Genomic DNA, 113,758 nt, shown 5'->3' with positions numbered 1-113,758 from the left:
CCATCGGCGTGACCGCCGACCGGCGGCGCGACGAACTGGCCGCGCTGCTCCAGCGGCGCGGCGCCCGGGTCGTGCTCGCCCCGGCGCTGCGGATCGTGCCGCTGGCCGACGACACCGAGTTGCGCGAGGCGACCCGCGCCTGCCTGGACCGGCCGCCGGACATCCTGATGGCGAACACCGGCATCGGCATGCGGGGCTGGCTGGAGGCCGCCGAGGGGTGGGGGCTGGCGGAGCCGCTGCGCTCGGTGCTGGCCGAGGCGTACGTGGTGGCGCGCGGGCCGAAGGCGCGCGGGGCGATCCGCGCCGCCGGGCTGCACGACCAGTGGTCGCCGGCCTCGGAGAGCTGCGACGAGGTGGTCGACCACCTGCGCCGGCGCGGGGTGGCCGGGCAGGTCATCGCGATGCAGCTGCACGGCGAGCGGCAGCCGGAGTGCACGCTGGCGCTGGAGGAGGCCGGCGCCACGGTGATCGAGGTGCCGGTCTACCGGTGGGCGCCGCCGACCGACCCGACGCCGCTGCACCGGTTGATCGACCTGACCGCCGGCCGGCTCGTCGACGCGGTCACCTTCACCTCGGCGCCGGCGGCGGAGGCGTTGCTGCGCGCGGCCGGCGACCGCACCGACGCGGTGCTCGACGCGTTCCGCTCCGACGTGCTGGCCTGCTGCGTCGGGCCGGTCACCGCCGAGCCGCTGGTGCGGCGCGGCGTGCCGGTCAGCGCGCCGAGCCGGGCCCGGCTCGGCGCGCTGGCCCGCACCATCGTCGACGAACTGCCCCGCCGGACCATCAGCTGCAAGGCGGCCGGGCACCTGCTTACCCTGCGCGGGCACGCGGCCGTGATCGACGGGGAGCTGCGCCCGCTCGCGCCGGCCCCGATGGCGGTGCTGCGCGCGCTCGCCCAGTCCCCCGGCCGGGTGCTGTCCCGGACCGCGCTGCTGCGTACCCTGCCGCGCGGCGCGGACGAGCACGCGGTGGAGATGGCCGTGGCCCGGCTCCGCGCCGGTCTGCGCGCCCCCCGCGTGGTGCAGACCGTCGTCAAGCGGGGCTACCGCCTGCGCGTCGACTGAGCGCCGGCCGTCGAGCTGGACCTCGCCGTCGGCATGGTCCTCCGGCGCCGCGGCGGCGAGGCCGCCCCGCCGCCCGGTGGCTCAGCCGACGGGTGTGGCGTAGCCGCGGCCGTGCTCCGCCTGCAGCCGCGCCATGGCGTGCTCGACGACGGTGACCAGCACCTGCTTGACCGAGTCACGCCGCCGGGCGTCGGTCATCACGAGCGGCACCTGAGGCGAGATGGCCAACGCCTCGCGGACCTCCGCCAGCTCGTACTGCGGCGCGCCGTCGAAGGCGTTCAGCGCGACCACGTACGGCAGGTTGCGGTTCTCGAAGTAGTCCAGCGGCGCGAAGGCGTCGGTGATCCGGCGGGTGTCCACCAGTACCGCCGCCCCCACGGCGCCCCGGATGATCTCGTCCCACATGAACCAGAAGCGGGTCTGGCCCGGCGTGCCGAAGAGGTAGAGGATCAGGTCCTCGGCCATGGTGATCCGGCCGAAGTCCATGGCGACCGTGGTGGTCTCCTTGCCGGGCACCTTGGACGGATCGTCGATCCCGACCCCGGCGGCGGTCATCACCGCCTCGGTGGTCAGCGGGGTGATCTCGGAGATCGAGCCGACCAGCGTCGTCTTGCCGACGCCGAACCCGCCCGCGACCACTATCTTGGCGGAGACGATCCCGCGGCTCTGCCGCCCCGCGGCGGGGTCATAGCCTGCGAAGTCCACTTAGCACCCTTCCCAGCATTTCCATTCGCTCCTCGAAGCCCTCGGCCGGAGCGGCAGTGTGTAGCGTCAGCAGGCTCTCGGCCACCATGTCGGCGACCAGCACCCGGGCGACGCCGAGCGGCATCCGGGTGTATGCGGCGATCTCCGCCAGCGACTGCGCCCGGCCCTCGCAGACGGTGGCGATGCGGTACTTGTCATGCCCGGCGAACCGGGACTCGGCGACCTGGGTGGGGCTGGCCATCAGCACGGCCTCCAGGGCGATGTCCTGCCGCGGTTCGGTGCGGCCGCGGGTGACCGCGTACGGCCGCACCAGCGCACCCCGCGGGTCACGCCGCTGCTCCATCCGCGATCACCTCCTCTCCGCCCACGGGGCCCGTCGGCCCCGATGTCCCCCGTACGTGGTCGATGCGCGCGGCCGACGCGCTCCGGCCGGCTACGAGCGCACCGCGTCCCGGGGCAGCGGCACCAGTGCGGCGCCCACCCGTTCGACCAGCAGTGCCATCTCGTACCCCACCTGGCCGACATCGCAGCTACGGGCGGCGAGCACGGCCATCGAGGACCCGTCGCTGATCGACATGAGGAAGAGGTAGCCGCTGTCCATCTCGATGACGGTCTGCAGCACACCGCCGGCGCTGAACATCCGGGCGGCGCCCTCGGTCAGGCTCACCACGCCGGAGGTGATCGCGGCGAGCTGGTCCGCCCGGTCCTGGGGAAGGTCCCGGGACGAGGCGAGCAGCAGCCCGTCGGCGGACACCGCCACCACGTGGGCGATACCCGCCACGCTGTCGGCGAAGTTGGTGAGCAGCCAACCCATGTCCTGCATGGCCGCTGGCCTGTTCATCGGGTCTCCTTGGTCGAGGTGCGGTTCTGGTCCGTTCCGGCCGTCCGCCCGCGCTGGACGCCGCGGTGGTAGGCCGACAACAGGCCACGTACTTCATCCGGGGTGCGCCGGCTGGGCCCCCGGCCGCCGCGCGGCTCGATGCCGCCCGGCACGAGCTGCGCCTGCGGAACCCGCTTGGGAAGCCCGGAGCGGGTGGTGCCGCCGTTGGCCGGCTCGGCCGCGCGGCTGGCGCGCGACCAGCCGTCGTCGGCCGCTGTCCGCCAGGCGTCCGCGTCGGTCGAGGGCGCGGGCGCCGCGGTGGGCGTGCTCGCCGGCGGAGTGTACGACGGCGGCGGAGGCTGCGCAGGGCCCGCCGTCGCGCCGCCGCCCGGGGTACGGGTGGGCAACGGCGTGGCGGTGGCCCGTGCGGTGGCGACCGGCGGGGCGGTGGCCGGCGTCTCGGCGCCCGGCGCGCCCGGGCCGGGCTCGTCGAAGCGGGGCCGGGCGAAGATGGCGGTGGCGTCGTCGCCGTGGGACCGGAACCAGACCGCCTCCATCTCGCGGAAGATCGGGGCCTCCCCCACCGGCTCGGGCCGGGGCGCGATCGGCGCCGTCGGCACGGGTGGCGGGGGCGGCGGGGCGGCCGGCGTGACTCCCGCACCGGTCGTCGGCCCGAGCGGGAGCACCGGGGCGGCGGGCGTCTCGGCGGCCGGCGCGCGGCGCGGCAGCGGGGGGCGGGCGGCGGTCGGGCTGACGGTGAGGCCGGCACCGTTGTCGTACGCGGACGGTGCCGGTGGCGGCGCCGGCGCGGCCGCCGGCACTGTCGGGTGGGCCGCGGTCAGGCCGCCGGCCGACACGGGCGGCGCGCTGTCCCGGGCGTCCACCGCGGGCTGCCACGGTGCCGGCGCCGGCGCGCTCGTGCGCCACTGGTCGGTCAGCGTCGCGGCCGAGGTGAGCCCGGCGCGCGGCTCGGCGAGGGCGACCGGGGCGGCCGGGGCGGCCGGGGCGGCCGGGACGTGTGGAGCCGGCTCGACCGCCATCGGCTGGCGCGGCCGGCTGAGCGCCTGCTCCCGGCCGCGGTGGGCGGGCAGCACCACGGTGGCGCTGGGCAGCGTGATCTGGGCGACCGTGCCGCCCTCCACGTTGCGGCGCAGCTCGACCCGGATGCCGTAGCGGGAGGCCAGCCGGCTCACCACGGCGAGACCCATCAGCCGGAATGCCGCGACGTCGACGGTCGGCGGCGCGGCCAGCCGCCGGTTGAGCGAGTCCAGCTGCTCGTCGGAGAGGCCGAGCCCGCGGTCCTCGATCTGGATCAGCACGTAGTCGCGGATCCGCCGGCCGTCGGCCACCACGACGGTGTTCGGCGGCGAGAAGCGGGTGGCGTTGTCGAGCAGCTCGGCGACCAACCGGACCACGTCGTTCACGGCGTGCGCGGCGACCGAGATGTCGGTGTCCACCGTGCCGAACTCGATGCGGTTGTAGAGCTCCACCTCGGACTGCGCGGCCCGCAGCACGTCCACCAGGAGGGCGTCGTCGCGACGCGGCACGGCCGAGTCGGCGCCGGCCAGCACCAGCAGGTTCTCGTCGTTGCGACGCATCCGAGTGGCCAGGTGGTCGAGCTCGAAGAGCTGGGCCAGCCGCTTCGGGTCCTCCTCGCCGCGCTCGATCGCGTCCAGCTCGCCGATCATCCGGTCGACCAGGGTCTGGCTTCGCCGCGCCAGGTTGAGGAACATCGCCGAGACGCTGGTACGCAGCGCGGCCTGCTCGGCGGCGACCCGGACCGCCTCGCGGTGCACCACGTTGAAGGCGAGCGCGACCTGACCGACCTCGTCACGGCTGCGCAGGTCGATCGGGTCCCGGACCTGCCGGACGATCTCGTCCACCCCGCCCTCACCGACGCTGCCCATGCTCTGCAGCCGCTGCACCGCGTCCGGCAGGTCGTGGTTGGCCACCGAGAGGGCGCCCTCCCGCAGCCGGCGCAGCGAGTGGTTGAGCGAGCGGGCCAGCACCACGGCGAGCGACACCGCGATGAGCAGGGTCAGCAGCACCAGCACGGACTCGACGACGGCCTGCCGGATGACGGCCGACCGGGCCTGGTCGGTCTCGGCGAAGAGCTCGTTCTCCAGCTGGATCTCGGCCCAGCGCATGAGGTCGTTGACCGCGCCGATGGCGGCGGTGGCGTCCTGCGCGGTGACCAGCGGAGCCTGCCCGACCGACCGGGTGATGTCGGCCGCCATGCGGTCGGCCAGACCGACCGCGTCGCCGGAGACGGTGCTGTTGACCAGGGCGCGCTGCGCCGGCTCGGCGGCGAGCGAGAAGGCGAGCAGCGCCTCCTGCTGGCTGGTCAGCGTGGCCACGAACGAGGAGAACTGCTCCTCGTCGAGCTGGCCGGCGGTGAGCGCGGTGAAGGCGACCGCCTGTTCCTCGGCCACCGCGAACTTCGCCCGGGCGAACGCGGCGACGGCTCGCCGGCTGTCCGCCAGGCTCTCGTCACCGGGCAGTTGGGCGAGGCCGTCGCCGTACGAGACCAGGTCGGCGAGGATGACGCCGTACCGCAGCACCGCCTCGGCGACGGCCATCTGGCGCCGGTCCAGCACCTCCTGCCGGGTGCTGCCCAGCGTGTCGAGGTGATCGTCGATCGCGCCCAACCGGTCGGCGACCGCCGTCGGGACCTCGCCGACCCGCTCCCGCTCCGCGCGGTACGCGACGATCCGCTCGTCGGTCTGGCGCACCCGCAGGTTGTACGCGTCGGCCTGCTGCTGCGGCGCCGCCAGGTACGCCGCCGCGGCCATCCGTTCGGCGTGCAGGTCCTGGGCGAGCGCGGAGACGTCGACGGAGAGCGCGGTCATCGACCGGGCCTGGCTGGCCTCGTACGCGCCCTGGCCGACCGAGACGAGCCGGACCGTGGCCAGCGCGATCACCGCGGCGACCGGCACCACCAGGATCAGCGCCAGCTTGGACCGGATCCGGGCGTCGCGCAGCCGGGGCAGGCGACGGGGACTCTGCCTTGCCTTCGCGCGGTTCTCGGGCAGGGTCGTCGGTCCGGTGCTCACGACATCGCCTCCGTCGTATCTTCCACGCCTGACCCGTCGAACGATGCCGGGCGCGGTGGGCGGCGGCACGCGCGGCACGGCCGCGATTTCATCAGAGAAGGTCTCTCTTGGGAAGCCGCAGGCGGGCAGGAAACGGTCGGACGGCACGGATTCCGTGTTCCGGTCAACTGATACCTTCAATTCCGCAAGCCCCTGAACAGGGCAGGTGACTCCAGAGTGGTCACACGTGTATGCACCGTGACCGTTTGCAAACATCGTGTGACCCCACGATGTGGGATGGCCGTCCCGAAACCGCAGCCGACGTCCGCTTGACCGCGGCGCTCGCCGTTGGCAAGGTTTTGCAGGCTTCGCGCACACCGTACGGCAGACTTCTCCCGTCTTTCCATTGAGGACGGACTAGCGGCGGTGACCGGGCAGCGCCCGCGCCCGCACCTGGAGGACGACTTGAGCCCCATCCGCTCCACGACCATCGCGGCGCTCGCATCCGTCGTGCTGGCCGGCACGCTCACCGGCTGCCAGTTCGGCGCCGCGGACGAGGCCGCGAGTCCGATCGTGATCGCCGCGGACCTCGAACTCTCCGGCGCGTCCGCCCCCGTCGGGCAGGCCTACCAGCGTGCGCTGGAGCTGAAGGTCGAGCAGCTGAACTCGTCCGGCGCGCTGGGCGGCCGGCGCATCGAACTGAAGGTCAAGGACAACCGCTCCGACGCCAGCGAGTCGCTGCGCAACATCGGCGACTTCAGCAAGGACGACCGGGTCAGCGCCATCATCATGGGCGGCTGCAACGCGTGCGCGATCGGCGCGGTGGGGACCATCAACGAGAAGAAGATCCCGACCATCGCGCTGGCCGCGGCCGGCGCGGTAGCCACCCCGGTCGCCGACCGGCGGTACGTGTTCAAGCTCGGCCCCAACGCCGCCGACAGCGCCGGCGCCCTCGTCGGCGAGCTGCGCCGCAAGGGCGTCCGCAAGGTCGGGCTGCTGCACAGCGACGACGACTACGGCCGGGAGGGATTGACCGCGCTCCGCCGCGAGCTGGACCAGGCCGGCATCCGGATGCCGCGCACGGCGGTGGTGCGGATCACCGACACCGAGGTCAGCCAGCCGGTGCGGACGCTCACCGACGCCAAGCCCGACGCGCTGATCGTCTGGACCCCGCCGGAGCAGGCCGCGCTGGCCGCCACCGGCGCGCAACAGGCGGCCTTCGCCGGCTCGCTCTACCTCGACGCCGGAGCCGCCGGCGACCTCTTCCTCGGCGAGGCGGCCCGAGCCACCGAGCGGGCGACCCTGATCTTCACCCAGACCATGGTGATCGACGACGTCATCGCCACCACCCCGGCCAAGGCGGCCCGCCGGCAGTGGTTCCAGGACTACACGGCGCGGTTCGGCGGATACAACGGCGCCTCGTCGTTCGCCGCAGACGCGGTGCAGCTCATCGCCGACGCGGAGCTGCGTACCGGCGGCCCCGCCGACCGGGTCGACCGGGACGGCATCCGCGACGTGCTCGAGACCTCCCAGCTGGACGGGCTCTCCGGGCCGATCCGGATGACCCCGGACAACCACTCCGGCCTGATGCCGCAGGCGCTCACCACCCTGGTGGCCCGCAACGGCCGGTGGCGCCTCGCGGGCTGACCCCCCTCAACCCCGCGATCTTGCAGTTTGTGCCCCGAGATGCCGGGGATGCCCGGTTAGCCGGGGCGGAAACTGCAAGATCGCGGGGGTCGGGGTCAGCGGCTGCTGGTGGTTTCGCGGACCCAGGGCAGGGCCAGCCGTTCGAGCAGCACCAGGGCGGTGTAGAGCAGGATGCTGACCAGCGCGACCAGCATGATCGCCGCCCACGCGGTGGCGGTGTCGCCGACGCCCGCGTACTGCTGGATGACGTAGCCGAGGCCGCCCTCGCCGGCCTGGAACTCGCCGATCACCGCACCGATCGCGGCAAGCGGCATGGCGACCTTGAGACCCACGAAGATCTGCGGCAGCGCGGCCGGGAAGCGCACCTTCCGGAACGCCTGCCAGCGGGACGCGTTCCAGGAGCGGACCAGCTCGGCGAGGTCGGCCGGCGTGGTGGTGAGCCCGGTCGCGGTGGAGAGCACGATCGGGAAGAAGCAGAGCAGGAAGACCATGGTGAGGATCGGCCGCTGACCCCAGCCGAGCGCGACTACCAGCAGCGGACCCAACGTGATCTTGGGTACCGCGTTCACCGCGACGAGCAGCGGGGTGAACATCCGCTCCACCGTCCGGGACGACGCCAGCGACAGTCCGATCAGGATTCCCGCCGCCGCGGAGAGCGCGAACCCGATCAGGATCTCCAGGGTCGTGTCGCCGGTGTGCTCCAGCATCCGGGCCGGCTTGTCGGCGAACGCGGTCAGCACGTCCGCCGGTGGTGGCAACGCCGCCGGGTGCACCAGTTCCAGCCGGGCGACCAGCCACCACACCGCGAGGGCGACCAACAGGCCGACCGTGGGCAGCAGGGCCGCGCCCGTACCGGCCCGCACCCCGGCCAGCCGGCGTACGCCGCGCGCGGGTCCGGCGCCCGGCGGGGTGGATTCGGTCGCCGGCTCCGCCGACCGGACCTCGGTCATGGTTTCTCCTTCGGATCCGCCGGCCCGGTGGCCGGCACGGAGCCGGGGTGCGCCCCGCCTCGCTCGAACGGAACGCACCCCGGGTGACCGCGGCGATCAGGCCTTCGGCGCGAGGCTGAAGTCGATGATCTGGTCGGGGGTGACGTTCTGCTTCAGGGCGCCGGCGCCCTGGAGGATGGCGATGCTCTTGGCCACCCGGCCGCTGTCGAGCGTGCCCAGCTGGGTGCCGGAGTTGTTCGACCGGACGTAGCCGGCCATCAGCTGCAGCTCGGCCGCGGCCGCGGCCGGGTTGGTGGCGTCCACGTTCTTCTTCAGGATCTCCGCCGCCTCCTGCGGGTTGGCCAGGCTGTACTCCAGGCCCTTCATCAGCGCGGCGGTGAACTTCTTGACCATGTCCGGCTTCTCCTTGGCGTTCTTCGCCGAGGTGATCAGCACGTTGCCGTAGAGGTCCTGCATCACGTTGCTGTACGGCAGCATGACGGCCTTCTTCTTGGCCACCGCCTCGATGGTCGGCTGGCCGACGACGAACTGCCCGATGCCGTCCACCTGCCCGGAGGCGAGCGTGCCGATCAGGGTCTGCGCCTCACCGTTGACCCAGGTCACCTTGCTGGCGTCCACGCCGGCCATCCGGGCGTACGTCGGGAAGAGGTTGCGGACCACGGACCCGGGGGTGTCCGCGAGCTTCTTGCCCTCCAGGTCCTTCGGCGAGGCGATGTTCTTGCCCTCGACCGTGGCGATGCCGGCCATGGTGCGCTGCTGGATCGCGGCCACCGCGATGAAGTCCTTGGCCTGGCCGTTGCCGAGCTGGAGCAGACCGCCGGTCAGGTCGATCGGGCCGAAGTCGGCCTGGCCGCCGACGATCGTCTGGATCACGCCGCCGGTGCCCTGACCGGCCTTGATCTCGACGTCGAAGCCGGCCTCCTTGAAGAAGCCCTTGTCCTTCGCCACCCAGGCGTAGGAGTCACGGCCGAAGTTGCCGAAGGAGGTGAGATAGGTCACCTTCTCCAGAGCCCCGCCGTTCCCGCCCGCGGCGTCGTCGGACGAGTCCGAGTCGCCGCTGCAGCCGGCGACGAGAGCGAGGGCGGTGGCCAGCGCGGCCGCGGCGACCGTACGGGTCAGCCTTCTCATCAGTGCACCATGTCCTTTCCGACCGGGGGCGGCAGGCCCACCGGAGGGGGTTGTCGCGGGGCGCCGGCGGAAGGGGGCAGGCCGGCACCACCGTCGTGAGGGGACTCTTCGCGGGCACAGCGTACGAGAACCCCACCTTTGCGACGCCAGGCGTATCGAGTTGCGGAACGGAAACAAAACGGCGTCCACCCCGGACAGTGCGTTACGGGCACGAGCCGGATAACCTGTGTCCGATCCTGACCGTCCACTCAGTGGAGGCCCGCCGGAGATGATCCGACTGTCCGGTGTGTCCCGTACCTTCGACGGCCGGTCCGGCCGGGTGGAGGCCTTGCGGGGCATCGACCTCGACGTCGCCGAGGGCGAGTTCGTGGCGGTCCTCGGCCGCTCCGGCTGCGGCAAGTCGACCCTGCTGCGGCTGGTCGCCGGCCTGCTCCCGGTGACCGCCGGGGAGATCACCGTGGCCGGCACGCCGGTCGCCAAGCCCCGCCGGGACATCGCGATGCTGTTCCAGCGTCCGGCGCTGCTGCCCTGGCGCACGGTGCTCGACAACGTGCTGCTGCCGGTGGAGATCTTCGGCTGGAGCCGGGCGAAGCACCGCGAGCGCGCCCGCCAGCTGCTCGACCTGGCCGGGCTCGCCGGCTTCGAGAAGCGCCTGCCGCACGAGCTCTCCGGCGGCATGCAGCAGCGGGTCTCGCTCTGCCGGTCCCTGATCGGCGAGCCCCGGGTGATGCTGATGGACGAGCCGTTCTCCGCGCTGGACGCCCTCACGCGCGAGGAACTCTCCGGCGAACTGCAGCGGGTGCACATGGAGAACGGCGCCACCGTCGTCTTCGTCACCCACTCGATCGACGAGGCCGTGCTGCTCGCCGACCGGGTGGTCGTGCTCAGTCCGCGCCCCGGCCGGATCCGCAAGGTCGTCGAGGTGGACATCCCCCGGCCCCGCACCCTGGGCCGCAACGCGCACCTCGCCGACGTGGCGCGGGTGAGCGCGGACCTGCACGAGTTGCTGATGGAACGCGAGCAGCCGGCGGGCGCCGGCGCGGAGGGACGATGAGCATGCGGGTGTCGGTCTTCACCGAGCCGCACCGGGGCGCCAGCTACGACGACCAACTCCGCTTCGCCCAACTCGTCGAGGCGACCGGCTTCGAGGGCTTCCTCCGCGCCGACCACTACCAGTCGATGGGCGCCGACCCGGGCCTGCCCGGGCCGACCGACGCCTGGCTGACGCTGGCCGCCCTGGCCCGCGAGACCACCCGCATCCGGCTCGGCACGCTGGTCACCTCGGCCACCTTCCGGCTACCCGGCCCGCTGGCGGTGATGGTGGCCCAGGTCGACCAGATGAGTGGCGGCCGGGTCGAGCTGGGCATCGGCGCCGGCTGGTACGAGCGGGAGCACGTCTCCTACGGCATCCCGTTCCCCGGCGTCGGCGAGCGCTTCGACCGGCTGGCCGAACAGCTCGAGGTGATCACCGGGCTGTGGCGGACCCCGTCGGGCGGGTCCTACAGCTTCACCGGCGACCACTACCGGCTGGTGGACGCCCCGGCGCTGCCCAAGCCGGTGCAGGTGCCCGGTCCGCCGATCATCGTGGGCGGCCGCGGTCCCAAGCGGACGCCCGAGCTGGCCGCCCGCTACGCCGACGAGTTCAACATGCCGTTCAAGTCCGTCGAGGAGACCGCCGGGGCGTACGAGCGGGTGCGCGAGGCCTGCGACCGGGCCGGTCGCGCCGAGTCCGGGCGCGGGCCGCTGATGCTCTCCGCCGGGATCGTGGTGGCGATCGGCCGGACCGACGCCGAGGCCCAGCGGCGAGCCGCGCCGCTGCACGTGGCCAGCGCGCTGCCGCCGGAGGACCCGGTGGTTGGCTCGCCCGCCCAGCTGGTCGAGCGGATCGGTGAGTTCGCCGCGATCGGCGCCACCCGGGTGCACCTGCGCCTGACCGACCTCGCCGACCTCGACCACCTGGAGCTGATCGCGAGCGACGTGCTCCCGCAGTTGGACGGAGACCGATGACCGACGTGACGGACGTGACCGACGGACTCGAACTCGGGCCGGTGGGCCAGGAGATCGTGTACGAGAACGACCGGGTCCGGGTCTGGCACATCCGGCTGGAGCCGGGCGAGCGGCAACCCCTGCACCGACACGACCACCCGTACCTGGTGGTGGCGATCCAGGGCGCGAAGAACGTGGTGCAGACGATCGACGGTACGCGGATCGACGCGGACGAACCGACCGGTGGGGTGGTCTACCGGGACTCGGGCGCGGTGCACATGCTGACCAACGTCGGGGATACGACATACCTCGCCCGGCTGGTCGAACTCAAGTAGACCGGCCGGTCAGGGCCGGCGTGCCGCGCGGCGCGCCGGTGGCGATCCGGTGTACCCGGTGCGTAACGTGCCGGACATGGCCTTTCGGACCTGGGGCAGACTGCTGCTCACGGCGCTCGGTGTGAGCGTGCTGGCCGGGGCCGGTCAGCTGGGCATCGCGTACGGCTTCGGCATCGTCCGGCTCACCGGCGCCTTCACCGGCGCGACCGTCAACCAGTGGCCGGCCCAGCTGGTCTGGGTGGGTTGGTTCGCGGCGAACGCGGCCGTGGCCGGTGCGGTGCTCACCGGGCGCCTCGCCGACCGACGCGACGCGCTGCCGGCCACCACCGGCCGGCACCTGGCGGTCGGCGCCGCCGCGGCGCTGGGCGCCACCGCCGTCGCGCCGCTCTGCATGCAGCCCGCCCGAGCGGCGGAGCTGGTCTCCGTCGACCCGGTCTTCGCGGTCGGCATCTGTGCCGTGCTCGGGGCGCTCGTCGGCGCCGGGGCGGCGATCGCCGTCCTGCTCAATCCGCCGCTGGGCTGGAACGCCGCGGCGGTGGCCGGCGCGATCTGGCTGCTCGCGCTGGTCTCCGCGCTGCCGTCGCTGGGGGCGACCGGGCCGCTGCGCGCGGTCCGGCTCGGCGTGCTGGAGCCGTCCTGGCTGGCCGCGGACGCGACGCAGCGGCTGTCGCTGCTCCTGCTGCCCACCGTCGCGCTGCTGGCCGGCGCGGCGACCGCCGGTCTGGCCCGCTGGCGCGGCCACGTCCCGCTGATCAGCGGGGCGACCGGGGTGGCCGGTCCGGTGCTGGTGGCGTTCGCGTACCTCACCGCCGGCCCCGGCGACGTGGTCAACCGCTACCAGACCACGCCGTACTACGCCGCGCTGATCTCGGTCGCCGCCGGCGTGCTCGGCGCGTCCGCCGCCGCCCTGCTGCGCTGGCCGTCCCGGACGCGCACCGCCGGCGCGCACGCCATCGAGCCGAGCGACATCCTTCGCCCACTGCCCGCCGGCCCGGCACTGCCGACCAGCGGAACCCCGGCGACCGGCCATCCCACCGCCGACGACCGCACCGCCCAGGAGCGCACCGACGACGAGGCGCAGCCCGCCGGAGCGGACCTCACCGCCCGATCCGGCGGTACGACCCGCACGACCCACGCCGGCCCCACCGGCGGCGACCCGACCTCGCGCACCGCCCCGGCGCACTGGGACTGGCCGGCGAGCGGCACAACGTCGGGCCCGACCGGAAGCACGGCGTCGGGCCCGCCGGAGAGCACTACACCGCTGACCGTCGAATCCACGCTGGGCCGGCCGATCCAGCGCGCCCCCGGCACGGGGTCCCACAGCACGGGGTCCCAAGGCGCGGGGGCCCACAGCACGGCGCACACCACGGCCGCCGACCCCGCGTCGGCCAACGCGCCCGCGCCGGCCGACGGCGCCGTCTCCAGGCCCGGCTCCGCCGCCCCGTCCAGCGGTCCCGACGCCGCAGCCGACGCGGAGCGGACCGCCGCCGGTATCCCTGCGAGCGGTATGCCTCAGGGTCATATTTATGCCTCTGAGGCATACCGCTCGAAGCCCCACAGCGCCCGGCCGGAGGACGGTGCGGGGCGAGATGGCTCGGCGACCGACGCCGGCACCGGGTCGGACACCATCGGCGGCACCGCACGACCGCGAACACGGCCTGGCAGCGCCGCCGACGCCGCACCGGCCCGTTCCGCCGCCGCACGGGCGGCCACCGACCGGGCCCCCACCGACCGGGTCCCCACCGGCCAGGCCGCGACCGACCAGGGCGTGGCCAAGCCGGGCGCGACCGACGTGGCGGCCACCGATCGTGGCGCTACCAAGCGGCCCGCGACCGGACGGACCGCCGCTACCCGGGCCTCGGCCAAGCAGGCCACCGGCGACGAGCCCACCGCCGCTCAGCCCACCGCCGGTTCTGGCGACGACCAGCCGGCGAACCGCAGGGGCGGGGGCGTACCGGCAACGGCGGCCGCGGCGCCGAAGCCACGGCGGACCCGCAAGTCGAAGTCGACACCGAAGTCGGCCGCCGCGCCCGGCGACACCACGGACACCACCGGTGGCAGCGTCACCGGCGCCAGCTCCGCTACGGCGCCGGCCGAGGCCGCAGGCGCCGGTCCGGCCGGCGCCTCGTCGACAGCCGGTGGACCGCCCTCCGGCGACAACCAGACCGGCACATCGACTCCGGCGTCTCGCCCCACAGCGAGCGCCAAGGCCACACCGAGCACCCGCGGCAGCGACGCCGCAACGGACAGCGACACCGCGTCGAGCAGCGGCCCCGAATCACGCAGCGGCACCACGTCGAGCACCGGTGCGGCGTCCAGCGCCAACGCGGTGGGGAAGCCGGTCCGGCAGCGCGTCGGGCGGCCGGTCGACGAGCCCGCCCAGGCCACCCACACCGATTCCGAGTCGGAGGGTGCGGCCTGGCCGACCGCCGGAACGCACCCCGCCGACGGCGCGGAACCCAGGCTCCTCCGGCCGGCCGACGAGCCGACCAGCGGCACCCACGCGGGGACCGAACCCCAGGGCGGAGTCCGGCCGGCCCGGTCGGTCGCCCCGGCCTGGCCGGTCCCGCCGCGGTCCGCGCCAGTGGGCCCCGACCCGGCCCGATCGGAGCCGGAGGAGACGTCGGAGTCCACGCCCCGGGCACGGCACCGGGCGCCGCTGCCCGATCTCAACAGGGCGGCCAGCTGGGAGGCGCTCGCCACCGCGCGGCGGGCCGGGCCGACATCCACAGGGCCGCGACACACCGCGCCGGACGCGCCGTCGGCCGGGTCGGAAGCGGCCGACACGACGGCCGTGACGGAGGGATCGACCGGGACGGCCGACACGTCCACCGGCGAGCCGGGCACCGAGCAGTCCGGCGGGCGGGGCCGGGGGCGGCTCGGGCTGTTCCGGCGCAACCGGTCCCGCGACGCGGAGGACGAGCCCGCCGAGCCGGAGCCGCTGGCGGCGCAGGACGAGGAGTACGTGGACTGGGTCGCCGGGTTGGGCAAGCCGGTGACGGACAACGAGCCCGAGCAGGAGAGCGGCCGCCGGTCACTACGCTCGACGGGCCGCCACCACCGCGACTGAGCCGGCGGGGCCGGGCGTGGGCCGCCGGGGAGCCGGCGTGATCGTTGACGGTTCGGCTAATTCGTGTCGCGGCGTGTCGGGTCGCCCGGGCGTCACCGATCAAACGTCCTCTGAAACCAGCCGAGTCCGGGGTGTCCGGCGTTGCCGGACACCCCGCTCGGCTCAGGCCAGCGGTAGGTACACCCGGCCGCCGCCGGCGACGAACTCCTCCGACTTGTCGCGCATGCCGCGCGCCGCGTAGTCCTTCAACTCCTGGGTGATCTTCATGGAGCAGAACTTCGGGCCGCACATCGAGCAGAAGTGCGCGGTCTTCGCCGGCTCGGCCGGCAGCGTCGCGTCGTGGTACGCCCGGGCGGTCTCCGGGTCCAGCGCGAGGTTGAACTGGTCCTCCCAGCGGAACTCGAACCGGGCCTTGGAGAGCGCGTCGTCCCAGGCCTGCGCGCCGGGGTGACCCTTGGCCAGGTCGGCGGCGTGCGCGGCGATCTTGTACGCGATCACACCCGCCTTCACGTCGTCCCGGTCGGGCAGCCCGAGGTGCTCCTTCGGCGTGACGTAGCAGAGCATCGCGGTGCCGAACATGCCGATCATCGCCGCGCCGATCGCCGAGGTGATGTGGTCGTACGCGGGGGCGATGTCGGTGGTCAGCGGGCCGAGCGTGTAGAACGGCGCCTCGTGGCACCACTCCTGCTGGAGGTCCACATTCTCCTTGATCTTGTGCATCGGCACGTGGCCCGGGCCCTCGATCATCACCTGCACGTCGTACTCCCAGGCGACCTTCGTCAACTCCCCGAGGGTCCGCAGCTCGGCGAACTGCGCATCGTCGTTGGCGTCCGCGATCGATCCGGGGCGCAGCCCGTCGCCGAGCGAGAACGTCACGTCGTACCGGGCGAGGATCTCGCACAGCTCGGCGAAGTGCGTGTAGAGGAAGTTCTCCTCGTGGTGCGCCAGGCACCAGGCCGCCATGATCGAGCCGCCCCGCGAGACGATCCCGGTGACCCGGTCGACGGCCAGCGGCACGTACGGCAGCAGCACGCCGGCGTGCACCGTCATGTAGTCCACGCCCTGCTCGGCCTGCTCGACGACGGTGTCCCGGAACACCTCCCAGCTCAGCTTCACCGGGTCGCCGCCGACCTTCTCCAGCGCCTGGTAGATCGGGACGGTGCCGATCGGCACCGGCGAGTTGCGGACGATCGCCTCGCGGGTCTCGTGGATCCGCTTCCCGGTGGACAGGTCCATCACGGTGTCCGCGCCCCACCGGGTGGCCCAGGTCAGCTTCTCCACCTCCTCGGCGATGGACGAGCTGACCGCCGAGGTGCCGATGTTGGCGTTCACCTTGACCAGGAACGCCTTGCCGATGATCGCCGGCTCGCACTCCGGGTGGTTGATGTTGAGCGGAAGCACCGCCCGGCCGGCCGCGATCTCGTCCCGGACGAACTCCGGCGCGACCCCCTCCCGGATCGCCACGAACTCCATCTCCGGCGTCACCGCGCCGGCCCGCGCGTACGCGAGCTGAGTCGGACGCCGGCCGTCCACACCGGCGAGCGGGCTGCCACCGCCCCGCGCCGGGGCGACGTCGCCGCGCTCGGCGATCCACCGGCCGCGCAGCGGCGGCAGTCCCACCTCCGGGTCGGAGCCCGGCCCCGAGGTGTCGTAGAGCCGCACCGGCGGGTTGTCCCCGGTCAGCGCCACCTCGGCGAACGGCACCCGGACGTCCGGCCGGGTCCCCTCGACGTACACCTTGCGTCGTGCCTGCATGACAGCCTCCCTGGTGATCAAGCGGACCAGCCGAAGTGGTCCAGCGGGCCGCGTCCCGCGCCCAACTCCCAGTCCCGCGCACCGGTCAGCGCGCGGTGCACGTACTCCTTGGCGGCCCCGACCGCCACCGGCACCGGGTCCCCCAGCGCCAGCCGGACGGCGATCGCCGCCGAGAACGAACAGCCGGTGCCGTGCGTGTGCCGGGTGGCCACCCGGGGCGCGCGCAGCAGCGTGGTGACCCCGCCGCCGTGCAGCACGTCCACCGCCTCGCCGCCGTCGAGGTCGCCGCCGGTCACCACCACGTGCTCCGGGCCGCCGGCGCCGAGCGCCTCGGCGGCGGCGACCATCCCGGCCAGGTCGTCCACCGGGCGTCCGGTGATCGCCGCCGCCTCCGCGCAGTTCGGCGTCGCCACCCGGGCGTACGGCAGCAGCCGCTCGACCGCGGCGACGACGCCGAGCCGGTGCCCACTCGTGGCGACCAGCACCGGGTCGACGACGAGGTGCGGCAGCCGCCCGTCGCGCGCCGCGTCGGCCACCACGGCGGCGACCTCCGGGCTGCCGAGCATTCCGGTCTTCACCGCCCGGACGCCGAAGTCGTCGAGCACGCTGTCGAGCTGCTCCGCGACGGTGGTCGGCGGCAGCGGCAGCACCGCGTCGACGCCCCGCGTGTTCTGCGCGGTGACCGCGGTGAGCACGCTGGTCCCGTACGCGCCGAGCGCGGCGAAGACCTTGAGGTCGGCCTGGATTCCGGCGCCACCGCCGGAGTCCGACCCGGCGATGGTGAGTACGGCCGGTGGGGTCATCGTCCTGCTCCCGTGGTGGGGGTTGAGGGCTGCCAGCTTCGCGGCCCCGGGGTGGCCGCCTCTTCCAGGGCGCTCGTCAGGGCGGCGGCTGTCACTGCGGGGTCGCCGGCCCGCATGATCGCGCCGAGGACGGCCACTCCGGCGGCGCCCGCCTCCATGCAGGCGCGTGCCCGAGCGGGGGTTTCGATGCCGCCCAGAGCCAGCGTCGGCACCGGGCTGACCTCGATCAGCTTGGCGAGCCCATCCGGCTGCAGTGGTGGGCCGTAGCCGGGTTTGGTCTTCGTCGGGTAGACCGGCGAGAGGGTGACGTAATCCTCGATGGTGAGGCGGGCCAGCTCGGCAGGGTTGTGGCAGGAGCGGCCGACCAGGCCCAGTGGCGGCGGCGGGTACGGGCCGGCCGACGGCAGGTGGACGGCGTCGCCGTCGAGCGGGTCGGGGCCGGCGACGACCAGGGTGCCGCCGGCCTCGGCGAGGATCGCTCGCAGGTCGGCGGCGAGCGCGGCGCGCTCGGCGCGGGGCAGGTCCTTCTCCCGCAGCACCACCCAGCGCACTCCCCCCGCGACGGCCGCCGCGACCACCTCGACCAGCGGTCGCGTGGCCTGCCACCGATCGGTGAGCACCACCAACCCGCTCGGCACCGCGTCGCCGCGGATCTTGGAAGATCGGGCTCCCTCCAGGGGCCCACTCCTGCCAAGATCTACCGCAGCACCACGGTGGGCGGGCCGGGTCACAGGTCCGGCCTTCCCTCGTCCGGAGTGGAGGCGAGGGCGTGGTAGCGCCGGGCGACCCGGCCGGCGCCGGCGGCCAGGCGGCCGGCCTCGACCGCGTACCGCATCGCGGTGGCCATCGCGACCGGGTCGGCGGCCCGGGTGACCGCGGTGGCCAGCATCACCGCGTCGCAGCCGAGTTCCATCGCCAGCGCCGCGTCGGACGCGGTGCCGATGCCGGAGTCCAGAATCACCGGCACGTCCACGGCCTGCCGCATCAGCCGGATGTGGTGCGGGTTGGTCACGCCGAGCCCGGAGCCGATCGGCGAGCCGCCCGGCATGACCGCCGCGCAGCCGACGTCGGCCAGGCGCCGGGCCAGCACCGGATCGTCGCTGGTGTACGGCAGGACGGTGAACCCGCCGGCGACCAGCTCCTCGGCGGCGCGCAGCAGCTCCACACCGTCCGGCAGGAGCGTCCGCTCGTCCCCGGCGATCTCCAGCTTGATCCAGTCGGTGCCGAACGCGTCCCGCGCCAGCTGGGCCACCTTGACCGCCTCGCTGGCGGTCCGGCAGCCGGCGGTGTTCGGCAGCAGCCGGACGCCGCACCGGTCCAGCAGCTCGAGCAGGCTACCGCCGGTGCCGGGGGCGGTGTCCACCCGGCGCAGTGCCAGGGTCACCAGCTCGGTGCCGGAGGCACGGATCGCCCGTTCCAGCACGTCCAGGTTCGCGGCGCCGCCGGTGCCGAGGATGAGTCGCGAGGTGAACGTGACCCCGCCGAGGTCGAAGGGCATCGCGCTCACCCGCCCTGGGCCGCGCTGAGCACCTCGACCCGGTCGCCGTCGCTCAGCACGGTCGCCGGCCAGCCGGCCCGCGGCACCACCTCGCCGTTCACCGCGACCGCGACGCCACGCTGCTGCGGGGTCACCTCCCGCACCACGTCGGCAACGGTCGCGCCGCCGCGAACCGTCCGCCCGGCACCGTTCACCGTCAGTTCCACAGGTCCCCCTCGGTCGTCTTCTCCCGTGCACCAGAACCGGCCGGGTGGGCGTCGCCGGAGCCGCCTGACCCCCCGTCGCCGGCCCCGGCCGAGCCGGCGTCGCCGGAGCCGGCTCGCCCCCTGTCGTCGGGCCCGACCGAGCCGGCGCCGTCGGGGGTGCCGGGGAACCGGTCGGGGCGGAAGGGCGCGAGCAGTGGGTCGGGTTGCCCACCGGTCACCAGGTCGGCGATCAGGTCGGCGGTGACCGGGGTGAGCACGATGCCGTGCCGGTGGTGCCCGGTGGCGACCAGCACGTCCGGCCGGCCGGGCAGCGGGCCGAGGATCGGCGCGTTGTCCGGGGTGCCGGGTCGCAGCCCGGCGACCGTCTCCACCAGGTCGTACTCGGCAAGCTCGGGCAGCAGCTCGACCGCGGCGCGGAGCAGGTGGAGCACCGCCCCGGCGGAGACGCTCGTGTCGCGGCGCTCCTCGACGGTCGCGCCCACCACCACCTCGCCGCTCTCCCGGGGCACCAGGTAGACGTGCTCGCCGTCGGCGTACCCCCGGATGACGTGCCGGAAGCCCGGCGTGCCGCCGTCGGGCGCGCGGAGCCGGAGCACCTGCCCCTTCACCGGCCGGACGGGCAGCCCGGTGAGCGCGGCGGCGCCGCAGCCGGCCGCCACCACCGTGACGGCGGCGTCCACGTCGGCGAGTCGCCGCACAGCGCCCGGCACCAGCACCGCGCCGGCCCGCTCGGCCGCGGTGCGTAGCGCGGGCACCAGCAGCCGCGGATCGACCTGGTGGTCGGTGGGGGCCAGCGCGCCGCCCCGCACCCGAGGGGCCAGCGCCGGCTCGTGGTCGCGCAGCTCGCTGGGGCGCAGCGGGGTCACCGGCAGGCCGAGGCCCTGCTGGTACGCCCACAGCCGGCGGGCCTCGGCCAGGTCGTCCCCGGTCAGCCCGACCATCAGCGTGCCCTCGGTCCGGTAGCCGAGGACAGCGCCGGTCGCCTCGGTCAGCTCGGCGGCGAACGCCGGCCAACGGGCGGCCGACTCGACCAGCAGCCCGGTCAGCTCCCGCTCACCGAAGTACGCCTCGGCGACCGGGGACAGCATCCCGGCGGCAACGGCCGAGGCCCCCGAACCGGGCGCGGGGTCGTGCACCATGACCCGCAGCCCGGCGGCCGCGCACCGCCAGGCGACCGCCAGACCGATGGGTCCCGCCCCCACCACCGCCACGTCCGGCCGGGCCCGGTCGACGTGCACCGACGGGGACCGGCCGGTCAGCACGTCAGCGCCTCGATCAGCTCGGCGGCGGCACGGGCCGGATCGGCGGCGGCGGAGAGCGCGCCGACCACCGCCACCCCATACGCCCCGGCCGCCCGCAGCGCCGGCACGCTGGCCGCGGTCACCCCGCCGATGGCGATCACCGGCACGTCCACCGCCTCGGCGATCGCCCGTACGCCGGCCACCCCGATCGGCGCCGGCAGGCCCTCCTTGGTGGTGGTGGGGTGGCAGGGGCCCACCCCGAGGTAGCTGGCGCCCGCGGCGACGGCGTCGGCGGCCGTGCCCGGTTCCCGGGCGGTGGCGCCGAGCACGGCGGTCGGGCCGAGGACCCGGCGGGCCGCCTCGACCGGCAGATCGTCCGCGCCGACGTGCCCGCCGGCGGCGTCCACCGCCAACGCCACGTGCAGCCGGTCGTTGACCAGGCAGCGGGCTCCGTACGGCGCGCAGAGCGCCACCACCCGGCGGGTCAGGTCGTACGCCTCGCGGTCGGTGGCGGAGTCCTCGACCCGGACCTGCACCACCAGGTCGGCGTGGGCCGCCGACAGGGCGGCCCGGACCACGGCGAGCGGATCTCGCCCGGGTCGGGTGTCGGTGATCAGATGCAGTCGCCCAAGGGACGGCATGGCAACGCTCCTCCCTGCGCCGGCATTACCCGGATCAGGTTCGACGGTCGGGGGCTCACAGCCCCCCTCTCAGCCCGGTCCACCGGGCTCCCGTGGGTACTGAGGTCACCGTACGACAGATCCGCCGGCCTGCCAAGACGGGGTCGGCGGCGGCCGGCGGACCGGCGGCGGAGCCCTGCCGGCGTCCCCTCGGGGGCGCTGACGGCGAATCCGACTGGTCGCTTCATGCTGTCCTGTTCGGAATGTCGCCTGCCGTTGCCAAACCGTTACCGGCCGGCATCTTGCCCGACACGCATCCAGCGGAATTAATTTGTTCAGCGATTCGACAAAATGCCGGCGTGGCTGCCCTGGCACGGCATTCGCACCGGCTCCACCTGGGACGGTCTTCGGCGAGCCGGCCCCCGCGATCCCTGTCCACCGCGACATAGGAGGCGGCGTGTCCCGTCGTCGTGCCCGTATTTCCGTCACCGCGACCCTGTCCCTCGCTCTCGTCTCGACCAGCCTGTTCGGCGCGCCCGCCCAGGCGGCTCCGGCCGCCGCGCAGGCCGCCCCACGAGCCGCCCAGGCCGCCCCGGCCGCGGCCCAGATCACACCGGCCCAGGCCGCCGCGGCGGCCGACGAGCCCTTCTCCGTCCTGGTCTTCTCGAAGACCGCCGGCTTCCGACACGACTCCATTCCCACCGGCATCGCCGCCATCCAGCAGCTCGGCGCGGCCAACGGCTTCACGGTGGACACCACCGAGGAGGGCGGCGCGTTCACCGACACCAACCTGGCGAAGTACCAGGCGGTGATCTGGCTCTCCACGACCGGCGACGTGCTGGACGCCGAGCAGCAGGCGGCGTTCGAGCGCTACATCCGCGCCGGCGGCGGCTACGTCGGCATCCACGCCGCCTCGGACACCGAGTACAGCTGGGCCTGGTACGGCGACCTGGTCGGCGCGTACTTCGCCAGCCACCCGGCGAACCAACAGGCCACGGTCAAGGTCGAGGACCACGCCCACCCGGCGACCGCGGGGCTGCCGGAGCGCTGGTCCCGGTTCGACGAGTGGTACAACTACCAGTCCAACCCGCGGCCCGACGTGCACGTGCTGGCCAGCCTGGACGAGAACAGCTACGCCCCGGGCGCCGGCGCGATGGGCGCCGACCACCCGATCGCCTGGTGCCAGGACTTCGACGGCGGCCGATCCTGGTACACGGGTGGTGGCCACACCCGGGAGTCGTACGCCGAGCCGGAGTTCCTCGGTCACCTGCTCGGCGGCATCCGCACCGCCGCGGGTGTGGCGGACGCCGACTGCGGCGCCTCGAAGACCGCCAGCTTCGAGAAGGTCACGCTGGACAGCAACACCAGCAACCCGATGGAGCTGGACATCGCCCCGGACGGGCGGGTCTTCTACATCGAGCGCGACGGCCGGGTGCAGATCGTGAAGCCGGACACCGGCAGCACGGTCACCGCGGTCGACCTGGACGTGTTCACCGGCAACGAGGACGGCCTGATCGGCATCCGGCTCGACCCGGACTTCGCCACCAACAAGTGGGTCTACCTCTACTACGCCCCGAACGACGGCGTCGCGCGCAACCTGGTGTCTCGGTTCACGGTGACCGGCGACACCATCGACCCGGCCAGCGAGAAGCAGGTGCTGCGGGTCGACACCCAGCGCAACACCTGCTGCCACGCCGGCGGCAGCATGGCCTTCGACTCGGCGGGCAACCTCTACCTGGCGACCGGAGACAACACCAACCCGTTCGAGTCGGACGCGTTCACCCCGATCGACGAGCGGCCGGGTCGGCAGGACTACGACGCGCAGCGCACCTCCGCCAACACCAACGACCTGCGCGGCAAGGTGCTCCGGATCCACCCGGAGGACGACGGCACGTACACCATCCCGGCCGGCAACCTCTTCCCGCCGGGCACCGAGAAGACCCGGCCGGAGATCTTCGCCATGGGCTTCCGCAACCCGTTCCGGATCGGCATCGACCTGGGCACCGACACCCTCTACGTCGGTGACTATGGGCCGGACGCCAACGCGGCCAACCCGAACCGGGGCCCCGAGGGCACGGTGGAGTGGAACATCGTGGGCACCCCCGGCAACTACGGCTGGCCGTACTGCACCGGGGCCAACTACGCCTACAACGACTACACGTTCCCGTCCGGCCCGAGCGGTCCGAAGTTCGACTGCGCGGCGCCGGTGAACAACTCGCCGAACAACACCGGCCTCACCGCCCTGCCGCCGGTCATCCCGGCGACCGTCGACTACGACTACAGCGGCAACCCGCTCTTCCCGGAGATCGGTGGCGGCGGCGCCCCGATGGGCGGTCCGGTCTACCGGTACGACGCCGACCTCAACTCGGAGCGGAAGTGGCCGGCGTACTACGACGGCAAGGCGCTCTTCGGCGAGTGGAACCAGTCGAAGATGTACACGATGCAGGTGACCGCCGACGGCAAGTCGCTGGTGGACATCAACCAGCTGCTCACCGGCATGAGCCTGATCCGTCCGATGGACTTCGAGTTCGGCCCGGACGGCGCGCTCTACCTCATCGAGTGGGGCAGCGGCTTCGGCGGCAACAACGACAACTCCGGCGTCTACCGGATCGACTACATCGCCGGTGACCGTGCGCCGATCGCGGTCGCGGCCGCCACCCCGACCTCCGGGCCGGCGCCGCTGACCGTGGCCTTCTCCAGCGCGGGCTCCCGGGACCCCGACGGTGGCACGCTCACCTACGCGTGGGCGTTCGGCGACGGGCAGACCTCCACCGAGGCCAACCCGACGCACACCTACGCCGCCGCGGGCAGCTACACCGCGCAGCTCACCGTCACCAACCCGAAGGGCCGCACCGCGGTGGCGAACGTGCCGATCACCGTGGGCAACACCGCGCCGACGGTGACGATCGAGTTCCCGCCGGACGGCGGCTTCTTCGACTGGGGTGACCAGGTCCGCTACACGGTCAAGGTGACCGACCCGGAGGACGGGGAAATCGACTGCGACCGGGTCCAGCTCCAGGTGCTGCTCGGCCACGACGAGCACGCCCACCCGCTGGAGCAGCACACCGGCTGCACCGGCACGGTCCAGACCTCGCTCGCCTCCGGGCACGGCGCCGAGGCCAACGTCTTCAGCGTCTTCGAGGCGACCTACACCGACAACGGCGGCACCGGCGGGGCCGGCCCGCTCACCGGTCGGGCCATCGAGCAGCTCCAGCCCAAGCGCAAGCAGGCCGAGTACTTCACCGCCACCGGCCGCGCGCCGGGCAGCACCGGCGGCGGCGACCCGGGCGTGCAGCGGGAGACCACCGGCGACACCGCCGGCGGCGGCCAGAACATCGGGTTCATCGAGGACGGCGACTGGTGGTCGCTCAGCCCGGCGAACCTGACGAACATCACCGACATCCGGTTCCGGGCGGCCTCGGCCACCACCGGCGGCCGGATCGAGGTCCGGGCCGGCGCGGTCGACGGGCCGCTGGTGGCATCGGCCACCGTGCCGGGCACCGGCGCGTGGCAGACGTACACGGACGTGACGGCACCGGTCACCGGCGCCGCGAGCGGCTCGCTGTACTTCGTCGCCAAGGACCCGGGCGGCGGCGCGGGGTCGCTGCTCAACGTCAACTGGATGGACTTCCTCGGCCGGGGCGTCACCGAGAACGCGCCGCCGGTGGTCAGCGCCACCGCCACGCCGGCGACCGGCACCGCGCCGGTCACCGTCGCGTTCGACGGCACGGCCACCGACGCCGAGGGGGACACCCCGCTGACGTACGCCTGGGACTTCGGTGACGGGGGTACGGCGTCCACCCTGGACGCCAGCCACACGTACACCAGCCCCGGCACCTTCACCGCCACCCTCACGGTGACCGACAGCAAGGGCGCCAAGTCGTACGCGACCGTGCCGGTGCGGGTGGACGCGCCGAACACGTCCTGCTTCGGGGCGCGTTCGGACGACTTCACCGGCACCAGCCTCGACAAGGCCCGCTGGAGCGTGGTCCGGGAGAACCAGCTCTACTCGGTCTCGGACGGCGCGCTGCGGCTGCCCACGGCGGTGGGCGACCTCTACGGCGCCCGCAACGACGCCACCAACCTGGTGCTCCAGCCGGCGCCGGCCGGGGCCTGGCAGGCGACCACCCGGGTCACCCTGCCGGTGACGGCCAACTACCAGCAGGCCGGCCTGCTGATCTACGGCGACGACGAGAACTACGCCAAGCTGGACCTGCTCTACTCGGGCAGCCGGCGGGTGGAGTTCATCCGGGAGACCGCCGGCGCGCCGCGCAACGAGGCCGCCGACAGCGTCGCCGCGCCGGTCGGCGACACCCTGCACCTGCGACTGACCAGTGACGGGACGAACCTGACCGCGGCCGTCTCGGCCGACGGGCAGACCTTTACGCCGGTCGGCCGCTCGGCCGCGCTCGCCGGCATCACCAACCCGCGGATCGGGCTCTTCGCCCTCAACGGCGGCACGGACGCGCCGGTGGTCGAGGCGGCCTTCGACTGGTTCCAGGTCGCGCCGGACGAGCCGGCCGGGCCGGTCCAGCCGTCGGACGAGTTCACCGGCGACACGCTGGACAAGTGCCGGTGGGACGCGATCCTGCGGGAGAACCCGGCGGGCTACCGGGTCACCGGCGGCGCGCTGCGGATCGACGTGCCCAACGGTGACATCTACGGCTCCGGCAACACCGGGCCGGCGAACTTCATCCTCCAGAACGCGCCGTCCGGCGACTGGACCCTGGAGACGAAGGTCGACGGCAGTCTGCTGAACGAGCAGTACCAGCAGGCCGGCCTCATCGTGCACGCCGACGACGACAACTACCTGAAGTTCGACTACATCGTCGACAACCAGCCCGGCCAGCCGGTGACGCGGCGGATCGAGTTCCGCAGCGAGATCGGCGGCGCGGTGCAGAACCCGCAGCCGGAGGCGGGCAACCTGACCGGTTCGGTGTGGTACCTGCGGCTGGCCCGCAGCGGCGACACCTTCACCGCGTCGTACTCGGCCGACGGGACGACCTGGACCGCGTTGACGGCACTCACCAACACCGCGGTCGGGGCCACCCCGAAGGTCGGTCTGTTCACCCTCGGCGCCAACCAGACCGCCTCGAAGACGGCCGGGTTCGACTACTTCCGGCTGAGCACCGAGACGGCCGACGAGACCGCTCCGGTGACCACCGCCGCGGTCTCCGGCACGCCGACCGCCGGTTGGCACACCGGGCCGGTCACGGTCACGCTGACCGCCGCCGACGAGGACGGCGGCAGCGGGCTCGCGGGCACCGCGTACCAGCTGGACGGGGCCACCACCTGGACGGACTACACCGGTCCGGTGCAGGTGACCGGGGACGGCGCGCACGAGGTGCGGTTCCGGTCCACCGACCAGGCGGGCAACGTGGAGCCGACCAAGACCGTCGCGGTCAAGATCGACGCGACCGCACCGGTCACCTCGGCGTCGTTCGCGCCGGCCAACGACGAGGGCTGGCACGACGGGACCATCCCGGTCGTGCTGACCTCGACCGACGCCGGGTCCGGGGTGAAGGCGGTGGAGTGGTCGCTGGACGGTGGCGCGTGGACGCCGTACTCGGCGCCGGTCGAGGTGACCGGCGACGGGCAGCACGAGCTGCTGTTCCGGGCCACCGACAACGCCGGCAACGCCGAGACGCTCAAGTCGGCGGTGCTGCGGATCGACGGCACCAAGCCGACGCTGCTGGTGTCCGGGATCGCCGACGGCCAGCTCTACGGCGACAGCCAGGACGTACGGGTGTCCTGGCAGGCCGTCGACCCGACGTCGGGCCTCGCGAGCGTGGTCGGTCAGCTGGACGGCCGGCCGTACGCGAGCGGCACGTTGCAGGCCATGTACGAGCTGCCACTCGGCCTGCACGAGCTGACGGTCACCGCGACCGACAAGGCCGGCAACCAGACCACCTCGGAGGTCCGGTTCTTCGTCACCACCTCGTTCCGGGACCTGCAGAACCTGCTGGACCGGTTCAAGGCGACGGGGCGGCTGTCGGCGAAGGCGCACAAGCAGCTGTCGGCGAAGCTCAGCGACGCCCGGAAGTCCGAGGCCGCCGGCAACGACAAGAAGGCCGTCAAGCAGCTGACCGAGTTCCGGACCCTCGCCGCCGACACCAAGCTGGTGCCGGAGGCCGAAGTCCGGGACGTCCTGATCCGGGACGCCGACGCCATGATCGTCCGGCTCGGCGGCGCGGCCAGCAAGGCCGGGGTCAAGGCGAACGACGGCGCATCGGTCGACGGTGCGGGACGGCTCGGTGGCGACGCCACCCGGCTCGCCCCCGGCCGCCGGCTCTGATCCGACGAGGCCCCTCCCCGACGCTCCGGCGTCGGGGAGGGGCCTCCCTCATCCCGCAGTGAGGAGACGTCCGTGACGCGTACCTGGAAGGCGTTCGCCGCCCTGATCGTCGGACTGGCGCTGACCCTGCTGGCCTCGGCTCCCGCCGCGGCGCACACCGGCAAGCTCAAGCTGACCGTGGCCGGCGACGGGGCCGACGGGGTCACCGTGCAGGCCGTCTACTCCGACGGTCACCGGTTGGACAAGGTGGTACGGCTGACCCTCACCGCCGCCGGCCCGGACGGGCGGCAGGTCGGCCCGCTGCAACTGGAGCCGGCGGCCGAGGGGCAGGGCTTCTACGCCAGCGGCCCGGTCCTCTCCCCCGGCCGCTGGCGGGTGACGGTGAGCGCCCCGGCGCCGCACAAGAGCGAGGCCACCGCCCAGGTGGAGGCGAAGACCGCCCAGTCGCCCCCGGTTCCGGCGCCGGTCGCGGTGACCGCGCCGGCGGACGGGACCCGGGCCGCCGGGCCCGACGCGGGCGGCGGGTGGTGGCCGATCGCGGTCGCCGGCCTCGTGCTCACCGCCGCGGTGGTGGCGGTCGCGATGCTGGTCACCCGCCGCCGAGCACGCCCGGAGTGAGCGTCGGGTAGCGCCAACCCTAGCGAGCGTTATGACGCAGAGGCATAAATATGCCTCTGCGTCATGACGTTCACGGAGCTACCGCCGGCAGCGATCCCTTGATCGCGCAGGCCCGGCGACCCGGGGCGCCACCGCCGGCGGCGATTGCCCGGCTGGCCGCGGGCCCGATGGCCCGGGGGCGCCACCGCCGGCAGGCGAGGGACCGGGCCGGCCGAGGCGCCGCAGCGGGTCAGAGGATGGCGCGCAGCGCGTCCAGGTCCTCGTCGCTGGGCTGCCAGGTGCCGGCGGCGGCGTTGGCGCGCACCTGCTCGGGCGTGGTCGCGCCGGCGATCACCGAGGTCACGGCCGGTTGGGCGGCCAGCCCGCCGATCGCCACCTGGAGCATGCTGAGACCGCGCTCGTCCGCGTACCCGCTGATGGACTCGATGGTGTCCCAGTCCGCCGCGGCGAGCCGCGCGGCGTAACGGCCGCCGCCGGAGAGCCGGCTGCCGGCGGGCGGCGCGGAGTCGCGCTTGTACTTGCCGGTGAGCAGCCCGTTGGCCAGCGGGAAGAACGGCAGCATCCCGAGGCCGAACCGCTCGCAGGCCGGGATGACCTCGGCCTCGACCGAGCGTTCCACCAGACTGTAGTGGTTCTGCGCGCTGATGAAGCGGGAGCGGCCGTTGGACGAGGCGACCCAGTCGGCGTCCGCGATCTGCCAGCCGGTGAAGTTCGAGTTGCCGAGGTAGCGCACCTTGCCGGCCCGGACCAGGTCGTCCAGCGCGGCCAGGGTCTCGTCGATCGGGGTGCCCGGGTCCGGCTCGTGCATCTGGTAGAGGTCGATGTAGTCCGTGTCGAGCCGGCGCAGTGACGCCTCGACGGCCCGGGCGATGTAGCGGCGCGCACCGCGGGCGCCGTGGTCCGGCCCGTTCAGGCCGTTCATGTCCATGCCGAACTTGGTGGCCACCACCACGTCGTCACGGCGGCCCTTGAGCGCGGCGCCGAGCTGCTCCTCCGAGCCGCCCTGCGGTTCGCCGTAGATGTCCGCGGTGTCGAAGAAGTTGATCCCGGCGTCGAGCGCGGCGTCGACCACCGCGCGGGTGCCGTCGAGGTCGAGCTTGCGGCCGAAGTTGTTGCAGCCGATGCCGACCACGGACACTACGAGCCCGGAGTCGCCCAGTCGGCGGTAGGTCATCTCAGTCACGAGATCAACCCTATGTCCGCCCGGCGGGTCGCAGCGGGTCGGCGCCTGATCCGGTGGGTGATCCCCGACTCAGCCGAGCACCTCGGCGCAGAGCCGGCGAGCGGCGTCCAGCGTGGTGTTCAGCTCGGCCGGCGCGCGCCCGACGCCGCCGAGCAGCGCCTGCGCCCGGTGCGCGAAGTCGGGCGGCGCGCCGGGCAACCGCCCGGCCGAGGCGACCATGCCCTTCTCGTTCACCAGCCACCGCCCGGCCCGGGCGTGCAGCACCTGGACGAGCACCCCCACCACCCGGAACAGGCAGCCGGCGACGTACGCGCTGTCGCCGGCCGGGACCCCCTTGCGTGCGCCGGAGAGGAGGAACCCCGCCTCCCACCCGCCGCGCACCAGCGCGTCGGCCAGCGCCGGCGGGTACGCCTGCGTCTCGTCCCGCAGCGCGGCCAGCTCGCCGGTCGGGTCGGCGAGAACCTGGCACAGTGCCACCTCGCCGGCGTAGGCGTGGGAGTAGAAGCCGAGCGGGTGGCCGGCCTGCACGCCCACCTCGTACCGGCCGGCCCGGCAGTCGGCCCAGACGCGTTGGACCCGGTCGAGGTCCCGGTAGATCCAGTCGACGGCCACCCCGCCGACGGTCAGCCACCCGCCGCCGTCGACCCACGGCCCCCAGCCGCCAAGTGCGGTCAGCTCGGCTTCGGTGTCGGCGACGGACGCCGCCACCGCGTGCAGCCCCGGCACGTCCAGCTCGCCCCGGTAGTAGAGACCGAGGTCCCAGTCGGAGTCCGGTCGGTGCGCGCCGCGCGCCCGGCTGCCACCCAGCGCCACCGCCACCACCCCGTCGACGGCGCGGAGCCGCGCGGCCAGCTCCGCCGGGTTCACCCCACGTCCCACACCGGCTCCGGCGTCTCCACCACCTCACCGTCGCCGCCGAACAGCACGAACCGGTCGAAGGTGCGGGTGAACCAGCGGTCGTGGGTCACCGCCAGCACGGTCCCCTCGAACGCGTTCAGGCCCGCCTCCAGCGCCTCGGCACTGGCCAGGTCCAGGTTGTCGGTGGGCTCGTCGAGCAGCAGCAGGGTCGCCCCGGACAGCTCCAGCAACAGCACCAGGAACCGGGCCTGCTGCCCACCGGAGAGGGTGCCGAACCGCTGGTCGCCCTGACCGGCCAGCTCGTACCGGCTGAGCGCGGCCATCGCGGCGTGCCGGTCCATGCCGGCCCGGTGCTCGTCGCCGCGCCAGAGGATCTCGACCAGCGTCTTCCCCATCAGCTCGGGCCGGTCATGGGTCTGGGAGAAGTGCCCGGGACGGACTCGGGCGCCGAGCCGGGCGACCCCGTCGTGCGCCACCGGCGCCAGCGCCAGCCCGCCGTCGACCGGGCCGTTCGTCGGGTCCGGATCGCTGCCACCGCGGGCCAGCAGCCGCAGGAAGTGCGACTTGCCGGTGCCGTTCGCGCCGAGCACCGCGACCCGGTCGCCATACCAGATCTCCAGGTCGAACGGGTACGTCAGGCCGTCTAGCTCCAACTTCTCGCAGATCACCGAACGCTTGCCGGTGCGCCCGCCGGTCAGCCGCATCCGGATATCCTGGTCCTTCGGCGGTACGGGCGGTGGCCCGGCCTCCTCGAACTTGCGCAGCCGCGTCTGCGCTGCCTGGTAGCGCGACGCCATCCCGTCGTTGTACGCGGCCTTCTGCTTGTACATGAGCATCAACTCGCGCAGCTTCTGGTGCTCCTCGTCCCAGCGCCGCCGCAGCTCGTCCAGGCGGGCGTGCCGGGCCAGCCGCGCCTCGTGCCAGCTGGCGAAGCCGGCCGGGTGCACCCAGGCGCTGCCGCCCTCCACGGCGACCACCCGGTCGGCCGTACGTGCCAGCAGCTCGCGGTCGTGCGACACGTAGAGCACCGACTTCGCCGACTCGCGCAGCCGACCCTCCAGCCACCGCTTGCCCGGCACGTCGAGGAAGTTGTCCGGCTCGTCCAGGAGCAGCACCTCGTCCGGGCCCCGCAGCAACAGTTCGAGCGCGAACCGCTTCTGCTGCCCGCCGGAGAGGGTCCGGACCGGACGCTCCCGGGCGCTCTCCCAGGGCAGGTCGAGCACGATGGTGGCGACGGTGTCGAAGAGCACCTCGGCGTCGTACCCGCCGGCCTCGCCCCAGGCGGCGAGCGCGTCGGCGTACGCCAGCTGCGCCTTGCCGGCGGCGGAGCTGTACTTGCCGCGCACCTCGGCCGCCCGCATGGCCGCCTCGGTGTCGGAGAGCCGCCGGCCGGCCGCGCGCAGCGGAGGCGGGGCGAGCGAAAGCGCCAGGTCGGCGAGCGTCGACTCGTCACCGATCATGCCGATGAACTGCCGCATCACGCCCAGCCCGCCGGCTCGCGCGACGGTGCCGGTCTTCACCGGCAGGTCGCCGGCGACCATCCGCAGCAGCGTCGTCTTGCCCGCGCCGTTCGGCCCGACCAGCGCCACCTTGGCGCCCTCCCCCACCCGCAACGACACGTCGGCGAAGAGCTCCCGGCCGTCGGGGAGGATGTGCCCGACCGCTGCCACGTCCACGTATCCCACGCCGGGATCCTGCCTCAGCCCAGGGCGGCCGGTACATCCATTTACCGGCTGACGCGCAGCACCCGGTAGCCCTTCTGGCTGGCGTGCCGTTCCACCTGCCAGCTCTGGTCGACGAGCCAGCGGTGCAGCGAGTCGCCGCCGAGGTGGCGGGCGACCACCAGCCAGGCGACGCCGTCCGGGGCGAGCCGGGGCAACCAGCGCAGCAGGAGTTCGTGCAGCTCGTCCTTGCCGATCCGGATGGGCGGATTCGACCAGAGCTGGTCGAACCGGAGATCCTGGGGCACGTCGTCGGGCGCGCGCACCCGGACCCGCTCCGCGACTCCGATCCGCTCCGCGTTGGCGGCCGTGAGCGCGCGGGCCCGCTCGTTGACGTCGACCGCCCAGACCGTGGCCGCCGGCGCGCTGGTCGCCAGCACGCAGCTGATCGGCCCGAAGCCGCAGCCGAGGTCGAGCAGGTCTCCGGTGGTGGCCCGGGTGGGCAGGTCGGCCTTGCGCAGCAGCACGCCGGTGCCCGGGTCGAGCCGGTCGGCGGAGAAGACGCCGCTGGCCGAGGCGAGCGTGTAGTCGTGGTCGGCGACGCTGAACTCGACCTCGCGCCGACGGTCGGCGGTGGTCGGTTCAGCGGTGAAGTAGTGGTCGCCGGTCACGCCGGCAATTCTCGCACCGCCCGGCTGGCCGGCCTGCGACGGCCCGCGCCCCATCGGCGGCTGGCGAGCATGATCCGACACGGCCGAATTCGCAATTTCCCATTATTACCACCTAAAGGGACAATCACTCCTACTCTGGGCGGCATGGTGTATCGGTACGAGTCCGATGAGGACGCTTTCGTGGAGTACCCGGAGCCCGGGTCCGACCTGTCGATGCTCGGCGCCGGCCCGCCTCCGCCCACGGGACCCTCCCCGTCCCGTTTTCCCACGCCGTCGCTGCCCCGCTCGACGCGGCTGGCGCTGCCCGCGTCGCCCCCCGAGCCCCCGCGAGTCCGGGCCGAGGTGCCGGCGCCGGTGTCGCCGCCCCCGCAGGCCTACAGCACGCCACCCCCGTCCCAGACCTACGGGGCACCGCCACCGGTCGAGCCACCGCACCCGCAGACCTACGGGGCGCCGCCGCCGATCGAGCCGCCGTCTCAGGTGCACGCGGCGCCGCCGCCGGTCGAGCCATCGCCGGTCCGGCGCGGCGGCGGGGGCCGGCTCTGGCAGGTGCTGATCGGCGGCGCGGCCGTCCTCGTGCTGCTCGCGCTCTGCGGGCTCGCCGCCGCCGCTCTCCTCGCCGACCGCACACCGCAGCCCCAGCCGACCCCGAGCTACCAGGCCGGTGCCAATCCCTCGGCGGAGCCCGACCAGCACCCCCTCGACTCGCGGGACACCGACCAGGCGCCGCTGACCGCCAAGGAGCTCTTCGCCGGCAAGGAGCTGGTGGCCACGGAGGGACAGCCCGCGTACCAGGTGCTGAAGACCCAGTCCAGCGGCAGCTGCGCGGTCGCGGCCACCGACGAGGTCGCCGACCTGCTGGTCCGGCTCGGCTGCAACCAGGTGGTGCGAGCCACGCTGCGCAGCGCCGACGGCACCCACCTGGTCACCACCGGCCTGTTCAACCTGACCGACCGGGCCAGCGCGGAGCGGGCCCGGGACCGGATCCGGCAGCTGCTCGACGAGCGGCAGGGCCGCTTCCGGGGCATGGCGGCCGGCCAGGACAGCGAGGCGATCGCCACCGCGCCGGCCCGGGTCGGCTGGCAGGTACGCGGCCACTACCTGGCGTACGCCGTGGTCGCCCGCACCGACGGCGAGACGATCCGGTCCGGCGACACCGCGGTGCGCGAGATCCTCTTCGACATGATCGAGCTGCACCTGAACCGGGGGGTCCTGGAGCGGCGGGCGGCGGGTGGCACGGCGAGCCAGCCCACGCCCGCGCCGTCGGAGAGCACCGGGGCGCAGGACGGCACGGAGAACCTGCCGGGCGACTGACCGGCGGACGCAACGTCAGCGGGTGCGTGGGCCACGGGGCCGCGCACCCGCGGCATGTCCGGGGTGGCGACGTGAGCGGGCGCGGTCAGGGGCCGCCGCGAGCGGACGCGGTCCGGACCGGTGCGCCCGCCGGCGGCTCCGGGGCCGGTGCGCGGGCGGGTACGGGGCCGTCGCGCGGGCGGGGTCAGCTCTCGGCGGGCACGCGCAGCCGGCGGGTGAGGTCGGCGCGGCGGGCGTACTCGGCGGGGCCGTCCGGGTAGCCGACCGCCACCAGGGTCAGCCCGTGTGCGGGCGCCACCGTCACCTCGCTGGACCGTTCCCGCCGGGACAGCAGGCTGGCCGGCCACTCGACCGGGCGGCGGCCGTCGCCGACGACCAGCATGGCACCGACCAGGCTGCGGACCATCGCCTGGCAGAACGCGTCCGCCTGCACGGTGGCGACGAGCACGCCGTCCGCGCCGCGCCGCCAGTCGAGCCGGGTCACCTCGCGCAGCGTGGTGGCGTTCTCCTTGCGCCGGCAGTACGCGGCGAAGTCGTGCTCCCCCACCAGACCGGCCGCCGCGGTGTTGAGCGCGTCGAGGTCGAGAGGCTTCGGCCAGGCCAGGATCTCGTGCCGACGCAGCGGCTCGGCGCCGTACGGCGCGTCCGTGACCCGGTACTCGTAGCGGCGGAAGGTCGCCGAGAAGCGGGCGTCGAACTCGGGCGGCACCTCGGTGATCGCCCGGATCCGTACGTCGGTCGGGAGCAACCGGGCGAGCCGACGCAGCAACGCGCTCTCCCGCTCCCGCCAGACCTCCGTCGGCAGGTCGAGGTGGCAGACCTGCCCGCTCGCGTGCACGCCGGCGTCGGTGCGTCCGGCCACGGTCAGGCCCGTCGCGGTGCCCGCGCCGAGCACGAGGTCGAGCGTCTCGACGAGCACGCCGGCGACGGTCCGCCGGGTCGGCTGGGCCGCCCAACCGGAGAAGTCGGTCCCGTCGTACGACACGTCCAACCGCAGCCGGGTCCGCTCGTCCACCTCGTACCTCCCGTTCACGGCGTCGGGCCCGGCAACCCCAGGAAGGGATGCCGGGCCCGACGATGGATGCTGCCTGCGCTCAGGCCTTGTTCTCGGTGCCCTCGGCGGCCTCGTCGCTGTCCTCGCGGGCGGCGGCGGTGTCACCGGACGCCGAGACCGGCGCCTCGGAGTCCTGGTCGGCCGGAGCCGACGTCGGGGCCTCCTCGGCCGGGGCGAGCGCCTCGACCTTGTCCTGCTGGGCGGCCTTGCGGGCGGCGGTCTTCTTGTTCGCCTTCGGCTCGGCGACCTGCAGCTCCTCGACCAGCTCGATGATCGCCATCGGCGCGGCGTCACCCTTGCGCGGACCGGTCTTCACGATCCGGGTGTAGCCGCCGTTGCGGTTGGCGTACCGCGGCGCGATCTGGTCGAACAGGGCGTAGACCACGTCCTTGTCCTTGACGACGGCGAGCACCCGACGCCGGGAGGCCAGATCACCGCGCTTGGCCTTGGTGATCAGCTGCTCCGCGAGCGGACGCAGCCGCCGGGCCTTGGTCTCGGTGGTCTGGATCTTGCCGTGCTGGAACAGCGACGTGGCCAGGTTGGCCAGCATCAGCCGCTCGTGCGCGGGGCTGCCGCCGAGGCGGGGACCCTTGGTGGGCGTGGGCATTCTCGGTGCTCCTCAGATGTGGCGGCAGCGGGAACTAGAGCTGCTCGGTCTCGCGGTAGTCGTCGGTGTCGTAGTCGGCCTCGCCGAAGGCGTCCACGACGTGCGCCGGGTCGAAGTTCGGGGCCGAGTCCTTCAGCCCCAGACCCATCCCGGCGAGCTTCATCTTGACCTCGTCGATCGACTTCTGGCCGAAGTTGCGGATGTCGAGGAGGTCGGCCTCGGTACGCCCGATGAGCTCACCAACGGTGTTGATGCCCTCGCGCTTGAGGCAGTTGTAGGAGCGGACGGTCAGGTCCAGCTCCTCGATCGGCAGCGCCAGGTCCGCCGCCAGCTGGGCGTCCTGCGGGGACGGCCCGATGTCGATGCCCTCGGCGGTCTCGTCCAGCTCCCGGGCCAGCCCGAAGAGCTCCACGAGCGTCGAGCCGGCGGAGGCCAGCGCGGTGCGCGGGCCCATCGACGGCTTGGTCTCGACGTCGATGATCAGCCGGTCGAAGTCGGTCCGCTGCTCGACGCGGGTCGCCTCGACGCGGTAGGTCACCTTCAGCACCGGCGAGTAGATCGAGTCGACCGGGATCCGGCCGATCTCGGCACCGGCCTGCTTGTTCTGCGCCGCGGTCACGTAGCCACGACCCCGCTCGACGGTCAGCTCCATGTCGAGCCGGCCCTTGCCGTTCAGAGTGGCGAGCTTGAGGTCCGGGTTGTGCACCGAGACGCCGGCCGGCGGCTGGATGTCACCCGCGGTCACGTCGCCCGGGCCCTGCTTGCGCAGGTACATGCTGACCGGCTCGTCGTGCTCGGAGCTGACGCACAGCTCCTTGATGTTCATGACGAGCTCGACCACGTCCTCCTTGACACCGGGGATCGTGGTGAACTCGTGCAGCACGCCGTCGATCTTGATGGAGGTCACTGCCGCGCCCGGGATCGACGACAGCAGCGTACGCCGCAGCGAGTTGCCCAGGGTGTAGCCGAAGCCCGGCTCCAGCGGCTCGATGGTGAACCGGGAACGGGTCTCGTTGATCGACTCTTCGGACAGAGACGGTCGCTGGCTGATGAGCATTTCTTCTCTTCTCTTCCGGGGCGCCCGCTATATGACGCCCACGACACAAACTGTTCCGGGTGGCCCGCCCGCTGAGGGACGGGCCACCGCAACGAGCTCTTACTTGGAGTAGAGCTCGACGATCAGCTGCTCCTGGACCTGGGTGTCGATCACCTGGCGGGCCGGGAGCGAGTGCACGAGGATCTTCATCTGGCTGGGGATCGCCTCCAGCCACGCCGGCACCGACTTCGAGCCGGCCTCGGCCTGCGCCACGATGAACGGGGTGAGCTCCTTGCTCTTGCCCCGGACCTCGATGATGTCGTGCTCCTTGACGCGGGCCGACGGGATGTCGACCTTCTTGCCGTTCACCGTGAAGTGGCCGTGCTTGACCAGCTGGCGGGCCATGTCGCGAGACTTGGCGTAGCCGGCCCGGTAGACGACGTTGTCGAGCCGCGACTCGAGGATCTGCAGGAGGACCTCACCGGTCTTGGCCTGCTTGGCCACGGCCTCCTCGTAGTAACCGCGGAACTGCTTCTCCAGCACGCCGTAGACGCGGCGGGCCTTCTGCTTCTCGCGGAGCTGGAGCAGGTACTCCGTCTCCTTGGTGCGGCCGCGGCCGTGCTGCCCGGGCGGGAACGGCCGGGACTCGAACGGGCACTTCGGGCCATCGCACTTGCTGCCCTTGAGGAACAGCTTCATCTTCTCCCGCCGGCAACGGCGGCAGTCAGCACCGGTGTAACGAGCCATCTCTCTCTACCTCTCAGACCCGACGACGCTTCGGCGGACGGCACCCGTTGTGCGGCTGCGGGGTGACGTCGGAGATCTGCCCGACCTCCAGCCCGACGGCCTGCAGCGAACGGATGGCGGTCTCCCGGCCGGAGCCGGGGCCCTTGACGAACACGTCGACCTTGCGCATGCCGTGGTCCATCGCCCGGCGAGCGGCGGCCTCGGCGGCCAGCTGCGCGGCGAACGGGGTCGACTTGCGCGAGCCCTTGAAGCCGACCTGGCCGGCGGAGGCCCAGGAGATGACGGCACCGGTCGGGTCCGTGATGGACACGATGGTGTTGTTGAAGGTGCTCTTGATGTGCGCCTGCCCGTGGGCGACGTTCTTGCGTTCCTTGCGCCGGACCTTCTTGACGGCGGCTCCGGCACGAGCCTTCGGTGGCATAAGTCTCTTGCGCTCCTGTTTGGGGTTCTCGATCGGGTTCCGGTCTCTCGCCCGCTACGTGCGTAGACGTCGGCTCGAGTTGGAGTCCGGCCTCGCTCGACGGCGGCCGACCGGAATTCCGGTTTAAGAACTACTTCTTGCCGGGCTTCTTCTTGCCGGCCACGGTCCGCTTCGGGCCCTTCCGGGTCCGCGCGTTGGTCTTGGTCCGCTGGCCACGCACGGGCAGGCCCCGGCGGTGCCGGATACCCGCGTAGCAGCCGATCTCGACCTTGCGGCGGATGTCAGCGGCGACCTCGCGGCGCAGGTCGCCTTCAACCTTGTAGTTGCCCTCGATGTGGTTGCGGAGCTGGACGAGCTCCTCATCCGTGAGGTCCCGGGCGCGCTTGTCCGGCGAGATGCCGGTGGCGGCGAGCGTCTCCAGAGCGCGGGTGCGACCCACGCCGAAGATGTAGGTGAGCGCGATCTCCATCCGCTTCTCGCGGGGGAGGTCGACGCCGACTAGACGTGCCATGTGCGGGCGTGCTCCTCGTAGTTGTGGCGGAGGTCTGCACCCGTCCCGCCCCGCTCACGGCCGGCTCCTGCCCCGGCGCGGTGCGCGCCGGCGACCGGGAGTCGGTCGCTGCCCGAGCGGGCCCCGGCCTCCGACCGGGGGTCAGCAACGAAGGAGTACGTCTGATGCGTACTGCTCGCGGCTGGGACGAGCATGTGTTGTGTGTTCGGGATCTGCCGCCGGGGCCGACCTCACCGGTCGACGTGCCGACCGGCCGAGGGGCTCAGCCCTGGCGCTGCTTGTGGCGCGGGTCGCTGCAAATGATCATGACCCGGCCGTGCCGGCGGATCACCCGGCACTTGTTGCAGATCCTCTTGACGCTCGGCTTGACCTTCACGGTTGCCTTACTTCCCATCAGGCCCGGTGACGCGCCACGCGCGACCTCGGACGTCGAAGACGGACACGGGTGTCTCCCGGCCGTCGTCAGGATTACTTGTAGCGGTAGACGATGCGCCCGCGGGTCAGGTCGTACGGCGAAAGTTCGACGACGACCCGGTCCTCCGGCAGGATGCGGATGTAGTGCTGCCGCATCTTGCCGCTGATGTGAGCCAGCACCTTGTGGCCGTTCGCGAGCTCCACCCGGAACATGGCGTTCGGCAGGGGCTCGATGACCCGACCCTCGATCTCGATGGCTCCGTCTTTTTTCGGCATGTCCTCCGCTGTCCTGACGTCGGTTGCTCCGGACGGCCCACAACGTCTTACACGGGTCACCGATCGAGATCAGATAGCCCGCGCCAGCCGCGGTCTCCGGCCCCACCGAAGCGCAGGATGGGCATGCCGGAGTGGACGCTGTGCGCCGATCAGAAAGTGTACGCCGGACGCCAGGCCGCCGCCAAACCGGCCACCTGCGGATTCGTCAAAACGGGCGAAAGGCGGCAATCACCCGAGCGCGCCGGACTCTCCCGGCCCTCGGCCCTGTTCCGGGCCCGGCTGCTCGGGCCGCCGCCACCCGTCCGGCCCGGCCGACCCGGCCGCGCGGATCTCACGTCGCCGGGCCCGCCGCGCCCGCTTCCGCTCGCGCCGGCGGTCCCGCTCGACCGCCCACCGCTGCGGCTCTCCCGCGCCGAGACCGGTGACGGTACGCACCAGCAGCACCGCGCCCCACGGCCCGGCCACCCAGCCCGGCCAGAAGTAGAGCAGGTCGCGCGCGAACAGGGAGGAAATCGCCCAGATGGCCACCACGATCGGGACCACCTGGAGGTAGGGCTGCCAGACCTGGACCAGCCAACGGGCGGTCGCCGACCGGACGGCCGGCCGCTGGGCGGTCGCCGGTGCGGCAGCCGGCGACGTCACGAGCCCGGAGTCCGCCGGTGGCGCGACCGACGGCAGGTCGGCGACCAACGCGTCGAGTTCCGCGTACGTGCGGGAGCGGTAGGCCCGTTGCAGCCGCTCGTCGTACTCGTGCAGGTCCAGCCGGCCCTCGTTCAGCGCCACCCGCAGCCGGTCCGCCACCGCCTCGCGGTCGGTGTCGGCGGCCCGCATGTCGTCGCGCCCCTCCATGGCCGCAAGCATGCCACCACCACACCACCCGCCACACCCTCGAAGCCCGGCGAGCGGGTGACGGCGGCGCTCGGGATCACCGTGGGCAGGCGCGGGTCAGGGGCGGCGTCGCGGCCAGGCCGAGCGTCAGGGAGCGGGCGAGTTCGCGGGTTGCCGGGCGGTGACCAGGTCGCCCAGGCGGGAACGGCCGCCGTCGGGGGCGGTGAGCACCCACACACCGTCGGGGAGCAGGGCCATGCTGTGCTCGACGTGCACCGCCATCGACCCGTCCCGGGTCACGACGGTCCAGCCGTCGGCCAGCTCGACCGTCCGAGGCGAGCCCATCGTGATCATCGGCTCGATCGCCAGCGCCATCCCCGGCACCAGGCGTGGGCCCTTGCCGGGCCGTCCGTGGTTGAGCACGTGCGGGTCCTGGTGCATCTCGGTGCCGATGCCGTGCCCGCCGTAGCCGTCGACGATGCCGTACCGGCCGCCGCGGCGGACCGCCTCCTCGACGGCATACGAGATGTCGGTGAGCCGCCCCCGGCCGCTGGCCGCCCCGCGCGCCGCGGCGGCGATCCCCGCCCACATCGCGTCCTCGGCCACCTCGGCCATCCTGAGCAGCGCCGGGTCGACGTCGCCGATCCCCACGGTGATCGCCGCGTCGCCGTGCCAGCCGTCGAGCACCGCGCCGCAGTCGATCGAGATCAGGTCGCCGTCCTTCAGCACCTGCGTCGGCGCCGGGATCGCATGCACGACCTGCGCGTTGACCGACGAGCAGATCGACGCCGGGAAGCCGTGGTAGCCCTTGAACGACGGGACCGCGCCCGCCTCGCGGATGGTCGACTCGGCGATGGCGTCCAGATCGGCGGTGCTGACCCCGGGGCGCACCGCCTCCCGCATCCGGCGCAGGGCGTCAGCGACCACCAGACCGGCAGCGCGCATCTTCTCGATCTGGTCCGGGGTCTTCAGCTGGATGTCCAGCTGGGGACGACGCATGGAGCGTTTACCTTTCGTTGCCGAACAGCGGGGCACGTCGGACGTACCCCGCTGTTCGCACTCTATCCGCCGTGGGGGCGGGTGGGACGTCAGCCGCCGTACGAGCGCAGGGCGTCGATGGCGCGGACCGTCACGTCCTCCACCGGGCCGGTGGCGTCGATCCCGACCAGCTTGCCCTGGGCGCCGTAGTAGTCGACCAGCGGCGCGGTCTTCTCGGCGTACTCTCGCAGCCGGGTCGCGATGGTCTCCGGCTTGTCGTCGTCCCGCTGGAACAGCTCCGCCCCGCACCGGTCGCAGATGCCCTCGCGCGTGGTGGCGTCGAACTCGACGTGCCAGATCTTGCCGCAGCCCCGGCAGGTGCGCCGGCCGGAGAGCCGCCGGATCACCTCGTCGTCGTCGACCACCAACTCGAGCACCACGTCGAGCGCGGTGCCGAGGTCGGCCAGGAGCTTGTCGAGCGCGGCGGCCTGCGGCGTGGTGCGCGGGAAGCCGTCGAGGAGGAAGCCCTCGCTGGCGTCCGGCTCGGCGAGCCGGTCCCGGACCATGTTGATGGTGACCTCGTCCGGCACCAGCTCGCCCGCGTCCATGTAGCGCTTCGCCTCGACACCGAGCGGCGTGCCCTGGGAGACGTTCGACCGGAAGATGTCACCGGTCGAGATCTTCGGGACCGCGAGGTGCGCAGCGATGAACTCAGCCTGCGTGCCCTTGCCCGCGCCCGGCGGGCCAACAAGAACGAGTCTCATCTAACGCAGGAACCCTTCGTAGTTCCGCTGCATCAGTTGGCTCTCGATCTGCTTCACGGTCTCGAGACCGACGCCGACCATGATCAGCACGGCGGTGCCGCCGAACGGGAAGTTCTGGTACTGCTGGTTGTCCAGCCAGATGAAGAAGAAGTTCGGCAGGATCGAGACGATGCCCAGGTAGAGCGCGCCCGGCAGGGTGATCCGGCTGAGGATGAAGTCCAGGTAGTCGGCCGTCGGCTTGCCCGGACGGATGCCCGGCACGAACCCGCCGTACTTCTTCATGTTGTCCGCGACCTCGGTCGGGTTGAACGTGATCGAGACGTAGAAGTACGTGAAGAAGATGATCAGCAGGAAGTAGACCGAGATGTAGATCGGGCTGTCCGGCGCGACCAGGTTGTTCTGGATCCAGGCCTGGGTCTTGCCCGGGTTGGTCTGGTCGAAGAACTGCAGCGCCAACTGGGGCAGGTAGAGCAGCGACGAGCCGAAGATGACCGGGATGACACCCGCTTGGTTGACCTTGAGCGGGATGTAGGTCGAGGTGCCGCCGTACATCCGCCGGCCGATCATGCGCTTGGCGTACTGCACCGGGATCCGGCGCTGCGCCTGCTCGATGAAGGTGACCGCGGTGATGACCACCAGGACCAGGGCGATGACGAGGAAGAACTTCCACCAGCCCTGGGTGTTCTTGATCTGCCAACCCTCGCTGGGGAGGCGGGCGGCGATCGAGGTGAAGATCAGGACCGACATGCCGTTGCCGACGCCGCGGTCGGTGATCAGCTCGCCGAGCCACATGACCACGCCGGTGCCGGCGGTCATCGTCATGACCAGGATGGTCAGGGTCAGCCAGTCCGGGATGCCGGTGCCCTCGGGGATGATCGGGAACTGGTCGCAGCGGTTCTGGAAGAGCTGCCCGGAGCGGGCCAGCGCCACGAACGCCGATGCCTGGAGCACACCGAGACCGAGGGTCAGGTAGCGGGTGTACTGCGTGATCTTCGCCTGGCCGGCCTGACCCTCCTTGCGGAGCTGCTCCAGCCGTGGGATCACCACGGTCAGCAGCTGCAGGATGATCGACGCGGTGATGTAGGGCATGATGCCCAGCGCGAAGACCGAGAGTTGGAGCAGCGCCCCACCGGAGAACAGGTTGAGCAGGTTCAGCACCCCGGTGGTGTCACCCTGCAGGGTGTCGAGGCACTTCTGCACGTTGCCGTACGACACACCCGGGCTCGGGAGAGTGGCCCCCAGCCGGTAGACCGCAATGATGCCGACTGTGAACAGCAGCTTCTTGCGCAGGTCAGGCGTACGGAACGCACTGAGAAAGGCGGACAGCAACTTCTTCCTCCTGCGCGAGGCGGGCCGCCGGTTGTCCCTGGCGGATCGGGGTTGGCGCCGGGCGAGTGCCCGAAATCCATGGCTGGGAACGGACTCTAACAGCCCGATCCCGGTCCGGGCAGACGTGCCCGGCTACATAAACCGCTTCCGATGTTACCGGGCGCATACGTCCCAGGTAGACCATGGCGCCCGCCAGTTGCGATCAACTGGACGGGCGCCATGGGGTGGTATTCCTTACAGCTCGGTGACCGAGCCACCGGCGGCGGTGATCTTCTCCTTGGCCGACGCGCTGAACGCGTGCGCCGACACCTGGAGGGTCACGCCACCGAGGTCCCCGGTGCCCAGAACCTTCACCGGCTGGCCCTTGCGGACCGCGCCGGCCTCGACCAGCTCCAGCGGGCCGACCTGGCCGCCGTTCGGGAAGAGCTCGGCGAGCCGGTCCAGGTTGACCACCTGGAACGTCACCTTGAACTTGTTCTTGAAGCCCTTCAGCTTCGGCAGGCGCATGTGGATGGGCATCTGCCCGCCCTCGAACGCCGCCGAGATGTTCTTCCGGGCCTTCGAACCCTTGGTACCGCGGCCGGCCGTCTTGCCCTTGGAGCCCTCACCGCGACCCACCCGGGTCTTGGCGGTCTTGGACCCCGGCGCCGGGCGCAGGTGGTGGACCTTGATCGTCATTACTCGACCTCCTCGACCTTCACGAGGTGGTTCACAGTGAAGATCATGCCTCGGATCTCGGGCCGGTCCTCCTTGACCACCACGTCGTTGATCCGCTTGAGACCGAGCGAACGAAGCGAGTCACGCTGGTTCTGCTTGGTCCCGATCTCGGATCGGACCTGGGTGACCTTCAGGCGAGCCATCAGGAAGCCACCCCCGCCCGCGACGCCAGCATGGCGGCCGGCGCGACGTCCTCCACCGGCAGGCCACGACGCGCGGCGACAGCCTCCGGGGACTCCAGCCCCTTCAGCGCCGCCACGGTGGCGTGCACGATGTTGATCGGGTTCGACGAGCCGAGGCTCTTGGAGAGCACGTCGTGGATGCCCGCGCACTCCAGCACGGCACGCACCGGCCCACCGGCGATGACACCCGTACCGGCCGAGGCCGGCTTGAGCAGCACCACGCCGGCGGCGTCCTCGCCCTGCACCGGGTGCGGGATCGACTGGCCGATCCGCGGCACCTTGAAGAAGTGCTTCTTGGCCTCCTCGACACCCTTGGCGATCGCCGCGGGCACCTCCTTGGCCTTTCCGTAGCCCACGCCGACCGTGCCGTCGCCGTCGCCCACGATCACCAGGGCGGTGAAGCTGAAGCGACGACCACCCTTCACGACCTTGGCGACGCGGTTGATCGCGACGACCCGCTCGAGGTGCGGGGTCTTCTCGACGGGCGCGTTTCCGCGGCCGCCCTCACGGCGGTTGTCGCGGCGACCACCCTCGTTGCCACCGGACCCGCCGCCACGGCGCTGTTGACCTGGCATCAGCAGCCTTCCTTCTCTCTCGTGACGGGGTTGTTAGAACTCGAGCCCGGCTTCGCGGGCGGCGTCGGCAAGCGCGGCGACCCGCCCCGCGTACCGGTTGCCACCGCGGTCGAAGACGACCTTGGAGATACCGGCGGCCTTGGCCCGCTCGGCGAGCAGGGCGCCCACCTTGCCGGCAAGGGCGCTCTTGTCGCCCTCGGTGCCGCGCAGCGACGCGTCCAGGGTCGACGCCGACGCCAGGGTGTGACCCTTGGTGTCGTCGACGATCTGGGCGACGATGTGCCGCAGCGAACGGGTGACGACCAGGCGCGGACGCTCGGCCGTACCACTGACGTTCTTGCGGACCCGGAAGTGCCGGCGCGCCCGCCCGACGGCGCGCTTGGCGGCGACGCCGCGGCGGCGCTTGAGCAGCGTGGCGCTCACTTCTTACCTGCCTTTCCAGCCTTGCGGCGGATGACCTCGCCCTGGTACTTCACGCCCTTGCCCTTGTAGGGCTCCGGCGGGCGGATCTTCCGGATGTTGGCGGCGACCTCGCCGACCTGCTGCTTGTCGATGCCGGCCACGTGGAACAGCGTCGGCCGCTCCACCGTGAAGGTGATGCCCTCCGGCGCCGGCACCAGCACGGGGTGCGAGAAGCCGAGCGCGAACTCGAGGTCCTTGCCCTTGGCGGTGACCCGGTAACCGGTGCCAGCGATCTCCAGGCTCTTACGGTAGCCCTCGGTGACGCCGACGATCATGTTGGCGACCAGGGTACGGCTGAGGCCGTGCAGTTCCTTGGCCTTGCGCTCGTCGTTGGGGCGGTTGACGGACAGCTGGCCGTCCTCGCCCTTCTCGATCGTGATCGGCTCGGCCAGGGTGTGCGACAGCTCGCCCTTCGGGCCCTTGACCTTGACGGTCTGCCCGTTGATCGTGACGTCAACGCCGGTTGGCACCGGGATCGACTTACGTCCAATACGCGACATTTCTACCTGTCTCCCGTTACCAGACGAAGGCGAGGACTTCCCCGCCAACGCTCCGCTTGCGGGCCTGCCGGTCGGTGAGCAGCCCCTGGGACGTCGAAATGATCGCCACGCCCAGCCCACCGAGCACCCGGGGGAGCCCGTCCGACTTGGCGTACACCCGGAGACCGGGCTTGGACACGCGCTTGATGCCGGCCAGGCTCCGCTCCCGGTTCTGGCCGTACTTCAGCTCGACGACCAGTCGCTTGCCGACGGCGCCCTCCTCGGGCTCCTCGACCGACCAGGTGGCGATGTAGCCCTCGGCCTTCAGGACCTCGGCGATGTTCGCCTTGATCTTGGAGTAGGGCATCGTCACCCGGTCGTGGTACGCCTGGTTGGCGTTACGCAGACGCGTGAGCATGTCTGCGATCGGGTCGGTCATCGTCATGGATTTCGTCAACCTTTCTCGCCGGGGTTCCCGCGTTCGCCCGCAGGCCTACGGCGAAGAGACAGTGCAGCTGACGCGCGGAGCGCGCCGGGCTATTACCAGGAAGCCTTGGACACGCCGGGCAGCTCACCGCGGTGGGCCATCTCCCGGATGCACACCCGGCAGAGACCGAACTTGCGGTAGACCGCCTTCGGACGCCCGCACCGCTGGCAGCGGGTGTACGCGCGAACCGAGAACTTCGGCTTCGCGGCCGCTTTGATGATCAGCGCCTTCTTGGCCATCTCAGTTCTCCTTGAACGGGAAGCCCAGGAGCTTGAGCAGCGCCCGGCCCTCGTCGTCGGTCGTGGCGGTGGTGACCACCGTGATGTCCATGCCCCGCTGGCGATCGATCTTGTCCTGGTCGATCTCGTGGAACACCGACTGCTCGGTCAGGCCGAACGTGTAGTTGCCGTGCCCGTCGAGCTTGCGCCCGTCCAGACCGCGGAAGTCACGGATACGCGGCAGCGCGATGGAGAGCAGCCGGTCCAGGAACTCCCACATCCGGTCGCCGCGGAGGGTCACCTTCGCGCCGATCGGCATGCCCTCGCGGAGCTTGAACTGCGCGATGGACTTGGTCGCCCGCCGCACCTGCGGCTTCTGGCCGGTGATCGTGGCCAGGTCGCGGACGGCGCCGTCGATCAGCTTCGCGTCACGGGCGGCCTCGCCGACACCCATGTTGACGACGATCTTGACCAGACGCGGCACCTGCATCGGGTTGCCGTAGTCGTACTGCTCGCGCAGCTTCGCCACGATCTCGTTGCGGTACCGCTCCTTGAGGCGCGGCATCGTGTTGGTTTCGGTAGCCGTGGTCATCACAGGTCCTTACCGGTGCTACGCGCGATGCGGACCTTCTGGCCGTTGTCGTCGATGCGGTAACCGACGCGGGTCGGCTTGCCGTCGGAGTCCACGACCATCACGTTCGAGACGTGGATCGGGGCCTCCTGGGTGACGATGCCACCGGTCTTGGCGCCACGCTGGGTGGTGCTGATGCGGGTGTGCTTCTTGACCCGGTTCACGCCCTCGACGAGGACCTTGTCCTGCCGCGGGTAGGCCGCGATGACCTTGCCCTTGGCACCCTTGTCCTTGCCGGCGATGACGACGACCGTGTCGCCCTTCTTGACCTTCACGGTCACAACACCTCCGGCGCGAGAGAAATGATCTTCATGAACCGCTTGTCCCGCAGCTCACGACCCACCGGGCCGAAGATACGGGTACCGCGCGGGTCCCCGCCGTCCTTGATGATGACGGCGGCGTTCTCGTCGAAGCGGATGTACGACCCGTCCGGGCGCCGCTTCTCCTTGGCGGTGCGAACGACGACCGCCTTGACGACGTCGCCCTTCTTCACACCGGCACCGGGGATCGCGTCCTTGACGGTGGCCACGATGACGTCGCCGATGCTCGCGTAGCGCCGACCGGAGCCACCGAGAACCCGGATGCACAGGATCTCCCGAGCACCCGTGTTGTCGGCGACGCGCAGTCGCGACTCCTGCTGAATCACGTCTATCTCCTATGTCTGCCGGTTCTCCGGCCGCCGTGGCGGCCGGAGCCTGGCGGAACCCGCGCCCGACGCGACGTCGGGCGAGCTCGAAGCCTTCGCTACTTGGCCTTTTCCAGGATCTCCACGAGCCGCCAGCGCTTCGTGGCGGACAGCGGCCGGGTCTCCATGATCAGGACCCGGTCGCCGATGCCGGCGCTGTTCTGCTCGTCGTGCACCTTGAGCTTGCTGGTCCGGCGCATGATCTTGCCGTACAGCGCGTGCTTGACCCGGTCCTCGACCTCGACGACGACGGTCTTTTCCATCTTGTCGCTGACGACCAGGCCCTCACGGACCTTCCGGCGCGCCCGCGCGCTGGCGGTGGTGGTGTTCTCGCTCATCCTGCAGTCACCTCAGTCGGCGCGGCCGAGAGCCCCAGCTCGCGCTCGCGCATGATCGTGTAGATCCGGGCGATCTCCCGGCGGATGACCTGCAGCCGCCGGTTGTTGTCCAGCTGCCCGGTTGCGGCCTGCACGCGGAGGTTGAACAGCTCCGCCTTGGCCTCGCGCAGCCTCGTGACCAGCTCCTCCTCGGAGAGCTCACGCAGCTCGGCGGCCTTAACGCCCGCTGCCATCAGGACTCACCCACTTCGCGCGTCACAATGCGGCACTTCATCGGGAGCTTGTGGATCGCGCGACGCATCGCCTCTCGCGCGATCTGCTCGTTGGGGAAGGACATCTCGAAGAGCACCCGCCCCGGCTTCACGTTGGCGACCCACCACTCGGGCGAGCCCTTACCGGAACCCATCCGGGTTTCCGCCGGCTTCTTGGTCAGAGCCTGGTCCGGGAAGATCGTGATCCAGACCTTGCCACCACGCTTGATGTGGCGGGTCATCGCGATACGCGCCGACTCGATCTGCCGGTTGGTCACGTACGCCGGCTCGAGAGCCTGGATCCCGAACTCGCCGAACACCACCCGGTTGCCACCCTTGGACGCGCCGTGGCGGTCCGGGTGGTGCGGCTTGCGGAAGCCCTTCGGGGGCTTGCGCGGCATCAGCATCTGTCAGCCCTCCTGCTGCGTTTCTGCCGCGGCGGCGACGGCGGCGGGATCCACCGCGTCCCCACTCGGCGTCTCGGCCTGCTGCGCGAGCGTGGTCGCGGCAGCCCGGCCGGCCTCGGTACCGCCGGCGGTCGTGCCGGACGAACCCGACCGACCACGGCGCGGCCGCTCGGGCCGGTCGCCACGGTCACGGCGCGGGCGGGACGGACCGGCCTCGGCCGGGGCCTCCCGGCCCGGGACCGCGTCGCCCTTGTAGATCCAGACCTTCACGCCGATCCGGCCGAAGGTGGTACGGGCCTCGAAGAAGCCGTACTCGATGTTGGCCCGCAGCGTGTGCAGCGGAACCCGGCCCTCGCGGTAGAACTCGGTCCGGCTCATCTCGGCGCCGCCCAGACGACCCGAGACCTGCACCCGGATGCCCTTGCAGACCGGGTTTTTCATCGCCGACTGCATGGCCTTGCGCATCGCCCGACGGAAGCTGACCCGGCTGGACAGCTGCTCGGCCACGCCCTGCGCGACCAGCTGAGCGTCCGACTCGGGGCTCTTCACCTCGATGATGTTGAGCTGCACCTGCTTGCCGGTGAGCTTCTCCAGCTCGCCGCGGATCCGGTCGGCCTCCGCACCCTTACGGCCGATGACGATGCCCGGCCGGGCGGTGTGGATGTCGACGCGGACGCGGTCGCGGGTGCGCTCGATGTCGACCTTGGAAATGCCGGCGCGCTCCAGGCCCTTGGACATCATCCGGCGGATCTTGACATCCTCGCCGATGTAGTCCTTGTAGAGCTTGTCCGCGAACCAGCGGGACTTCCAGTCGGTCGAGATGCCGAGCCGGAACCCAGTGGGGTGAACCTTCTGACCCATTACTCGGCGTCCTCCGTCTTGCTCTCCGTCTCGGCCGGTGCGGCCTGCGTCGCCGGGGCGGCCTTCTTCGCCGCGGCCTTCCTCGGCGCGGCCGGCGCGACCGCCTCGACCGCCACGGTGATGTGGCAGGTGCGCTTGCGGATCCGGTACGCCCGGCCCTGCGCCCGCGGCTGGAACCGCTTCATGGTCGGGCCCTCGTCGACGTACGCCTCGCTGACGAGCAGCGCGTCGGGGTCCAGCCGCTCGTTGTTCTCCGCGTTGGCGATCGCGCTCGCGAGCACCTTGTACACCTGCTCGCTCGCAGCCTGCGGCGCGAACTGCAGCACCGTGAGCGCCTCCTTCGCGGGCAGGCCGCGGACGAGGTTGACCACCCGGCGCGCCTTCATCGGCGAGATGCGCACGTGCCGCGCAACCGCCCGCGCGCCCGGAAGCACCGGAGCGTCGCCCTTTCCTGGCATCGCTGTAACCCCTTGATCCTCTATCCGTATGCCCGCGGCGTCAGCGCCGACGGCTCTTCCGGTCGTCCTTCTCGTGACCCTTGAACGTGCGGGTCAGCGCGAACTCGCCGAGCTTGTGCCCGACCATCGCCTCGGTCACGAACACCGGGACGTGCTTGCGTCCGTCGTGCACCGCGATCGTGTGCCCGAGCATCTCGGGGATGATCGTCGAGCGCCGCGACCAGGTCTTGATGACGTTCTTGGTGCCCTTGTCGTTCTGCGTCTCCACCTTTTTGATCAGGTGGTCGTCGACGAAGGGGCCCTTCTTCAGGCTGCGAGGCATAAGTCAGCTCTCCTGTTAGCCGCGCTTGCGGGTGGCGTAGCGGCGGCGGACGATCAGCCGGTCACTCGGCTGGCCCTTACGACGGGTGCGGCCCTCGGGCTTACCCTGCGGGTTGACCGGGTGGCGACCACCGGAGGTCTTACCCTCACCACCACCGTGCGGGTGGTCGACCGGGTTCATGGCGACACCACGGACGGTCGGGCGCTTGCCCTTCCACCGCATGCGGCCGGCCTTGCCCCAGTTGATGTTCGACTGGTCGGCGTTGCCGATCTCGCCGATGCTGGCCCGGCAGCGCACGTCGACCCGCCGGATCTCACCGGACGGCATGCGGAGCGTCGCGTACGCGCCCTCACGGCCGAGCAGCTGGATGCCGACGCCGGCCGAGCGGGCCAGCTTGGCGCCACCGCCCGGGCGCAGCTCCACGTTGTGGATCGTGGTACCGACCGGGATGTTGCGCAGCGGCAGGTTGTTGCCCGGCTTGATGTCCGCGCTCGGACCCGACTCGACGGTGTCGCCCTGCTTCAGGTCCTTCGGCGCGATGATGTAGCGCTTCTCGCCGTCGGCGTAGTGCAGCAGCGCGATACGCGCGGTGCGGTTCGGGTCGTACTCGATGTGGGCGACCTTCGCCGGCACGCCGTCCTTGTCGACCCGCTTGAAGTCGATCAGACGGTACTGGCGCTTGTGGCCGCCACCGTGGTGGCGCGTGGTGATCCGGCCGTGGGCGTTGCGTCCGCCCTTCTTCGGCAGCGGAGCCAGCAGCGACTTCTCCGGCGTGGACCGGGTGATCTCGGCGAAGTCGGCAACGCTCGAGCCACGCCGGCCCGGCGTCGTCGGCTTGTACTTACGGATAGCCATTGTCTACACCCCTCAGCTGACCGGGCCGCCGAAGGCCTCGATACGGTCACCGTCAGCCAGCTTCACCATCGCCCGCTTGGTGTCCTTGCGCTTCCCGAACCCGGTGCGGGTCCGCTTGCGCTTGCCCTCGCGGTTGAGCGTGTTGACCGTCAGGACGCGGACGTTGAAGATCTGCTGGATAGCGATCTTGATCTCGGTCTTGTTCGCGTCCGGGTGCACCAGGAAGGTGTACCAGTTGCGGTTCAGCTCGCTGTAGCTCTTCTCCGAGACGACCGGCGCCACGATGATGTCGCGCGGGTCGGCGATCGTGCTCACTTGCCACCCTCCTCGGTGGTCTCGGCGGGCACGCCCAGGAACTCGTCCAGGGCGTCCTTCGTGAAGACCACGTCGTCGGCCACCAGCACGTCGTACGTGTTCAGCTGGCCGGCTTCGATCAGGTGCACCCGCGGCTCGTTGCGCAGCGACACCCAGTTCAGCTCGTCGGTGCTGCTCAGCACGACCAGGACCCGGCGGGCCTCGGTCAGCTTGGCCAGCGTGGCCAGGGCGGCCTTGGTCGACGGCTTCTCGCCCGAGACGAACGCCTCGACGACGTGCACCTGGCCGGCGCGGGCCCGGTCGGAGAGGGCGCCACGCAGGGCGGCAGCCTTCATCTTCTTCGGGGTCCGCTGGCTGTAGTCGCGCGGCACCGGGCCGTGGACCACGCCACCGCCGGCGAACTGCGGCGCGCGGATCGAGCCCTGCCGGGCACGACCGGTGCCCTTCTGCTTGTACGGCTTCTTGCCGCCACCGGCGACCTCGCCGCGGGTCTTGGCCTTGTGCGTGCCCTGGCGGGCCGCCGCGAGCTGGGCCACCACGACCTGGTGCATCAGCGCGACGTTGGCCTGCGCGTCGAAGATGTCGGCCGGCAGCTCGACGGAGCCGCTCTTGGCGCCTTCGACGGTGAGGACGTCAACGGTGGTCACTTGGCCACACCGCCCTTCTTCGCCTTGGTCTTGGCCGCGGTGCGGACCAGGACCAGCGCGCCCTTGGGACCGGGGATGGCACCACGGACGAGCAGGAGGTTGTTCTCGGTGTCGACCGCCTGGACGGTCAGGTTCTGGACGGTGTAGCGCACGCCACCCATCCGGCCCGCCATCCGGGTGCCCTTGAAGACACGACCCGGGGTGGCGCAGGCGCCGATCGAGCCGGGCGAGCGGTGCTTGCGCTCGACACCGTGGCTGGCGCGCAGACCGTGGAAGCCGTGCCGCTTCATCGGGCCGGCGTAGCCCTTGCCCTTGGTCCGGCCGGTCACGTCGACCGACACGCCCACCGGGAACTCCTCGACCGTGACCTCCTGGCCGAGCGAGTAGTCGGAGGCGTCGCTGGTGCGCAGCTCGACGATGTGCCGGCGCGGCGCCACCTCCGCCTTGGCGTAGTGGCCGCTGATCGGCTTCTTGACCTTGCGCGGGTCGATCGCGCCGTACGCCAGCTGGACCGCGGCGTAACCGTCCTTGTCGGCGTTACGAACCTGGCTGACGACGCACGGGCCGGCCTCGACCACGGTCACGGGCACAACGCGGTTGTTGTCCCAGACCTGGGTCATGCCGAGCTTGGCGCCCAGGATCCCCTTAACTTGCCTGTCCATTTGTCCGGTCCCTACAGCTTGATCTCGATGTCGACGCCAGCCGGCAGGTCGAGGCGCATGAGCGAGTCGACCGTCTTGGGGGTCGGGTCGATGATGTCGATCAGCCGCTTGTGCGTACGCATCTCGAAGTGCTCGCGCGAGTCCTTGTACTTGTGCGGCGAGCGGATGACGCAGAAACGGTTGATCTCCGTGGGCAGCGGCACCGGGCCAGCGACCTGCGCCCCGGTACGCGTCACCGTCTCGACGATCTTCCGAGCCGAGGAGTCGACGACCTCGTGGTCATAGGCCTTGAGCCGGATGCGGATCTTCTGTCCCGCCATGGTGGCTTCTGTTCCTTCTCTCGATGCCGCTGTGTTGCGGGCGCCTGTACCGGCTGGCACAGGCCCACTTCGCCGACCCCCGCGGTCGGGCGTGTCGCGCCCTCGGGCCAGGCTCCGCCCCGGGCTCCGGAGCGTTCCGACCACGCGGTGGGTCAAGGCGCCGATCGCGATAACCGCGACCTGAACGCCGTGCGAGGGTGGTTGGCGGCCGGGCCGCCAACCACCCCACGCTCGACTGCTCTGCCGCCCGGAGGTTCGGAATCAACCGAACGCGGGCAGCGAACTGCCGTTACGCAACCTGACTAGTATGCCGCACGACCGGCGGCGGGTCTAATCGGGGTTACCCAGCTCACTTCATGATCTTGGTGACGAACCCGGCGCCGACGGTGCGGCCACCCTCGCGGATCGCGAACTTGAGGTTCTCCTCCATGGCGATGGGCTGGATCAGCTTCACCGACATGGTGGTGTTGTCGCCAGGCATGACCATCTCGGTGCCCTCGGGGAGCGTGACGACACCGGTGACGTCCGTGGTCCGGAAGTAGAACTGCGGACGGTAGTTCTGGAAGAACGGGGTGTGCCGGCCACCCTCCTCCTTGGAGAGGATGTAGACGGTCGCCTCGAACTCCGTGTGCGGGGTCGTGGTGCCCGGCTTGACGACCACCATGCCGCGCTCGACGTCCTCGCGCTTGATGCCACGCAGCAGCAGACCGACGTTCTCACCCGCGCGGGCCTCGTCGAGCAGCTTGCGGAACATCTCGATGCCGGTGCAGACCGTCTTCTGCGACTTCTCGCGGATACCGACGATCTCCACCTCCTCGTTCGGCTTGAGCACGCCGCGCTCCGCGCGACCGGTGACGACGGTGCCACGACCGGTGATCGTGAAGACGTCCTCGATCGGCATCAGGAACGGCTTGTCGGTCTCGCGCTCCGGCTGCGGGATCGCGGTGTCGACAGCGGTCATCAGGTCCATCAGCTTGCCGGTCCACTCGGGGTCACCCTCGAGGGCCTTCAGCGCCGAGACCCGAACGACCGGCAGGTCGTCACCCGGGTACTCCTGCGACGAGAGCAGCTCCCGGACCTCGAGCTCGACGAGCTCCAGGAGCTCCTCGTCGTCGACCATGTCGCTCTTGTTGAGCGCCACGACGATGTACGGCACGCCGACCTGGCGGGCCAGCAGCACGTGCTCGCGGGTCTGCGGCATCGGGCCGTCGGTCGCCGCGACCACCAGGATCGCGCCGTCCATCTGCGCGGCACCGGTGATCATGTTCTTGATGTAGTCGGCGTGACCGGGGCAGTCTACGTGCGCGTAGTGCCGCGCCTCGGTCTGGTACTCGACGTGCGCGATCGAGATCGTGATGCCGCGGGCCTTCTCCTCCGGCGCCTTGTCGATCTCGTCGAACGGCGTGTACGGGTTCAGGTCCGGGAACTGGTCGTGCAGGACCTTGGTGATGGCCGCCGTCAGCGTCGTCTTACCGTGGTCGATGTGACCAATGGTGCCGATGTTGACGTGCGGCTTAGTCCGCTCGAACTTCGCCTTCGCCACTGGTGTCCTCCTGTGGACTTCTTGGTTCGTACGCCCGGCGCGCCGTTCGGCGCTTAGGACTCTGTCGACAGCCTTTCCGGCCTGGCGGCCGGGAAGCTTTTGTGGGTTCTGCGGCGGTGAAGCCTACAGGCCCGGTCTCACACGGTCCGACCGTGGTGGTCGCGGGCGGGAGACCCTCCCGCGACCGGCCACGGACCATCAGCTCAGGTGATTACTCACCAGTCGCCTTGGCGATGATCTCCTTCGCCACGCTCTGCGGAACCTCGGCGTAGGAGTCGAACTGCATGCTGTAGCTCGCCCGGCCCTGGGTCTTCGACCGCAGGTCGCCGACGTAGCCGAACATCTCCGACAACGGCACCAGAGCGCGGACGATGCGGGCGCCGCTGCGCTCCTCCATCGCCTGGATGATGCCGCGGCGGGAGTTGAGGTCGCCGATGACGTCACCCATGTTCTCCTCAGGAGTGGTGACCTCAACGGCCATCATCGGCTCGAGCAGTGCGGGGTCGGCCTTGCGGGCCGCCTCCTTCATCACCATCGAGCCGGCGATCTTGAATGCCATTTCCGACGAGTCGACCTCGTGGTACTGACCGTCGAGCAGCGTCAGCTTGACACCCACCAGCGGGAAGCCGGCGAGGATGCCGTACTGCATGGCGTCCTGGGCGCCCGCGTCCACCGACGGGATGAACTCCCGGGGGATGCGGCCACCGGTGACGGCGTTCGCGAACTCGTAGGTCGGCGAGTCGTTGTCCAGCGGCAGCGGCTCCAGGCTCACGATCACCCGGGCGTACTGGCCGGAACCACCGGTCTGCTTCTTGTGGGTGTACTCGACCTTCTCCACCGTGCGGCGGATGGTCTCGCGGTACGCCACCTGCGGCTTACCGATGTTCGCCTCGACGTTGAACTCGCGGCGCATCCGGTCGACCAGGATGTCCAGGTGCAGCTCGCCCATGCCGGAGATGACCGTCTGACCGGTCTCCTCGTCCAGCTTGACGCGGAAGGTCGGGTCCTCCTCGGCCAGCCGCTGGATGGCGGTGCTGAGCTTCTCCTGGTCGGCCTTGGTCTTCGGCTCGATGGCGACCTCGATGACCGGCTCCGGGAAGGTCATCGACTCCAGGATGACCGGGTTCGCCGGGTCGGACAGCGTGTCACCGGTGGTGGTCTGCTTGAGACCCTGCACCGCGATGATGTCGCCAGCCTTGGCGGAGCTGCGCTCCTCCCGCTTGTTGGCGTGCATCTGGTAGATCTTGCCGATCCGCTCCTTGCGGTCCTTGGTGGAGTTGACCACCTGGGACCCGGACTCGACCACGCCGGAGTAGACCCGGACGTAGGTGAGCTTGCCGAGGTGCTTGTCGGTCTGGATCTTGAAGGCCAGGCCCGAGAACGGCTCCGAGGTGGACGGCTTCCGCTGCATCGGGGTCTCGCCGTCGGTCGCGGTGCCCTCGATCGCCGGGATGTCCAGCGGCGACGGCAGGTAGTCGACCACGGCGTCCAGCATCGGCTGGATGCCCTTGTTCTTGAACGCCGAGCCGCAGAGCACCGGGTTGGCCTTGCCGGCGATGGTGGCGCGCCGGATGGCGGCCTTGATGTCCTCGACGGCGATCTCCTCGCCCTCCAGGTACCGCTCCATCACCGCGTCGTCGACGTCGGCCAGGGTCTCCATCAGCTTCTCGCGCCACTCGGCAGCGGAGTCGGCCAGCTCGGCCGGGATCTCCTCGACCGCGTAGTCCTCACCCTTCTGGGTCTCCCCGCGCCAGGTGAGGGCGCGCATGCCGATCAGGTCGATGACGCCGATGTGGTTGGCCTCGGTCCCGATCGGGATCTGGAGCACCAGCGGGGTGGCGTTGAGCCGGTCGACCATCATCTGCACGCAGCGGAAGAAGTCGGCACCGGTCCGGTCGAGCTTGTTGACGAAGCACATCCGCGGGACGTGGTACTTGTCGGCCTGACGCCAGACGTTCTCCGTCTGCGGCTCCACGCCGGCGACACCGTCGTAGACCGCGACCGCACCGTCCAGCACCCGCAGCGACCGCTCGACCTCGACCGTGAAGTCGACGTGACCGGGCGTGTCGATGATCTGGATCGTGTGGCCCTTCCACTCACACTTGGTGGCAGCGGAGGTGATGGTGATGCCACGCTCCTGCTCCTGCTCCATCCAGTCCATGACGGCAGCGCCCTCGTGGACCTCACCGATCTTGTACGTGATACCGGTGTAGAACAGGATTCGCTCGGTGGTCGTGGTCTTACCGGCATCGATGTGCGCCATGATGCCGATGTTGCGTACGTTGGCGAGCGCGTCTGCGGCGGCCACTTCAATCCCTACTTATCGTCGTCTCGACTCAACTGGTGGCGGTTCCGGCGCCGGTCCGGCGCCGGAACCAGGGTGTTACCAGCGGTAGTGCGCGAAGGCCTTGTTGGACTCGGCCATCTTGTGCGTGTCCTCGCGCCGCTTGACGGCGGCACCCAGACCGTTGCTCGCGTCCAGCAGCTCGTTCATCAGCCGCTCGACCATGGTCTTCTCGCGACGGGCCTTGGAGTACGTCACCAGCCAGCGCAGACCGAGGGTGGTCGCGCGGGCCGGACGGACCTCGACCGGCACCTGGTAGGTCGCGCCACCGACGCGGCGGCTGCGGACCTCGAGGGTCGGCTTGACGTTGTCCATCGCGCGCTTCAGCGTGACGACCGGGTCGGTGCCGGACTTCTCGCGGCAGCCCTCCAGGGCGGCGTACACGATGCGCTCGGCGAGCTGGCGCTTGCCGCGCAGCAGGATCTTGTTCACCAGCTGGGTGACCAACGGCGAGTTGTACACCGGGTCAGCGACCAGCGGCTTCCGCGGAGCGGGTCCCTTACGCGGCATGTCAGCTCTTCTCCTTCTTCGCGCCGTAACGGCTGCGCGCCTGCTTACGGTTGCGGACACCCTGGGTGTCCAGCGAACCGCGGACGATCTTGTACCGCACGCCTGGCAGGTCCTTCACACGGCCGCCACGGACGAGCACGATCGAGTGCTCCTGCAGGTTGTGACCGACGCCCGGGATGTAGGCGGTCACCTCGATCTGGCTGCTGAGCTTGACACGAGCGACCTTGCGGAGCGCCGAGTTCGGCTTCTTCGGGGTGGTGGTGTACACGCGGGTGCACACGCCGCGCCGCTGTGGGGAACCCTTCAGCGCCGGGGTCTTGGTCTTGGTCGTCTTGGCCTGGCGGCCCTTTCGGACCAGCTGCTGGATCGTGGGCACCGGGTTTCTCCGCTCCCTTCGGCCGCTGTCGCGGCCGCGCCGTCTGCTCGTTAGCCGACCTGGTGGACGGCTCTCCTACATTCCAGCCAGGGCCACCTGGTGGAGGTCCCGGCACCCGCGGTCGGGCGTGTCGCCCAGATCACGGTCCCGGCGCCGACGCTCGCGCGCGTACCGGGGTCTGTCACCGGCACGCGGGTCGCCCCGGGCCGGATCTTTGGCTTGTGCCGTGCTGCCGCTCGATCTCCGGATCACCGGAACCAGCGCACGCACGAGTTGCCCGGGCGGGCCCGGGCACAAGGGGAAAGGTTACCTACCACAGCCGCCCAGGTCAAAACGGAATGGTCCGTCGAACCACGCCGCCGCGGCCGTCGGGGGTCTGTCCCGCCTGCGCGCCCCTGATGGGCACCTACGGATACAAGTGTACCGGCTTCGGCGCGGTACGGCCCGTCGGCCCCGTCAGGCGGACCCCACCGGCCCCGCGAGCCCCGATCCGGTCGTCCGGGTCGCCGGGTGCCGAGTCGGACCGCCCCCTCCGCGTCACCGTCCCGCCGCACCCCGGCGACCCCACGGTCACCCGCACCCGAGAGACGGAGTGACGCTGGTCACGCCGCGCCGGCCCGGGCGAGCGGGCTCCCCGCCGCGCAGACCCCGGTGACTCCGGTGCGCGGTCAGGTCAGCGAGAGCAGCAGGGCCAGGCCGAGACCGAGCAGGCTGAGCAGCAGGCCCGCACCGCCGCAACTGATCCCGGAGACGGCCAGCCCGCGACCGGTGAACCGCACCGCGGGTGGCGCCGCCGGGCGGCGGATCTGTCGCAGACCGATCAGCCCGGCCACGATCGCCCCGGCGCCGGTCAGCCCGCTGAGCACGGTGAACGCGCCGGCGGCCCAGACCCCGGTCCCGCCCGATCCGATCGCCCCGAAGCAGATGACCAGGACCGACACCAGGATCGACACGATGCCCGCCACCAGCGCGCCCACGGCCAGCCCGGACGTGACCGGCGGCACGTCGAGGTGCACCACGCCGTACGGGGTGCCGGGCACCGGCTCGATCCGCTTCGGCGGCAGGCGCTCGGCGTCGGTGGGCGGGGGTGGCAGGTGCCGTCCGGGCTGCGCGCTCCAACCCCCGTGGGCTCCGTAAGCTCCGGGCGCCGTGCCCCAGCCTCCATGAGCGCCAAAGGCTCCGGGCGCCGTGCCCCAGCCGGCGGGAACCGCGGGCGGCGTGCCGTGACCGGGCGACGCCGGCGGCGCTCCCCAGCCGGGCGGTCCCGGCGTCGGTCCCCAGCCCGGTGATCCCGGCGCACCCGATGCCGTGGGCACACCCGGAGCGGCCGGCCCCGCGGGCGGACTCCAGCCGGCGGGCCCGGGCGGTGGACCCCAGCCCGGCGACGCCGGTGCGCCCGGCGCCGACGGCGGGGCGGCGGCGCCGCCCCAGCCCGGCACGGGGGCGCCCCAGTCCGGCGCCGGCGACGGCCCGGTGGGCGCGCCCCAGCTCGGGGCGCCGGGAGTAGCGGGTGCGGGCGACGGTGCGGCTCCGGCGGCCGGAGGCGACTCGGGACCGGGCGGTGGTGCGGCCGGAGTCGGTGCGGGCGAGGTGGGATCGGCGGGCGGGCGCCCGATCGGATCGGATTGCGCGGGGTCGGGCGAGTTGGCGTCCGGGACGTCGGACGGCCGCGTGGGGTCACCCGACGGGGGCCGCGCCGGTTCCGTCACGGGTTCCTCCTCCTCGACAGGCCGCCACCGACGCGACGGACACCGGCCAGGCTACCGCCGGGCCGCACCCCGTCCGCGCGGGGCGCGCACGCTCCGCTGGCGGTCAGTCGACATTCGACGGGTAGTCGTGCCCGAACGGCGCCTCGGCCAGCCGGACCACCGCGATCACCGCCACGGCCACCAGGCTGACCGCGACCAGCGCCAGGCCGGTCCAGGCCAACCGCTCCCCCCGCCGCAGCCAGCCCGCGCCGGTCAGGAAACCCCCCGAGGCGAACGCCTCCCGGCGCGCCTGGCGGGCGAGGTACAGCGCCACCGTGGCCGGGACCACCCCGCCGACGAACAGCCCGGTCAGCGCCGCCATCAGCCCGAGCGCGAACACCGCCCTGGCCTTCGTCGCGCGGGCCGGATCGGGGTCCAACGGGTGACGCGTCTCCTGCGGTGCGACGGGCACCTGCCCGGGTGCGGTCGTCATACCCCCATCATGCCGAACCGGCAGCCGGCCGCGTACCGGTCCGGACGCGACAAGGCCCCCGGCGGATGCCGGGGGCCTCGTCGTTCGTGCTGTTTAGCGGTACGACCCGAAGTCGAAGTCGTCCAGCGGCACTGCCTGCCCGCTGGCCGGCCCGAACCCGTAGTCGGTCTCGGGGTAGCCGGTCATCGAGTAGACCTTGGCCTTCGCCTCCTCGGTCGGCTCCACCCGGACGTTGCGGTACTTGCTGATGCCGGTACCGGCCGGGATGAGCTTACCGATGATCACGTTCTCCTTGAGGCCGATCAGCGAGTCGCTGCGGGCGTGGATCGCCGCGTCCGTCAGCACCCGGGTGGTCTCCTGGAAGGAGGCCGCCGACAGCCAGGAGTCCGTGGCCAGCGAGGCCTTGGTGATACCCATCAGCACCGGGCGACCCGCCGCGGGCTCGCCGCCCTCGGACACGAGCCGGCGGTTCTCCGACTCGAACAGCGCCCGGTCGACCAGCACGCCCGGCAGGAACTCGGTCGAGCCGGAGTCGATGACCGTCACCCGCTTGAGCATCTGGCGGATGATGATCTCGATGTGCTTGTCGTGGATGAGCACACCCTGCGACCGGTAGACCTCCTGGACCTCCTGGGTCAGGTGGACCTGGACCGCCCGCGGGCCGAGGATGCGGAGCAGCTCGTGCGGGTCGATGGTGCCCTCGGTGAGCTTCTCGCCGACCTCGACGTGCTGGCCGTCCTGGGTCCGCAGCCGGACCCGCTTGGAGATCTTGTCGTAGACGATCTCGTCGCTGCCGTCGTCCGGCACCACGATGATCTTCCGCGACCGCTCGCCGTCCTCGATCCGGATCCGGCCCGGGGTGTCGGCGATGGGCGCCTTGCCCTTCGGGACGCGGGCCTCGAAGATCTCCTGGACACGCGGCAGACCCTGGGTGATGTCCTCACCCGCGACACCACCGGTGTGGAAGGTACGCATCGTCAGCTGGGTACCCGGCTCACCGATCGACTGGGCGGCGATGATGCCGACCGCCTCGCCGACGTCCACGGTCTTGCCGGTCGGCAGCGAGCGGCCGTAGCACGCACCGCAGACGCCCAGCTTCGACTCGCAGGTGAGCACGCTGCGCACCCGCACCGTCTCCACCCCGGCCGCGACGATCTTGTCGACCAGGATCGAGTTGATGTCCTGACCCCGCTCGGCGACGACGGTGCCGTCCGGCCCCTTGATGTCGTCGGCCAGGGTCCGGGCGTGCACGCTGGTCTCGGCGTGCTCGTGCACGACCAGCTTGCCGTCGAGCCGCTCGCCGATCTGCATCGGGATGGCCCGGTCGGTGCCGCAGTCCTCCTCGCGGATGATGACGTCCTGCGACACGTCCACCAGACGACGGGTCAGGTAACCCGAGTCGGCGGTCCGCAGCGCGGTGTCGGCGAGACCCTTCCGGGCACCGTGCGTGGAGATGAAGTACTCCAGCACGGACAGACCCTCCCGGTAGCTGGCCTTGATCGGCCGCGGGATGATCTCACCCTTCGGGTTGGCCACCAGACCACGGATAGCCGCGATCTGCCGGAGCTGGAGCAGGTTACCGCGGGCGCCCGAGTTGATCATCTTCCACAGCGGGTTCTCCTGCGGCAGCGCGGTGTCCATCTCCTTGGCGACCTCGTTGGTCGCCTTGGTCCAGATCTCGATGAGCTCGCCGCGGCGCTCCTCGGCGGTCATCAGACCACGCTGGTACTGCTTGTCGATCCGGTCGGCTTCCTTCTCGTACCGCTCCAGGATCTCCGCCTTGCGCGGCGGAGCGATGACGTCCTCCATGCCGATCGTCACGCCGGACCAGGTGGCCCAGTGGAAACCGGCCTCCTTGAGCCCGTCGAGGGTGGCCGCGAGGGCCACCTTCGGGAAGCGCTCGGCGAGGTCGTTGACGATCGCGGAGAGCTGGCCCTTGCGGATCTCGTAGTTCACGAAGCGGTAGCCCGGGGGCAGCGTCTCGTTGAACAGGACCCGGCCGAGCGTGGTCTCCACGGTCAGCGGCTCGCCCTCGACCCAGCCCTCCGGGGCGGTCCACGGCTCGGCGCCGGCGCCGTTGTCGACCCCGACGATGCCGCGCAGCCGGATCTTCACCGGAGTCTGCAGGTGCAGCTCGCCACCGTCGTACGCCATCCGCGCCTCGGCGTCCGAGCTGAACGCCCGGCCCTCGCCCGTCCCACCCGGGGTGAGGTGGGTGAGGTGGTAGAGGCCGATGACCATGTCCTGGGTGGGCATGGTGACCGGCTTGCCGTCGGCCGGCTTGAGGATGTTGTTCGACGACAGCATCAGGATCCGCGCCTCGGCCTGGGCCTCGGCGGACAGCGGCACGTGCACCGCCATCTGGTCACCGTCGAAGTCGGCGTTGAACGCGGTGCAGACCAGCGGGTGGATCTGGATCGCCTTGCCCTCGACCAGCTGCGGCTCGAAGGCCTGGATGCCCAGACGGTGCAGGGTGGGCGCCCGGTTGAGCAGCACCGGGTGCTCGCCGATGACCTCTTCCAGCACGTCCCACACGACCGGCCGCTGCCGCTCGACCATCCGCTTGGCGGACTTGATGTTCTGCGCGTGGTTGAGGTCGACCAGCCGCTTCATAACGAACGGCTTGAACAGCTCCAGCGCCATCTGCTTGGGCAGGCCGCACTGGTGCAGCTTGAGCTTCGGACCGACCACGATGACCGAACGGCCGGAGTAGTCGACGCGCTTGCCCAGCAGGTTCTGCCGGAACCGACCCTGCTTGCCCTTGAGCATGTCGGACAGCGACTTCAGCGGACGGTTACCCGGGCCGGTGACCGGCCGGCCGCGGCGGCCGTTGTCGAACAGCGCGTCGACGGCCTCCTGCAGCATCCGCTTCTCGTTGTTGACGATGATCTCGGGCGCGCCGAGGTCGATCAGCCGCTTGAGCCGGTTGTTCCGGTTGATCACGCGGCGGTACAGGTCGTTGAGGTCGGAGGTCGCGAAGCGGCCACCGTCCAGCTGCACCATCGGACGCAGGTCCGGCGGGATGACCGGCACGCAGTCGAGCACCATGCCGAGCGGCGAGTTGCGGGTGTTCAGGAACGCCGCGACGACCTTGAGCCGCTTGAGCGCCCGGATCTTCCGCTGCCCCTTGCCGGAGCGGATGGTCTCCCGGAGGTTCTCCGCCTCGGCGTCGAGGTCCATGTTCTGGACCAGCGCCTTGATCGCCTCGGCGCCCATGCTGCCGGTGAAGTACTCGCCGAACCGGTCCCGCAGCTCGCGGTAGAGCAGCTCGTCGGTGACCAGCTGCTTCGGCTCGAGCTTGCGGAAGGTGTCCAGCACCTCGTCCAGGCGGTCGATCTCGCGCTGGGCCCGGTCGCGGATCTGGCGCATCTCGCGCTCTCCGCCCTCCTTGACCTTGCGCCGGACGTCCGCCTTGGCACCCTCGGCCTCCAGCTCGGCCAGGTCGGCCTCGAGCTTGGCGGCCCGCTTCTCGATCTCCGAGTCGCGGCTGTTCTCGGCCTGCCGCTTCTCGGCCAGGATCTCGTTCTCGATCGTCGAGAGGTCACGGTGACGCGACTCGGCGTCCACGCTCGTCACGACGTACGAGGCGAAGTAAATGATCTTCTCGAGGTCCTTCGGCGCGAGGTCCAGCAGGTAGCCCAGCCGGCTCGGCACGCCCTTGAAGTACCAGATGTGGGTGACCGGGGCGGCCAGCTCGATGTGGCCCATCCGCTCGCGGCGGACCTTGGACCGGGTCACCTCGACGCCGCAGCGCTCGCAGATGATGCCCTTGAACCGGACCCGCTTGTACTTACCGCAGTAGCACTCCCAGTCCCGCTGCGGACCGAAGATCTTCTCGCAGAAGAGTCCGTCCTTCTCCGGCTTCAGGGTGCGGTAGTTGATCGTCTCTGGCTTCTTGACCTCGCCGTGCGACCACTGACGGATGTCGTCGGCGGTCGCCAGCCCAATTCGCAACTCGTCGAAAAAGTTGACGTCGAGCACGTTATATATCCCTCACACGTCGCTTGTTGCGCCAGCAGCTCACCGGGGTCGGGCCCCGGGGGCGGTCGCCCGCCCCCGGAACCTCGACGTCACACTTCCTCGACCGAGCTCGGCTCGCGCCGGGACAGGTCGATGCCCAGCTCCTCGGCGGCCCGGAACACCTCGTCGTCGGTCTCGCGCATCTCGAGGGCCACACCGTCGCTGGAGAGCACCTCGACGTTGAGGCACAGCGACTGCAGCTCCTTGAGCAGCACCTTGAACGACTCCGGGATGCCCGGCTCCGGAATGTTCTCGCCCTTGACGATGGCCTCGTAGACCTTCACCCGGCCGAGAACGTCGTCGGACTTGATCGTCAGCAGCTCCTGCAGGGCGTACGCGGCGCCGTACGCCTGCATCGCCCAGCACTCCATCTCACCGAAGCGCTGGCCACCGAACTGCGCCTTACCACCCAGCGGCTGCTGCGTGATCATCGAGTACGGGCCGGTCGACCGAGCGTGGATCTTGTCGTCGACCAGGTGGTTGAGCTTCAGGATGTAGATGTAGCCGACCGCGATCGGGTCCGGCAGCGGCTCGCCGGAGCGACCGTCGAACAGCTGCGCCTTGCCGCTGGAACCGATCAGCTGGTTGCCGTCCCGGTTGGGCAGGGTCGACGCGAGCAGACCGGAGATCTCCTCCTCGCGGGCACCGTCGAAGACCGGCGTGGCCACGTTGGTGTCCGGCTCGGACTCGTGGGCCTCGATCGAGCGGAGCTGACGCTTCCACTCGGTGTCGTCGCCCTCGATCTGCCAGCCGGTCTTGGCCACCCACCCGAGGTGGGTCTCCAGGACCTGGCCGATGTTCATCCGGCTCGGCACACCGAGCGGGTTGAGCACGATGTCGACCGGGGTGCCGTCCTCGAGGAACGGCATGTCCTCGATCGGGAGAATCTTGGAGATGACGCCCTTGTTGCCGTGGCGACCGGCGAGCTTGTCACCGTCCTGGATCTTCCGCTTCTGGGCGACGTAGACCCGGACCAGCTCGTTGACGCCCGGAGGCAGCTCGTCGCCGTCCTCGCGGGAGAAGGTACGCACGCCGATGACCGTGCCGGTCTCGCCGTGCGGCACCTTCAGCGAGGTGTCCCGGACCTCGCGCGCCTTCTCACCGAAGATCGCGCGGAGCAGCCGCTCCTCCGGGGTCAGCTCGGTCTCGCCCTTCGGCGTGACCTTGCCGACCAGGATGTCGCCGGGGACGACCTCGGCGCCGATCCGGATGATGCCGCGCTCGTCGAGGTCAGCGAGCATCTCCTCGCTGACGTTCGGGATGTCGCGGGTGATCTCCTCCGGACCGAGCTTGGTGTCCCGGGCGTCGACCTCGTGCTCCTCGATGTGGATCGAGGTGAGCACGTCCTGCTGCACGAGACGCTGCGACAGGATGATCGCGTCCTCGTAGTTGTGCCCCTCCCAGGTCATGAACGCCACGAGCAGGTTGCGCCCGAGCGCCATCTCGCCCTCGTCGGTGCACGGACCGTCGGCGATGACCTGGCCGGCCTCGACGCGGTCGCCCTCGAAGACCACCGGCTTCTGGTTGACGCAGGAGCCGGCGTTGGAGCGGCGGAACTTGTGCAGCAGGTACGTCCGGCGGTGGCCGTCGTCCTGGTGCACGGTGATGTAGTCGGCGCACAGGTCCTCGATGACACCGCCGACCTCGGCGACGACCACGTCACCGGCGTCGACGGCGGCCCGGTACTCCATGCCGGTGCCGACGAGCGGCGCCTCGGCCTTGACCAGCGGCACCGCCTGGCGCTGCATGTTCGCGCCCATCAGCGCCCGGTTGGCGTCGTCGTGCTCGAGGAACGGGATCATCGCGGTGGCGACCGAGGTCATCTGCCGCGGCGACACGTCCATGTAGTCCACGGCCGCCGGCGGGACGTCCTCGGTCTCGCCGCCCTTACGGCGGACCAGGACGCGGTCCTCGGCGAACGAGCCGTCGGCCCGCAGCGGCGCGTTGGCCTGCGCCTTGACGAAGCGGTCCTCCTCGTCCGCGGTCAGGTAGTCGATCTGGTCGGTGACCCGACCCTCGACGACCTTCCGGTACGGCGTCTCGATGAAGCCGAACGGGTTGACCCGGGCGAAGGTGGACAGCGCGCCGATCAGGCCGATGTTCGGGCCTTCCGGCGTCTCGATCGGGCACATCCGGCCGTAGTGGGACGGGTGCACGTCACGGACCTCGAAGCCGGCCCGCTCCCGGGACAGACCACCCGGGCCGAGCGCGCTCAGCCGGCGCCGGTGGGTCAGGCCCGCCAGCGGGTTGGTCTGGTCCATGAACTGGGACAGCTGCGACGTGCCGAAGAACTCCTTGATCGCCGCCACCACCGGGCGGATGTTGATCAGGGTCTGCGGCGTGATCGCCTCGACGTCCTGCGTGGTCATCCGCTCGCGGACGACCCGCTCCATCCGGGACAGGCCGACCCGAACCTGGTTCTGGATCAGCTCGCCCACGGTGCGCAGGCGACGGTTGCCGAAGTGGTCGATGTCGTCGGCCTCGTAGCCGTCCTCACCGGCGTGCAGCCGGCAGAGGTACTCCACGGTGGCGACGATGTCGTCCTCGGTCAGCGTGCCGGTGGTGATCGGCACGTCCACTTCGAGCTTCTTGTTGAACTTGTATCGACCGACCTTGGCGACGTCGTACCGCTTCGGGTTGAAGAAGAGGTTGTCGAGCAGGGTCTGGGCGTTCTCGCGCGTCGGCGGCTCGCCAGGGCGGAGCTTGCGGTAGATGTCGAGGAGCGCCTCGTCCTGGCCGGCGATGTGGTCCTTCTCGAGCGTGGTCATCATCAGCTCGGACCAGCCGAACCGCTCACGGATCTGCTCGGCCGACCATCCGATGGCCTTGAGCAGGACCGTGACGGCCTGCCGACGCTTGCGGTCGATGCGGACGCCGACCGTGTCGCGCTTGTCGATGTCGAACTCCAGCCAGGCACCCCGGCTCGGGATGACCTTGACGCTGGAGAGGTCGCGGTCGGAGGTCTTGTCCGGCTGCTTGTCGAAGTACACGCCCGGGGACCGGACGAGCTGGCTGACCACCACGCGCTCGGTGCCGTTGATGATGAAGGTGCCCTTCGGCGTCATCATCGGGAAGTCACCCATGAACACCGTCTGGCTCTTGATCTCGCCGGTGGTGTTGTTGGTGAACTCCGCGGTCACGAACAGCGGGGCACAGTAGGTGAGGTCCTTCTCCTTGCACTCCTCGATCGAGGCCTTGACCTCGTCGAAGCGCGGAGCCGAGAAGGAGAGCGACATGGTGCCGGAGAAGTCCTCAATGGGACTGATCTCGTCGAGGATCTCCGCGAGACCCGAGCGTGCGTGCGGGTCGTCCGCCGACCGGCCCTGCCAAGCCTCGTTGCCGACGAGCCAGTCGAAGGACTCGTTCTGGATGGCGAGGAGGTTGGGGACCTCGAGGTGTTCGGTGATCCTGCCGAATGAAACTCGGCGGGGAGCGAAAGCGCTCGACGTACGACTGGTCTTCGCAGGGCGGGAAGCTGCCAAGATGCGTCCTTCCGAGGACCGGTGCTGCAGAACGGCTGGTACGCGTGCACTCCAATGACCCCACCAGAAATATCCGCAAACGGACATTTCCGAGCAGGGGTCTAGTCGGAAGGCAGCGCAAACTAGCAGTGTAGCCGAGAGGCTAACCGCTGTCCAGCCCACCCCGCAGGTCGTTGCGGAACGTGCCTCGGGACCCCGGAAACCGGGCTCTACCGGGCCGCTCGGAACGCAACGTTCCTGTCGGGCCGCTCGGGTGCCGCGGCCGGTGGTGCTGACCGCTGCAATACCCGCGTGGTGGCCGTCGCAAGCGCGGAAGGTCTTGCTGGTGTCAGCGTGCCTGGCAGCCCGGGGCCACGTCAAGGGCCGACCCCCGGGTGGCGACGTCTTTCCCGCCGTCGCCGCGCCGTCGCCCGCCGCCGTCCGGTCGTACGGCGCGCCCGGACGCCCAGCTCACAGGCGTTGCCACCGGGGCCACCAACACGACGGGCGGCGATCCGGTGTCGGATCGCCGCCCGCCGCGACGCGGTGTGTGCCCCGGCTCACCTGAGCCGGACACGCGCAGGTGGAGCGTCAGGTCACTTGAGGGTGACCTTGGCGCCCTCGCCCTCGAGCTTGGCCTTGGCCTTGTCGGCGGTCTCCTTGTTGACCTTCTCCAGGACCGGCTTCGGCGCGGCCTCGACCAGGTCCTTGGCCTCCTTGAGGCCCAGGCCGGTCAGCTCACGCACGACCTTGATGACCTGGATCTTCTTGCCACCGTCGGCGTCGAGGATGACGTCGAACTCGTCCTTCTCCGGCTCGGCCTCGGCGGCGGCCGGGGCGCCACCCGCGGCAGCCACGGCGACCGGGGCGGCGGCGGTGACCTCGAAGGTCTCCTCGAACTGCTTCACGAACTCGGAGAGCTCGATCAGCGTCATCTCCTTGAACGCGTCGAGCAGCTCGTCGGTGCTGAGCTTCGCCATGTCTGGCGTCCTTTCCAACGTAAGTTACTGAAGACTGAACTGGGTCGCCGGAGGGCCTCAGGCCGCCTCGGCGCCCTCCTTCTCGCGCTTGTCCTGCAGGGCCGCCGCCAGGCGGGCGGTCTTCGACAGCGGGGCCTGGAACAGGGCCGCGGCCTTGCTCAGGTTGCCCTTCATCGCGCCGGCCAGCTTGGCCAGCAGCACCTCACGGGACTCCAGGTCGGCGAGCTTCGTGACCTCGGCCGCGGAAATGGCCTTGCCCTCGAAGACACCGCCCTTGATGACGAGCTTCGGGTTGGCCTTCGCGAAGTCGCGAAGGCCCTTCGCCGCCTCGACGACGTCGCCCGAAACGAAAGTCAGCGCGGTAGGACCGGTGAACAGCTCGTCGAGGCCGGAGATGCCCGCGTCCGTCGCGGCACGCTTCGCGAGCGTGTTCTTCGCGACGGTGTAGCTGGTCTCCTTGCCGAGCGAGCGCCGCAGCTGGGTGAGCTGGGAAACCGTCAGACCGCGGTACTCGGTCAGCACGGTCGCCCCCGCGTTGCGGAAGCTCTCGGTCAGCTCGGCGACGGCCGTGGCCTTGTCGGCCCGGATCGGCTTGTCCGCCATGTCCCTCCTCTCTCGTTGCTCGAGGCTGGTCGCCGTCGGAAGCGGTCGCTCACGACGGCAGCTCAGGAAGCGCGACAACGAGAAAAGCCCCGGCGCAGGGCGCACGGGGCGAGGGCCGGCCGGACGACCATGGTCGGCGGACCATGGACACCACCGATTTTCGCTTACCGCCCTGCGCGGGTCGCCCGTCGTCGCGGGACCTTCGACCGTGCCGGGGCACGGTGACCAGCGGTCTCTGGGTGGAACTTCGTCCCAAGGTTACGCGACACGTCGCGTGAGCAGCAAATCGCCCCCCGCGTGGGCCCGCTCACGCCCGCGACCGGCGCCACCACAGGTAGCCCACGGCAGCGACCGCGCTCCACCCCGCCGCCCAGAGAGTGAGCAGCGTCACAGTAGCCGCCGGCGTGTCGCCCGCGGTGGCCCGGGCGGTCGCCATGATCGGCGGCACCAGCCAGGGCGCGACCGAGCCGGTCAGGCCGAGCACGACCGCGCCGACCCCGCCGAGGGCCAGCACCGCCACGCCGTAACCGGCGCTACGGGTGACGGCGCGGCTGGCCAACGCCCCCAGCACCACCGACGGGGGTACGGCCAGCAGGTGCGCCCACAGCCCCAGCGCGATGCCCACGCCCACCGGGCGGTGACCCGGCTCGACCGGACCGGTGACCCCACCGACCAGCCACGGGAAGACCAGCGCGACGGCGACCGTGCCGAGCGCGGCAACGGTGGCGGCGAGCAGGCCGGCCGCCCGCTCCCGCCCGGCGCCGACCGTCACCTGGGCCAGCCGGCGCTGCCCGTCCGGCTCGACGTCCAGCAGCACCTTCGTCTGCCAGGCGAGCACCGGGAAGAGGACCACCGCCGAGACCCCGTACGCCTCCGCCGGCTGGGCCCGGCCCCCGCCGTACAGGATGCCGAGCGCGACCAGGCCGGTGAGGAGTGGCGCGACCGCCCGCCCGGTCCGCAGGAAGCCGGCCAGTCTCAGCCGGAGCAGGGCGGTCACCGGCCGGCCCCGGCCGGGTCGTCCACGTGCGGGCCGTCGAGGGCGACGTCGGCGCCGGCCCGTGGGCCGTCCAGGCCGACGTCCGTGGCACCGGACGGAAGGTCCACTGCGACATCGCTGCCGGCGGGCGGGACGTCCACGGCGACACCGGCGCCGGCCTCCGGGCCGTCCAGGCCGGCGTCGGTGGCGGCGGGCGGGCCGCCGGGGCGTACGCCCAGCACGTGGTGGCCCTCGGCGCGCAGGCGGGCGACGGCGTCGGCGACCCGCATGGCCGGCACCGCGACCTCGACCACGGCGAACGCCTCCGCCCCGGCGGGCGTCTCCTCCGTCACCAGGCCGTCGGCGACCATCCAGCGGCGGGCACCGGGCACGCGGGCGACCTCGCCCCGGTGGTCGCTGACCAGGACCGCACCGCCACCGGCCCGCACCTCGTCGATGAGCTCGGGGACCAGCTCGCGGGCCCCGGCGTCGAGCCCCTCCCAGGGCTCGTCGAGGACCAGCAGGCCGGGCGGGCGGAGCATCGCCTGGGCGAGACCGACCTTCTGGGCGGTCCCCTTGGACAACTCGGGCAGCCGGACGCCGCGGAACCGGGTGAGGCCGAGCCGCTCGGTCCAGGCGCTCACCGCGTGGTCGGCCGCCGACGCGGTCAGCCCGGCCATCCGGCCCATCGCGGTCAGGTAGTGCGTCACCGTGAAGGGCTGATCGGCCGGAAAGCGCTCGGGAACCCAGCCCACCCGCGCCGGGCGGTCGACGACCCGCCCGCGGGCCGGCCGGAGCACCCCCGCGGCGACCTGGAGCAGCGTCGACTTGCCGACCCCGTTGCGGCCGAGCACGACGGCGACCTCACCCGCACCGATCCGTACGTCCACACCCCGCAGCACCCACGGACCCCGCCGCCGGTACCGCAGCCAGACGTCCTCAAGCCGCATGGGACGAGCCTGCCACACCGAAAACGAGACGGGGCGCCGCCACAACTGTGGCGACGCCCCGTCCGGGTCGGTGGCTCAGCTCTCGGCCGAGGCCTCCGTCAGGTTCTTCACCAGGTTCGGGTCGACCGGGACACCCGGGCCCATCGTGGTGGTGAGGGTGACCTTCTTGAGGTACTTGCCCTTCGCCGCGGACGGCTTGGCCCGCAGCACCTCGTCCAGCACGGCCGCGTAGTTGTCGACCAGCTGGGTCTCGGAGAAGGACGCCTTGCCGATGATCAGGTGCAGGTTCGAGTGCTTGTCCACCCGGAAGGTGATCTTGCCGCCCTTGATGTCCTGCACCGCCTTGGTGACGTCCATGGTCACCGTGCCGGTCTTCGGGTTCGGCATCAGGCCGCGCGGGCCCAGGATCCGCGCGATCCGGCCGATCTTGGCCATCTGGTCCGGCGTGGCGATCGCCGCGTCGAAGTCCAGCCAACCACCCTGGATCCGGGCGACCAGCTCGTCGGTGCCCACCTCGTCGGCACCCGCCGCGGCGGCCTCCTCGGCCTTCGCGCCGGCGGCGAAGACGATCACGCGGGCGGTTTTACCGGTGCCGTGCGGCAGGTTGACCGTGCCGCGGACCATCTGGTCCGCCTTGCGGGGGTCGACGCCGAGGCGCATCGCGACCTCGACCGTGGCGTCGAACTTGACGTTGGTGGTCTCCTTGGCCAGCTTCACGGCCTCGGCGGGGGTGTAGAGCTTGGACCGGTCGATGACGTCGGCGGCCTTGCGGTAGCTCTTGCTGCGCTGCATGTTCTGGTTACTCCTGTGGTCTCTGGCGGGCCGCGGCGTTCGCGCGCCCTCCCACGAACGGGATCAGGCTGTGGTGCCGACGTCAGTCGCTGACGGTCAGACCCATCGACCGGGCGGTGCCGGCGATGATCTTCTCGGCCTGGTCGAGGTCGTTGGCGTTGAGGTCGGCCATCTTCTTCTCGGCGATCTCGCGCAGCTGGGCGCGGGTGACCGAGCCGACCTTCTGGGTGTGCGGGACGCCCGAGCCCTTCTGCACACCGGCGGCCTTGATCAGCAGCCGGGCGGCGGGCGGGGTCTTCAGCACGAAGGTGAAGGACCGGTCCTCGTACACGCTGATCTCGGCGGGGACGATGTCGCCCCGCTGCGACTCGGTCTGCGCGTTGTAGGACTTGCAGAACTCCATGATGTTCACGCCGTGCTGGCCGAGCGCGGGGCCGACCGGCGGCGCCGGGGTGGCCTGGCCCGCCGGCAGCTGAAGCGTGAACGTCTTGACGAGCTTCTTCTTCGGAGGCATGTCTCTTCCTGGGGCTTGGAACTGGGAAAGGTGCTCATCGACACCCCCTCGGGGCGCGCACGGTCAGCGCGGCGCGAGGGCAGCGACTCTCAAGAGTAGCGCAGGCCGAACTCCGCCCGTCGGCCGAGGTCGGACGCCCGCGGAAACGGCCGCGCCGGCGGTGGGACGAACCCACCGCCGGCGACCGGAATCAGATCTTGGAGACCTGGTTGAAGTTCAGCTCGACCGGGGTCTCCCGACCGAAGATCGACACCAGCACCTTGAGCTTCTGCTGGTCGGCGTTGATCTCGCTGATCGTCGCCGGCAGGGAGGCGAAGGCGCCGTCGGTGACGGTGACCGAGTCACCGACCTCGAAGTCGAGGACCTTGACCTCGGGCTTGGCCTTCTTCTGCTCGGTCTCCACCGCCGGGGCCAGCCACTTGAGCACCTCGTCCAGCGAGAGCGGCGCCGGCCGGTCGGCCCGGTCGGTCGCCCCGACGAAGCCGGTGACACCCGGCGTGTTGCGGACGCAGGAGTAGGACTCGGCGGTCAGCTCCATCCGGACCAGGATGTAGCCCGGGAAGACCTTCGCCTGGACCTGCGACCGCTTGCCGTTCTTGACCTCTACCTCTTCCCGGGTCGGCACCTCGACCTGGTAGATGTAGTCCTCCATGTCGAGGCTGGTGATCCGGGTCTCGAGGTTGGTCTTGACCTTGTTCTCGTAGCCGGCGTACGAGTGCACCACGTACCAGTCGCCCGGCGCGTAGCGCAGCTTCTGGCGCAGCTCGGCGACCGGGTCGTAGTCCTCGTCCGGAGCGGGCTCGGTGGTCGGGAACTCCGGCTCGCTGGCGGCCTCGACCGACTCGTCGTCCGCCGCCGTCGCCACCGTGGACTGCTCGTCCACGGGTCCGGCGGTCTCGTCGTACTCAGGCACGCTCGCTCACTTCCGTAACTATCGGCTTCGGGGAGCCGGTCAGCTGGGGTTGCCGAAGACCCACAGCACGCCCTCGGCGAAGCCGTAGTCCAGAACACCCACGATCGTCAGCATCACCGCGACGAAGACGATCACCACGGCCGTGTAGGTCAGCAACTCCTTGCGGGTCGGCCAGATGACCTTACGCAGTTCGGCGACGACCTCGCGGAAGAACCGGGCGATGCGGCCGAACAGACCCACTCGGTCGGTCTCCGACCGGGTCTTCGGCCGGCTGTCGGCGGACTCGGCCCGGGCCCGGGACCGCGTCGCGGTGCCACCCCGGGAAACCGGCTCGTCCGCGCCGGTGGCGTCGTCGTCGCCGGCCACGTCGTCGACGACCTCGTCGTTCAGACGGTCGTCGCCGGCGTCCTCGCCGCGCCGCTTGTTGTCGGCCACTTCGCCCTCCGTCGCGGGTTCTCGGGTTCGCACGCCGAGCGGCGTGCGCGGCGTTGGTCACGCCGGCCGGACCAACCGTCCCGCGACGGGCCGCGGCCGGCGGATCGACCAGGGGCCCGATGCCTCGGAACCACCCCGCCGATGCCACCACCACGGGCCGGACGCCGCCGTCTCGGCGGCGCGACCCACGGGAACGGTCAGGCCTGAGGCGCAGGGGTGACAGGACTTGAACCTGCAGCCTGCGGTTTTGGAGACCGCTGCTCTGCCAATTGAGCTACACCCCTGTGCGGCAACACTCGCCCCACCCGGCCACACACGGCCGGGCAGGGGTCACTTGCCCCACGGCGGACCAGTGTACGGGTAGCCGCCCGACTTTCCCAACCGGTCTGCCCATCACGCGTCCCCGGGCGGGTCGGACACCGGTCAGCGGGCCGGCCGGATGGTCGCCCGCGCCTGGGAGAGCACCTTCTCCCCCTGGCAGGTGGCGGTCACGTCGAGCTGGGTGAGCCCGTCCTCGCCGACCTCGCGGACCACCGCGGTCACCTCGATCTCGGTGCCGTGGTCGTCGTCGGGCACCACGACCGGCCGGGTGAACCGGACCCCGTAGTCGACGACCGCGTCCGGCGCGCCGGCCCAGTCGGTGACCGCCCGGCCGACCAGGGCCATGGTGAACATGCCGTGGGCGATGACTCCGGGCAGGCCCACCTTGGTGGCGGTCCGGTCGCTCCAGTGGATCGGGTTGAAGTCGCCCGAGGCGCCGGCGTAGCGGACCAGGTCCGCGCGGGTCACCCGGAACGTCCTGGGTGCCAGCTCCATCTCAGGCCTCCCCGCGTACGACGAGCTTTGACCAGACGGCGACCACCGGCTCGCCGGTGGCCGTGGTGACGTCGGTGCGGGTGGTCAGGAAGCCGTGCCCGCCCCGGGTGGTGATGTCCTCGATGGTGTTGACGCAGACCAGCTCGTCGCCGGCCACCACCGGCCGGGCGTACGCGAACCGCTGGTCGCCGTGCACGACGCGGCTGTAGTCCACGCCCAGCGCCGGGTCGTCGATGATCTGCCGGGTGGCGGCCATGGTGATCACGAAGGGAAAGGTCGGCGGGGCCACGACGTCCGGGTGCCCGAGCGCGCGGGCGGCCTCCGGGTCGTGGTGGGCCGGGTCGGTGGCGCCGATGGCGGTCGCGAACTCGCGGATCTTCTCTCGGCCCACCTGGTAGGGGGCGGTCGGCGGGTAGGTCCGGCCGACGTAGGACGGGTCCAGGGACATGCCGCGAACCTACACGGAAAGCGCGATCGCCGACCTGGGCGGTCGGCGGCGGCGGGTGGCCGCGCCGGCCGGTCAGATCGGCGATCGGAGAAGCTTCGGGTGGCCGGGCGGAGCCGGCCGGAGGTCAGCGGGTCTCGCGGTGGACCGTGTGCCGACCATCGCGCGGGCAGAACTTCTTCAGCTCGATGCGGTCCGGGTCGTTACGACGGTTCTTGCGCGTGATGTAGTTGCGCTCCTTGCACTCCACACACGCCAAAGTGATCTTCGGCCGGACATCGGTCGCCTTCGCCACGGCGGAGTGCCTTCCTCGCTAACGGATTACCACTACAGCGCGCCAGACTACGCGCTGACGACGCGGACATGCAAAGTGGGCGCCTGTGGCGCCCATCCCACCGACCACCGGGTTACGCGCCCGGAGGACGAGAGTAGCGGTGGCCGGACTTGAACCGGCGACACAGCGATTATGAGCCGCTTGCTCTGCCATCTGAGCTACACCGCCGCGGTGGGTCCAGCGACCCTCGAGCCCCCTTACGGAATCGAACCGTAGACCTTCTCCTTACCATGGAGACGCTCTGCCGACTGAGCTAAGGGGGCCTGCGCGATCTCCCCGTGGGGCGCGCAGAGGTAAGAGTACACGGCCCCGCCCCCGAGGTGAAATCGGATCCCCCGCACGGGAATCTGCCCAGGTCAGGGCACGACACGCAGGCGCGGCAGCTCCGTCGCGGAGATCGTCTCCGGGTCGAGCTGGGCACCGAACCAGGCCTCCAGCCGCTCGTACGGCAGGGGCCGGCTGAAGAGGAAGCCCTGCCCGATCTCGCACCCGATGTCCTGGAGCAGCTCCAGCGTCAGCTCGCTCTCCACCCCCTCGGCGACCACGGCCAGGCCGAACTGCTGGGACAGGGTGACCACCGCGTTCACGATGGCGAGGTCCCCCGGGTCGGTGGCCATGCCCTGCACGAAGGAGCGGTCGACCTTCACCTCGTGCACCGGCAACCGGCGCAGGTGGGCCAGGGACGAGTCGCCCGTGCCGAAGTCGTCCACCGAGAGCCGTACGCCCAGGTCACGCAGTCGGCGCAGAGTGGGGATCGGCCGGTCCGTGCCGTCGAGCACGCCGGCCTCGGTGATCTCCAGGGTGAGCCGCTGCGGCGCCACCCCGTACTCGGTGAGCAGGTCCTGGACGAGATCGGGGAAGTGCTGGTCGGTGAGCGTACGCGGACTGAGGTTGACCGCGACGGACAGTGGCTGGTCGGCCTGCGCCCAGTCCCGGCTGCGCCGCAGCCCCTCCCGGAGCACCACCTCGGTGAGCCGGCCGAGCTGGCCGGTGTGCTCGGCCACCGCGACGAAGTCCTCCGGGGCGACCGTGCCGTGGGCCGGGTGCTCCCAGCGGGCCAGGCACTCCACCCCGACCAACCGGCGTTCCCGCAGGGTGACCTTGGGCTGGAAGTAGACCTCCAGCGCGCCGTCGTCCAGCGCCCGGCGCAGATCGCCGGCGAGGCCGAGCCGGCGCAGCGACCGGGACTCCAGGGCCGGGTTGAACAGCTGCACGCCGCCGGGGACCGACTTCGCCGCCGTGGCGGCCAGGTCCACCCGTTGCAGCAGGGTCGCCGCGTCACTGCCGTGGTCGGGGTGGACGGCGACCCCGACCGCGGTGTCGACGTCCAGGGTGAGCGCGTCGAAGACCATCTCGTCGCGGATCTGTTCCCGCAGTTGGGCCGCCAGGTCCAGGGCCGCCTCGGCGCTCTCCAGCCGCATCGTCACCAGGAACTCGTCGCCCCCGGCGCGCCCGACCAGCGCCGACGACGGCGCCGACGCGCGGAGCCGGTCGGCCACCTCGGCGAGGACCTTGTCGCCGGCGGCGTGGCCGAGCGACTCGTTGACCTGACGCAACCCGTCGACGTCGAAGAGGAGCAGCGCCACCACCTCACCGGGTGCCCGGATCTTGACCGACTCGTCGAGCGCGCCGGTGATCCGCCGGCGGTTGGGCAGCCTGGTCAACGCGTCGTGGTACGCGTCGTGGCGCAGCCGGTCGACCAGTCGGGAGTTCTCCAGCGCAACCGCGGCGTGCGCCGCGACGGTCTCGAAGATCGGAATGTCGCCGGGGGTGAAGTGGCCGATGTCGCTCAGCCGGTTGGCCACCTCGAGGGTGCCGATCACCGCCTGTCCGGACCGGAGCGGCACGACGATCACGTCTTTGATCTGACGGGCGCTGATCTCACCGCGCAGCTCCGTCTCGTCCCCGAGCAGCCGCCCCATGGACACGGTCTTACCCAGGCTCCGCGCCTGCTCGCGGAGCAGTGCCGGAGTGGGCGCGACGTCGAGCAGCCCGGACGCGTCGACCTTGGCGGTCAACAGCACCTCGGGATGACGGCCCTGCGCGGGGAGCCAGAGCGTCGCGTACTCGGCCTGCATCAGGGCGCGGACCCGGTCGAGCAGGACGTCGGCCAGGTCCCCGTCGGCGCCGCTGGTGGTGATCAGCCGGGACAGGTCGTACATCCCGGTCAACGTGCGGTGCTGGCGGAAGAACTGCGCGTAGGACCGGTAGACCAGGACGAGGGCCGAGAAGAGAGCCGCCAGCAGCAGGGCGGACCACCAGGTGGTCTTCAGGGCGATCAGGACCAGGAGCCCGACCGAGGCGTTGATCGACGTGGTCAGCAACACGGACGGAGTGGTCCGCAGCGCTTCCCGGCCCGCCTGCCAACCCTGGAGGAGCACATGGACGCCGACCACCGAGACCAGGCTGACCAGAGTGATCACGTTGACCGCGAGGAACAGACTGCCCCACGTTCCCGGTCCCACGCCCTTCAGAGGCGGCAGGCCCTGGAGGAGCAGGCTGGCCAGCGACGTGGCGCCGGCGGCCCGGGCGACGTTGAACCAGAACTTGGCCGGCGAGAACCGCTGGTAGATGCTCCAGATCAGCGCGGCGAGCGTATAGATCAGCACCACGGTGAGTGGTGGCAGGAAGAAGAGAGCCACCACCAGCGGGATCTCGGTGAGCGTGACGCCCACGGACTGCCGCCGGACGACGAAGTTCAGCACCGGGATGCTGATGCCCGCCATCGCCAGGAAGATCAGGAACGCGAGCCCCCAGTCGCCGAAGGGCTCGTCAGAGACGACGCTGATCGCAGTGGAACAAACGACCGCGATCAGCGCCAGTGGACCGGTGATGAGCCAGGCGTGGTCCGTGGACTTCCGTCGTTGGTCACGCCTCGCCATACCGCTCCCTCTGCGAGAAGTCGTCAGCAGGTGACGTCGTCACCGCCGACGGCGTCGAACTACCGGAGGGTGCCGGCACCCCAGACGACGTCTGTCATCTGAACAGCCTCCGAGCCGGAGAGGTCGCTGCCGAACAGTCCACCGAGAACGGCGGCCAGCACGAGGAGCGAGCCGACCAGTCGGCCCAGGCTTCGACCAGACATGTTTGCTCCTGTCGGGGAAGTGTCACAGGGATGGTGGAGGTTCCACGATCGTGCCATACCCCGGGGTAGGCAGAAAAGCGGTGAGGACACCATCGGGCCGGGCGGCGACGACGTTCCGCCGTTCGGACCGCTGCCACCATCCGCGCCGCGCCAGATCACGAGCCTGCCGGTGGGGTGGGCAATTCATCAAACGCCTGTTACGACCTTCAGCACATTTCGCCTCAACGGCCCGGGCGATCTCTGACCCGACCCCCCTTGATCACTGTGCGTAACCTTGATGGTCGGCCTCCACCCCGCGGCCGCGACTCGCACATCGACCACCATACCCGCTCCGGGCGACAGCGCTAGTGGGTCCTATCGGACAAAATCGATGGGCCGGAGGCTCCCCTCGCCGTCCGCATGGGAAGTTGATCTCTGGCGTCCGGGTGGAAAGTAAGCCGCTCATCGGCGAGCAGCCCGTAAATCACGTTGGCCGCCACGAGCGGTACGACCGGCTCGCCGCGCGCCGCCCGGTTTGGATGCCCGCCCCGACCCGCGGGCCGGCGGTGCTAGCCGCAGGCGCGCCGGAACTCCGCGCGCCAGCGGATCCCCCCGTCGGGGGCGAGGATCTCCTCGACCCGGGCCGGGGTCAGCGGGCCGGCCGCGAAGGCGTCGACCTCCGCCCGGGTCAGCGGCCAGGGCGGGCCCTCGACGACCTCGTCGTCCCGCCGGCCGGCCGCGATCACCAGCAGCGTCCCGTCCGGCGCGATCAGCCGGCCGACCGCCGGGATCGCCCGCCGCCGCAGCTCGGCCGGCAGGGCCTGCACGTTCATGCTCTCCAGCACGAAGTCGAACCCGCCCAGCCAGTCGTGCGGCGGGTCGAGCAGGTCGGCGGTCTCGTAGCGGACCGGGGAGCCCGGGTGGCGGCGGCGAGCCGCCCGTACCGCCGTGGGAGAGACGTCGAAGGCGACGGTGGCGAAGCCGAGGCGGGACAGGTGTTCGGCATCGCGGCCGAAGCCGCACCCGACGACCACGGCGCGCCGGCCGGATCCGTCCGGCCGGGCCCGGTCGGTCCACTCGCTGAGCAGGGAATGCGCCCGGTCGAGGTCCCACGGGACGACCGCTTCGCCCCGCTCGGCGTCGGCGTAGAGCCGCTCGAACCAGCCGGCCGGATCGCTCTCGGCGGTGGCCGGGGAAGACAACGAGTGGGTCAGATCGTCGTCGTGCACGGACGTCTCCTCGCCTCCGGGAAGCCCCGGACCCGTGGCTTCGGGTCGGCGCGAAGGGCCGCACCGTGTTTGGTCGCCCACCCTAGCCTCAGCGAGGCTCCGCGCCTGCCCGGAACGTGCCCGATCAGGCGGATCGCCAAGGGCGACAGCAGTCATCACGTGTCGGAGACGACGAAGGCCCTTGACCAGCGTTTCCGCAAGTCAAGGGCCTTACCGTTCCCTGGTGGCGGGTAGAGGATTCGAACCTCTGTAGCTTTCGCGACGGATTTACAGTCCGCTCCCATTGGCCGCTCGGGCAACCCGCCAGGGCACCCCGCCACGTCGTGACGCGGCGGCGGAAGCAAGGATAGCGGCTCCACCCGGCCGGGGCGCAACCGGGTACCGTCAGGGGGTCGTACCGCTGCTCAGCGGGCGACGGCACGCCAGAGACCGCCGGACAGCAGGAGCATGAGCATGGCAGCCAACCCGTCGTTCGACATCGTGAGCAAGGTCGACCGCCAGGAGGTCGACAACGCCCTCCGGCAGGCGGAGAAGGAGCTCGCGACGCGGTTCGACTTCCGGGGCACCGGCGCCGAGATCTCCTGGTCGGGTGAGGAGGCGATCGGCCTCCAGGCCGAGACCGAGGAGCGGGTGCGGGCCGCGCTGGACGTCTTCAAGGAGAAGCTGGTCAAGCGGAACATCTCGCTGAAGTCGCTGGACGCGGGCGACCCGCGCCCGTCCGGCAAGGTGTTCAAGATCGACGCGAAGGTCATCCAGGGCATCGACTCGGACAAGGCCAAGGCGATCAGCAAGAAGATCCGCGACGAGGGCCCGAAGGGCGTCCAGGCCCAGATCCAGGGCGACCAGCTGCGGGTCACCGGCAAGAAGAAGGACGACCTCCAGGCCGTCATCGCCCTGCTCAAGGGCGAGGACTTCGGGGTCGCCCTCCAGTTCACCAACTATCGGTAGGAGCTGTCGCTTCTCCTGGTCAGCGGCTGACCAGGAGAAATTCCACGGCCTCGGGCGTGCGTGACAGCTCGGCGGCGAGCGGTGGCGCGAGCGGAGTGGCGCCGGCTGGATCCAGCGTGCCGGATCGCGCACGAGCTGCGCCGAGGCGTTCCACAACGCCCGCGATGGGTGTTTTCCGCAGCGGGACCGCAGGCGCGTGACGGCGAGCGCAGCGGGAAGGTCAGTCGGATGACGGACGCAGGTGAGCTGGCGCGTGACGCGCTCCAGCAGATCCACCGGGCTGCCGTACGGCATCGGGACCCCGAGCTGCACCGCGCGGCCAACCAGATCGTCCGAGCGGCCATGTCGCACGGCCTCGATCCGGGGCCCGTCGAGTCGTACCGCCCCTGCCCGGTGTGCGGTGCCGAGCCGGGACAGTTGTGCATCAACGTCCCTGGTCGCCCGGTGGACCCGGGCGGGATGCACCCCGAGCGCACTCAACCGGAGTAGCGGGCCCGCACCGGCACCCCGGGGCCGGCCCAGCCGTACGTCAACCCCGCGGGCCCGGCCGGCGCGTCCGCGTCAGTCGTGCTCCGGGAGGCCGGCCACCCGGTGCGAGGCGGCGTGGACGACCTCCGTCACCAGCCGGCGCGCATGGCCACCCCGCGCGGAGTAGAGGGCACGCCGGCCCTCGCGGCGTGCGGTGACCAGCCCGGCCAACCGGAGCTTGGCCAGGTGCTGCGACACCGCCGGCCTCGCCACCCCGAGCGCCGCCACCAGGGCGGTCACGTCGTGCTCCCCCTCGACGAGCAGGCACATCAACCGCAGTCGGGTGCCGTCGCCCAGCATCCGCACCATCTCCGTCGCGACCTCCACCTGCCTCTCGCCGGGGAGGCGTTGTTGCAGGTCAGCGGCACCTGCAACGTTGTCGCGTGCGTACATGAGCACATATTATCGCGGCGCCGGACGGCGCGGATCTCCCGCGCCGGGCAGGGGGCGCGGGGGGAACCGGTGCGGGCGAGTCACGACGACGAGCACGGCCTCGGACCTGGGCATCGGCACCGCCACGACGACGACCGCCAGCACGACGACCAGCACCAGCACCAGCACCAGCACCAGCACCAGCACCAGCACGGCCAACGCCACGACCACAACCACGAGCACGACCACGGCGGTGGTCCTGCCTCCTGGTGGGGGCGCCTGCGGCACGCGGTGACGCCCCACTCCCACGACTCCCGGGCGAAGATCGACCCTGTCCTGGAGTCCTCGCGCGAAGGGCTCCGCGCCCTGTGGGTCTCGCTGGTCGGCCTCGGGGTCACGGCGGTCGCCCAGGGCGTCATCGTCGCCCTGTCCAGGTCGGTCGCCCTCCTCGGCGACACGCTGCACAACGTCGCCGACGCGCTGACGGCCGTACCCCTCGGGATCGCCTTCCTGCTCGGTCGCCGGGCCGCAACCCGCGCCTACACCTACGGCTTCGGCCGGGCCGAGGACCTCGCCGGCACCGTCATCGTGGTCGTCATCGCCGCGTCCGCCGTCGCCGCCGCCTGGACGGCCGTGACCCGGCTGCTGCACCCGGCCGAGGTGACCCACCTGTCCTGGGTGGCCGCCGCCGGCCTCGTCGGGTTCGTCGGCAACGAGATGGTCGCCCGTTACCGCATCCGGGTGGGCCGGCGCATCGGCTCCGCGGCCCTGGTCGCCGACGGCCTGCACGCCCGCACCGACGGTTACACCTCGCTCGCGGTCCTCGCCGCCGCCGGCGGAGCGGCCCTCGGCTGGCGTTGGGCCGATCCCGTCATCGGTCTGGCCATCGCCGTCGCCATCACGGTGGTCCTCAAGGACGCCGCCCGCGAGGTCTACCGCCGCCTCATGGACGCCGTCGATCCCGCCGTCGTCGACCAGGCCGAGACCACGCTCCGGGCGATCGAGGGTGTGCGCGACGTCGCCGCGGTGCGGCTGCGCTGGATCGGCCACCGCCTGCACGCCGAGGCCGACCTGGTCGTCGACGCGCACCTCAGTCTCGTCGCCGCCCACGAGATCGCGGCCGACGCGGAGCACCAGCTCACCCACGCGGTGCCGCGGCTGACCACCGCCACCGTCCACACCGATCCGGACAGCCACCCCGGTGGGCACCACCACCCGGACCTGTCCCACCGGCGCCGCCAGCCGCGCTGAGCGCCGACGCCGGCCAGGGCGGCGGGTCGTATGTCCGCAGCGGGCCGGCGGCGTCAGGCCGGAACAGGCTCGTCGAGGCGTACCGCCGCGGCCTCCGCGCGGGAGATCGGCCCGCCGGGCAGCGCGGCGACCGCGGCCCCGACGGCGACCGAGGCCCCGGCGAACAGGAACGCCCACGGCACACCGCCGGCGTGGTCGACGATCAACCCGGCCACCGCGCCACCCGCCGCGCTCGCCGCCACCGACATGGTGACCACCCAGGTGTACGCCTCGTTGAGCATGCCGGCCGGCGCGATCCGGCCGACGAGAGTGTTCTCCAGGGTCAGCGCGGGCGCGATGGTGGCCCCGCCGACGATCAGAGCGGTGCCCAGCGCCAGCGGGGTGGGCATCACGGCGAAGACGACGAAGGTGCCGGCGAGGGCGGCGAGCAGCCAGGCGAACTGCCGGGTCATGTTCGCCGCGGGCTTGCGGACGCCGAACCAGAACCCACCGGCGGCGCTGCCGATGCCCCAGACGGCGAGCAGCAGGCCGGCCAGGCTGTCCGGGTCGTCCGTCGTGTAGTTGCCCGCGAAGGCCGGCACGATGACGCCGGCGGCACCGAACGCGACGCCCAGGCTGGCCACGCAGACCAGCAGGGCGGGGAAGCCGCCGACCCGCAGCGGGCCGAGGCCGCGGGCGTGGTGCTCCCGGGAGTGGGGTTGCCAGCCACGCATCACCCGGCCGAGCGCCACGGCGGTGGTCCCGACGAGGGTGACCACCGCCGCGCCGACCAGCGCCGCGGTCGCGTCGGCGACCAGCACGAAGCCGGCCACCAGCAGCGGGCCGAGGACGAAGACGATCTCGAACAGGGAGGTCTCGGCCGCCAGCGCGGTGTTGCGCAGGTGGTACCGGCCGGAGGAGGGAGCGGTCAGGTCGTTCCAGGCGCCACGGATCGCCGCGGTCAGCGGCGGGTACGTCGCGCCGGCCACCGCGGCGGCCAGGTAGATCGCGGCCAGCCCGTCGGCGCCCGCGCGGCTGGCCAGCAGCAGACCGGTCAGGGCCAGCGGATGCGCGATCGCGGTGGCGAGCAGCACCGGGCTGGGGCCCACCCGGTCGGCGATCCGCCCGGCGATCGGGCTCAGCGCGGCGCCCGCCACGGCGTAGATCCCGCCGGCCACCGCGGCCAGCGAGTAGCGCCCGGTCACCTGCTCCACGACCAGCAGCAGCGCCAGCGGCGTCATGCCGATCCCGAGCCGGCCGATGATGCCGGTGACCAGCAACATCGGCGCGCCGGGGATCCGCCAGACGCCCAGATACTGGCGCAGAGCGGCCACGCGAACCTCCCGGGCTGTAATGAGCGTGAGACGTTTCGACCCTAACGCCAGGCGCCGTACGGATGAAGCGGATATCGCGGCCGACACAGCACTCCGCCCGCACCCGGCGGGCCGGATGCGGGCGGAGGTGTCAGAACCTACCGGTCAGCGCCGGTACTGCACCGGGCTGACGGCGCCGGCCATCTGCTCGAGCCGGGCCACCCGGTCCTCCATCCGCGGGTGGGTGGAGAAGAGCGCCGCGATGCCACCGCCCCGGAACGGGTTGGCGATCATCAGGTGCGCGGTGCTGGTCAGGTTGCCCTGGGCCGGCAGGGGACGGCGGCGCGCCACCGCGTCGATCTTGCGCAGTGCGCTGGCCAGGGCCAGCGGGTCCCGCGTCAGCGTGGCACCCGAGGCGTCCGCCTGGAACTCGCGGCTCCGGCTGATCGCCAGCTGGATGATCGAGGCCGCGATCGGGCCCAGGATGATGGTCAGCAGCAGCACGGCCGGGTTCGGGGCGTCCTCGTCGTCACCGCTGGTCAGCGGGATGAACCAGGCGATGTTCGCCAGCGTGGTGATGATGCCGGCCAGACCGGCGGCCACGCTGGAGATGAGGATGTCCCGGTTGTAGACGTGGGACAGCTCGTGCCCGATCACACCGCGCAGCTCACGGTAGTCGAGGATCTCGGTGATGCCCTGCGTGACGCAGACCGCCGCGTTCTGCGGGTTGCGACCGGTGGCGAAGGCGTTGGGCTGGGCGGTCGGGCTGACGTAGAGCCGCGGCATCGGCTGCCGGGCCTCGGTCGCCAGCTCACGCACCATCCGGTACAGCTCGGGGAACTGTGCCTCGCTGACCGGTTGCGCCCGCATCGCGCGCAGGGCGAGCTTGTCGGAGAAGAAGTAGCTGATGCCATTCATCAGCAACGAGACGATGACGGCGATGACCAGTCCGCCACTGCCGCCGAACCAGTAGCCCACCCCAAGGATCAGCGCGGTGAGCAGGCCGAGCAGCGCGGCGGTCTTGAGACGGTTGTGGTGCACGATCACTCCTTCGGTGTACGGATCGAGGGGATCCGTCGACCGGTTCAACACACCGGTACCCGTCAACCATCCGTCGTATGGCTGAGAATTCGCTGGGAGCGCGTCCAATCGCCGCGACCAGCAGCGCCAGGCGGTTCCGGGCCACCCGGCGACGGGGGGGTCAGCGGGCGGCGAGGTCGAGCACGAGCTGCGGGGCGACCCCGACCACCACGGCAGCCACCGTGGCCACGGCGAGCACGGCGGCCACCGCCCGGGCGGCGACCGGCGCGGCGGACGTCACACCGGCCGGCGACGGGGGCGCGTAGAGGCTGGCGGTCACCCGCAGGTAGTAGGCGAGGCCGATGACCGCGTTCACCGCCACCACCAGGGCGAGCCAGCCGGCGCCGCCGTCGAGCAGCGACCGCACCACGGTCACCTTGGCGAAGAGACCCGCCAGGCCGGGCGGCAGCCCGGCCAGCCCGATCAGGGCCAGCCCCAGCCCCGCGCCGAGCCACGGGTGGCGCCGGGCGGCGCCGCGCAGGTCGTCGAGGGTGCCGCCGTCGGCGTCCGCCGGTCGCAGGGCGGTCACCCCGGCGAAGGCGGCGAGTTCCAGAAGCACGAAGAAGACGGCGTACGCGACCGCGGCCGCGTACGCGCCGGTCGACGCCGCATCCGTGCGCCCGGCGGCGAACGCGAGCGCGCCCAGCGGGGCCAGGATGTAGCCGGCCTGGGCCACCGACGACCAGGCGAGCAACCGGACCGTCCGGCGCTGGCGCAACGCCACCAGGTTGCCGACGGTCATCGTCAGCACCGCGAGCAGGGCGAGCACCGGACCGGTCAGATCGGCGGGTAGCGCGCTCCCGACCACCGCGAGCAGCGCCACCACCCCGCCCAGCTTGGATGCCGTCGAGAGGTACGCGGCCACCGGCAGCGGCGCGCCGTCGTAGGTCGCCGGCGCCCAGGCGTGGAACGGCACGGCGGCGACCTTGAACGCCAGCCCGAGCACCAGCAGGGCCATCGCCGCCGTGGTCAGCGGCAGGTCGTGCAGCTCGGGCCGCTCGGCGAGCAGCACGCCGAGCCGGCCCAGGTGAAGCGTGCCGCCGACCGCGTAGAGCAGCGCCGCGCCGAGCAGGCTCAGCGTGGTGGCCACCACGCTGACCACGAAGAAGGTGACCGCCGCCTCGGCGCTGGCCAGGCTGCCCCGGCGCAGCCCCACCAGGACGTAGAGCGGCAGGGTCAGCGTCTCCAGCGCCACGATCAGGGTGATCAGGTCACCGGCCGCGCCGAGCACCACGCCGCCGGTCATCGAGCAGGCGAGGAGGAAGCAGTATTCCCCCACCGGCGCGCGGCCGGCCCGCAGGTGCCCGCCGGAGAGCCCGAGGACCCCGAGGGTGAGCAGCGCGAACACCGCGCCGACCAGGGCCGCCCGACCGCCGAAGACGAACGAGCAGTCGCCGGCCACGCAGAACGTCCGGCGTTCACCACCCGCCCCGACCAGGGTGGCGCCGGCCGCGGTGGCGACGGCGCCGACGGCGGCCACCGCGAGCGTGGCCCGCGGTCGGGCCAGCATCAGGTCGGTCACGAGCACCAGCACGGCCGTGCCGGCGGCCAGGTACGCCGGGATCAGCGCCACGTTGTCGACGCTCTGCACCACGCTCGCGCTCACGGCCGCACCCCCACGTTCGCGACTGCGGGGCTCGCAAGCTCACTCCTCGCGCTCACCGTGGCCGCCCTTCGTTCGCGACTGCGCGGCTCGCAAGCTCACTCCTCGCGCTCACCGTGGCCGCCCTTCGTTCGCGACTGCGCGGCTCGCAAGCTCACTCCTCGCGCTCACCGAACCACCTGCACCAGGGCGTCCACCGGGGCCTCGGCGACGCCGAGCACCAGCGCCGGAACGAGCCCGATGGCCAGCGCGAGCAGCACCAGCGGCGTCCAGGCGGAGAGCTCCGCGCCGGCCAGACCGGGGGTGAGTCGACCGACGGCCGGGCTGGGCCGGCCGTGCGTGACCTGCCGCAGCAGCCGCAGGAAGTACGCGGCGGTGAGCGCCCCGCCCACCGCGGCCAGCACGCCCAGGGTGGTCCAGAGCGCGCCACCCGCCTCGACCGCCGCGATCACCGCGAACGCCTCCCCCCAGAAGCCGGCCAGGCCGGGCAGCCCGAGCGAGGCGACCGCGGCGAAGCCGAGCAGCCCGGCGAGCCGGGGCGCGGTCTCCCGCAGCCCGGACAGCTCGGCGAGCGCGCCGGTGTGGGTACGGTCCTTGACCGCGCCGGCCAGGAAGAAGAGCAGGCCGGTGATCACCCCGTGCGCCACGTTGCCGATCAGCGCGGCCTGGATGCCGGTGGTGGTGAGCGTGGCGACGCCGAGCAGCACGAACCCCATGTGCCCGACACTGGAGTACGCGATCAGCCGCTTCAGCTCGGTCTGGGCGAGGCAGACCAGCGAGCCGACCAGGATCGCGGCCACCGCGAGTACCCCGAGCACCGGCGCCGCCCAGCGGGCGCCCTCCGGGGCCACCCCCACCGCCACCCGGATCAGCCCGTACGTGCCCATCTTCAGCAGCACCCCGGCGAGCACCACGCTGCCGACGGTGGGCGCCTGGGTGTGCGCGTCCGGAAGCCAGGAGTGCAGCGGCCAGAGTGGGCTCTTCACCGCGAACGCCAGGGCGAGCAGGGTGAACGCGGCGAGCTGGGTGCTCCGGGACAGCCCCGCGCCACCGGTCAGCGCCACGATGTCGGCGGTGCCGGCGGCGGCCACCACGACGTAGACGCCGACCAGCAGCAGCACCGAGCCGAAGAGCGTGTAGAGGGCGAACTTGCGGGCCGCCCGACGCCGGTCCTCGCCGCCCCAGCCGGCGATCACCGCGTACATCGGCAGCAGCACGACCTCGAAGAAGAGGAAGAAGAGCACCAGGTCCAGGGCGAGGAAGGTGCCCAGGATGCCGACCTCGACCACGAGCAGGAGCGCGACCAGTGCCCGGCCGCTGCCGCCGGCGGGCACCCGAGCGAGTGTGTAGCCGCAGCAGAGCAGGGTGAGCAGGGCGGTCAACACCACGAGCGGATAGGAGATGCCGTCCACGCCGAGGTGGAAGCGCAGGTCCAGGCCGGGCACCCACGGGAGGTCGAGCTGGTGCCAGGGGCGGACCGCGGGCGCGGTGGCGGACCAGGCGAACCAGCCCCGGTCACCGACGGCCAGCGGCAGCGCGGCGAGCAGGCTCAGCCCGGCGGCCACCGTGCCGACCAGCCGGGCGACCCGGTCGGCGGGCGTGGCGACCACCGCGACCGCGCCGAGCGCCGGCACCGCCAGGACCGCGACCAGCAGGAACTGACCGAAGCTCATGGCGTCACCTCGGCTCGCGACCGCGAGGCTCGCAAGCCCCGCTCACTCCTCGCACTCACGAGACACCTCCGAGCAGGGCGGCGGCCAGGCCGATCAGCAGCGCGCCGGCGAGCACCCCGGCTGCGGCCCGGGGCAGCGCCGCGCGGTGCAGCGCGGCCAGCCCGGCGCCGAGCCCGGACGCGGCGTGGCCGCTCCCCTCGACCGCGCCGTCCACGACCACCTCGTCACCGGTCCGCACCGCCGCGGCCAGCGCGCGGACGGGGCGTACGACAAGGGCGTGCTGGACGTCGTCGAGCCGGAACGCGCGGGCGAAGACCGGTCGGAGCGGACCCAGCGCGGTCGCCGGATCGGCGGCCGGGTCCCGCCGCCAACGGGCCCAGGCCAACCCGGCCCCGACCAGCAGCAGTGCCAGCGGGAGAAGGAGCGACGGCGTCAGGTGGACCAGAGCCTCGGGCGGCAGGAGGTCCGACGGATGCTCCCGGGTGGCCGGCGGCTCCGGCTGGAGCCGGGCGGCGAACCAACCGGCGAAACCCACCAGGCCGAGCAGCGCGGCCGGCACGGTGAGCAGCAGCACCGGCCAGCGCAGCGTGCCCGGCGGATCGTGCGGATGGGCCAGCGGGACGCGGGTCTCGCCGAAGAAGGTGCGCAGCAGCAACCGGGTCGCGTACCAGGCGGTCACCGCGACGCCGACGAGCCCGGCGAGCCAGACCAGCCAGCCGACCCAGGCCGGGGTGGGCCCATCACCGTCCAGCGCGGCGGCCTGCGCGACCGCGAGCACGCCGTCCTTGCTCCAGAAGCCGGCCAGCGGCGGCACCCCGGCCAGCGCGCCCAGGCCGACGACCGTGCACCAGAAGGTGACCGGCATGGTGTGCCGCAACCCGCCCATGCGCGACATCAGGGTCGTGCCGACCGCGTGGATCACCGCGCCGGCGGCGAGGAAGAGCAGCGCCTTGAACGCGGCGTGGGTGAGCAGGTGGAACAGCGCCGCGCCCGGCGAGCCGACGGCGAGCGCGCCGGTCATGTAGCCGATCTGGGACACGGTCGACCAGGCGAGGACCCGCTTGATGTCGTCCTGCGCGGTGGCCGCGAACGCGCCGAGCAGCAGGGTGATCGAGGCGAGCACCCCGAGCACGGTCAGCGCCACCGGCGCGGCCGTGAAGAGCGGGTAGAGCCGGGTGACCGCGTAGACGCCGGCGGCGACCATGGTGGCGGCGTGGATGAGCGCGCTGATCGGCGTCGGGCCGGCCATCGCGTCGGGCAGCCAGGTGTGCAGCGGGAACTGGGCGCTCTTGCCGGCCACCCCGGCGAGCAGCAGCAGGCAGGCGGCGGTCAGCGTGCCGGACGAGTGCTCGTGGGCCAGCACGTCGGCGATCCGGAAGCTGCCCGCCGAGACGCCGAGCAGCGCGATGCCGAGCAGGAAGCCGACGTCACCCACCCGGGTGACCAGGAACGCCTTCATCGCGGCGGCGGGCGCCTCGGGCAGCCGGCGGTCGTGCGCGATGAGCAGGTACGAGCAGAGGCCCATCACCTCCCACCCGACCAGCAGCAGGATCAGGTCCCCGGCGACCACCACCAGCAGCATCGCCGCGGTGAAGAGGCTGATCTGTGCGGCGTACGGGGGGTAGCGGTGGTCGACGTCCACGTCGTCGTGCGGACCGCGCTTGAGGTAGCCGACCGAGTAGACCTGCACGGCCAGCGCGACCGCGCCGACCGCCACCGCGACCAGCGCGGCGGCCCCGTCCAGCCGGACGCCGAGGGTGACCGTCAACCCGCCCAGGTCCACCCAGGTGGTGGACGACTCGACCGGCCGGTCCAGGGTGGCCAGCAGCGCGACCGCCAGCATCAGCGCGCCGGCCGCGCCGCTCACGCCGAGGGTGATGGCCGCCCGGCGGGCCCGCTGCTCGGCGGGCGCGCCGTCGCCCGCCAGCCCGCGCGGCGACGGTGGCAGCAGCAGGCCGAGCAGCCCGGCCGCCAGCGGTACGGCCGGCAGCAGCACGCCGAGCAGGGTGGTCGTGCTCACCGCTCCTCCTGACGTCCGGCGGTTTCGGCAGCCGCCCCCGCGGCAGGGCCGGCGCCGGCGGTCGCCGCCACGGGGGCCGGCGGCTCCGCGAGCGGGACCTCGTCGACGGACACGCTGGCGCGCAGCCGGTAGAGCTGGAGCACGATGGCCAGCCCCACGCCGACCTCGGCGGCGGCCAGCACGATCACGAAGAGCGCGAAGACCTGCCCGCCGTGCGGCAGCGCCGCCCGCACCGTCGTGTCGGCGGTGATGAGGATCAGGTTGACCGCGTTGAGCATCAGCTCGACGGCCATCAGGACCAGCACCGCGTTGCGGCGGCGCAGCACGCCGTACGCGCCCAGTCCGAACAGGAGCGCCGCCGTGACGTACGGGATGACCGGCCTCACCGGGCGGCCTCCGTCCCCCGCCGCGCCGGGTCCGGTCGGCCGATGTCCGGCCGGGACAGCACCACCGCGCCGACCAGGGCGGCGAGCAGCAGCACCGAGAGCACCTCGAAGGGGAGCACCCAGCTGCGGAAGATCTCGCCGCCGAGCCGCTCGGCGGTGCCCGCCTCGGGCAGGTCCACCGCCGTCCAGCGGTACGCGTCGACCAGCAGAGCGGCCAGGCCCAGCCCGGTGCCGCCGCCGATCAGCGCGGCCGGCCAGCCGGGCCGGTCGAGGTCGTCCGAGGCGCCGATCGGCGCCCGGGTGAGCATGACCGCGAACAGCAGCAGCACGACCACCGCGCCCACGTAGATCAGCACCTGCACCCAGGCCACCAGCTCGGCGGTGAGCACCAGGTAGTCGCCGGCCAGGGCGCCCAGGCAGACGACCAGGTAGAGGCCGGCCCGGACCAGGTGCTTCGTGGTCACCACGAGCACCCCCGAGCCGACGGCCACCGCGCCGAGGGCGAGCAGCAGCACGTCCGCACCGGTCACGGGGTGGCCTCGCCGGCGTCCGGGCCGGGCTCACGGCGTACGGCCGGGGTGGTGGGCTGCGCGGCGGGGACGGCGGCCTTGCGCGCGGCGCTGGTCTCCTCCTTCGCCGGCTCGCCGTTGGGGTCGTGCGCCGCCGGCGGCGGGACCGTGCCCATCCACTGCCCGAGGTGGTCCTTGTCGTGCAGCAGGTCCTTGATGTCGTACTCGGCGTACTCGAACTCGGGCGACCAGTAGAGCGCGTCGAACGGGCAGACCTCAATGCAGATGCCGCAGTACATGCAGAGCGAGAAGTCGATGTCGAACTTGTCGAGCACGTTGCGCTGCCGGGGGCGGGCGGCGCCGGGCACCGCCACCTCCTCCTTGTGCGAGTCGATGTAGATGCACCAGTCCGGACACTCGCGGGCGCACAGCATGCAGACCGTGCAGTTCTCCTCGAGCAGCGCGATGACGCCACGCGAGCGCGGCGGCAGCTCGGGGGCGACGTCCGGGTACTGCTGGGTGGTGGAGCGCCGGGTCATCGTCTTCAGCGTGACCGCCAGGCCCTTCACCAGGCCCGCGCCGGGCAGGCCGCGGTCAGCGGCGCCGGCGTCCGGTGCGCTGTGCTCGCTGCGGTCGCTCATGCCGACCATCCTGCCCTGTGCCCCCGGCGCGCGCGACCACCACCCGTCGGTCTACGGCGGCACCGCGACGGATGGGCCGTTCCCCGTCGGCCGGTCACACCCCGGTCGCCGGGGCCCCGGGTGGCGGGATCATCTCGACGCCGAGCTGCTGGAGTAGTTGGAACAGCTCGTTGCAGCTCCACACGTCGACGATCCGGCCGGTGTCGTCGAACCGCAGGAAGGTCGCACCGGAGTAGCTGACCACCTGCCCCGTCGGGGGCACCGGCCCGAACTGGCCGACCTGGGTGCCGGCGGCCCGCCAGTGCACGGCCACCCGGCCGTCCGCGGCGACCAGGTCCACGATCTTGTAGCGCAGGTCCGGAAAAGCCGCGCGGCGGTCCCGGTGCCAGGCCAGGGTCGCCTCCGGGCCCGTCCCGCCGAGCCCCGGGCAGTCCGGGCCGACCAACTCGTACGCGGACTCCTCGCGGCCGGCGTTCCAGACGTCGGCGACGAAGCGTCGGGCGGCCGCTTCCACATCGGTCATCGGAGCAGCGTAGCCACGGACACGCCCGGCCGACCGGCCGGAGATCGGCCATGATGGGCGAGGGCGGGATGTCGCGGACCGCTCGCCGGACGGCGTTCCGAGGCGACCGCGATGGCGATGGCGACAGCGACGGAGGAGATGACGTGGGCGACGAGACGGGCGGCAGCACCGGCGGGAAGTACGTCGAGCCGGGCGGCGAGTTCACCCGCGACCAGCGCTACATCGCGACCCGGATCACCGCCGACGGGCGGGACGGCTACCCGGTGACGGCCGGCCGTTACCGGCTGGCGGTCAGCCGCGCCTGCCCCTGGGCGAACCGCCTCATCATCGTGCGGCGCCTGCTCGGCCTGGAGGAGGCGATCTCCATGGCGGTGGCCGGCCCCACCCACGACGCTCGGAGCTGGACGTTCGACCTGGACCCGGGTGGCCGGGATCCGGTGCTCGGCATCGAGCGGCTGGCCGAGGCGTACTTCGCGCGGTTCCCGGGCTACGAGCGGGGCATCACCGTGCCGGCGATCGTGGACGTGCCGACCGGACAGGTGGTGACCAACGACTACGCGCGGATGAGCCTCGACCTGTCCACCGAGTGGACGGCGTACCACCGCGACGGCGCGCCGGAGCTCTACCCGGAACGCCTGCGCGCCGAGATCGACGAGGTCAACGACGTGGTGTTCCGGGACGTCAACAACGGCGTCTACCGGTGCGGGTTCGCCGGCAGCCAGGAGGCGTACGAGTCGGCGTACCGGCGGCTCTTCGACCGGCTCGACTGGTTGACCGAGCGGCTGCGCGACCAGCGGTACCTGGTCGGCGACACCATCACCGAGGCGGACGTCCGGCTCTTCACCACGCTGGCCCGCTTCGACCCGGTCTACCACGGGCACTTCAAGTGCAACCGGCAGAAGCTCACCGAGATGCCCGTGCTGTGGGCGTACGCCCGGGACCTGTTCCAGACCCCGGGGTTCGGGGACACCATCGACTTCGACCACATCAAGCGCCACTACTACGAGGTGCACCGGGACATCAACCCGACCGGAGTCGTCCCGCTCGGCCCCGATCTGTCGAACTGGCTCACCCCGCACGGCCGGGAGACGCTCGGCGGGCGGCCCTTCGGCGACGGCACCCCGCCCCCGCCGCCCCCGTCCACCGAACGCGTCGACCCCGCTCACACCCCGCTGCGCTGATCGCGGCCGCGGCCGCGGCCGCGTGTGCCGTGTGCTGCGTCAGAGTGCTACTCGGACGGCGGCGGTGAGGACCAGCTGGCCGAGGGACGCCGGCACCAGCACCAGCCAGCAGAGGCGCTGGAGCTGGTCCTCGCGCAACCGCGGGTACGACACCCGGAGCCAGATGATCAGGAACGCGACGGCGAAGACCTTGAGCAGCGTCCAGAGCCAGCCGAGCTGCGCGTCGGCGAACGGCCCCTGCCACCCGCCGAGGAAGAGCACGGTGGTCAGCGCGGCGATCACCACGATCCCGACGTACTCGGCGAGGAGGAAGAACGCGAAGCGCAGCCCCGTGTACTCGGTCATGTAGCCGAAGACCAGCTCGGAGTCGGCGATCGGCATGTCGAACGGCGGGCGGCGGATCTCGGCGAGCCCGGCGACGAAGAAGACGACCATCGCGGGCGCCTGCCACAGCAGCCACCAGGGCTGCCACGCCTCGACGATGCCGGAGAGGCTGAGCGTGCCGGCGGCCATCGCCACCGAGGCGGCGGCCAGCACCAGGGGCAGCTCGTAGCCGAGCAGCTGGGCGGCCCCGCGCAGCCCGCCGAGCAGGCTGTATTTGTTGGCCGACGCCCAGGCGGACATCAGCACGGCCACCACGCCGACGCCGACCACCGCGAGCACGAAGAACAGCCCGATGTCCAGCGGCTGGCCGACCAGGTCGTTCGGACCGAGCGGGATGACCAGCAGGACGAGCAGGTAGGGCACCAGCGCGACCGCCGGGGCGAGCCGGAACACCGGCCGGTCGGCCTCGCGCGGGGTCACATCCTCCTTCTGCACGAACTTGATCCCGTCGGCGACCAGCTGCGCCCAGCCGTGGAACGCGCCCGCGTACATCGGGCCGAGCCGGCCCTGCATGTGCGCCATCACCTTGTGCTCGGCCTGCCCGACCAGCAGCGGCAGGGTGAGGAAGGCGACCACCACGCCACCCACCCGGAGCACCAGCTCCAACCAGAGCGGCATCAGGTCGTCCCCTCCTCGTCGCCGGGCCGTTCGGGCGGCGCCGGGCGGGCGGAGCGCTCGGGCGTCGCCGGACGGGCGGGCCGTTCGCGGGCCGGGCGGGCCGGGGTGCCACCGCGCGGCCCCTCTCCCACGCCACCCGCGCCCGCCGGGGTGGGCGTCGTCCCCCACTCGCCCGGAGCGGGCACACCCGGCGGCCGGATCGGGCGCCGGCCTCCGCCGGCCTCGGACTCGCCCGGCTCCTTGGCGCCCGGCCAGGGCTTCGCCACCCGGGAGGCCAGCACGAACTCCTTGCGCAGCGGGTGGCCCTCGAACTCCGGCGGGAGCAGCAGGGGGAGCAGCCCGCGACGGCCGGCGAAGTCGATGCCGAACATCTCGTGCGTCTCCCGCTCGTGCCAGTCGGCGCCCGGGTAGACGTCCACGACGGAGGCCACCTCGGGCGCCTCCCGGGGCACCCGGGTGCGCAGCAGCACCCCGTGCCGGTGTCGTGTCGACCAGAGGTGGGCCACCACGTCGAACCCCTCGGCCAGTTCGTCCACGGCGGAGAGCCAGTCGAAGAAGTCGCAGGCCAGCTCCGCGTCGTCGCGGGCGGCCCGCAGCGCGTCCCGCCAGCTCGCCGCCGGCACGTCGACGGTGGCACGGGCGTGCCGTTGACCGCCGGAGACCGAGGGGGTGGCCTCGGCCGGCGCGAGCAGCGTGGCCATCCGGCGGCCGACCTCTTCCGGAGTCATGCCGCTGATCCTAGGGCCGCCGCCGCCCGGCCGCGTCGGGCCGCCCGTGCCGTGGGTGGGGCATCTGTCGGGTTACCGCCCGAAGGCCGGGCGGGCACGCCAAGATGTGAAAGTGCGCGCTGTGACTGTGGCCCCCGGGGTCGCCGATTCCCTGGCACTGGACGAGAACCATCCGGAACCGGCTGCCGAGGAGGGTGCTGTCCTGGTCGAGGCGCTGGCCGTCGGCATCTGCGGCACCGATCACGAGATCATCGCCGGCGAGTACGGCGAGGCGCCGCCGGGCGAGCAGCGCCTGGTGATCGGGCACGAGTCGCTGGGCCGGGTGCTGGAGGACCCGACCGGGAGCCTGCGACCGGGCGATCTCGTCGCCGGGATCGTCCGCTACCCGGACCCGGTGCCCTGCTCGAACTGCGCGGTCGGTGAGTGGGACATGTGCCGCAACGGGCGGTACACCGAGCACGGGATCAAGGCCCTGCCCGGCTTCGCCCGGGACCGCTGGCGGGTTCCACCCACGTTCGCGGTGCGGCTGGACCCGGCCCTCGCCCAGGTCGGGATGTTGCTCGAACCGACGAGTGTGGTGGCCAAGGCGTGGGACCACATCGAGCGGATCGGACACCGGGCCGAGTGGCAGCCGCGGAGTGTGCTGGTGACCGGCGCCGGACCGATCGGCCTGCTCGCCGCCCTGCTCGCCACTCAGCGTGGGCTCAGCGTGCACGTGCTGGACCTGGCCACCAGCGGCCCCAAGCCGGACCTGGTCCACGCGCTCGGTGCGACGTACCACTCGGTGCCGGTCAACGACCTGGACTTCGAGCCGGACGTGGTGGTCGAGTGCACCGGCGCGCCGAAGGTGGTGCTCGACGTGATGTGCAAGGCCGCCCCGACCGGCATCGTGTGCCTGGCCGGAGTCTCCAGCGGCGGCCGGACCATCGACTTCGACGCGGGCGCGCTCAACCGGGCGCTGGTGCTGGAGAACAACGTGGTCTTCGGCTCGGTGAACGCCAACCGGCGGCACTGGGACCTGGCCGCCGAGGCGTTGGCCCGCGCCGACCAGTACTGGCTCAGCACGCTGATCAGCCGCCGGCTCCCGGTGTCCAGCTACAAGGACGCGTACACGCCCGGGCCGGACGACATCAAGGTGGTGCTGGAGTTCGGCGCCTGACCCGTCGGCGGCGGCGGCTCAGATGCCGGGCAGCCGGCCGTTGCGGAACAGGTCCACGAACAGCTGGTGGTCCTCCCGGGCGCGGACCCCGTACGAGTGGGCGAACTCCACGAGGTGGCCGACGAAGCCCGGCTCGTCGCGGTCGACCACCGCGACGATCGCCTCTTCCGTCGAGTAGTCGACCAGATCGTGGCTGGACTCGTCGTCGGCCACGGAGTGCATCCGGGCCACCGCGCGACCCAGGTCGGCGAGCACCCCGGCCAGCTCCTCCGACTCGTTGACGTCGGACCAGTCCAGGTCGGCGGCGTACGGGGAGACCTCGGCGACCAACTGCCCGGCCCCGTCCAGCTCGGTGAAGCCCAGCCACGGGTCGGCGTGCGCCTGCAACGCGCGCTGCGACTCGGCGGTCCGGTGCCCCTGGTGCTGGAAGTAGCCGCGGACCGTCTCGTCCGGGATGTGCCGTGCGACCGCCGGCACCTGCGCCTGCTTCATGTAGATGACGACGTCGTTCTCCAGCGCCTGGGTGTGCCCCTCCAGCAGCAGGTTGTACGACGGCAACCCGGCCGAGCCGATGCCGACACCCTTGCGGAGCACCACGTCCTTGATCCGCGCCTCCACCGGCCGCAGCCGGGCCGAGGTAACCGGCAGCGTGCCCAGGTAGTCGTGGAAGGCGGCCAGGACCCGGTCACGCGTGGCGCCGTCGATCTCGAACACCCCGTCGCCGAGGGAGAACCGCCGCTCGTAGTTGTCGATCGTGGTCTGCGCGGCGAGCAGGTCGACCCGGGTGTTGAGCCGGGCCTGCTGGAGCACCTGGCGGAGCACTCCGTCGGCGTTGTCCAGGGTGATCGAGCCGATCGCGTCGTCGCCGCCGGCGGCGATCGCGCGCAGCTCGGTCAGGTAGGACCGGGCGAAGCCGGTGACCAGGTCGCTGATCACCCGGTCGGAGAGCGCCTTGGCGTAGCCGAGCAGCGCCACGCTGGCGGCGAACCGCCGCAGGTCCCAGGTGAACGGCCCGACGTACGCCTCGTCGAAGTCGTTGACGTTGAACACCAACTGGCCGGAGGCGTTCATGTAGGTGCCGAAGTTCTCCGCGTGCAGGTCGCCGTGGATCCACACCCGGCTGGTCCGGTCGTCGAGGTAGCTGTCGTCGGCGAAGTCGCCGCGCTGGTCGGCGTAGAAGAGCGAGGCGCTGCCCCGGTAGAACGCGAACGGCGACGCGGCCATCTTGCGGAACTTGCGGCGGAAGGCCGCCGGGTCGAGCGACATCGACGGCCCGAACTCGGCGATCAGGACGTCGACGATGTGGGCGGAACGCTGGTCCGGGGAGGTGCTCATGGAGCGCACGCTAGTCGCGGCCCGCCAGCCAGGTCGCTCGGCCGACTGGTCAGCCTGCCGGTGGGCGTACGGGTGGGGCGGTGAGCGACTCGACCGAGCGCGGGGCCGCGCCGTCGCGGGGTGGGGCGTCCACCGGGGCGGCGAGCACGTCCGGCCGGGGCACCCCGCCGAGACCGGACTGCTCGGCGGCGATCTTCTCCTGAAGGCGCAGGATGCCGTGCAGCAGCGCCTCCGGCCGGGGCGGGCAGCCCGGCACGTAGACGTCGACGGGGATGAGCTGGTCGACCCCCTTGGTCACCGAGTACGAGTCCCAGTAGGGCCCGCCGCAGTTCGAGCAGGCGCCGAACGAGATGACGTACTTCGGCTCGGGCATCTGGTCGTAGAGCCGTTTGATCGCCGGCGCCATCTTGTCGGTGACCGTGCCGGAGACCACCATGAGGTCGGCCTGTCGCGGGCCGTGCGCGAACGGGATGACGCCGAGCCGCATGAAGTCGTGCCGGCCCATGCTCGTGGCGATGAACTCGATCGCGCAGCAGGCCAGGCCGAAGTTGAACACCCAGAGCGAGTAGCGGCGGCCCCAGTTCAGCACGAACCGGATCGGCTCGCCGAGCACTCCCGGCAGCTGCACGACCGCCCCCTTCCCATCCCCACCGACAGTCAATCACAGGACCGGGGGCGACTCGGAGGGCCGGCGGCGACGCCGGCGGGACCCCGGACACGACCGCCATGTCGCGGAGTGCGAACCCACCGGTGGCGTCTCCGCGATGACACCGACCGTTCACCACACTGTCGCCCACACCGGCGCAACCCGGTCCCGCTCCCCCGCGTGTCAGCAACGTCACTCCCATCGACCGGGGTGACCAGACGGGGAGGAACAGGTGACGGTGAGCACCGAACCGAGGCTCGACGAGCCACCGCCCGAGCGAGCTGTCCGGCCGGACGTGCGCCCGTCGGTCGACCCGGTCGACTTCGACCAGCTGTACCACGCCCATTTCCGGTCGCTGACCGCCCAGCTCGCGGCGTACATCGGTGACGTGAACCAGGCGCAGGACCTGGTCCAGGAGGCCTTCTGTCGCGCCTTCGCGCGGTGGTCGAAAGTCTCCCGCTACGACGATCCGGTCGCCTGGGTGCGGCGGGTCGCGTGGAACCTGGCCACCAGCCGGTGGCGTCGACTGAGGACCGCCCAGTCGCACCTGCGGCGGCAGCGGATGGAGCACGTCCCCGGACCCACCCCGGACCGGGTGGCGTTGACCCGGGCGCTGGCCACCCTGCCGCCGAACCATCGGCGTGCGGTGGTGCTGCACCACCTCGCGGACCTCTCCGTCACCCAGATCGCACAGCAGGAGAACGTGCCCGAGGGCACGATTAAGTCCTGGTTGCACCGGGGACGGGCCGCCCTGGCGGCCCAGCTCGCTCCGGCGAACGAGGGGACCACCCATGCCTGACGCCGACGACATGCGACTGCACACGGCGTTCGCCGCGTACCGGGACGCGTTGGTCCCCACGATCGCCCCGGAGGGGCCGGCCGCGGTCCGTGAGACGGTCCGCCGGCGACGGCGGCGCACCGTGGGCGCCGTCGCCGCGGCCCTGGTGGTCGCGGCGGCGCTGCCGGTGGCCGGGCAGGCGGCGTTGCGGCGGGAGCCGGCGCCACCGGCGATCATCCCGCCCACGCCGACCAACTCCCCGTCGTCCACGCCCAGCGCGACCGCCAGCCCGACGCGGACCGTGCCGGACGGCCGGATCACCCGGGAGGAGCTGCTCGCCGCCCGAGTCGACCTGCCCGACTGGAACGACCTGCCCAGCCCGCCGGAGAGCGGGCCGGACTGCCCCTCCCAGGCCGTCCAGCTGAGCGGCGACCCGGTGAGCGACGACGTCAACCTGCTGATCGAGCTGACCTACGGCGACGTCGACCGGGACGGCGCGGCGGAGACGGTCACGCTGCTCCGCTGCATCTTCGGCACCCGGGGACCGGCGCAGGTGGTCGCCTTCGACCGGGACGCCGCCGGCCGGATCATCACGCTCGGCCGGGTGGCGGCGACCGCGGACCCGGCCCCGGAGTGGCTGATCGGGATGGAGGTCCGGGCCGACGGCGTGGTCCGGGTGGCGATGGCGGACCGCGCGCCGGGCGCCAGTTGGCCGCTGGAGTGGTCGCAGCGCCAGTGGCGCGGCTACCGCTGGGACGGGCGGCGGTTCCGGCAGGCAGAGGGTCCGGCCTCCTTCGGCCCGAACCCGCACGCCGCCGACCTGTCGGTCACCGCCACGAACCTGGTCCTCGCCAGGGAACCCGGCGACAGCTGGTCGGGCACCATCAAGCTCCGGGTACGCAACAGCAGCGCGGGTGAGGTGCACAGCGCGAGGCTGACCTTCGACGTTCCGTATCAGCTGCGACCGGTCGGGGCCGGCTGGGACCGTTGTCGCCAGAACGCCCACGAGATGACCGCGCCGTACCAGTGCGACCTGGGCAGGTTGGCGCCACACGCGGACCTCCAGCTCACCCTCCAGCTGCGGCGCGCACAGGGCACGCCGTTACCGGCCGGCAAGGCGACGATCGAAGTCCTCGCCACCGACGCCGACGGGGTACGGCTGACGGAACGCGATCGGGACGACAACGTCGCCACCATCACCTATCGCTACAGCTGACCGGCGTCCCCGACGCGTCGGCGGCCGCCGTCCCTGGCGGCCGCCGACTGCAGAGGTATCGAACGGCTCAGGCGAGCACGACGCCCGGGCCGGGGCCGATCAACTCCACGACGCCGGGCCCGGGGCCGATTTCACCCGGCGCGCCCGGACCCGGGCCGATCGCGAGGGACACGCCCGGACCGGGGCCGATCTCACCCGGCGCGCCCGGGCCGGGGCCGATCGCCGTTACGGCGGCGGCCAGGCCGCCCAGTCCGAGCGCCAGCCCGGCCGCCGCGGTCAGTCCGGTCAGCACGATCTTCCGCTTCGTCATCGCCATCTCCCGTTGTGGTGGGGCTTGATGCGTTGACGGTACGTTTCTCACGAAAGCCGAAAAACCCCCTTTTAGCGGCAATTATCTATACTTAAGCCTGTTGATGAATGCCTGGCGCTATGCCCCAGGTCGGGCGCTGGAGCAGGCCGACGAACTCGACCAGCAGCCGCTCCCGGAATGCCGGCGGGGCGGCGTTCAGCAACGCGTTCACCGGGGCCATCCGCTCCGGCACCGAGGCGCCAGCGGGGACCGACCCAGCAGCCAGCCGACCCTCCGACTCGGCAGTCGGGCCCGCCGGGCCCGTCGACCGGCCGCCGCCCAGACCGAGACCGGCGGCGAGGCCGGCGACCAGGTCCGGGGTGAGCGCGTCCGGGGTCAGCGTCGCGGCGAGGGCGAGCAGTTCCCCCGGCAGCTCGACCGGCCCGGCCGCCCGTGCCGCCGCCACCGCGTCGGCCAGGTCGGGGCCGAACTCGGCCACCCGGGGCGCCACCGCCGCGGTCACCGTGAGGTGTACGGTCGCCGGCAGGCCGGCGTACGTGAGCTGGGGCTGGGTGTGCCAGCCGCGGGCGGTCAGCTCGTCGACCAGGACGAAGAGGTCGAGGTCAGGATCGGTGGTGGTGAAGCAGACGACCGTGGACTCCGGCTCGGCCATCAGCCGCAGGCCGTCGACGGCACGCACCGCGTCGGCCAGCCCGGCCACCGCGTCGCAGGTCAGCGACGCGAGCCGCAGGTAGCCGTCGTCGCCGAGGTGTCGCAGGGTGGCGTACGCGGCGGCGATGGGGCCGCCGGAGCGGGTGGAGGCGATGGTCGGGTTGATCATCGTGTACCCGGGCCAGTCGGCGTACGCGAAGTACTGCGGCGCGCGCAGCGCCGGGTCGCGGTGCAGCAGCACCGAGACGCCCTTCGGGGCGTACGCGTACTTGTGCAGGTCGACCGAGATCGAGGTGACACCGGGCACCGTGAAGTCGAACGGCGGCACGGGCGCGCCGAGCCGGCGCAGGTACGGCAGGGTCCAGCCGCCGAAGCAGGCGTCCACGTGGCAGCGCACCCCGGCCACCGCGGCCGCCGCGGCGATCTCGCCGACCGGGTCGACCACGCCGTGCGCGTACGACGGGGCGGAGCAGGCGACCAGCACGGTGTCCGGCCCGATCGCGGCGGCCATCGTGGCCGGGTCGGGGCGCAGCGTCGCCGGGGAGACCGGCACGACGTCCAGCGCCACCCGCAGGTAGTGCGCCGCCTTGGCGAAGGCCGCGTGCCCGCTCGACGGCACCACGATCCGGGGCGCGGCGATCTCCGGCCGGGAGTCCCGGGCGGCCTTGACCGCCAGGATCAGCGATTCGGTGCCGCCGCTGGTGACGCTGCCGACGACGTCCGGCGCGCTGCTGCCGGGGCCGCCGCCGAGCAGCCGGGCCGCCGCGCCCACGAGGGCGTTCTCCATGGCGAGCAGGGACGGGAAGGCGGTCGGGTCGAGCCCGTTGACGTGCGCGCTCGCCGCGTGGGCCGCCGCGGCCAGCTCGTCCAGCCCGGGCACGGCGGGGTCGTAGACGTACGCGAACAACCGCCCACCGTGCGTGGGCCGGTCAGTCTCTCGCAGCGCCGCGATCTCGTCCAGCACCCGCTGCGCCGGGACCCCCCGGTCCGGCAGGGCGCTCCCGCCGCTCTCCTCGTCGATCATGGAGTTCTGGTGCCCTTCTCGTGTGGATCAGCGGCTTTCGTCCCCCAGCACAACTGCATGATCGACCGGCGCGGCGGCGTGCGCCGCGGCCAGGCGGGCCGGGGTCAGGTCGTACGGGCGGAGGAAGACCAGGGCCGCGGCCACCAGGAGGGCGGGCAGGACGGTGAAGCCGAGCAGGATGCCGAGGCGGGCGGTGTCCGACTGCGCGGCGGCCGTCCCGGTGTCCGAGGAGACGTAGCCGGTCAGCTGGAGCACCAGGCCGAAGATGCCCGGCCCGAGCGCCAGCCCGAGGGTCTCGCCCGCCGTCCACAGGCCGGTCAGGACCCCGGCCTGCCGCCGACCGGTGCGCGCCTCGTCGAAGGTGATGCAGTCCGGCAGCATGGCGAGCGCGAAGACCTGCTGGCCCGCGTACCCGACGCCGATCACCGCGACCACCGCGTAGACCGCGACGGCGGGCAGGACCGGGGCGGCGGCCAGGGCCAGCGCGCCCAGCGCGAAGAGCAGCGCGGCGGCGACCAGCGCGGCCAGCTTGCCCACCCGGGCACCGACCCGGGTCCAGAGCGGCATCACCAGCAGCGCCGGCCCGACGAAGCAGGCGAAGAGCAGGGTCGCGCCGGTCTCCGGGTCGCGCAGGATCTGGTCGGCGAAGTAGTTGACCCCGGCCAGGACGGTGGCCACCCCGGCGGACTGCACCACGAAGCAGAGCAGCAGGGCCCGGAACGGCCGGTTGCGGCCGGCGGCCGCGAGCTGCGCGCGCAGCGTCGGCTCGCTCTGGCGCACCCTGCCGGTCGGCGCGGACCGGGTGCCGAGGAACGCGCCCACCGCGCCGAGGGCGATCAGCGCGGCCACGAAGAGGCCCATCCACCGGTGTCCGGGGAGCCCCTCCCCGCCGGCGGTCACCACCACCGGCGCGACCGCCCCGGAGACCAGGATGGCCAGCGCCAGCACGGCGATGCGCCAGGTCATGAGCCGGGTGCGCTCGGCGTAGTCGTCGGTCAGCTCGGCCGGCATCGCCACGTACGGCACCTGGAAGAAGGCGAACGCGGTGGCCGTGGCGAGGAAGGCGACCGCCACGTACGCCCCGGCCGCGCCGTCCACACCGAACGGTGCGGCGAAGATGGCGGCGAACAGCAGCGCCAGCGCGAGCCCGGCGAGCAGCAGGTACGGTCGGCGCGCTCCCCAGCGGGAGCGGGTGCGGTCGGAGATCCGCCCGGCCACCGGGTTCACCAGCACGTCCCACGCCTTGGGCAGGAGCACCAGCAGCGCGGCCACCCCGGCGGCGACGCCGAGCGTGTCGGTGAGGTACGGCAGCAGCAGCAGCCCGGGCACGGTGCCGAAGGCGCCGGTGGCCAGCGAACCGAGGGCGTACCCCGCGTGCACCCGACGTGGCAGGCCGCCCGGGACCGGAGCCGGTCCAGCCGGCGGCGCGTTCATGGCGCCGAATGTTACTCACGTTCCGCCCGGGGTCACATCCCCTCTTCCGGCGACCATCCGGCCGCCCTCATGTCCACCCCGTCACCGCGCAACGGCGTCCCCTCCCCGCGCAGCCGCGCCCGGGCCTCCCGCTCGTGGCCCGGCGGCAGCCGGCCCGCGGAGGTGACCACGCGGTGCCAGGGCACCGAGCCGCCGTGCCGCGACATGATGGCGCCCACCAGCCGGGCCGAGGACCGGCCGGAGCGCTCGGCGAGCGCGTCGGCCACCGCCCCGTACGACATCACCCGCCCCAGCGGGATCCGCTCGACCAGGTCGAGCACCGCCTCGACGTACTCGTCAGGAGTCACAATCCGCCACCATATGGGAACGCCGCCGGGCGGCGCGGCCGTGACCACGCAGAATGGGCGGGTGCGCGAAGCGGTAACGGCGGCCCGGCGGGTCGTCGTCAAGATCGGGTCCTCCTCGTTGACCACCGCCGCCGGCGGGCTGGCCGACGAGCGGGTGGACGCGCTGGTCGACACCCTCGGCGCGCTCGCCGCCGACGGCCGCGAGGTCGTGCTGGTCTCCTCCGGCGCGATCGCCGCCGGCCTGGCCCCGCTCGGTCTGTCCCGGCGCCCGCGTGACCTGGCCACCCAGCAGGCCGCGGCCAGCGTCGGCCAGGGCCTGCTGATCGGCCGGTACGCGGCCAGCTTCGCCCGGCACCGGCTGACCGTCGGGCAGGTGCTGCTCACCGTCGACGACGTCACCCGGCGCGCGCACTACCGCAACGCGTACCGGACGTTGCGCAAGCTGCTCGACCTGCGGGCGGTGCCGATCGTCAACGAGAACGACACGGTGGCCACCGAGGAGATCCGGTTCGGCGACAACGACCGGCTGGCCGCGCTGGTCGCCGCCCTGGTGCACGCCGACCTGCTGGTGCTCCTCTCCGACGTCGACGCACTGTGGACCGGCGACCCGGCCCGGCCCGAGTCGACCCGGATCACCGAGGTACGCGGCGAGGACGACCTGGCCGGCGTGGCCATCGGCGGCGCCCGCCGGGCGGGGGTGGGCACCGGCGGCATGGTGACCAAGGTCGAGGCGGCCCGCATCGCCACCGGTTTCGGCATCCCCGTGGTGCTCACGGCCGCCCCGCTGGCCGGCGCGGCGTTGGCCGGCGAGCCGGTCGGCACCCTCTTCCACCCGCGGCGGCAGCGGCCGGCCGCGCGGCTGTTCTGGCTCGCGCACGCCACCTCGCCCCGAGGGCGGCTGCACCTGGACCCGGGCGCGGTCGCCGCGGTGGTCGGGCGGCGGAAGTCGCTGCTGCCGGCCGGCATCACCGCGGTCGACGGGGCGTTCACCGCGGGCGACCCGGTCGACCTGGTCGACACCGAGGGCGCGCCGGTGGCCCGCGGGCTGGTCAACTACGACGCGGTGGAGTTGCCCGGGCTGCTGGGCCGCTCCACCTCGGAACTCGCCGCGGCGCTCGGCCCGGCGTACGAACGGGAGGTCGTCCACCGCGACGACCTGGTGCTGCTGTGAGGAGAGGTGGCATGAGCGAGCGGAGTGCCGGCATGAGCGGGACGGTGACGGAGCAGGCGCGGCGGGCCCGGGAGGCGGCGAACGAACTGGCCGTCGTGACGCGTACGGCCAAGGATGCCGCGCTCCGCGCGATGGCCGACGCGCTGGTGGCGCGTACCCCGGAGATCCTGGCGGCGAACGCGGCGGACCTGGCGGCCGGCCGGGAGGCCGGGCTGACCGCTTCGGTGCTGGACCGGCTCGCCCTCGACGAGGGCCGGGTGGCCGGCATCGCCGACGCGCTCCGGGAGATGGCCGCGCTGCCCGACCCGGTGGGCGAGGTGGTCCGCGGCTCGACCCTGCCCAACGGGCTGGAACTGCGGCAGATCCGGGTGCCGTTCGGTGTTGTCGGCATCATCTACGAGGCCCGCCCGAACGTGACCGTCGACGCCGCCGGGATCTGCCTGAAGTCCGGCAACGCGGCGCTGCTGCGCGGCTCCTCGTCAGCCGCCCACTCCAACGCCGCGCTGGTCGCGGTGCTGCGCGACGCCGTCGCCGGCGCCGGGCTGCCCGCCGACGCGGTGCAGTTGCTCGACGCCGGCTCCCGCGACTCGGTCAAGGAGCTGATGCGCGCCCGCGGCCTGGTCGACGTGCTGATCCCGCGCGGCGGGGCGTCGCTCATCCGCACCGTGATCGAGGAGTCCACGGTGCCGGTGATCGAGACCGGGGTGGGCAACTGCCACGTCTACGTGGACGCCGCCGCCGAACTGTCGAAGGCCGTCGCGATCACGCTGAACGCCAAGACGCAGCGCCTCTCCACCTGCAACACCGCCGAGTCGCTGCTGGTGCACGCGAGCATCGCCGACGCGTTCCTCCCGCCGATGCTGGCCGCTTTCGCCGAGGCGGGGGTGACCGTGCACGGCTCCCCCGAGGTCGCCGCGATCTCCGACGCGGTCGTGCCGGCCACCGACGAGGACTTCGCCACCGAGTACCTCTCCGCCGACATCGCGGTCGCCGTGGTCGACTCGCTCGACGCGGCGGTCGCGCACATCCGGCGGTACGGCACCGGGCACACCGAGGCGATCGTCACCGACTCGGCGACCGCCGCCCGGGACTTCGTGGCCCGGGTCGACGCCGCCGCGGTGATGGTGAACGCCTCGACCCGGTTCACCGACGGCGGAGAGTTCGGCTTCGGCGCCGAGATCGGGATCTCCACGCAGAAGCTGCACGCCCGCGGTCCGATGGGCCTGCCGGAACTTACCTCGACCAAGTACGTGGTGACCGGCGACGGCCACCTGCGCGGCTGACGCGCGGGCGGGCGGTCAGCGGCAGGCGCGGATCGCGGTCAGCGTGGTGTTGACGTCGAACTGGTGACCGTCGTCGCTCTCCCAGCCGCCGTCGCTGCGCTGCGTCTCGGCGAGCCGGCGGTGGGCCGCCAGCATCGTGGGATGGGTGGGGTCGAGGTCCACCCGGCGTAGCGTCGCGGCCAGCCAGGCGGTGTCCGCCGGCGACATCCCGGACAGCCGCCCGGCCAGCGCGACCAGGATGCGCGCCGACTCGTCGTACATGTGCTGGCCGTGGAAGATCGCCGCGCTCAACCAGCCGGCCGGCAGGTACGACGGCCAGCTGCCGTCCCGGCCGACCTGCCCGGCCAGCGCCTCCGCCGCGCCGTGCACCACGCCGGCGTACGCCCCGCCGACCCGGCTGTCGAGCGGACCGGCGGCACGGGCGTCCCGGCCGGCCACGGCCAGCCAGTAGCCCGCGTTCGCGGTCAGGAAGAACCGTGCCTCCGGGTCGCCGGGCCGGGCCCAGGACGGGGCGACGTCGGCCAGCGACTCGTCCTCCTCCCAGCTGCCGTCGGCGAGCTGGGAGGCGGCGAGCCAGTCCAGGGCCTTGCGGGCCGCGGGCCGGCCGAGCGCGCCGAGGTCGTCGAGCTCGGCCAGCCGGAAGCAGGTGGCGTCGACCGAGCCGACGGCGTCGCCGAGGATCGCCGGCCAGCCGCCGTCGGGCGCCTGCCCGGCCTCGGCCATGTCGAGCAGCTCCGGCGGCGTCGGCGCGCCGGTGCGGAGCCGGGAGAGGCGGGCGCGCTCCACCGTGTCCCCATGAGCCACGACGAAGCCGATCGCGGCGTCCAAGTCGACCACGGCGGCCACGCTACCGGCGCAAACGTGATTACGCCTCGGTAGCTCGGCCGAGGTGAACCCGCCCACCCCGGGTACGCGAGGGGCCCCTTCCGGCACCGGAAGGGGCCCCTTCGACGACTCGTCAATACGCCGGCAGTGACGGGTCGATCTGCTTGATCCAGGAGAGGACGCCACCCTGCACGTGCACCGCGTCCCGGAACCCGGCCGCCTTGAGCGCGGCCAGCGCCTCGGCCGAGCGGACCCCGGACTTGCAGTGCAGCACGATCTGCCGGTCCTGCGGCAGCCGGGCCAGCGCATCGCCGGAGAGGATGTCGCCCTTGGGGATCAGCGTGGCGCCGGGGATGCGGACGATGTCGTACTCGGCCGGCTCCCGCACGTCGACCAGGAAGATGTCCTTGCCGGCGTCCTGCCACTCCTTGAGCTCCAGCGCGGTGATGGTCGAGTCGACCGTCGCCTCCTGGGCCTCCACCGACACCGCGCCGCAGAAGTCCTCGTAGTCCTCCAGCAGGTCGGTGACGGTCGGGTTCTCGCCGCAGAGCGCGCAGTCCGGGTCCTTCCGGACCTTGATCTTGCGGTACGACATCTCCAACGCGTCGTAGACCATCAGCCCGCCGACCAGCGGCTCGCCGATGCCGGTGAGCAGCTTGATCGCCTCGGTCACCTGGATCGAGCCGATCGAGGCGCAGAGAACGCCGAGCACACCGCCCTCGGCGCAGGACGGGACCATGCCGGGCGGCGGGGGCTCCGGGTAGAGGCAGCGGTAGCAGGGGCCGTGCTCGGCCCAGAAGACCGAGGCCTGGCCGTCGAAGCGGTAGATCGACCCCCAGACGTACGGCTTGCCGAGCAGCACCGCCGCGTCGTTGACCATGTAGCGGGTGGCGAAGTTGTCGGTGCCGTCGACGATCAGGTCGTACTGGGCGAAGATCTCGCGGACGTTCTCGCGGTCCAGCGCGGTGTTGTGGATCTCCACGTTGACCAGCGGGTTGATCTCGCGGATGCTCGCCGCGGCGGACTCGGCCTTGGACCGGCCGACGTCGGACACGCCGTGGATGATCTGGCGCTGGAGGTTGGACTCGTCGACGGTGTCGAAGTCGATGATGCCGAGCGTGCCGACACCGGCCGCGGCCAGGTACATCAGGGCTGGCGAGCCGAGGCCGCCGGCGCCGACACAAAGCACCCGGGCGTTCTTCAGCCGCTTCTGCCCCTCGACCCCGACGTCCGGAATGATCAGGTGACGCGAGTAGCGGCGGATCTCGTCAACGGTCAGCTCGGCGGCGGGCTCGACGAGCGGGGGCAACGACACGATGGACTCCCCGGGATCGGCGGTGCGAACCGCGCCATTGTCGCTCGCCGGGGCACCGGTCGGCCATGAGGGAGGACACGCCGCCCGGTATTCGGGAGCGGGAATAAAGCCGTCGGCCGATGCGTCCGGCAGGGGGGGGGCGTCCCGTCGGCCGCCCCCTTGTGCGGTGGTCAGGGCACGATCTCGCCCGCGTACCGGCGGCCGTCGAGGTAGGGCCAGGCGTTGGCGACGCAGCCCTCCAGGCCGTACGTCTGCTGCTGCATGACGGGCGCCGGCCGGCCGGGGCCCGGACACGCCTCGTGTCCCTCGCCGAACTCGTGTCCGACCTCGTGGTTGACCACGTAGGTCCGGTAGACCGACAGCGGGGCGCCGTAGTCGGGCACCGCCTCCATCCAGCGGGCCAGGTTGATGATGACCTGTCCGGGCAGCCGGCACGAGGTGTAGCCCTCGGTGCTCAGCCCGCCCTCGGCGCACATCCGTTCCGAGGTGACCGGGGTGGCCAGGTAGATGGTGAAGTCGGCGGCGGCGGCCTCGGCCACCCGCTGCACCCGCAGCTCGCCCGAGGCGATCCAGCTGCGCGGGTCCGCCAGCGTCGCGTCCACGCTGGCCGCGAACGCGTCGGCGTCCTGGCCGGCGCCCTGCTCGACGACGACTTGGTACCGACGCAGCGGGCCGTCGACGCCCCTGACCGGGGTGCCGCCGGCGGCGACGCTGAACCGGCCCTCGCCCGTGGAGGGCACGGGCCGCGGATCGGCGTGCGCCCCGGCGCCGGCGGCCTGCGGGACCCGGCCCTGGACGGCCGGAGGCGGCGCCGGAGAAGGCTCGGCAATGCGGGACAGGACGACCCCCGTGGCCGCGAGGAGCAGGACCAGACCGAGCAGGGCGGTGCGACGACGGCGTCGGTACATCCGGTCCCGGGCGGGGCGCCGGCGCCGGGCGGATCCGGACGGCGGGCGGGCGGGATCAGGCGGGTCGCAAGGGGACGACGTCGTCATGAACCCAGCGTGCCAGATTAAATGGGCATTACTCCGCTTTTATCGCCAATGCCACTAGACATCGGAATACGCCTTTTCGCCCACCACGCAGGGCGAATGGCACATCCAACTACAAACGGGCACAAAACTAGAGCACCGGCCCGGAGTAGAGGCGGCCGTTCCGGTACGGCCAGGGGTTGGCCACGCAACCGTTGAGGAACAGGGTCTGCTGCATCATCACCGGTGCGGGCCGCCCGGTCCCGGGGCACCGCTCGTGCCGGTGCCCCAGTTGGTGCCCCACCTCGTGGTTGACCACGTACGTGCGGTAGACCGACAGCGACACCTCCGCCTGGACGAAGTGCGGGACGGAGAGCCGCCACCGGTCCAGGTTGATGATCACCTTTCCCGGCGCCCGGCAGGACGTGTACGGCTTCCCGTTGATCCGGATGTCGACGCCGCCCTCCGCGCACATGCGCCCGGCCGTCCGGGCGGTCGCCAGGTAGACGGTGAAGTCGGCGGCGGCGCCCCCGGACACCTGCTGCAACCGCAGCCGCCGACTGTCCACCCAACTGCCCGGCCCGGTCAGCGCGACCTGCACCGCCTGGCCGAACTCGCGCGCGTCCTCGCCGCTGCCCGACTCGACCGCGACCCGGTAGCGCTGCATCTGCCCGGCCGCACCGAGCACCGGCCCGGTGCGGTCGTCGTAGCCGAACCGGCCGGTGCCCGCGGACGGCACCGGCCCGGCCAGCCGGAGCGCCGGCGCCGTCGGCGACGGGCTCACCGTCGACGGAGTGGGCGAGGGTGACGTGGTCGGCTCGGGCGACGCGGCCACCAGCGGCAGCGTGGCCGCCTCCGGCCGGGTCTCCTGGGCCGTGACGCCCTCCTGGTGCCGACCGACCACGGTGACCAGGGCCCCGACGGCCAGCAGGACCGCGGCCAGCTGCGCCAGCGCCTGGAACCGGCGAGCGCGGCGGCGCGGCGACCGATCCGAGGGACGCGGCGCGGCGGGACCGGCCGGGCGACGGGCCGCGGTCGCCCCGACCGGCGGGCGGGGAACGGGGACCGGTGCGGCGATCGGGCGCGGGGCGGTACCCGCGGCGGACCGGCCCGCCGAACGGGGCTCTGAGCTGGGCATCCGGCTCAGCCTGCCAGATCAGACCGCCGCGCGCTCTCCTCCGTTTCGGCGAGCAGTCCGAGCACCGCCCGGGCCACCAGCCGGGGCACCTCGAGCTGCGCCACGTGCCCCACCCCGTCGAGCATGAGCAGCCGGCTGTCCGGGATCACCCGGGCGGTCTGCGGCGCGACGCGCACGTCCACCATCCGGTCCTGCCGGCCGCCGACCACCAGCGTGGGCGCCCGCACCGCCCGTGCCAGCCGCCACAGCGACCCCGGGCCGGGCAGGTACGACCGGAGAAAGCTGGAGACCAGCCCGCGGAACGTCCGGACGTACGCCGTGGCGTAGTGCGCGGCCTGGTAGCGCACCAGGATCTCCTCCAGCGCCTCCTTCCGGCGCTGCTCGCAGATCCGGCTGAGGTCGGCGACGCACGCCTCCATCACCTGCTCGGCCAGCACCTCGGGGGCCACCTGGGCGAGCTGCCGCGCGGCGAGCCACTCGGCTCGGGGAAGGGCGAGCAGCGGCAGCATCCGGCCCTGCAAGGAGCGCCGGAAGTCGAGGAACGGCAGCGCCGGGGAGACCAGGGTCAGCGTGCGTACCAGGTCGGGGCGGAGCCCGGCGACGTGGACGGAGACCGCCCCACCGAGCGAGTTGCCGAAGAGGTGCACGGGCCCCCGTCCGGCGTGCTCGATCCAGCGGACGACCCGCTCCGCGAGGGCCGGCACGGTGTAGCGGCGGCCCGGCTCGCTCCGGCCGAAGCCGGGCAGGTCGATGGCCTGGCCCTCCAGCCGATCGGCGAGCAGCCCGGCCAGGTCGGTCCAGTTCTGCGACGAGCCGCCAAGGCCGTGCACGTACAGCGCCGGCTCGGCGGCCGGACCGGTGGCCGGGGTCTCCCGGACGTAGGTGACCGAGCCGTCGAGACGCACCGGTCGTCCCGGCCAGGGCGGCGGGATCCGGTGCTCGGGAAGAACGTGCTCCGGGCAGAGGGTGGCACGCTTCATGTTTCCAGTCTGCCCTCGCGAGCTCAGGCGAGCAGGGCCTCCAGCCGACGATTCACCGCTGCCAGCGTCGCGCGTACGACCGCCTGCCGTGGATCGCCGGCGACCAGCGCCGACCCCGCCAGCTGCTCGACCCACCCGTCGCAGACCAGCAGCACGACCACGGTGGCGACCTCGCAGTTGCCGAACGGCACCACCGCGGCGTGCTCGACGAAGCAGCGCCCGCCCTCGGCGTGGTCGGGGCGGCGCAGCAGCTCGTCCACGGCGGCCGCGGCGGCGACCGAGCAGAGCCGAAGGACGTACCCGTCGACGGCCGGCCCGGTAGCGTAACCGGCGGCGCTCTCAGCGGCGGCGAGGAGACGGACCTCCACGGTGGCGTCGAGCCCGAAGGTGCTCACCTGGACATGGTCGATCACCACCCGGGGCCCCGGCACACCGCCGGTGTCCAGCGGCCGCGACGGCGCGCTCTCCGTGGTGGTCAACTGCGCGCCGGAGTACGACGCCCCGAGGGTCGCCGGACTGCCGGTGGCCATCCCGGCCGCCGGAGCGGCGGTCGTCGCCTCCTCCACGGTGGCCCGGCCGCGCGGCGGCGCGGTCGGCCGACGCCGGCGCGGCGTCTCCGTCTCGGTGCGCGTCTGGCGGCCCTCCGCCCGGTCCGGCGCCTCGACGGGCTGGGCGGCCCGGCCTTCCGGGGCGGTGCGGATGTCCGGGGAACGCTCCGCGGTGCGGCGCTCGGGTGGCCGGACCTCGGCGCGCCCCTCGGCGGCGCGTGACGCCGCCCCCTGGACCTCGGCGCGCCCCTCGGCGGCGCGTGACGCCGCCCCCTCCGCGGCGCGCCGGCGGACCGGCGGGGGCGGGGACGCGGGCGGCACGCCGGGCACGTTCTGCGGGGCGGCGGCAAGGCCCATCGTCTCCTGGAGCAGGCGGGCGACGTGCCGGCTCACCTCGGCCGGATCGGCGCCGTCGGCCAGGTCGAGGCGGAGGCTGTGCGCGCCCGCGGCGGTACGCCGCAGCGACGCGTCGCGGACCCCGTCCACGCCACGTACGGCGCCGAGGATCGCGTTGACGTCGAACCCCTCGGGCCGCTCCTGGGGCGGCGCGGGCTCGTCGTCGCGCCGCAGGTGCGTGGCGATCCGGGCGAGTTCCGGGGTTTCGGCGGGTGGCTCCACGGCTGGCGGCTCCGGCACGACGGGCACGTCCGGTTCGGCGGGGACGCGCTGCGGCAACATCGCCGTCGTCGGGTCCGGCCGCCGGTCGTCGGCCGGCGCGGGCGCGGACACGGGGTCGGGGGCGGATCGGCGGGCCGCGTAGGGCGGGGCGCTCGCCGCGGCGGGCGCCGACGGGGTGCGGTCGCGGAGGCCGGCTCCGCTCGTGGCGGAGGCCGAGGCGGGACCTGACTGGACCGCGGGGTCGCCCGAGGTCGGCTGGGCGGGGCCACCGTAGCCGCCGGTCACGGTCGGCGGGCCGTCGGTCGGTGGGGTGGGCGGGTCGGCCTCCGCGCCCGGCGGGCGGAGACGGAACGGCCGGGTCGCGCGGAACTCCGGCGCGGCCGGACCGTCGGAGGATGCGGGCAGGTCGGATGCGGCCGGCGGGCCGCTCGTCGGGCGACCACCGGCCCAGGCCGGCCGGTCGGGCGGAGCCGACCACACGCCGCCCGGGCCGCCGGCCCAGGCGGGCCGTTCCCCGGCGGCCGGTGGCGCGCTCGACGGTGCGGGCGGCGCACTGCTCGGCGGCGCCGGCGGGGCGCTGGACGGCGCCGGCGGGGCGCTGGACGGCACCGGCGGGGCGCTGGACGGCACCGGCGGGGCGCTGGACGGCACCGGCGGGGCGCTGCTGGGCGCCGGCGCCGGGCCCCAGGACGCCCGCTCGGGCGGCACCGGGACCGGGGCAGCGGGAGTCGGACGCTCGGCGGCCCAGGTCGGTCGCTCGACCGGGGCGGGCGAACCGGACGGCTCGGGCGGCGCGCTGCTCGGGGCCGCCACGGGACGGCCACCGGCCCAGGCCGGCCGCTCGGTCGGCGTCTGCCGCTCGGCCTCGGCGGCGTAGGCGGGCTCCGGCTCCGGGCGGGGCATCTCATAGGGGCGGACCGGCTCGGCGCGGACCGGCTCGTACGGGTGGCTCGGCTCGGCCCGCGCCGGCTCGTACGGCCGGATCGGCTCGGCGGCCCAGGCCGGCGCGCCCTCCTTGCGGGCCCGGCGCCCGGCGGTCTCCCGCCCGGCCTCCTCGGCGCTCTCCCGCGCCCGGTACCCGGTCGGCTCGTCCTCCCGGCTCCGGCGCCCAGCGGGCTCGTCGTCCGCGCGGGCCCGGCGGCCGGTCGGCTCGTCATCGTGGCGTGACCAGGGCGGGGCCCAGCCGCCGCCCCAGCTCGGCCGGTTCCAGCTCGGCCCGGACCAGTCGGGTTCCCCGGCCGGCGGCTCCGCGGGCGCGGGCGGCTCGGCGGCGGCCCGCGGCTCTGCGGCGCGACGCGCGCCACCCGTCGGGTGCGCCTCGCCCCATCCGCGTGGCTCCGCCGCCGGCTCCTCCCCCGCAGCCCGCTCGACCCTTGGCGCGTGGAAGCCCGGCGGCACCTCGAAACCGGACGCGGCCGTGCCGACCGGCGGGACCTGGACGGCGGGCGGTGCCGAGGTCGGCAGCCCGGGCTCGGCCCAGCGCGGCGGC

114 protein-coding genes, 4 tRNA genes, 1 pseudogene and 1 riboswitch (1 of these 120 cut by a window edge) are annotated in these 113,758 nt (G+C 72.3%); of the genes and pseudogenes, 18 read left to right on the top strand and 101 right to left on the bottom strand.

The features are described from left to right. On the top strand, positions 1–1,064 hold the 3' portion of the coding sequence (locus O7603_RS25175; protein WP_281572226.1) for a uroporphyrinogen-III synthase. Its footprint begins 25 nt before the window's first position; the window shows 1,064 of its 1,089 coding nt (coding positions 26–1,089); the start codon falls outside the window, past its left edge; it ends in the stop codon at positions 1,062–1,064. Positions 1,065–1,145: 81 nt separating this feature from the next. Here the strand turns inward: O7603_RS25175 and O7603_RS25170 are convergent, their stop codons facing one another. The 4 genes from O7603_RS25170 to O7603_RS25155 all read right to left on the bottom strand — a co-directional run bounded on the left by O7603_RS25170 (position 1,146) and on the right by O7603_RS25155 (position 5,621). Further along, positions 1,146–1,769, bottom strand: coding sequence for an ATP/GTP-binding protein (locus tag O7603_RS25170; protein WP_281572225.1), 624 nt, complete (start codon positions 1,767–1,769; stop codon positions 1,146–1,148). Continuing rightward, positions 1,750–2,112, bottom strand: a complete 363-nt coding sequence (locus O7603_RS25165) for a DUF742 domain-containing protein (RefSeq protein ID WP_281572224.1) — start codon at positions 2,110–2,112, stop codon at positions 1,750–1,752. Before O7603_RS25165 ends, O7603_RS25170 begins: the two co-directional genes overlap by 20 nt. Before the next feature lie 90 nt (positions 2,113–2,202). Then, entirely contained in the window at positions 2,203–2,610 is a 408-nt protein-coding gene (locus O7603_RS25160; protein ID WP_088973213.1) for a roadblock/LC7 domain-containing protein, read from the bottom strand. Beyond that, positions 2,607–5,621, bottom strand: coding sequence for a nitrate- and nitrite sensing domain-containing protein (locus O7603_RS25155; protein WP_281576801.1), 3,015 nt, complete (start codon positions 5,619–5,621; stop codon positions 2,607–2,609). Before O7603_RS25155 ends, O7603_RS25160 begins: the two co-directional genes overlap by 4 nt. Positions 5,622–6,086: 465 nt before the next feature. Here O7603_RS25155 and O7603_RS25150 point away from each other — a divergent pair, with 465 nt between their 5' ends. After that, positions 6,087–7,268, top strand: a complete 1,182-nt coding sequence (locus O7603_RS25150) for an ABC transporter substrate-binding protein (RefSeq protein WP_281572223.1) — start codon at positions 6,087–6,089, stop codon at positions 7,266–7,268. Between the two features lie 95 nt (positions 7,269–7,363). Here O7603_RS25150 and O7603_RS25145 read toward each other — a convergent pair whose 3' ends face one another. Both O7603_RS25145 and O7603_RS25140 read right to left on the bottom strand, forming a co-directional pair. Further along, positions 7,364–8,218, bottom strand: coding sequence for an ABC transporter permease (locus tag O7603_RS25145; protein WP_281572222.1), 855 nt, complete (start codon positions 8,216–8,218; stop codon positions 7,364–7,366). 96 nt (positions 8,219–8,314) lie between these two features. Continuing rightward, the gene (locus tag O7603_RS25140) at positions 8,315–9,346 is read right to left on the bottom strand and encodes an ABC transporter substrate-binding protein (RefSeq protein WP_281572221.1); all 1,032 of its coding nucleotides are present in this window, start codon (positions 9,344–9,346) and stop codon (positions 8,315–8,317) included. Between the two features lie 268 nt (positions 9,347–9,614). Here O7603_RS25140 and O7603_RS25135 point away from each other — a divergent pair, with 268 nt between their 5' ends. The 4 genes from O7603_RS25135 to O7603_RS25120 all read left to right on the top strand — a co-directional run bounded on the left by O7603_RS25135 (position 9,615) and on the right by O7603_RS25120 (position 14,737). Next, a complete protein-coding gene (locus O7603_RS25135) occupies positions 9,615–10,400 on the top strand; it encodes an ABC transporter ATP-binding protein (protein ID WP_281572220.1) in 786 nt (261 codons plus the stop codon). A gap of 2 nt (positions 10,401–10,402) precedes the next feature. Next, positions 10,403–11,353 carry an LLM class F420-dependent oxidoreductase gene (locus O7603_RS25130; RefSeq protein WP_281576800.1) on the top strand — a complete coding sequence of 317 codons (951 nt, stop codon included), beginning with the start codon at positions 10,403–10,405 and terminating at the stop codon, positions 11,351–11,353. Beyond that, a complete protein-coding gene (locus O7603_RS25125) occupies positions 11,350–11,667 on the top strand; it encodes a cupin (RefSeq protein WP_281572219.1) in 318 nt (105 codons plus the stop codon). The genes O7603_RS25130 and O7603_RS25125 overlap by 4 nt, the downstream gene beginning before the upstream one ends. Before the next feature lie 76 nt (positions 11,668–11,743). Next, on the top strand, positions 11,744–14,737 hold the full coding sequence (locus tag O7603_RS25120) for a hypothetical protein (RefSeq protein ID WP_281572218.1): 2,994 nt from the start codon (positions 11,744–11,746) through the stop codon (positions 14,735–14,737). Positions 14,738–14,899: 162 nt separating this feature from the next. Here the strand turns inward: O7603_RS25120 and thiC are convergent, their stop codons facing one another. The 7 genes from thiC to thiE form a co-directional block, all read right to left on the bottom strand. Then, the gene (gene thiC, locus O7603_RS25115) at positions 14,900–16,492 is read right to left on the bottom strand and encodes a phosphomethylpyrimidine synthase ThiC (protein WP_281572217.1); all 1,593 of its coding nucleotides are present in this window, start codon (positions 16,490–16,492) and stop codon (positions 14,900–14,902) included. A gap of 17 nt (positions 16,493–16,509) precedes the next feature. Continuing rightward, positions 16,510–17,295 carry a bifunctional hydroxymethylpyrimidine kinase/phosphomethylpyrimidine kinase gene (gene thiD, locus O7603_RS25110; protein ID WP_281572216.1) on the bottom strand — a complete coding sequence of 262 codons (786 nt, stop codon included), beginning with the start codon at positions 17,293–17,295 and terminating at the stop codon, positions 16,510–16,512. Then, positions 17,292–17,933: a thiamine phosphate synthase gene (locus tag O7603_RS25105; protein WP_281572215.1), complete on the bottom strand. Its 642-nt coding sequence runs from the start codon at positions 17,931–17,933 to the stop codon at positions 17,292–17,294. The genes thiD and O7603_RS25105 overlap by 4 nt, the downstream gene beginning before the upstream one ends. Before the next feature lie 89 nt (positions 17,934–18,022). Further along, positions 18,023–18,802: a thiazole synthase gene (locus tag O7603_RS25100; protein WP_281572214.1), complete on the bottom strand. Its 780-nt coding sequence runs from the start codon at positions 18,800–18,802 to the stop codon at positions 18,023–18,025. Beyond that, positions 18,799–18,999, bottom strand: a complete 201-nt coding sequence (gene thiS, locus O7603_RS25095; RefSeq protein ID WP_281572213.1) for a sulfur carrier protein ThiS — start codon at positions 18,997–18,999, stop codon at positions 18,799–18,801. The genes O7603_RS25100 and thiS overlap by 4 nt, the downstream gene beginning before the upstream one ends. Further along, positions 18,990–20,261, bottom strand: a complete 1,272-nt coding sequence (gene thiO / locus O7603_RS25090) for a glycine oxidase ThiO (RefSeq protein ID WP_281572212.1) — start codon at positions 20,259–20,261, stop codon at positions 18,990–18,992. Before thiO ends, thiS begins: the two co-directional genes overlap by 10 nt. Then, a complete protein-coding gene (gene thiE / locus O7603_RS25085) occupies positions 20,255–20,881 on the bottom strand; it encodes a thiamine phosphate synthase (RefSeq protein ID WP_281572211.1) in 627 nt (208 codons plus the stop codon). Before thiE ends, thiO begins: the two co-directional genes overlap by 7 nt. Beyond that, positions 20,876–20,985, bottom strand: a riboswitch (TPP riboswitch). Its footprint overlaps the gene before it by 6 nt. 332 nt (positions 20,986–21,317) lie before the next feature. Between thiE and O7603_RS25080 the strand changes: the two genes are divergently transcribed. Together O7603_RS25080 and O7603_RS25075 are read left to right on the top strand one after the other, a co-directional pair. Next, positions 21,318–27,155: a ThuA domain-containing protein gene (locus O7603_RS25080; RefSeq protein WP_281572210.1), complete on the top strand. Its 5,838-nt coding sequence runs from the start codon at positions 21,318–21,320 to the stop codon at positions 27,153–27,155. 72 nt (positions 27,156–27,227) lie between these two features. After that, positions 27,228–27,773, top strand: a complete 546-nt coding sequence (locus tag O7603_RS25075; RefSeq protein WP_281572209.1) for a hypothetical protein — start codon at positions 27,228–27,230, stop codon at positions 27,771–27,773. Positions 27,774–28,002: 229 nt separating this feature from the next. Here O7603_RS25075 and O7603_RS25070 read toward each other — a convergent pair whose 3' ends face one another. From O7603_RS25070 to O7603_RS25055, 4 genes are all read right to left on the bottom strand, one after another. Beyond that, positions 28,003–28,947, bottom strand: coding sequence for an aldo/keto reductase (locus O7603_RS25070; RefSeq protein WP_281576799.1), 945 nt, complete (start codon positions 28,945–28,947; stop codon positions 28,003–28,005). Between the two features lie 78 nt (positions 28,948–29,025). After that, positions 29,026–29,835 carry a nucleotidyltransferase domain-containing protein gene (locus O7603_RS25065; protein WP_281572208.1) on the bottom strand — a complete coding sequence of 270 codons (810 nt, stop codon included), beginning with the start codon at positions 29,833–29,835 and terminating at the stop codon, positions 29,026–29,028. Next, positions 29,820–31,499, bottom strand: a complete 1,680-nt coding sequence (locus O7603_RS25060; RefSeq protein ID WP_281572207.1) for an ATP-binding cassette domain-containing protein — start codon at positions 31,497–31,499, stop codon at positions 29,820–29,822. Before O7603_RS25060 ends, O7603_RS25065 begins: the two co-directional genes overlap by 16 nt. A gap of 41 nt (positions 31,500–31,540) precedes the next feature. Next, positions 31,541–32,146, bottom strand: coding sequence for a methyltransferase (locus O7603_RS25055; RefSeq protein ID WP_281572206.1), 606 nt, complete (start codon positions 32,144–32,146; stop codon positions 31,541–31,543). Between the two features lie 144 nt (positions 32,147–32,290). On the opposite strand from O7603_RS25055, the gene O7603_RS25050 reads away from it, so the two are divergent. Next, positions 32,291–33,460 carry a hypothetical protein gene (locus O7603_RS25050; RefSeq protein WP_281572205.1) on the top strand — a complete coding sequence of 390 codons (1,170 nt, stop codon included), beginning with the start codon at positions 32,291–32,293 and terminating at the stop codon, positions 33,458–33,460. A gap of 184 nt (positions 33,461–33,644) precedes the next feature. Here the strand turns inward: O7603_RS25050 and truA are convergent, their stop codons facing one another. The 59 genes from truA to O7603_RS24755 form a co-directional block, all read right to left on the bottom strand. Then, positions 33,645–34,475, bottom strand: a complete 831-nt coding sequence (truA, locus tag O7603_RS25045; protein WP_281572204.1) for a tRNA pseudouridine(38-40) synthase TruA — start codon at positions 34,473–34,475, stop codon at positions 33,645–33,647. Positions 34,476–34,554: 79 nt separating this feature from the next. Further along, positions 34,555–35,121 (bottom strand): 50S ribosomal protein L17, encoded by a 567-nt coding sequence (gene rplQ, locus O7603_RS25040; protein WP_281572203.1) that lies wholly within the window; start codon positions 35,119–35,121, stop codon positions 34,555–34,557. 34 nt (positions 35,122–35,155) lie between these two features. Then, positions 35,156–36,178: a DNA-directed RNA polymerase subunit alpha gene (locus O7603_RS25035; RefSeq protein ID WP_120684293.1), complete on the bottom strand. Its 1,023-nt coding sequence runs from the start codon at positions 36,176–36,178 to the stop codon at positions 35,156–35,158. A 99-nt stretch (positions 36,179–36,277) separates the two neighbouring features. Then, positions 36,278–36,904 carry a 30S ribosomal protein S4 gene (gene rpsD, locus O7603_RS25030; RefSeq protein WP_281572202.1) on the bottom strand — a complete coding sequence of 209 codons (627 nt, stop codon included), beginning with the start codon at positions 36,902–36,904 and terminating at the stop codon, positions 36,278–36,280. Positions 36,905–36,917: 13 nt separating this feature from the next. Then, a complete protein-coding gene (rpsK, locus tag O7603_RS25025) occupies positions 36,918–37,325 on the bottom strand; it encodes a 30S ribosomal protein S11 (protein ID WP_076466649.1) in 408 nt (135 codons plus the stop codon). A 130-nt stretch (positions 37,326–37,455) separates the two neighbouring features. Then, a complete protein-coding gene (gene rpsM / locus O7603_RS25020) occupies positions 37,456–37,836 on the bottom strand; it encodes a 30S ribosomal protein S13 (protein WP_130340099.1) in 381 nt (126 codons plus the stop codon). A gap of 262 nt (positions 37,837–38,098) precedes the next feature. Then, positions 38,099–38,212: a 50S ribosomal protein L36 gene (gene rpmJ / locus O7603_RS25015; protein ID WP_088982067.1), complete on the bottom strand. Its 114-nt coding sequence runs from the start codon at positions 38,210–38,212 to the stop codon at positions 38,099–38,101. A gap of 92 nt (positions 38,213–38,304) precedes the next feature. Next, positions 38,305–38,526: a translation initiation factor IF-1 gene (gene infA, locus O7603_RS25010; protein WP_007073013.1), complete on the bottom strand. Its 222-nt coding sequence runs from the start codon at positions 38,524–38,526 to the stop codon at positions 38,305–38,307. A 228-nt stretch (positions 38,527–38,754) separates the two neighbouring features. Next, on the bottom strand, positions 38,755–39,357 hold the full coding sequence (locus O7603_RS25005; protein ID WP_281576798.1) for a DUF1707 domain-containing protein: 603 nt from the start codon (positions 39,355–39,357) through the stop codon (positions 38,755–38,757). Between the two features lie 144 nt (positions 39,358–39,501). Further along, positions 39,502–40,353, bottom strand: coding sequence for a type I methionyl aminopeptidase (gene map / locus O7603_RS25000; protein ID WP_281572201.1), 852 nt, complete (start codon positions 40,351–40,353; stop codon positions 39,502–39,504). A gap of 89 nt (positions 40,354–40,442) precedes the next feature. Beyond that, positions 40,443–41,096 (bottom strand): adenylate kinase, encoded by a 654-nt coding sequence (locus O7603_RS24995; RefSeq protein WP_120780904.1) that lies wholly within the window; start codon positions 41,094–41,096, stop codon positions 40,443–40,445. Next, the gene (gene secY, locus O7603_RS24990) at positions 41,097–42,425 is read right to left on the bottom strand and encodes a preprotein translocase subunit SecY (RefSeq protein ID WP_281572200.1); all 1,329 of its coding nucleotides are present in this window, start codon (positions 42,423–42,425) and stop codon (positions 41,097–41,099) included. It lies immediately after the preceding gene. A 234-nt stretch (positions 42,426–42,659) separates the two neighbouring features. Then, positions 42,660–43,103, bottom strand: a complete 444-nt coding sequence (gene rplO, locus O7603_RS24985; protein WP_281572199.1) for a 50S ribosomal protein L15 — start codon at positions 43,101–43,103, stop codon at positions 42,660–42,662. Beyond that, on the bottom strand, positions 43,103–43,285 hold the full coding sequence (rpmD, locus tag O7603_RS24980; protein ID WP_012015110.1) for a 50S ribosomal protein L30: 183 nt from the start codon (positions 43,283–43,285) through the stop codon (positions 43,103–43,105). Before rpmD ends, rplO begins: the two co-directional genes overlap by 1 nt. Next, positions 43,285–43,899, bottom strand: coding sequence for a 30S ribosomal protein S5 (rpsE, locus tag O7603_RS24975; RefSeq protein WP_091102580.1), 615 nt, complete (start codon positions 43,897–43,899; stop codon positions 43,285–43,287). Before rpsE ends, rpmD begins: the two co-directional genes overlap by 1 nt. A 33-nt stretch (positions 43,900–43,932) precedes the next feature. Next, positions 43,933–44,322 (bottom strand): 50S ribosomal protein L18, encoded by a 390-nt coding sequence (rplR, locus tag O7603_RS24970; protein ID WP_281572198.1) that lies wholly within the window; start codon positions 44,320–44,322, stop codon positions 43,933–43,935. Beyond that, complete coding sequence (gene rplF / locus O7603_RS24965) at positions 44,319–44,861, bottom strand: 50S ribosomal protein L6 (protein WP_281572197.1); 543 nt, start codon at positions 44,859–44,861, stop codon at positions 44,319–44,321. The genes rplR and rplF overlap by 4 nt, the downstream gene beginning before the upstream one ends. A gap of 16 nt (positions 44,862–44,877) precedes the next feature. After that, on the bottom strand, positions 44,878–45,285 hold the full coding sequence (gene rpsH / locus O7603_RS24960; RefSeq protein WP_013288624.1) for a 30S ribosomal protein S8: 408 nt from the start codon (positions 45,283–45,285) through the stop codon (positions 44,878–44,880). Between the two features lie 95 nt (positions 45,286–45,380). Continuing rightward, positions 45,381–45,566: a type Z 30S ribosomal protein S14 gene (locus O7603_RS24955; protein WP_007465272.1), complete on the bottom strand. Its 186-nt coding sequence runs from the start codon at positions 45,564–45,566 to the stop codon at positions 45,381–45,383. Position 45,567: 1 nt separating this feature from the next. After that, positions 45,568–46,137 carry a 50S ribosomal protein L5 gene (rplE, locus tag O7603_RS24950; RefSeq protein ID WP_348651035.1) on the bottom strand — a complete coding sequence of 190 codons (570 nt, stop codon included), beginning with the start codon at positions 46,135–46,137 and terminating at the stop codon, positions 45,568–45,570. Next, positions 46,137–46,457: a 50S ribosomal protein L24 gene (gene rplX, locus O7603_RS24945; RefSeq protein ID WP_018217055.1), complete on the bottom strand. Its 321-nt coding sequence runs from the start codon at positions 46,455–46,457 to the stop codon at positions 46,137–46,139. The genes rplE and rplX overlap by 1 nt, the downstream gene beginning before the upstream one ends. Continuing rightward, positions 46,454–46,822 carry a 50S ribosomal protein L14 gene (gene rplN, locus O7603_RS24940; RefSeq protein ID WP_007073026.1) on the bottom strand — a complete coding sequence of 123 codons (369 nt, stop codon included), beginning with the start codon at positions 46,820–46,822 and terminating at the stop codon, positions 46,454–46,456. The genes rplX and rplN overlap by 4 nt, the downstream gene beginning before the upstream one ends. A gap of 98 nt (positions 46,823–46,920) precedes the next feature. Next, on the bottom strand, positions 46,921–47,199 hold the full coding sequence (gene rpsQ / locus O7603_RS24935) for a 30S ribosomal protein S17 (protein WP_281572196.1): 279 nt from the start codon (positions 47,197–47,199) through the stop codon (positions 46,921–46,923). Further along, positions 47,196–47,432 carry a 50S ribosomal protein L29 gene (gene rpmC, locus O7603_RS24930; protein ID WP_281572195.1) on the bottom strand — a complete coding sequence of 79 codons (237 nt, stop codon included), beginning with the start codon at positions 47,430–47,432 and terminating at the stop codon, positions 47,196–47,198. The genes rpsQ and rpmC overlap by 4 nt, the downstream gene beginning before the upstream one ends. Next, positions 47,432–47,857: a 50S ribosomal protein L16 gene (gene rplP / locus O7603_RS24925; RefSeq protein WP_073834927.1), complete on the bottom strand. Its 426-nt coding sequence runs from the start codon at positions 47,855–47,857 to the stop codon at positions 47,432–47,434. Before rplP ends, rpmC begins: the two co-directional genes overlap by 1 nt. 3 nt (positions 47,858–47,860) lie before the next feature. Then, positions 47,861–48,718, bottom strand: a complete 858-nt coding sequence (rpsC, locus tag O7603_RS24920) for a 30S ribosomal protein S3 (protein ID WP_120780913.1) — start codon at positions 48,716–48,718, stop codon at positions 47,861–47,863. Beyond that, a complete protein-coding gene (rplV, locus tag O7603_RS24915; RefSeq protein WP_281572194.1) occupies positions 48,718–49,176 on the bottom strand; it encodes a 50S ribosomal protein L22 in 459 nt (152 codons plus the stop codon). The genes rpsC and rplV overlap by 1 nt, the downstream gene beginning before the upstream one ends. A 40-nt stretch (positions 49,177–49,216) precedes the next feature. Next, positions 49,217–49,498 carry a 30S ribosomal protein S19 gene (gene rpsS / locus O7603_RS24910; protein ID WP_091125151.1) on the bottom strand — a complete coding sequence of 94 codons (282 nt, stop codon included), beginning with the start codon at positions 49,496–49,498 and terminating at the stop codon, positions 49,217–49,219. Between the two features lie 15 nt (positions 49,499–49,513). After that, a complete protein-coding gene (gene rplB / locus O7603_RS24905) occupies positions 49,514–50,353 on the bottom strand; it encodes a 50S ribosomal protein L2 (RefSeq protein ID WP_109946702.1) in 840 nt (279 codons plus the stop codon). 12 nt (positions 50,354–50,365) lie between these two features. Beyond that, on the bottom strand, positions 50,366–50,668 hold the full coding sequence (gene rplW / locus O7603_RS24900; protein WP_076466668.1) for a 50S ribosomal protein L23: 303 nt from the start codon (positions 50,666–50,668) through the stop codon (positions 50,366–50,368). Then, positions 50,665–51,315, bottom strand: a complete 651-nt coding sequence (gene rplD / locus O7603_RS24895; protein WP_281572193.1) for a 50S ribosomal protein L4 — start codon at positions 51,313–51,315, stop codon at positions 50,665–50,667. The genes rplW and rplD overlap by 4 nt, the downstream gene beginning before the upstream one ends. Continuing rightward, complete coding sequence (gene rplC, locus O7603_RS24890; RefSeq protein WP_281572192.1) at positions 51,312–51,977, bottom strand: 50S ribosomal protein L3; 666 nt, start codon at positions 51,975–51,977, stop codon at positions 51,312–51,314. The genes rplD and rplC overlap by 4 nt, the downstream gene beginning before the upstream one ends. 11 nt (positions 51,978–51,988) lie before the next feature. After that, positions 51,989–52,297: a 30S ribosomal protein S10 gene (gene rpsJ / locus O7603_RS24885; protein ID WP_007073037.1), complete on the bottom strand. Its 309-nt coding sequence runs from the start codon at positions 52,295–52,297 to the stop codon at positions 51,989–51,991. A 349-nt stretch (positions 52,298–52,646) separates the two neighbouring features. Further along, positions 52,647–53,840: an elongation factor Tu gene (gene tuf, locus O7603_RS24880; RefSeq protein ID WP_281572191.1), complete on the bottom strand. Its 1,194-nt coding sequence runs from the start codon at positions 53,838–53,840 to the stop codon at positions 52,647–52,649. A 211-nt stretch (positions 53,841–54,051) separates the two neighbouring features. After that, positions 54,052–56,148, bottom strand: coding sequence for an elongation factor G (gene fusA, locus O7603_RS24875; protein ID WP_281572190.1), 2,097 nt, complete (start codon positions 56,146–56,148; stop codon positions 54,052–54,054). A gap of 75 nt (positions 56,149–56,223) precedes the next feature. Then, the gene (gene rpsG, locus O7603_RS24870; protein ID WP_091079418.1) at positions 56,224–56,694 is read right to left on the bottom strand and encodes a 30S ribosomal protein S7; all 471 of its coding nucleotides are present in this window, start codon (positions 56,692–56,694) and stop codon (positions 56,224–56,226) included. Between the two features lies 1 nt (position 56,695). After that, entirely contained in the window at positions 56,696–57,070 is a 375-nt protein-coding gene (gene rpsL, locus O7603_RS24865; protein WP_007465318.1) for a 30S ribosomal protein S12, read from the bottom strand. Between the two features lie 668 nt (positions 57,071–57,738). Next, positions 57,739–58,119 (bottom strand): hypothetical protein, encoded by a 381-nt coding sequence (locus O7603_RS24860; RefSeq protein ID WP_281576796.1) that lies wholly within the window; start codon positions 58,117–58,119, stop codon positions 57,739–57,741. Between the two features lie 763 nt (positions 58,120–58,882). Continuing rightward, entirely contained in the window at positions 58,883–59,251 is a 369-nt protein-coding gene (locus O7603_RS24855) for a hypothetical protein (protein ID WP_281572189.1), read from the bottom strand. A 93-nt stretch (positions 59,252–59,344) separates the two neighbouring features. Continuing rightward, entirely contained in the window at positions 59,345–63,232 is a 3,888-nt protein-coding gene (locus O7603_RS24850; protein ID WP_281572188.1) for a DNA-directed RNA polymerase subunit beta', read from the bottom strand. An 89-nt stretch (positions 63,233–63,321) separates the two neighbouring features. Continuing rightward, positions 63,322–66,753: a DNA-directed RNA polymerase subunit beta gene (locus O7603_RS24845; RefSeq protein WP_281572187.1), complete on the bottom strand. Its 3,432-nt coding sequence runs from the start codon at positions 66,751–66,753 to the stop codon at positions 63,322–63,324. Positions 66,754–67,328: 575 nt separating this feature from the next. Continuing rightward, entirely contained in the window at positions 67,329–67,712 is a 384-nt protein-coding gene (gene rplL, locus O7603_RS24840; RefSeq protein ID WP_281572186.1) for a 50S ribosomal protein L7/L12, read from the bottom strand. A gap of 57 nt (positions 67,713–67,769) precedes the next feature. Then, complete coding sequence (rplJ, locus tag O7603_RS24835) at positions 67,770–68,315, bottom strand: 50S ribosomal protein L10 (RefSeq protein ID WP_281572185.1); 546 nt, start codon at positions 68,313–68,315, stop codon at positions 67,770–67,772. Positions 68,316–68,622: 307 nt separating this feature from the next. After that, positions 68,623–69,312: a hypothetical protein gene (locus O7603_RS24830; RefSeq protein ID WP_281572184.1), complete on the bottom strand. Its 690-nt coding sequence runs from the start codon at positions 69,310–69,312 to the stop codon at positions 68,623–68,625. Next, complete coding sequence (locus O7603_RS24825; protein WP_281572183.1) at positions 69,309–70,241, bottom strand: ABC transporter ATP-binding protein; 933 nt, start codon at positions 70,239–70,241, stop codon at positions 69,309–69,311. Before O7603_RS24825 ends, O7603_RS24830 begins: the two co-directional genes overlap by 4 nt. A 75-nt stretch (positions 70,242–70,316) precedes the next feature. After that, the gene (rplA, locus tag O7603_RS24820; RefSeq protein ID WP_281572182.1) at positions 70,317–71,033 is read right to left on the bottom strand and encodes a 50S ribosomal protein L1; all 717 of its coding nucleotides are present in this window, start codon (positions 71,031–71,033) and stop codon (positions 70,317–70,319) included. Positions 71,034–71,115: 82 nt separating this feature from the next. Then, entirely contained in the window at positions 71,116–71,547 is a 432-nt protein-coding gene (rplK, locus tag O7603_RS24815) for a 50S ribosomal protein L11 (RefSeq protein WP_281572181.1), read from the bottom strand. A 190-nt stretch (positions 71,548–71,737) separates the two neighbouring features. Then, positions 71,738–72,460, bottom strand: coding sequence for a transcription termination/antitermination protein NusG (gene nusG / locus O7603_RS24810; protein WP_281572180.1), 723 nt, complete (start codon positions 72,458–72,460; stop codon positions 71,738–71,740). Positions 72,461–72,499: 39 nt separating this feature from the next. Beyond that, the gene (gene secE / locus O7603_RS24805) at positions 72,500–72,895 is read right to left on the bottom strand and encodes a preprotein translocase subunit SecE (protein WP_281572179.1); all 396 of its coding nucleotides are present in this window, start codon (positions 72,893–72,895) and stop codon (positions 72,500–72,502) included. Positions 72,896–73,106: 211 nt separating this feature from the next. Next, a tRNA-Trp gene (locus O7603_RS24800) sits at positions 73,107–73,179 on the bottom strand. A 139-nt stretch (positions 73,180–73,318) separates the two neighbouring features. Beyond that, positions 73,319–73,711: a MaoC family dehydratase gene (locus O7603_RS24795; RefSeq protein ID WP_281572178.1), complete on the bottom strand. Its 393-nt coding sequence runs from the start codon at positions 73,709–73,711 to the stop codon at positions 73,319–73,321. Between the two features lies 1 nt (position 73,712). Further along, a complete protein-coding gene (locus tag O7603_RS24790) occupies positions 73,713–74,159 on the bottom strand; it encodes a MaoC family dehydratase N-terminal domain-containing protein (protein ID WP_281572177.1) in 447 nt (148 codons plus the stop codon). Positions 74,160–74,283: 124 nt separating this feature from the next. Then, complete coding sequence (gene rpmG, locus O7603_RS24785) at positions 74,284–74,451, bottom strand: 50S ribosomal protein L33 (protein ID WP_007073056.1); 168 nt, start codon at positions 74,449–74,451, stop codon at positions 74,284–74,286. A 134-nt stretch (positions 74,452–74,585) separates the two neighbouring features. Next, a tRNA-Met gene (locus O7603_RS24780) sits at positions 74,586–74,658 on the bottom strand. 22 nt (positions 74,659–74,680) lie between these two features. Further along, positions 74,681–74,753, bottom strand: a tRNA-Thr gene (locus O7603_RS24775). Between the two features lie 93 nt (positions 74,754–74,846). Further along, positions 74,847–77,372: a bifunctional diguanylate cyclase/phosphodiesterase gene (locus O7603_RS24770; RefSeq protein ID WP_281572176.1), complete on the bottom strand. Its 2,526-nt coding sequence runs from the start codon at positions 77,370–77,372 to the stop codon at positions 74,847–74,849. A 59-nt stretch (positions 77,373–77,431) separates the two neighbouring features. After that, positions 77,432–77,575: a hypothetical protein gene (locus O7603_RS24765; RefSeq protein ID WP_281572175.1), complete on the bottom strand. Its 144-nt coding sequence runs from the start codon at positions 77,573–77,575 to the stop codon at positions 77,432–77,434. Positions 77,576–78,123: 548 nt separating this feature from the next. Then, positions 78,124–78,783: a methyltransferase domain-containing protein gene (locus O7603_RS24760; protein ID WP_281572174.1), complete on the bottom strand. Its 660-nt coding sequence runs from the start codon at positions 78,781–78,783 to the stop codon at positions 78,124–78,126. Between the two features lie 221 nt (positions 78,784–79,004). Next, positions 79,005–79,088: transfer RNA gene (locus tag O7603_RS24755), tRNA-Tyr, on the bottom strand. Positions 79,089–79,236: 148 nt separating this feature from the next. On the opposite strand from O7603_RS24755, the gene O7603_RS24750 reads away from it, so the two are divergent. Beyond that, a complete protein-coding gene (locus O7603_RS24750) occupies positions 79,237–79,731 on the top strand; it encodes a YajQ family cyclic di-GMP-binding protein (RefSeq protein WP_281572173.1) in 495 nt (164 codons plus the stop codon). Between the two features lie 228 nt (positions 79,732–79,959). Next, a complete protein-coding gene (locus tag O7603_RS24745) occupies positions 79,960–80,220 on the top strand; it encodes a hypothetical protein (protein WP_281572172.1) in 261 nt (86 codons plus the stop codon). A gap of 72 nt (positions 80,221–80,292) precedes the next feature. Here O7603_RS24745 and O7603_RS24740 read toward each other — a convergent pair whose 3' ends face one another. Both O7603_RS24740 and O7603_RS24735 read right to left on the bottom strand, forming a co-directional pair. After that, complete coding sequence (locus O7603_RS24740; protein ID WP_281572171.1) at positions 80,293–80,586, bottom strand: metalloregulator ArsR/SmtB family transcription factor; 294 nt, start codon at positions 80,584–80,586, stop codon at positions 80,293–80,295. Between the two features lie 75 nt (positions 80,587–80,661). Next, a complete protein-coding gene (locus O7603_RS24735) occupies positions 80,662–80,880 on the bottom strand; it encodes a hypothetical protein (protein ID WP_281572170.1) in 219 nt (72 codons plus the stop codon). A 42-nt stretch (positions 80,881–80,922) separates the two neighbouring features. Between O7603_RS24735 and O7603_RS24730 the strand changes: the two genes are divergently transcribed. Next, positions 80,923–81,882, top strand: coding sequence for a cation diffusion facilitator family transporter (locus tag O7603_RS24730; RefSeq protein ID WP_281572169.1), 960 nt, complete (start codon positions 80,923–80,925; stop codon positions 81,880–81,882). A gap of 53 nt (positions 81,883–81,935) precedes the next feature. Here the strand turns inward: O7603_RS24730 and O7603_RS24725 are convergent, their stop codons facing one another. From O7603_RS24725 to O7603_RS24685, 9 genes are all read right to left on the bottom strand, one after another. Then, the gene (locus tag O7603_RS24725) at positions 81,936–83,195 is read right to left on the bottom strand and encodes an MFS transporter (RefSeq protein ID WP_281572168.1); all 1,260 of its coding nucleotides are present in this window, start codon (positions 83,193–83,195) and stop codon (positions 81,936–81,938) included. Positions 83,196–83,339: 144 nt separating this feature from the next. Then, positions 83,340–84,215, bottom strand: a complete 876-nt coding sequence (gene htpX / locus O7603_RS24720) for a zinc metalloprotease HtpX (protein ID WP_281572167.1) — start codon at positions 84,213–84,215, stop codon at positions 83,340–83,342. Between the two features lie 160 nt (positions 84,216–84,375). Then, positions 84,376–85,860 carry an NADH-quinone oxidoreductase subunit N gene (locus O7603_RS24715; protein WP_281572166.1) on the bottom strand — a complete coding sequence of 495 codons (1,485 nt, stop codon included), beginning with the start codon at positions 85,858–85,860 and terminating at the stop codon, positions 84,376–84,378. A 164-nt stretch (positions 85,861–86,024) separates the two neighbouring features. After that, the gene (locus tag O7603_RS24710) at positions 86,025–87,530 is read right to left on the bottom strand and encodes an NADH-quinone oxidoreductase subunit M (RefSeq protein WP_281572165.1); all 1,506 of its coding nucleotides are present in this window, start codon (positions 87,528–87,530) and stop codon (positions 86,025–86,027) included. 55 nt (positions 87,531–87,585) lie between these two features. After that, positions 87,586–89,550: an NADH-quinone oxidoreductase subunit L gene (locus tag O7603_RS24705; protein WP_281572164.1), complete on the bottom strand. Its 1,965-nt coding sequence runs from the start codon at positions 89,548–89,550 to the stop codon at positions 87,586–87,588. Then, positions 89,547–89,936, bottom strand: coding sequence for an NADH-quinone oxidoreductase subunit NuoK (gene nuoK, locus O7603_RS24700; protein ID WP_281572163.1), 390 nt, complete (start codon positions 89,934–89,936; stop codon positions 89,547–89,549). The genes O7603_RS24705 and nuoK overlap by 4 nt, the downstream gene beginning before the upstream one ends. Beyond that, entirely contained in the window at positions 89,933–90,466 is a 534-nt protein-coding gene (locus tag O7603_RS24695; protein WP_281572162.1) for an NADH-quinone oxidoreductase subunit J, read from the bottom strand. Before O7603_RS24695 ends, nuoK begins: the two co-directional genes overlap by 4 nt. Continuing rightward, the gene (locus O7603_RS24690) at positions 90,463–91,095 is read right to left on the bottom strand and encodes an NADH-quinone oxidoreductase subunit I (protein ID WP_281572161.1); all 633 of its coding nucleotides are present in this window, start codon (positions 91,093–91,095) and stop codon (positions 90,463–90,465) included. Before O7603_RS24690 ends, O7603_RS24695 begins: the two co-directional genes overlap by 4 nt. An 85-nt stretch (positions 91,096–91,180) precedes the next feature. After that, a complete protein-coding gene (locus O7603_RS24685) occupies positions 91,181–91,609 on the bottom strand; it encodes an ester cyclase (RefSeq protein WP_281572160.1) in 429 nt (142 codons plus the stop codon). Between the two features lie 143 nt (positions 91,610–91,752). Between O7603_RS24685 and O7603_RS24680 the strand changes: the two genes are divergently transcribed. Beyond that, the gene (locus O7603_RS24680; protein ID WP_281572159.1) at positions 91,753–92,790 is read left to right on the top strand and encodes a glutathione S-transferase C-terminal domain-containing protein; all 1,038 of its coding nucleotides are present in this window, start codon (positions 91,753–91,755) and stop codon (positions 92,788–92,790) included. Between the two features lie 39 nt (positions 92,791–92,829). Here O7603_RS24680 and O7603_RS24675 read toward each other — a convergent pair whose 3' ends face one another. Continuing rightward, on the bottom strand, positions 92,830–93,792 hold the full coding sequence (locus O7603_RS24675) for a complex I subunit 1 family protein (protein ID WP_281572158.1): 963 nt from the start codon (positions 93,790–93,792) through the stop codon (positions 92,830–92,832). Continuing rightward, a complete protein-coding gene (locus tag O7603_RS24670; RefSeq protein ID WP_281572157.1) occupies positions 93,792–94,520 on the bottom strand; it encodes an NADH-quinone oxidoreductase subunit C in 729 nt (242 codons plus the stop codon). The genes O7603_RS24675 and O7603_RS24670 overlap by 1 nt, the downstream gene beginning before the upstream one ends. A 112-nt stretch (positions 94,521–94,632) precedes the next feature. On the opposite strand from O7603_RS24670, the gene O7603_RS24665 reads away from it, so the two are divergent. Continuing rightward, positions 94,633–95,679 carry a glucose 1-dehydrogenase gene (locus O7603_RS24665; protein ID WP_281572156.1) on the top strand — a complete coding sequence of 349 codons (1,047 nt, stop codon included), beginning with the start codon at positions 94,633–94,635 and terminating at the stop codon, positions 95,677–95,679. An 18-nt stretch (positions 95,680–95,697) separates the two neighbouring features. Here the strand turns inward: O7603_RS24665 and O7603_RS24660 are convergent, their stop codons facing one another. Together O7603_RS24660 and O7603_RS24655 are read right to left on the bottom strand one after the other, a co-directional pair. Continuing rightward, on the bottom strand, positions 95,698–97,014 hold the full coding sequence (locus O7603_RS24660) for a DUF2252 domain-containing protein (RefSeq protein ID WP_281572155.1): 1,317 nt from the start codon (positions 97,012–97,014) through the stop codon (positions 95,698–95,700). A 49-nt stretch (positions 97,015–97,063) separates the two neighbouring features. Then, positions 97,064–97,642, bottom strand: a complete 579-nt coding sequence (locus O7603_RS24655) for an NADH-quinone oxidoreductase subunit B (protein WP_281572154.1) — start codon at positions 97,640–97,642, stop codon at positions 97,064–97,066. A gap of 250 nt (positions 97,643–97,892) precedes the next feature. Between O7603_RS24655 and O7603_RS24650 the strand changes: the two genes are divergently transcribed. Together O7603_RS24650 and O7603_RS24645 are read left to right on the top strand one after the other, a co-directional pair. Then, positions 97,893–98,459, top strand: a complete 567-nt coding sequence (locus O7603_RS24650) for a SigE family RNA polymerase sigma factor (RefSeq protein ID WP_281572153.1) — start codon at positions 97,893–97,895, stop codon at positions 98,457–98,459. Beyond that, on the top strand, positions 98,452–99,654 hold the full coding sequence (locus O7603_RS24645; protein WP_281572152.1) for a hypothetical protein: 1,203 nt from the start codon (positions 98,452–98,454) through the stop codon (positions 99,652–99,654). The genes O7603_RS24650 and O7603_RS24645 overlap by 8 nt, the downstream gene beginning before the upstream one ends. A 67-nt stretch (positions 99,655–99,721) precedes the next feature. Here the strand turns inward: O7603_RS24645 and O7603_RS24640 are convergent, their stop codons facing one another. The 4 genes from O7603_RS24640 to O7603_RS24625 all read right to left on the bottom strand — a co-directional run bounded on the left by O7603_RS24640 (position 99,722) and on the right by O7603_RS24625 (position 103,420). Beyond that, positions 99,722–99,964, bottom strand: a complete 243-nt coding sequence (locus O7603_RS24640) for a hypothetical protein (protein WP_281572151.1) — start codon at positions 99,962–99,964, stop codon at positions 99,722–99,724. Between the two features lie 91 nt (positions 99,965–100,055). After that, on the bottom strand, positions 100,056–101,639 hold the full coding sequence (locus tag O7603_RS24635; RefSeq protein ID WP_281572150.1) for an aspartate aminotransferase family protein: 1,584 nt from the start codon (positions 101,637–101,639) through the stop codon (positions 100,056–100,058). A gap of 27 nt (positions 101,640–101,666) precedes the next feature. After that, entirely contained in the window at positions 101,667–103,073 is a 1,407-nt protein-coding gene (locus O7603_RS24630; protein WP_281572149.1) for an MFS transporter, read from the bottom strand. A 32-nt stretch (positions 103,074–103,105) separates the two neighbouring features. Further along, entirely contained in the window at positions 103,106–103,420 is a 315-nt protein-coding gene (locus O7603_RS24625) for an MGMT family protein (RefSeq protein WP_281572148.1), read from the bottom strand. Positions 103,421–103,433: 13 nt separating this feature from the next. Here O7603_RS24625 and proB point away from each other — a divergent pair, with 13 nt between their 5' ends. Both proB and O7603_RS24615 read left to right on the top strand, forming a co-directional pair. Continuing rightward, positions 103,434–104,591 (top strand): glutamate 5-kinase, encoded by a 1,158-nt coding sequence (gene proB / locus O7603_RS24620; RefSeq protein WP_281572147.1) that lies wholly within the window; start codon positions 103,434–103,436, stop codon positions 104,589–104,591. Between the two features lie 32 nt (positions 104,592–104,623). After that, positions 104,624–105,874, top strand: coding sequence for a glutamate-5-semialdehyde dehydrogenase (locus tag O7603_RS24615; RefSeq protein ID WP_281576795.1), 1,251 nt, complete (start codon positions 104,624–104,626; stop codon positions 105,872–105,874). A 15-nt stretch (positions 105,875–105,889) separates the two neighbouring features. On the opposite strand, the gene O7603_RS24610 is transcribed toward O7603_RS24615, so the two are convergent. From O7603_RS24610 to O7603_RS24585, 6 genes and pseudogenes are all read right to left on the bottom strand, one after another. Further along, positions 105,890–106,777, bottom strand: a complete 888-nt coding sequence (locus O7603_RS24610; protein WP_281572146.1) for a prenyltransferase/squalene oxidase repeat-containing protein — start codon at positions 106,775–106,777, stop codon at positions 105,890–105,892. A 55-nt stretch (positions 106,778–106,832) separates the two neighbouring features. Further along, positions 106,833–108,081: pseudogene (gene moeZ / locus O7603_RS24605) on the bottom strand (adenylyltransferase/sulfurtransferase MoeZ). 103 nt (positions 108,082–108,184) lie between these two features. After that, positions 108,185–109,009 carry a DUF3152 domain-containing protein gene (locus tag O7603_RS24600; RefSeq protein WP_281572144.1) on the bottom strand — a complete coding sequence of 275 codons (825 nt, stop codon included), beginning with the start codon at positions 109,007–109,009 and terminating at the stop codon, positions 108,185–108,187. Between the two features lie 127 nt (positions 109,010–109,136). Then, a complete protein-coding gene (locus O7603_RS24595; protein WP_281572143.1) occupies positions 109,137–110,123 on the bottom strand; it encodes a DUF3152 domain-containing protein in 987 nt (328 codons plus the stop codon). Between the two features lie 5 nt (positions 110,124–110,128). Further along, positions 110,129–111,103, bottom strand: a complete 975-nt coding sequence (locus O7603_RS24590) for an alpha/beta hydrolase (RefSeq protein ID WP_281572142.1) — start codon at positions 111,101–111,103, stop codon at positions 110,129–110,131. A 23-nt stretch (positions 111,104–111,126) separates the two neighbouring features. After that, positions 111,127–113,172, bottom strand: coding sequence for a hypothetical protein (locus O7603_RS24585; protein ID WP_281576794.1), 2,046 nt, complete (start codon positions 113,170–113,172; stop codon positions 111,127–111,129). Positions 113,173–113,758: the final 586 nt, after the last annotated feature.

The sequence above is a fragment of the Micromonospora sp. WMMD812 genome (assembly GCF_027497215.1).
Classification (GTDB): Bacteria; Actinomycetota; Actinomycetes; order Mycobacteriales; family Micromonosporaceae; genus Micromonospora.
The sequence above is the reverse complement of the archived record's forward strand: the minus strand, read 5'-3'. Positions and strand labels throughout refer to the sequence as shown.

Coding starts and splice junctions, on each gene's coding strand:
- rplP (WP_073834927.1), bottom strand. CDS start 47,857: ATGCTGATGCCGCGCAAGCCCCCGAAGGGCTTCCGCAAGCCGCACCAC.
- O7603_RS25145 (WP_281572222.1), bottom strand. CDS start 8,218: ATGACCGAGGTCCGGTCGGCGGAGCCGGCGACCGAATCCACCCCGCCG.
- O7603_RS25050 (WP_281572205.1), top strand. CDS start 32,291: ATGGTGTATCGGTACGAGTCCGATGAGGACGCTTTCGTGGAGTACCCG.
- O7603_RS25005 (WP_281576798.1), bottom strand. CDS start 39,357: ATGCGGGCCGCCGACACCGACCGCGAGGCGGTGGCGGACCGGCTGCGG.
- O7603_RS25035 (WP_120684293.1), bottom strand. CDS start 36,178: ATGCTCATCAGCCAGCGACCGTCTCTGTCCGAAGAGTCGATCAACGAG.
- O7603_RS24590 (WP_281572142.1), bottom strand. CDS start 111,103: ATGAAGCGTGCCACCCTCTGCCCGGAGCACGTTCTTCCCGAGCACCGG.
- rplF (WP_281572197.1), bottom strand. CDS start 44,861: ATGTCGCGTATTGGACGTAAGTCGATCCCGGTGCCAACCGGCGTTGAC.
- O7603_RS24635 (WP_281572150.1), bottom strand. CDS start 101,639: ATGATCGACGAGGAGAGCGGCGGGAGCGCCCTGCCGGACCGGGGGGTC.
- rpsH (WP_013288624.1), bottom strand. CDS start 45,285: ATGACGATGACCGACCCGATCGCAGACATGCTCACGCGTCTGCGTAAC.
- O7603_RS24955 (WP_007465272.1), bottom strand. CDS start 45,566: ATGGCCAAGAAGGCGCTGATCATCAAAGCGGCCGCGAAGCCGAAGTTC.
- rpmD (WP_012015110.1), bottom strand. CDS start 43,285: ATGGCTCGCCTGAAGGTCACCCAGGTCCGATCCGAGATCGGGACCAAG.
- O7603_RS24595 (WP_281572143.1), bottom strand. CDS start 110,123: ATGCCCAGCTCAGAGCCCCGTTCGGCGGGCCGGTCCGCCGCGGGTACC.
- O7603_RS25165 (WP_281572224.1), bottom strand. CDS start 2,112: ATGGAGCAGCGGCGTGACCCGCGGGGTGCGCTGGTGCGGCCGTACGCG.
- rpmC (WP_281572195.1), bottom strand. CDS start 47,432: ATGGCAGCGGGCGTTAAGGCCGCCGAGCTGCGTGAGCTCTCCGAGGAG.
- rpsJ (WP_007073037.1), bottom strand. CDS start 52,297: ATGGCGGGACAGAAGATCCGCATCCGGCTCAAGGCCTATGACCACGAG.
- proB (WP_281572147.1), top strand. CDS start 103,434: ATGGGAACGCCGCCGGGCGGCGCGGCCGTGACCACGCAGAATGGGCGG.
- infA (WP_007073013.1), bottom strand. CDS start 38,526: ATGCCGAAAAAAGACGGAGCCATCGAGATCGAGGGTCGGGTCATCGAG.
- rpsQ (WP_281572196.1), bottom strand. CDS start 47,199: ATGAGCGAGAACACCACCACCGCCAGCGCGCGGGCGCGCCGGAAGGTC.
- O7603_RS24855 (WP_281572189.1), bottom strand. CDS start 59,251: ATGACGACCGCACCCGGGCAGGTGCCCGTCGCACCGCAGGAGACGCGT.
- rplO (WP_281572199.1), bottom strand. CDS start 43,103: ATGACGATCAAGGTCCACCACCTGCGCCCGGCGCCGGGGTCCAAGACC.
- rplB (WP_109946702.1), bottom strand. CDS start 50,353: ATGGCTATCCGTAAGTACAAGCCGACGACGCCGGGCCGGCGTGGCTCG.
- O7603_RS24685 (WP_281572160.1), bottom strand. CDS start 91,609: ATGACCGATGTGGAAGCGGCCGCCCGACGCTTCGTCGCCGACGTCTGG.
- rpsE (WP_091102580.1), bottom strand. CDS start 43,899: ATGCCAGGTCAACAGCGCCGTGGCGGCGGGTCCGGTGGCAACGAGGGT.
- rpsS (WP_091125151.1), bottom strand. CDS start 49,498: ATGCCTCGCAGCCTGAAGAAGGGCCCCTTCGTCGACGACCACCTGATC.
- O7603_RS24790 (WP_281572177.1), bottom strand. CDS start 74,159: ATGTCCCTGGACCCGTCCTACGTCGGCCGGACCTACCCGCCGACCGCC.
- rplL (WP_281572186.1), bottom strand. CDS start 67,712: ATGGCGAAGCTCAGCACCGACGAGCTGCTCGACGCGTTCAAGGAGATG.
- rplK (WP_281572181.1), bottom strand. CDS start 71,547: ATGCCTCCGAAGAAGAAGCTCGTCAAGACGTTCACGCTTCAGCTGCCG.
- rplV (WP_281572194.1), bottom strand. CDS start 49,176: ATGCCAGGAAAGGGCGACGCTCCGGTGCTTCCGGGCGCGCGGGCGGTT.
- rplQ (WP_281572203.1), bottom strand. CDS start 35,121: ATGCCCACGCCCACCAAGGGTCCCCGCCTCGGCGGCAGCCCCGCGCAC.
- O7603_RS24660 (WP_281572155.1), bottom strand. CDS start 97,014: ATGAGCACCTCCCCGGACCAGCGTTCCGCCCACATCGTCGACGTCCTG.
- rplC (WP_281572192.1), bottom strand. CDS start 51,977: ATGGACAGGCAAGTTAAGGGGATCCTGGGCGCCAAGCTCGGCATGACC.
- rplJ (WP_281572185.1), bottom strand. CDS start 68,315: ATGGCGGACAAGCCGATCCGGGCCGACAAGGCCACGGCCGTCGCCGAG.
- O7603_RS24995 (WP_120780904.1), bottom strand. CDS start 41,096: ATGAGACTCGTTCTTGTTGGCCCGCCGGGCGCGGGCAAGGGCACGCAG.
- thiE (WP_281572211.1), bottom strand. CDS start 20,881: ATGCCGTCCCTTGGGCGACTGCATCTGATCACCGACACCCGACCCGGG.
- map (WP_281572201.1), bottom strand. CDS start 40,353: ATGCGTCGTCCCCAGCTGGACATCCAGCTGAAGACCCCGGACCAGATC.
- O7603_RS24630 (WP_281572149.1), bottom strand. CDS start 103,073: ATGAACGCGCCGCCGGCTGGACCGGCTCCGGTCCCGGGCGGCCTGCCA.
- O7603_RS24670 (WP_281572157.1), bottom strand. CDS start 94,520: ATGACTCCGGAAGAGGTCGGCCGCCGGATGGCCACGCTGCTCGCGCCG.
- O7603_RS25120 (WP_281572218.1), top strand. CDS start 11,744: ATGGCCTTTCGGACCTGGGGCAGACTGCTGCTCACGGCGCTCGGTGTG.
- rpsD (WP_281572202.1), bottom strand. CDS start 36,904: ATGGCTCGTTACACCGGTGCTGACTGCCGCCGTTGCCGGCGGGAGAAG.
- rplA (WP_281572182.1), bottom strand. CDS start 71,033: ATGCAGCGCAGCAAGAGCTACCGCAAGGCCGCCGACGTCATCGACCGG.
- O7603_RS25135 (WP_281572220.1), top strand. CDS start 9,615: ATGATCCGACTGTCCGGTGTGTCCCGTACCTTCGACGGCCGGTCCGGC.
- O7603_RS24795 (WP_281572178.1), bottom strand. CDS start 73,711: ATGGAGCTGGCACCCAGGACGTTCCGGGTGACCCGCGCGGACCTGGTC.
- O7603_RS24600 (WP_281572144.1), bottom strand. CDS start 109,009: ATGACGACGTCGTCCCCTTGCGACCCGCCTGATCCCGCCCGCCCGCCG.
- thiC (WP_281572217.1), bottom strand. CDS start 16,492: ATGCAGGCACGACGCAAGGTGTACGTCGAGGGGACCCGGCCGGACGTC.
- O7603_RS24615 (WP_281576795.1), top strand. CDS start 104,624: ATGAGCGGGACGGTGACGGAGCAGGCGCGGCGGGCCCGGGAGGCGGCG.
- O7603_RS24645 (WP_281572152.1), top strand. CDS start 98,452: ATGCCTGACGCCGACGACATGCGACTGCACACGGCGTTCGCCGCGTAC.
- O7603_RS24745 (WP_281572172.1), top strand. CDS start 79,960: ATGACGGACGCAGGTGAGCTGGCGCGTGACGCGCTCCAGCAGATCCAC.
- O7603_RS24675 (WP_281572158.1), bottom strand. CDS start 93,792: ATGCCGCTCTGGTTGGAGCTGGTGCTCCGGGTGGGTGGCGTGGTGGTC.
- rpsG (WP_091079418.1), bottom strand. CDS start 56,694: ATGCCGCGTAAGGGACCCGCTCCGCGGAAGCCGCTGGTCGCTGACCCG.
- O7603_RS24690 (WP_281572161.1), bottom strand. CDS start 91,095: ATGGTCGGCATGAGCGACCGCAGCGAGCACAGCGCACCGGACGCCGGC.
- O7603_RS25130 (WP_281576800.1), top strand. CDS start 10,403: ATGCGGGTGTCGGTCTTCACCGAGCCGCACCGGGGCGCCAGCTACGAC.
- thiD (WP_281572216.1), bottom strand. CDS start 17,295: ATGACCCCACCGGCCGTACTCACCATCGCCGGGTCGGACTCCGGCGGT.
- O7603_RS25140 (WP_281572221.1), bottom strand. CDS start 9,346: ATGAGAAGGCTGACCCGTACGGTCGCCGCGGCCGCGCTGGCCACCGCC.
- O7603_RS24710 (WP_281572165.1), bottom strand. CDS start 87,530: ATGAGCTTCGGTCAGTTCCTGCTGGTCGCGGTCCTGGCGGTGCCGGCG.
- O7603_RS25160 (WP_088973213.1), bottom strand. CDS start 2,610: ATGAACAGGCCAGCGGCCATGCAGGACATGGGTTGGCTGCTCACCAAC.
- O7603_RS24770 (WP_281572176.1), bottom strand. CDS start 77,372: ATGGCGAGGCGTGACCAACGACGGAAGTCCACGGACCACGCCTGGCTC.
- O7603_RS24765 (WP_281572175.1), bottom strand. CDS start 77,575: ATGTCTGGTCGAAGCCTGGGCCGACTGGTCGGCTCGCTCCTCGTGCTG.
- O7603_RS25125 (WP_281572219.1), top strand. CDS start 11,350: ATGACCGACGTGACGGACGTGACCGACGGACTCGAACTCGGGCCGGTG.
- O7603_RS25070 (WP_281576799.1), bottom strand. CDS start 28,947: ATGACCTACCGCCGACTGGGCGACTCCGGGCTCGTAGTGTCCGTGGTC.
- rpsM (WP_130340099.1), bottom strand. CDS start 37,836: ATGGCACGTCTAGTCGGCGTCGACCTCCCCCGCGAGAAGCGGATGGAG.
- rplE (WP_348651035.1), bottom strand. CDS start 46,137: ATGACCACGGCTACCGAAACCAACACGATGCCGCGCCTCAAGGAGCGG.
- O7603_RS24825 (WP_281572183.1), bottom strand. CDS start 70,241: ATGCGGCTTGAGGACGTCTGGCTGCGGTACCGGCGGCGGGGTCCGTGG.
- rpsK (WP_076466649.1), bottom strand. CDS start 37,325: ATGCCACCGAAGGCTCGTGCCGGAGCCGCCGTCAAGAAGGTCCGGCGC.
- O7603_RS24640 (WP_281572151.1), bottom strand. CDS start 99,964: ATGACGAAGCGGAAGATCGTGCTGACCGGACTGACCGCGGCGGCCGGG.
- O7603_RS24750 (WP_281572173.1), top strand. CDS start 79,237: ATGGCAGCCAACCCGTCGTTCGACATCGTGAGCAAGGTCGACCGCCAG.
- rpsC (WP_120780913.1), bottom strand. CDS start 48,718: ATGGGTCAGAAGGTTCACCCCACTGGGTTCCGGCTCGGCATCTCGACC.
- O7603_RS24585 (WP_281576794.1), bottom strand. CDS start 113,172: ATGCCCCGCCCGGAGCCGGAGCCCGCCTACGCCGCCGAGGCCGAGCGG.